The 111,359-nt window shown below is 67.5% G+C and carries 110 protein-coding genes (2 of these 110 cut by a window edge); 72 read left to right on the plus strand and 38 right to left on the minus strand.

The genetic code is table 11. The features are described 5' to 3' along the window. Positions 1-274 carry the end of a DegQ family serine endoprotease gene (locus G0Q01_RS16770; protein WP_108967717.1) on the plus strand. 1,130 nt of this gene lie to the left of the window's left edge, so the window shows 274 of its 1,404 coding nt (coding positions 1,131-1,404); its start codon lies beyond the left edge, outside the window; its stop codon occupies positions 272-274. Positions 275-376: 102 nt separating this feature from the next. On the opposite strand, the gene G0Q01_RS16775 is transcribed toward G0Q01_RS16770, so the two are convergent. Beyond that, positions 377-1,138, minus strand: a complete 762-nt coding sequence (locus G0Q01_RS16775) for an IclR family transcriptional regulator C-terminal domain-containing protein (protein ID WP_164195656.1) — start codon at positions 1,136-1,138, stop codon at positions 377-379. 119 nt (positions 1,139-1,257) lie between these two features. On the opposite strand from G0Q01_RS16775, the gene G0Q01_RS16780 reads away from it, so the two are divergent. The 4 genes from G0Q01_RS16780 to G0Q01_RS16795 all read left to right on the plus strand — a co-directional run bounded on the left by G0Q01_RS16780 (position 1,258) and on the right by G0Q01_RS16795 (position 4,622). After that, a complete protein-coding gene (locus G0Q01_RS16780) occupies positions 1,258-1,965 on the plus strand; it encodes a 3-oxoacid CoA-transferase subunit A (protein WP_164195653.1) in 708 nt (235 codons plus the stop codon). 8 nt (positions 1,966-1,973) lie between these two features. Beyond that, positions 1,974-2,657: a 3-oxoacid CoA-transferase subunit B gene (locus tag G0Q01_RS16785; protein WP_203595065.1), complete on the plus strand. Its 684-nt coding sequence runs from the start codon at positions 1,974-1,976 to the stop codon at positions 2,655-2,657. A 1-nt stretch (position 2,658) separates the two neighbouring features. Continuing rightward, complete coding sequence (gene pcaF, locus G0Q01_RS16790; protein WP_164213671.1) at positions 2,659-3,852, plus strand: 3-oxoadipyl-CoA thiolase; 1,194 nt, start codon at positions 2,659-2,661, stop codon at positions 3,850-3,852. Positions 3,853-4,052: 200 nt separating this feature from the next. Further along, the gene (locus tag G0Q01_RS16795; protein WP_164195647.1) at positions 4,053-4,622 is read left to right on the plus strand and encodes a hypothetical protein; all 570 of its coding nucleotides are present in this window, start codon (positions 4,053-4,055) and stop codon (positions 4,620-4,622) included. Positions 4,623-4,641: 19 nt separating this feature from the next. Here the strand turns inward: G0Q01_RS16795 and G0Q01_RS16800 are convergent, their stop codons facing one another. The 3 genes from G0Q01_RS16800 to G0Q01_RS16810 all read right to left on the minus strand — a co-directional run bounded on the left by G0Q01_RS16800 (position 4,642) and on the right by G0Q01_RS16810 (position 8,941). Further along, entirely contained in the window at positions 4,642-6,621 is a 1,980-nt protein-coding gene (locus G0Q01_RS16800) for a glycosyltransferase (protein WP_164213672.1), read from the minus strand. 1 nt (position 6,622) lies between these two features. Then, the gene (locus G0Q01_RS16805; RefSeq protein WP_164195643.1) at positions 6,623-7,792 is read right to left on the minus strand and encodes an HlyD family efflux transporter periplasmic adaptor subunit; all 1,170 of its coding nucleotides are present in this window, start codon (positions 7,790-7,792) and stop codon (positions 6,623-6,625) included. Positions 7,793-7,933: 141 nt separating this feature from the next. After that, positions 7,934-8,941 carry a glycosyl hydrolase family 8 gene (locus tag G0Q01_RS16810; protein ID WP_164195777.1) on the minus strand — a complete coding sequence of 336 codons (1,008 nt, stop codon included), beginning with the start codon at positions 8,939-8,941 and terminating at the stop codon, positions 7,934-7,936. A 384-nt stretch (positions 8,942-9,325) separates the two neighbouring features. Here G0Q01_RS16810 and G0Q01_RS16815 point away from each other — a divergent pair, with 384 nt between their 5' ends. From G0Q01_RS16815 to G0Q01_RS16880, 14 genes are all read left to right on the plus strand, one after another. Then, positions 9,326-10,924 (plus strand): ABC transporter substrate-binding protein, encoded by a 1,599-nt coding sequence (locus G0Q01_RS16815; protein ID WP_164195641.1) that lies wholly within the window; start codon positions 9,326-9,328, stop codon positions 10,922-10,924. A gap of 70 nt (positions 10,925-10,994) precedes the next feature. After that, a complete protein-coding gene (locus tag G0Q01_RS16820) occupies positions 10,995-11,948 on the plus strand; it encodes an ABC transporter permease (protein WP_164195638.1) in 954 nt (317 codons plus the stop codon). A 3-nt stretch (positions 11,949-11,951) separates the two neighbouring features. After that, positions 11,952-12,839 carry an ABC transporter permease gene (locus G0Q01_RS16825; RefSeq protein ID WP_164195636.1) on the plus strand — a complete coding sequence of 296 codons (888 nt, stop codon included), beginning with the start codon at positions 11,952-11,954 and terminating at the stop codon, positions 12,837-12,839. Next, the gene (locus G0Q01_RS16830; RefSeq protein WP_164195634.1) at positions 12,826-13,899 is read left to right on the plus strand and encodes an ABC transporter ATP-binding protein; all 1,074 of its coding nucleotides are present in this window, start codon (positions 12,826-12,828) and stop codon (positions 13,897-13,899) included. Before G0Q01_RS16825 ends, G0Q01_RS16830 begins: the two co-directional genes overlap by 14 nt. Before the next feature lie 94 nt (positions 13,900-13,993). Then, positions 13,994-14,971 carry an ABC transporter ATP-binding protein gene (locus G0Q01_RS16835; protein WP_164195632.1) on the plus strand — a complete coding sequence of 326 codons (978 nt, stop codon included), beginning with the start codon at positions 13,994-13,996 and terminating at the stop codon, positions 14,969-14,971. Positions 14,972-14,981: 10 nt separating this feature from the next. Beyond that, positions 14,982-16,166: an amidase gene (locus G0Q01_RS16840; protein WP_164195630.1), complete on the plus strand. Its 1,185-nt coding sequence runs from the start codon at positions 14,982-14,984 to the stop codon at positions 16,164-16,166. 11 nt (positions 16,167-16,177) lie between these two features. After that, positions 16,178-16,639: a RidA family protein gene (locus tag G0Q01_RS16845; RefSeq protein ID WP_164195627.1), complete on the plus strand. Its 462-nt coding sequence runs from the start codon at positions 16,178-16,180 to the stop codon at positions 16,637-16,639. After that, the gene (locus G0Q01_RS16850) at positions 16,632-17,288 is read left to right on the plus strand and encodes an aspartate/glutamate racemase family protein (protein ID WP_235940208.1); all 657 of its coding nucleotides are present in this window, start codon (positions 16,632-16,634) and stop codon (positions 17,286-17,288) included. The genes G0Q01_RS16845 and G0Q01_RS16850 overlap by 8 nt, the downstream gene beginning before the upstream one ends. A gap of 228 nt (positions 17,289-17,516) precedes the next feature. Beyond that, complete coding sequence (locus G0Q01_RS16855) at positions 17,517-19,127, plus strand: glucan biosynthesis protein (protein ID WP_370457251.1); 1,611 nt, start codon at positions 17,517-17,519, stop codon at positions 19,125-19,127. Beyond that, positions 19,124-19,306 (plus strand): hypothetical protein, encoded by a 183-nt coding sequence (locus G0Q01_RS16860; RefSeq protein ID WP_164195623.1) that lies wholly within the window; start codon positions 19,124-19,126, stop codon positions 19,304-19,306. Before G0Q01_RS16855 ends, G0Q01_RS16860 begins: the two co-directional genes overlap by 4 nt. A 10-nt stretch (positions 19,307-19,316) precedes the next feature. Further along, the gene (mdoH, locus tag G0Q01_RS16865; RefSeq protein ID WP_164195620.1) at positions 19,317-21,107 is read left to right on the plus strand and encodes a glucans biosynthesis glucosyltransferase MdoH; all 1,791 of its coding nucleotides are present in this window, start codon (positions 19,317-19,319) and stop codon (positions 21,105-21,107) included. Further along, on the plus strand, positions 21,094-22,326 hold the full coding sequence (locus tag G0Q01_RS16870) for an OpgC family protein (RefSeq protein WP_164195618.1): 1,233 nt from the start codon (positions 21,094-21,096) through the stop codon (positions 22,324-22,326). The genes mdoH and G0Q01_RS16870 overlap by 14 nt, the downstream gene beginning before the upstream one ends. Positions 22,327-22,520: 194 nt before the next feature. Next, positions 22,521-23,747: an efflux RND transporter periplasmic adaptor subunit gene (locus G0Q01_RS16875; protein WP_164195616.1), complete on the plus strand. Its 1,227-nt coding sequence runs from the start codon at positions 22,521-22,523 to the stop codon at positions 23,745-23,747. A gap of 4 nt (positions 23,748-23,751) precedes the next feature. Then, complete coding sequence (locus G0Q01_RS16880) at positions 23,752-26,865, plus strand: multidrug efflux RND transporter permease subunit (RefSeq protein WP_164195614.1); 3,114 nt, start codon at positions 23,752-23,754, stop codon at positions 26,863-26,865. A gap of 28 nt (positions 26,866-26,893) precedes the next feature. Here the strand turns inward: G0Q01_RS16880 and G0Q01_RS16885 are convergent, their stop codons facing one another. The 5 genes from G0Q01_RS16885 to G0Q01_RS16905 form a co-directional block, all read right to left on the minus strand. Continuing rightward, the gene (locus tag G0Q01_RS16885; protein ID WP_164195611.1) at positions 26,894-27,343 is read right to left on the minus strand and encodes a MarR family winged helix-turn-helix transcriptional regulator; all 450 of its coding nucleotides are present in this window, start codon (positions 27,341-27,343) and stop codon (positions 26,894-26,896) included. Between the two features lie 82 nt (positions 27,344-27,425). Then, entirely contained in the window at positions 27,426-28,127 is a 702-nt protein-coding gene (locus tag G0Q01_RS16890; RefSeq protein ID WP_164195608.1) for an ABC transporter ATP-binding protein, read from the minus strand. Then, entirely contained in the window at positions 28,120-28,890 is a 771-nt protein-coding gene (locus tag G0Q01_RS16895; RefSeq protein ID WP_108966294.1) for an ABC transporter ATP-binding protein, read from the minus strand. Before G0Q01_RS16895 ends, G0Q01_RS16890 begins: the two co-directional genes overlap by 8 nt. Beyond that, positions 28,887-30,746, minus strand: a complete 1,860-nt coding sequence (locus G0Q01_RS16900; protein WP_164213673.1) for an ABC transporter permease — start codon at positions 30,744-30,746, stop codon at positions 28,887-28,889. Before G0Q01_RS16900 ends, G0Q01_RS16895 begins: the two co-directional genes overlap by 4 nt. Positions 30,747-30,908: 162 nt before the next feature. Next, a complete protein-coding gene (locus G0Q01_RS16905; RefSeq protein ID WP_203595055.1) occupies positions 30,909-32,132 on the minus strand; it encodes an ABC transporter substrate-binding protein in 1,224 nt (407 codons plus the stop codon). 214 nt (positions 32,133-32,346) lie between these two features. Here G0Q01_RS16905 and fabD point away from each other — a divergent pair, with 214 nt between their 5' ends. After that, positions 32,347-33,282 carry an ACP S-malonyltransferase gene (gene fabD, locus G0Q01_RS16910; protein WP_164195603.1) on the plus strand — a complete coding sequence of 312 codons (936 nt, stop codon included), beginning with the start codon at positions 32,347-32,349 and terminating at the stop codon, positions 33,280-33,282. Positions 33,283-33,412: 130 nt separating this feature from the next. Here fabD and G0Q01_RS16915 read toward each other — a convergent pair whose 3' ends face one another. Both G0Q01_RS16915 and G0Q01_RS16920 read right to left on the minus strand, forming a co-directional pair. Next, positions 33,413-34,471 (minus strand): dipeptidase, encoded by a 1,059-nt coding sequence (locus tag G0Q01_RS16915; RefSeq protein ID WP_164195601.1) that lies wholly within the window; start codon positions 34,469-34,471, stop codon positions 33,413-33,415. 32 nt (positions 34,472-34,503) lie between these two features. Next, positions 34,504-35,895: a hypothetical protein gene (locus G0Q01_RS16920; RefSeq protein ID WP_164195599.1), complete on the minus strand. Its 1,392-nt coding sequence runs from the start codon at positions 35,893-35,895 to the stop codon at positions 34,504-34,506. 305 nt (positions 35,896-36,200) lie between these two features. Here G0Q01_RS16920 and phnC point away from each other — a divergent pair, with 305 nt between their 5' ends. The 5 genes from phnC (at position 36,201) to G0Q01_RS16945 (ending at position 40,880) form a co-directional block, all read left to right on the plus strand. Continuing rightward, entirely contained in the window at positions 36,201-37,019 is an 819-nt protein-coding gene (gene phnC / locus G0Q01_RS16925; protein ID WP_164195597.1) for a phosphonate ABC transporter ATP-binding protein, read from the plus strand. 50 nt (positions 37,020-37,069) lie between these two features. Continuing rightward, positions 37,070-37,969 (plus strand): phosphonate ABC transporter substrate-binding protein, encoded by a 900-nt coding sequence (gene phnD / locus G0Q01_RS16930; RefSeq protein WP_108966282.1) that lies wholly within the window; start codon positions 37,070-37,072, stop codon positions 37,967-37,969. Between the two features lie 99 nt (positions 37,970-38,068). After that, positions 38,069-38,935: a phosphonate ABC transporter, permease protein PhnE gene (gene phnE, locus G0Q01_RS16935; protein WP_164195595.1), complete on the plus strand. Its 867-nt coding sequence runs from the start codon at positions 38,069-38,071 to the stop codon at positions 38,933-38,935. Position 38,936: 1 nt separating this feature from the next. Continuing rightward, a complete protein-coding gene (gene phnE / locus G0Q01_RS16940; protein WP_164195592.1) occupies positions 38,937-40,247 on the plus strand; it encodes a phosphonate ABC transporter, permease protein PhnE in 1,311 nt (436 codons plus the stop codon). Further along, a complete protein-coding gene (locus G0Q01_RS16945; RefSeq protein WP_164195590.1) occupies positions 40,248-40,880 on the plus strand; it encodes a chloramphenicol acetyltransferase in 633 nt (210 codons plus the stop codon). It begins immediately after the preceding gene. Positions 40,881-40,928: 48 nt separating this feature from the next. Here the strand turns inward: G0Q01_RS16945 and G0Q01_RS16950 are convergent, their stop codons facing one another. From G0Q01_RS16950 to phnF, 4 genes are all read right to left on the minus strand, one after another. Further along, on the minus strand, positions 40,929-43,202 hold the full coding sequence (locus tag G0Q01_RS16950) for a methyl-accepting chemotaxis protein (protein ID WP_164213674.1): 2,274 nt from the start codon (positions 43,200-43,202) through the stop codon (positions 40,929-40,931). A gap of 120 nt (positions 43,203-43,322) precedes the next feature. Beyond that, entirely contained in the window at positions 43,323-44,288 is a 966-nt protein-coding gene (locus tag G0Q01_RS16955; protein WP_164195586.1) for a substrate-binding domain-containing protein, read from the minus strand. A 104-nt stretch (positions 44,289-44,392) separates the two neighbouring features. Then, on the minus strand, positions 44,393-45,574 hold the full coding sequence (locus G0Q01_RS16960) for an alpha-D-ribose 1-methylphosphonate 5-triphosphate diphosphatase (RefSeq protein WP_164195584.1): 1,182 nt from the start codon (positions 45,572-45,574) through the stop codon (positions 44,393-44,395). A gap of 76 nt (positions 45,575-45,650) precedes the next feature. Beyond that, on the minus strand, positions 45,651-46,379 hold the full coding sequence (phnF, locus tag G0Q01_RS16965; RefSeq protein WP_164195581.1) for a phosphonate metabolism transcriptional regulator PhnF: 729 nt from the start codon (positions 46,377-46,379) through the stop codon (positions 45,651-45,653). Between the two features lie 114 nt (positions 46,380-46,493). Here phnF and phnG point away from each other — a divergent pair, with 114 nt between their 5' ends. From phnG to phnN, 8 genes are all read left to right on the plus strand, one after another. Beyond that, the gene (phnG, locus tag G0Q01_RS16970) at positions 46,494-46,943 is read left to right on the plus strand and encodes a phosphonate C-P lyase system protein PhnG (RefSeq protein WP_108966269.1); all 450 of its coding nucleotides are present in this window, start codon (positions 46,494-46,496) and stop codon (positions 46,941-46,943) included. After that, positions 46,943-47,524 (plus strand): phosphonate C-P lyase system protein PhnH, encoded by a 582-nt coding sequence (gene phnH, locus G0Q01_RS16975; RefSeq protein WP_370457250.1) that lies wholly within the window; start codon positions 46,943-46,945, stop codon positions 47,522-47,524. Before phnG ends, phnH begins: the two co-directional genes overlap by 1 nt. Then, a complete protein-coding gene (locus G0Q01_RS16980; RefSeq protein WP_164195579.1) occupies positions 47,524-48,615 on the plus strand; it encodes a carbon-phosphorus lyase complex subunit PhnI in 1,092 nt (363 codons plus the stop codon). The genes phnH and G0Q01_RS16980 overlap by 1 nt, the downstream gene beginning before the upstream one ends. After that, positions 48,612-49,016 (plus strand): hypothetical protein, encoded by a 405-nt coding sequence (locus G0Q01_RS16985; RefSeq protein WP_108966265.1) that lies wholly within the window; start codon positions 48,612-48,614, stop codon positions 49,014-49,016. Before G0Q01_RS16980 ends, G0Q01_RS16985 begins: the two co-directional genes overlap by 4 nt. Next, positions 49,013-49,882 carry an alpha-D-ribose 1-methylphosphonate 5-phosphate C-P-lyase PhnJ gene (locus tag G0Q01_RS16990; protein ID WP_164195577.1) on the plus strand — a complete coding sequence of 290 codons (870 nt, stop codon included), beginning with the start codon at positions 49,013-49,015 and terminating at the stop codon, positions 49,880-49,882. Before G0Q01_RS16985 ends, G0Q01_RS16990 begins: the two co-directional genes overlap by 4 nt. Then, entirely contained in the window at positions 49,879-50,649 is a 771-nt protein-coding gene (phnK, locus tag G0Q01_RS16995; protein WP_164195575.1) for a phosphonate C-P lyase system protein PhnK, read from the plus strand. Before G0Q01_RS16990 ends, phnK begins: the two co-directional genes overlap by 4 nt. Positions 50,650-50,713: 64 nt before the next feature. Beyond that, positions 50,714-51,397: a phosphonate C-P lyase system protein PhnL gene (gene phnL, locus G0Q01_RS17000; RefSeq protein WP_164195573.1), complete on the plus strand. Its 684-nt coding sequence runs from the start codon at positions 50,714-50,716 to the stop codon at positions 51,395-51,397. Beyond that, on the plus strand, positions 51,394-51,948 hold the full coding sequence (phnN, locus tag G0Q01_RS17005; RefSeq protein WP_164195571.1) for a phosphonate metabolism protein/1,5-bisphosphokinase (PRPP-forming) PhnN: 555 nt from the start codon (positions 51,394-51,396) through the stop codon (positions 51,946-51,948). The genes phnL and phnN overlap by 4 nt, the downstream gene beginning before the upstream one ends. Here the strand turns inward: phnN and G0Q01_RS17010 are convergent. Beyond that, the gene (locus G0Q01_RS17010; RefSeq protein ID WP_164195568.1) at positions 51,930-52,613 is read right to left on the minus strand and encodes a DUF1045 domain-containing protein; all 684 of its coding nucleotides are present in this window, start codon (positions 52,611-52,613) and stop codon (positions 51,930-51,932) included. The genes phnN and G0Q01_RS17010 overlap by 19 nt on opposite strands. Before the next feature lie 72 nt (positions 52,614-52,685). On the opposite strand from G0Q01_RS17010, the gene G0Q01_RS17015 reads away from it, so the two are divergent. Beyond that, positions 52,686-53,831 (plus strand): alpha-D-ribose 1-methylphosphonate 5-triphosphate diphosphatase, encoded by a 1,146-nt coding sequence (locus G0Q01_RS17015; protein ID WP_164195566.1) that lies wholly within the window; start codon positions 52,686-52,688, stop codon positions 53,829-53,831. 193 nt (positions 53,832-54,024) lie between these two features. Here the strand turns inward: G0Q01_RS17015 and G0Q01_RS17020 are convergent, their stop codons facing one another. Both G0Q01_RS17020 and mazG read right to left on the minus strand, forming a co-directional pair. Further along, positions 54,025-55,026, minus strand: a complete 1,002-nt coding sequence (locus G0Q01_RS17020; protein ID WP_203595056.1) for a Fe(3+) ABC transporter substrate-binding protein — start codon at positions 55,024-55,026, stop codon at positions 54,025-54,027. A gap of 91 nt (positions 55,027-55,117) precedes the next feature. Next, positions 55,118-55,990, minus strand: coding sequence for a nucleoside triphosphate pyrophosphohydrolase (mazG, locus tag G0Q01_RS17025; protein WP_164195563.1), 873 nt, complete (start codon positions 55,988-55,990; stop codon positions 55,118-55,120). A gap of 63 nt (positions 55,991-56,053) precedes the next feature. Between mazG and G0Q01_RS17030 the strand changes: the two genes are divergently transcribed. From G0Q01_RS17030 to G0Q01_RS17045, 4 genes are all read left to right on the plus strand, one after another. Next, positions 56,054-57,214, plus strand: coding sequence for a M20 aminoacylase family protein (locus tag G0Q01_RS17030; RefSeq protein WP_164195561.1), 1,161 nt, complete (start codon positions 56,054-56,056; stop codon positions 57,212-57,214). Positions 57,215-57,292: 78 nt separating this feature from the next. Then, positions 57,293-58,459 carry a M20 aminoacylase family protein gene (locus tag G0Q01_RS17035; protein ID WP_164195559.1) on the plus strand — a complete coding sequence of 389 codons (1,167 nt, stop codon included), beginning with the start codon at positions 57,293-57,295 and terminating at the stop codon, positions 58,457-58,459. A gap of 4 nt (positions 58,460-58,463) precedes the next feature. Continuing rightward, entirely contained in the window at positions 58,464-59,423 is a 960-nt protein-coding gene (speB, locus tag G0Q01_RS17040; RefSeq protein WP_164195557.1) for an agmatinase, read from the plus strand. A 137-nt stretch (positions 59,424-59,560) separates the two neighbouring features. Further along, a complete protein-coding gene (locus G0Q01_RS17045) occupies positions 59,561-59,968 on the plus strand; it encodes a DUF1499 domain-containing protein (RefSeq protein ID WP_164195555.1) in 408 nt (135 codons plus the stop codon). Positions 59,969-60,017: 49 nt separating this feature from the next. Here the strand turns inward: G0Q01_RS17045 and G0Q01_RS17050 are convergent, their stop codons facing one another. Beyond that, positions 60,018-60,707: a glutathione S-transferase family protein gene (locus tag G0Q01_RS17050; RefSeq protein WP_203595057.1), complete on the minus strand. Its 690-nt coding sequence runs from the start codon at positions 60,705-60,707 to the stop codon at positions 60,018-60,020. A 167-nt stretch (positions 60,708-60,874) separates the two neighbouring features. Between G0Q01_RS17050 and prfA the strand changes: the two genes are divergently transcribed. The 6 genes from prfA to G0Q01_RS17080 all read left to right on the plus strand — a co-directional run bounded on the left by prfA (position 60,875) and on the right by G0Q01_RS17080 (position 67,910). Beyond that, the gene (gene prfA / locus G0Q01_RS17055) at positions 60,875-61,921 is read left to right on the plus strand and encodes a peptide chain release factor 1 (RefSeq protein WP_164195552.1); all 1,047 of its coding nucleotides are present in this window, start codon (positions 60,875-60,877) and stop codon (positions 61,919-61,921) included. Beyond that, positions 61,918-62,766, plus strand: coding sequence for a peptide chain release factor N(5)-glutamine methyltransferase (gene prmC, locus G0Q01_RS17060; RefSeq protein ID WP_164195550.1), 849 nt, complete (start codon positions 61,918-61,920; stop codon positions 62,764-62,766). The genes prfA and prmC overlap by 4 nt, the downstream gene beginning before the upstream one ends. 227 nt (positions 62,767-62,993) lie before the next feature. Then, positions 62,994-63,719, plus strand: coding sequence for a DUF4167 domain-containing protein (locus tag G0Q01_RS17065; protein WP_164195548.1), 726 nt, complete (start codon positions 62,994-62,996; stop codon positions 63,717-63,719). A gap of 303 nt (positions 63,720-64,022) precedes the next feature. Next, a complete protein-coding gene (gene cysS / locus G0Q01_RS17070) occupies positions 64,023-65,519 on the plus strand; it encodes a cysteine--tRNA ligase (RefSeq protein ID WP_164195546.1) in 1,497 nt (498 codons plus the stop codon). Further along, on the plus strand, positions 65,516-67,147 hold the full coding sequence (gene cimA, locus G0Q01_RS17075) for a citramalate synthase (RefSeq protein ID WP_164195544.1): 1,632 nt from the start codon (positions 65,516-65,518) through the stop codon (positions 67,145-67,147). Before cysS ends, cimA begins: the two co-directional genes overlap by 4 nt. Next, entirely contained in the window at positions 67,134-67,910 is a 777-nt protein-coding gene (locus tag G0Q01_RS17080) for a squalene/phytoene synthase family protein (protein ID WP_164195542.1), read from the plus strand. The genes cimA and G0Q01_RS17080 overlap by 14 nt, the downstream gene beginning before the upstream one ends. 48 nt (positions 67,911-67,958) lie before the next feature. On the opposite strand, the gene G0Q01_RS17085 is transcribed toward G0Q01_RS17080, so the two are convergent. Beyond that, a complete protein-coding gene (locus G0Q01_RS17085; RefSeq protein WP_164195540.1) occupies positions 67,959-69,173 on the minus strand; it encodes an MFS transporter in 1,215 nt (404 codons plus the stop codon). Positions 69,174-69,304: 131 nt separating this feature from the next. Between G0Q01_RS17085 and G0Q01_RS17090 the strand changes: the two genes are divergently transcribed. Together G0Q01_RS17090 and G0Q01_RS17095 are read left to right on the plus strand one after the other, a co-directional pair. Then, positions 69,305-69,955 carry a DNA-3-methyladenine glycosylase gene (locus tag G0Q01_RS17090; protein ID WP_203595058.1) on the plus strand — a complete coding sequence of 217 codons (651 nt, stop codon included), beginning with the start codon at positions 69,305-69,307 and terminating at the stop codon, positions 69,953-69,955. Beyond that, positions 69,952-70,617 (plus strand): alpha/beta hydrolase, encoded by a 666-nt coding sequence (locus tag G0Q01_RS17095; RefSeq protein WP_164195538.1) that lies wholly within the window; start codon positions 69,952-69,954, stop codon positions 70,615-70,617. Before G0Q01_RS17090 ends, G0Q01_RS17095 begins: the two co-directional genes overlap by 4 nt. Positions 70,618-70,729: 112 nt before the next feature. On the opposite strand, the gene G0Q01_RS17100 is transcribed toward G0Q01_RS17095, so the two are convergent. Further along, complete coding sequence (locus G0Q01_RS17100; protein ID WP_108966229.1) at positions 70,730-71,161, minus strand: VOC family protein; 432 nt, start codon at positions 71,159-71,161, stop codon at positions 70,730-70,732. Positions 71,162-71,351: 190 nt separating this feature from the next. Between G0Q01_RS17100 and G0Q01_RS17105 the strand changes: the two genes are divergently transcribed. After that, positions 71,352-71,936: an HNH endonuclease gene (locus G0Q01_RS17105; RefSeq protein WP_108966227.1), complete on the plus strand. Its 585-nt coding sequence runs from the start codon at positions 71,352-71,354 to the stop codon at positions 71,934-71,936. 98 nt (positions 71,937-72,034) lie between these two features. On the opposite strand, the gene G0Q01_RS17110 is transcribed toward G0Q01_RS17105, so the two are convergent. The 3 genes from G0Q01_RS17110 to G0Q01_RS17120 form a co-directional block, all read right to left on the minus strand. Continuing rightward, positions 72,035-72,526: a polymer-forming cytoskeletal protein gene (locus tag G0Q01_RS17110; protein ID WP_095882696.1), complete on the minus strand. Its 492-nt coding sequence runs from the start codon at positions 72,524-72,526 to the stop codon at positions 72,035-72,037. Continuing rightward, the gene (locus G0Q01_RS17115) at positions 72,516-73,829 is read right to left on the minus strand and encodes a M23 family metallopeptidase (RefSeq protein WP_108966221.1); all 1,314 of its coding nucleotides are present in this window, start codon (positions 73,827-73,829) and stop codon (positions 72,516-72,518) included. Before G0Q01_RS17115 ends, G0Q01_RS17110 begins: the two co-directional genes overlap by 11 nt. A 280-nt stretch (positions 73,830-74,109) precedes the next feature. After that, the gene (locus G0Q01_RS17120) at positions 74,110-74,562 is read right to left on the minus strand and encodes a peroxiredoxin (RefSeq protein ID WP_108966219.1); all 453 of its coding nucleotides are present in this window, start codon (positions 74,560-74,562) and stop codon (positions 74,110-74,112) included. A gap of 87 nt (positions 74,563-74,649) precedes the next feature. Between G0Q01_RS17120 and G0Q01_RS17125 the strand changes: the two genes are divergently transcribed. Both G0Q01_RS17125 and queA read left to right on the plus strand, forming a co-directional pair. Further along, complete coding sequence (locus G0Q01_RS17125) at positions 74,650-77,931, plus strand: DUF3971 domain-containing protein (protein WP_370457249.1); 3,282 nt, start codon at positions 74,650-74,652, stop codon at positions 77,929-77,931. 20 nt (positions 77,932-77,951) lie between these two features. Next, positions 77,952-79,001, plus strand: coding sequence for a tRNA preQ1(34) S-adenosylmethionine ribosyltransferase-isomerase QueA (gene queA / locus G0Q01_RS17130; RefSeq protein WP_164195536.1), 1,050 nt, complete (start codon positions 77,952-77,954; stop codon positions 78,999-79,001). Positions 79,002-79,010: 9 nt separating this feature from the next. Here the strand turns inward: queA and G0Q01_RS17135 are convergent, their stop codons facing one another. After that, positions 79,011-80,318 (minus strand): pilus assembly protein TadG-related protein, encoded by a 1,308-nt coding sequence (locus tag G0Q01_RS17135; protein WP_164213675.1) that lies wholly within the window; start codon positions 80,316-80,318, stop codon positions 79,011-79,013. Then, positions 80,318-80,632 carry a hypothetical protein gene (locus G0Q01_RS17140; protein WP_164213676.1) on the minus strand — a complete coding sequence of 105 codons (315 nt, stop codon included), beginning with the start codon at positions 80,630-80,632 and terminating at the stop codon, positions 80,318-80,320. The genes G0Q01_RS17135 and G0Q01_RS17140 overlap by 1 nt, the downstream gene beginning before the upstream one ends. 525 nt (positions 80,633-81,157) lie before the next feature. Between G0Q01_RS17140 and G0Q01_RS17145 the strand changes: the two genes are divergently transcribed. The 3 genes from G0Q01_RS17145 (at position 81,158) to lpdA (ending at position 84,803) form a co-directional block, all read left to right on the plus strand. Then, positions 81,158-82,459: an MFS transporter gene (locus G0Q01_RS17145; RefSeq protein WP_108966210.1), complete on the plus strand. Its 1,302-nt coding sequence runs from the start codon at positions 81,158-81,160 to the stop codon at positions 82,457-82,459. Between the two features lie 130 nt (positions 82,460-82,589). Continuing rightward, positions 82,590-83,174 carry a DUF924 family protein gene (locus G0Q01_RS17150; RefSeq protein ID WP_164195529.1) on the plus strand — a complete coding sequence of 195 codons (585 nt, stop codon included), beginning with the start codon at positions 82,590-82,592 and terminating at the stop codon, positions 83,172-83,174. A 234-nt stretch (positions 83,175-83,408) separates the two neighbouring features. Further along, positions 83,409-84,803 carry a dihydrolipoyl dehydrogenase gene (lpdA, locus tag G0Q01_RS17155; protein WP_108966206.1) on the plus strand — a complete coding sequence of 465 codons (1,395 nt, stop codon included), beginning with the start codon at positions 83,409-83,411 and terminating at the stop codon, positions 84,801-84,803. A 109-nt stretch (positions 84,804-84,912) separates the two neighbouring features. On the opposite strand, the gene G0Q01_RS17160 is transcribed toward lpdA, so the two are convergent. From G0Q01_RS17160 to G0Q01_RS17170, 3 genes are all read right to left on the minus strand, one after another. Continuing rightward, entirely contained in the window at positions 84,913-85,512 is a 600-nt protein-coding gene (locus G0Q01_RS17160) for an HD family hydrolase (RefSeq protein ID WP_164195525.1), read from the minus strand. Further along, on the minus strand, positions 85,509-85,760 hold the full coding sequence (locus G0Q01_RS17165; protein WP_108966202.1) for a hypothetical protein: 252 nt from the start codon (positions 85,758-85,760) through the stop codon (positions 85,509-85,511). The genes G0Q01_RS17160 and G0Q01_RS17165 overlap by 4 nt, the downstream gene beginning before the upstream one ends. 99 nt (positions 85,761-85,859) lie before the next feature. Then, the gene (locus G0Q01_RS17170; protein WP_108966200.1) at positions 85,860-86,513 is read right to left on the minus strand and encodes an alpha/beta hydrolase; all 654 of its coding nucleotides are present in this window, start codon (positions 86,511-86,513) and stop codon (positions 85,860-85,862) included. A 168-nt stretch (positions 86,514-86,681) separates the two neighbouring features. Between G0Q01_RS17170 and G0Q01_RS17175 the strand changes: the two genes are divergently transcribed. The 11 genes from G0Q01_RS17175 to G0Q01_RS17225 all read left to right on the plus strand — a co-directional run bounded on the left by G0Q01_RS17175 (position 86,682) and on the right by G0Q01_RS17225 (position 95,374). Beyond that, positions 86,682-87,194, plus strand: coding sequence for an Rrf2 family transcriptional regulator (locus G0Q01_RS17175; RefSeq protein ID WP_164195522.1), 513 nt, complete (start codon positions 86,682-86,684; stop codon positions 87,192-87,194). Between the two features lie 45 nt (positions 87,195-87,239). Then, on the plus strand, positions 87,240-88,283 hold the full coding sequence (locus G0Q01_RS17180; protein ID WP_164195520.1) for a cysteine desulfurase family protein: 1,044 nt from the start codon (positions 87,240-87,242) through the stop codon (positions 88,281-88,283). 70 nt (positions 88,284-88,353) lie between these two features. Further along, positions 88,354-89,874: a Fe-S cluster assembly protein SufB gene (gene sufB / locus G0Q01_RS17185; RefSeq protein WP_164195518.1), complete on the plus strand. Its 1,521-nt coding sequence runs from the start codon at positions 88,354-88,356 to the stop codon at positions 89,872-89,874. A gap of 24 nt (positions 89,875-89,898) precedes the next feature. After that, positions 89,899-90,093 (plus strand): hypothetical protein, encoded by a 195-nt coding sequence (locus tag G0Q01_RS17190; protein ID WP_164195516.1) that lies wholly within the window; start codon positions 89,899-89,901, stop codon positions 90,091-90,093. Positions 90,094-90,103: 10 nt separating this feature from the next. Next, positions 90,104-90,421 (plus strand): heavy metal-binding domain-containing protein, encoded by a 318-nt coding sequence (locus G0Q01_RS17195; protein WP_108966190.1) that lies wholly within the window; start codon positions 90,104-90,106, stop codon positions 90,419-90,421. After that, positions 90,418-91,014 (plus strand): hypothetical protein, encoded by a 597-nt coding sequence (locus G0Q01_RS17200; RefSeq protein ID WP_164195514.1) that lies wholly within the window; start codon positions 90,418-90,420, stop codon positions 91,012-91,014. Before G0Q01_RS17195 ends, G0Q01_RS17200 begins: the two co-directional genes overlap by 4 nt. A 24-nt stretch (positions 91,015-91,038) precedes the next feature. Beyond that, entirely contained in the window at positions 91,039-91,794 is a 756-nt protein-coding gene (gene sufC / locus G0Q01_RS17205; RefSeq protein ID WP_108966186.1) for a Fe-S cluster assembly ATPase SufC, read from the plus strand. Next, complete coding sequence (locus G0Q01_RS17210; RefSeq protein ID WP_164195512.1) at positions 91,794-93,074, plus strand: SufD family Fe-S cluster assembly protein; 1,281 nt, start codon at positions 91,794-91,796, stop codon at positions 93,072-93,074. Before sufC ends, G0Q01_RS17210 begins: the two co-directional genes overlap by 1 nt. Next, a complete protein-coding gene (locus tag G0Q01_RS17215) occupies positions 93,074-93,583 on the plus strand; it encodes a YIP1 family protein (RefSeq protein ID WP_164195510.1) in 510 nt (169 codons plus the stop codon). Before G0Q01_RS17210 ends, G0Q01_RS17215 begins: the two co-directional genes overlap by 1 nt. Beyond that, complete coding sequence (locus G0Q01_RS17220) at positions 93,544-94,161, plus strand: YIP1 family protein (protein ID WP_235940210.1); 618 nt, start codon at positions 93,544-93,546, stop codon at positions 94,159-94,161. The genes G0Q01_RS17215 and G0Q01_RS17220 overlap by 40 nt, the downstream gene beginning before the upstream one ends. Beyond that, on the plus strand, positions 94,154-95,374 hold the full coding sequence (locus G0Q01_RS17225) for a cysteine desulfurase (protein ID WP_164195507.1): 1,221 nt from the start codon (positions 94,154-94,156) through the stop codon (positions 95,372-95,374). Before G0Q01_RS17220 ends, G0Q01_RS17225 begins: the two co-directional genes overlap by 8 nt. A gap of 129 nt (positions 95,375-95,503) precedes the next feature. On the opposite strand, the gene glmS is transcribed toward G0Q01_RS17225, so the two are convergent. Both glmS and glmU read right to left on the minus strand, forming a co-directional pair. After that, the gene (glmS, locus tag G0Q01_RS17230) at positions 95,504-97,321 is read right to left on the minus strand and encodes a glutamine--fructose-6-phosphate transaminase (isomerizing) (protein ID WP_164195505.1); all 1,818 of its coding nucleotides are present in this window, start codon (positions 97,319-97,321) and stop codon (positions 95,504-95,506) included. Positions 97,322-97,325: 4 nt separating this feature from the next. Continuing rightward, entirely contained in the window at positions 97,326-98,684 is a 1,359-nt protein-coding gene (glmU, locus tag G0Q01_RS17235) for a bifunctional UDP-N-acetylglucosamine diphosphorylase/glucosamine-1-phosphate N-acetyltransferase GlmU (protein ID WP_164195503.1), read from the minus strand. A 120-nt stretch (positions 98,685-98,804) separates the two neighbouring features. Here glmU and G0Q01_RS17240 point away from each other — a divergent pair, with 120 nt between their 5' ends. The 4 genes from G0Q01_RS17240 (at position 98,805) to G0Q01_RS17255 (ending at position 102,811) form a co-directional block, all read left to right on the plus strand. Then, on the plus strand, positions 98,805-99,467 hold the full coding sequence (locus G0Q01_RS17240; protein ID WP_164195501.1) for an HAD-IA family hydrolase: 663 nt from the start codon (positions 98,805-98,807) through the stop codon (positions 99,465-99,467). 78 nt (positions 99,468-99,545) lie between these two features. Further along, a complete protein-coding gene (locus G0Q01_RS17245) occupies positions 99,546-100,772 on the plus strand; it encodes a DegT/DnrJ/EryC1/StrS aminotransferase family protein (protein WP_164195499.1) in 1,227 nt (408 codons plus the stop codon). Positions 100,773-100,817: 45 nt separating this feature from the next. Further along, positions 100,818-101,822 (plus strand): XdhC family protein, encoded by a 1,005-nt coding sequence (locus G0Q01_RS17250; protein ID WP_164195496.1) that lies wholly within the window; start codon positions 100,818-100,820, stop codon positions 101,820-101,822. Continuing rightward, complete coding sequence (locus tag G0Q01_RS17255; RefSeq protein WP_164195494.1) at positions 101,819-102,811, plus strand: molybdopterin-binding protein; 993 nt, start codon at positions 101,819-101,821, stop codon at positions 102,809-102,811. The genes G0Q01_RS17250 and G0Q01_RS17255 overlap by 4 nt, the downstream gene beginning before the upstream one ends. A gap of 139 nt (positions 102,812-102,950) precedes the next feature. On the opposite strand, the gene infC is transcribed toward G0Q01_RS17255, so the two are convergent. Further along, a complete protein-coding gene (gene infC, locus G0Q01_RS17260) occupies positions 102,951-103,496 on the minus strand; it encodes a translation initiation factor IF-3 (RefSeq protein WP_108967690.1) in 546 nt (181 codons plus the stop codon). Between the two features lie 220 nt (positions 103,497-103,716). Between infC and G0Q01_RS17265 the strand changes: the two genes are divergently transcribed. Together G0Q01_RS17265 and G0Q01_RS17270 are read left to right on the plus strand one after the other, a co-directional pair. Next, complete coding sequence (locus G0Q01_RS17265) at positions 103,717-104,352, plus strand: hypothetical protein (protein ID WP_164195492.1); 636 nt, start codon at positions 103,717-103,719, stop codon at positions 104,350-104,352. 132 nt (positions 104,353-104,484) lie between these two features. Further along, complete coding sequence (locus G0Q01_RS17270; RefSeq protein ID WP_164195490.1) at positions 104,485-105,126, plus strand: hypothetical protein; 642 nt, start codon at positions 104,485-104,487, stop codon at positions 105,124-105,126. Positions 105,127-105,209: 83 nt separating this feature from the next. Here the strand turns inward: G0Q01_RS17270 and G0Q01_RS17275 are convergent, their stop codons facing one another. The 5 genes from G0Q01_RS17275 to G0Q01_RS17295 all read right to left on the minus strand — a co-directional run bounded on the left by G0Q01_RS17275 (position 105,210) and on the right by G0Q01_RS17295 (position 109,335). Then, positions 105,210-106,073 (minus strand): ferredoxin--NADP reductase, encoded by an 864-nt coding sequence (locus tag G0Q01_RS17275; RefSeq protein WP_164195488.1) that lies wholly within the window; start codon positions 106,071-106,073, stop codon positions 105,210-105,212. A 69-nt stretch (positions 106,074-106,142) separates the two neighbouring features. Beyond that, a complete protein-coding gene (locus G0Q01_RS17280) occupies positions 106,143-106,520 on the minus strand; it encodes a DUF934 domain-containing protein (protein ID WP_164195486.1) in 378 nt (125 codons plus the stop codon). Further along, a complete protein-coding gene (locus G0Q01_RS17285) occupies positions 106,517-107,308 on the minus strand; it encodes a phosphoadenylyl-sulfate reductase (protein WP_164195484.1) in 792 nt (263 codons plus the stop codon). The genes G0Q01_RS17280 and G0Q01_RS17285 overlap by 4 nt, the downstream gene beginning before the upstream one ends. A 4-nt stretch (positions 107,309-107,312) precedes the next feature. Then, positions 107,313-108,980, minus strand: a complete 1,668-nt coding sequence (locus tag G0Q01_RS17290) for a nitrite/sulfite reductase (protein ID WP_164213677.1) — start codon at positions 108,978-108,980, stop codon at positions 107,313-107,315. Positions 108,981-109,029: 49 nt separating this feature from the next. Next, a complete protein-coding gene (locus tag G0Q01_RS17295) occupies positions 109,030-109,335 on the minus strand; it encodes a DUF2849 domain-containing protein (RefSeq protein WP_108966156.1) in 306 nt (101 codons plus the stop codon). A 152-nt stretch (positions 109,336-109,487) separates the two neighbouring features. Between G0Q01_RS17295 and G0Q01_RS17300 the strand changes: the two genes are divergently transcribed. The 3 genes from G0Q01_RS17300 to G0Q01_RS17310 all read left to right on the plus strand — a co-directional run bounded on the left by G0Q01_RS17300 (position 109,488) and on the right by G0Q01_RS17310 (position 110,772). Then, positions 109,488-109,943, plus strand: coding sequence for an Lrp/AsnC family transcriptional regulator (locus G0Q01_RS17300; RefSeq protein ID WP_108966154.1), 456 nt, complete (start codon positions 109,488-109,490; stop codon positions 109,941-109,943). A 12-nt stretch (positions 109,944-109,955) separates the two neighbouring features. Then, a complete protein-coding gene (locus G0Q01_RS17305) occupies positions 109,956-110,258 on the plus strand; it encodes a SelT/SelW/SelH family protein (protein WP_164195480.1) in 303 nt (100 codons plus the stop codon). 88 nt (positions 110,259-110,346) lie between these two features. After that, on the plus strand, positions 110,347-110,772 hold the full coding sequence (locus tag G0Q01_RS17310; protein ID WP_203595060.1) for an OsmC family protein: 426 nt from the start codon (positions 110,347-110,349) through the stop codon (positions 110,770-110,772). Between the two features lie 128 nt (positions 110,773-110,900). On the opposite strand, the gene G0Q01_RS17315 is transcribed toward G0Q01_RS17310, so the two are convergent. Continuing rightward, positions 110,901-111,359 carry the end of a DEAD/DEAH box helicase gene (locus G0Q01_RS17315; protein WP_164195478.1) on the minus strand. Its footprint extends 1,014 nt past the window's final position, so the window shows 459 of its 1,473 coding nt (coding positions 1,015-1,473); its start codon lies beyond the right edge, outside the window — the gene reads right to left on this strand; its stop codon occupies positions 110,901-110,903.

Below are 111,359 nucleotides of genomic sequence, written 5' to 3' on the forward strand. Positions count from 1 at the left end.
GCCGCTCACCAGCGAGCTGCGCGGCGAACTGGGCCTCGCGGACAGCGCCAAGGGTCTTGCGGTGACCGATGTCGATCCCGCGTCGAAAGCCTACGAGAAGGGCCTGCGGTCGGGCGACGTGATCACCGAGGCCGGTCAGGCCGAGGTGCTGAGCATCGAGGACCTCGAGACCAAGATCACCGAAGCCAAGGATGCCGGCCGCAAGTCGATCCTGCTGCTGGTGCGCCGTGGCGGCGACCCGCGCTTCGTGGCGCTGACCTTCGAGGACAACTGAACCTCGGTTCCACAGGACCACTCATGAAATGGGGGCAGGGGAAACCTTGCCCCTTTTTCGTGCGGGCAGGTCGCGTTGCCGGGGCGATGGCCCGGCGCTGGGTCAGTGCAGCACCCGCCGCAGCCCCGCCTGCACCTTCAGAAGCGCCGGAAGATAGTCGCGCGCCAGTTCCTCGGGTTCGGCCTGCGTGGCGGGCAGCCCGGTGTTCAGCGCCGCCACCACCTGCCCGTGAACGTTGTAGAGCGGCACGGCGATGGAGCGCAGCCCCATCTCGACCTCCTGGTCGATGATCGCGAAGCCCTGGTCCCGAACCTGCGCGATGCGCGCGGCGATCTCTGCCGGATCGGTCAGCGCGCCCGGCGTGCGGGGGGTGAGGTCCGAGCGTTCGAGCAGCGCCAGCATCTCGGCCTCGGGCAGGGCAGCGAGCAGCACCCGCCCCATCGACGTGCAATGGGCGGGCAGCCGCGAGCCGGGCATCAGCCCGATGCTCATCACCCGGCGCTGCGCGGCGCGGGCGAGGTAGACGATCTCGGTCTCGTCGAGGATCGACACGCTGCTCGACTGGCCGATCTGCTCCGACAGCTGGTCGAGCCAGGGCTGCACCAGTTGCGGCAGGGGCAGGGCGGCCAGCGCGCCCATGCCGAGCCGCAAGATGCGCGGCGTGAGCTGGAAGAACTTGCCGTCGTAATCGGCATAGCCCAGCCGGTGCAGGGTCAGCAGGCAGCGCCGCGCGGTGGCGCGATCGAGCCCGGTCTTCTCGGCCACCTGCGCGATCGACAGCCGCGGGGTTTCGGCGCGGAAGCTTTCGATCACCTGCAGCCCCTTTGCCAAAGAGGCGATGAAATCGGTCGGTTTGTTCAACATGCGCACGATTTCTCGCGGGATGTGAACAAATGTCAAGATGCGCACGAAATGCGTGGCTCCTGTGAGGCCCAAGTCATATTTCAGGCGTCGAGGGCGATCCGCGCCCACAGGAGGATTTCATGGACAAGACCATCGCCAGCGCCGCGGAGGCCGTCTCGGCCATTCCCGACGGCGCGACCGTGATGATCGGCGGCTTCGGCGGCTCCGGCGCGCCGATCGAGCTGATCCACGCACTGATCGACCACGGCGCCAAGGACCTGACCGTCGTCAACAACAACGCCGGCAACGGCCATGTCGGGCTTGCGGCGCTGATCGAACAGAAGCGGGTGAAGAAGTTGATCTGCTCCTTCCCGCGGTCTGCCGACCCGCGGGTCTTTACCGAGGCCTACCTTGCCGGGGAGATCGAGCTTGAGTTGGTGCCGCAGGGCACGCTCGCCGAACGCATCCGGGCGGGCGGCGCGGGCATCCCCGCCTTCTACACCGCGACGAGCTACGGCACCGAGCTGGCCGAGGGCAAACCCACCGAGGAGTTCGAGGGCAAGCACTATGTCCGCGAGCGCTGGCTCAAGGCCGATTACGCGCTGATCAAGGCCGAGCTGGCCGATCCGCACGGCAACCTGACCTACCGGATGGCGGCGCGCAACTTCAACCCGGTGATGGCCATGGCCGCGACGCACACCATCGTGCAGGCGAGCAAAGTGGTCGAGCTGGGCGGGATCGATCCCGAGCACGTCATCACCCCGGGCATCTTCGTCGGCTCGGTGGTCGAGGTGGCAAAGCCCGCACAGGAAGAAGAGCTGAACCGGGCGGAGGCCGTCTACCCATGAGCGAGACCATGACCGACATCGACAGCATCAAGCTCAGCAACGCCCAGATCGCCTGGCGCGCGGCGCAGGACATCGAGGATGGCGCCTACGTCAACCTCGGCATCGGCTTCCCGGAAATGGTCGCCAAGTTCCAGCCCGAGGGCAAGCAGGCGATCTTCCACACCGAGAACGGCGTGCTCGACTTCGGCGAGGCGCCGAAGCCGGGCGAGGAGGACTGGGACTGCATCAACGCCGGCAAGAAGGCGATCACCATCAAGCCCGGCACGGCCTTCTTCCACCATGCCGACAGCTTTGCCATGGTGCGCGGCGGCCACCTCGATGTGGCCATCCTCGGCGCCTACGAGATCGCGCAGACCGGCGATCTTGCCAACTGGTCCACGGGCCGGGGCGGCGTGCCGGCCGTCGGCGGCGCGATGGATCTGGTGCAGAGCGCCAAGCGCGTGGCGGTGCTGACCGACCACGTGACCAAGAAGGGCGCGCCGAAGCTGGTCGCCAGCTGCACCCTGCCGCTGACCGGCGTGGGCTGCGTCACCCGCATCTACACCTCGCTGGCCGTGGTCGACGTGGAGGGCGGCAAGTTCGTCCTGCGCGAGAAGATCCCCGCCATTTCCTTTGACGAGCTGCAGGCCCTCACCGGTGCCCCGCTGCATGTCGAGGGCGAGGTCGCCGACCTGATCTGCCCGGAGCTCTGAGATGACCGACGCCTATATCTGTTCCTACATCCGCACGCCCATCGGCCGCTTCGGCGGCGCGCTCTCGTCGGTGCGCGCCGACGATCTGGGGGCCATCCCGCTGAAGGCGCTGATGGCCAAGCACGACATCGACTGGTCGGCGGTGGACGAGGTCTACTTTGGCTGCGCCAACCAGGCGGGCGAAGACAACCGCAACGTCGCGCGCATGTCGGCGCTGCTGGCGGGTCTGCCGGTCTCCGTGCCGGGCACCACGCTCAACCGCCTGTGCGGCTCGGGCATGGACGCGATCATCGCGGCGGCGCGCGCCATCAAGGCGGGCGAGATCGAGCTGGCGATCGCGGGCGGTGTCGAGAGCATGAGCCGCGCGCCCTTCGTCATGCCGAAGGCCACTTCGGCCTTTTCGCGCAATGCCGAGATCTACGATACGACCATCGGCTGGCGCTTCGTCAACAAGGCGCTGAAGGCGCAATACGGCGTGGATAGCATGCCCGAGACCGGCGAGAACGTCGCCGAAGAGTTCGGCATCTCGCGCGAGGATCAGGACGCCTTCGCAATGCGCTCGCAGGAGAAGGCGGCTGCCGCGCAGGCCAATGGCCGTCTTGCGCAGGAGATCACCCCGGTGACCATCCCGCAGCGCAAGGGCGATCCGCTGGTCGTCGATACCGACGAGCACCCGCGCCAGACCTCGCTCGAGAAGCTGGCCAAGCTGCCGACGCCGTTCCGCGAGGGCGGGTCGGTGACTGCGGGCAACGCCTCGGGCGTGAACGACGGCGCCGCGGCGCTCATCGTCGCTTCAGAAGCGGCGGTGAAGGCGCACGGGCTGACACCGATCGCGCGCATCCTTGGCGGGGCCACGGCGGGTGTCGAGCCGCGCATCATGGGCTTCGGTCCTGCGCCGGCCTCGAAGAAGCTGATGGCGCGGCTTGGGCTGACGCAGGACGCCTTCGACGTGATCGAGCTGAACGAGGCCTTTGCCTCGCAGGGGCTCGCCACGCTGCGCGATCTGGGCATTGCCGATGACGACGCGCGGGTGAACCCCAACGGCGGCGCCATCGCGCTTGGCCATCCGCTCGGCATGTCGGGCGCGCGCATCACCGGCACTGCCGCGCTGGAGCTGAAGGCAGGCCAGAAGGCGCTTGCGACCATGTGCATCGGCGTCGGCCAGGGCATTGCGATCGCGCTCGAAGGCGCGTGAGCGGAGCGGCCCGGGTTTGAGAGAGATAGCGAGGGGCGGGGGATACCTCCGCCCCTCTGCAATGGTGCGGCGCCCCTCGCAGGTGCGTCACGCGCCGGGGCTGTCCGCCCCCGCCTCTTGCATCGCCGGGCTTGCCTTGCAAATCTCGCGTCAAGCCGGGCACAGATCCGGGGAGCAGTTTCAGGAAAACGGACCCAGCCATGAAGATCACCGCCTCCCTCGGCGCGGCAGCGCTTGCCCTCAGCCCGCTTGCCGCGCTTGCCGATGGCACCTTCGTGCAGATCGAACAGGCCAATACCACCGCCGGTGCGGTGCTGGCAGTGACCCGGGATCGGCTCAACTACGGCGGCATCGTGAGCCATTGGGACGGCGGCTATTCGGTGGTCGGCAGCGTGCTCTACGGCTTCGACACGCCCTTCGGCGCCAACTTCAAGGTCGGCCCGGCCCTGGGCGCTGTCTTCAAGGATGGCGAGGAAGACAGCTACGAGCTGGGGGTACGCGCCTCGCTCGATCGCTGGATGGCCACCGACTGGGGGTCGTTCTACTATCTCGCCGAGGTCAACAGCATCGACAACAGCTGGTTCCTGCTGGCCTCGAGCGGTTGGGGAGAAACGGGTTTTGGCACAGAACTTTCGACCGGCGGCAGCGACAGCTACAGCGACACGACTCTGGCGTTGACCAAGCATTATGACGGACCGGTGAGCTTCCGCGCCGGCTACCGCTTCGAGTCCGAGGAGTTCTTCATCGGCTTCTCGGTGAACACCTTCTGAGGTTCCCCGCCAGCCGTGCTCAGCCGGGCAGGCCGAAGCTGATGCGGCGTGCGATGTCGGAGAGCACCGCCGAGACGCGGGTGCTGACCACCCCCGGCGCGTCGCCCTCGGCGTAGAAGCGCACGAAGAGCGCCTCTCGCTGCTCCTCGGTCGGCACGAGTTGCAGCCGCGCGCCGTCGGTGGTGGGCGCAATCACATAGGCCTCGAGGTCGCCGACGTCGGGCAGGTGCAGCACGCCCCGCGTCTGAGGCGGGTAGGGCTTGCCGCGCAGCCGGGCGGTGTCGAGCGTCAGCGAGGACAGCCAGAACTCCTGCGTCTCGCCGCCTGCGCTGAAGGTGACCCGCTCGGGCTTGTCGGCCATATGGGTTTCCGAGCGCGGAAGCTCGACGCAGGTGAAGCAGGTGACCGCCAGAACGACCATGTTGTAGAGCGTCCAGAACAGGATGACCCATTTGCCGTCGCCGGCATCGTTCATCGCGAATCTGTCGCTGAAGATGCCGAGGCACAGCCCGACGATGCTGAGCCCCAGCGCGATCGCGAAGGGCATCATCAACCGCCACTGCACCACCACGCGCGAGCGGTCGCCGCCCTTGGCCGTCACCGAGAACTTGTGCCCCTTGGGGCGGAACAGCCCGGCGTAGGCGGCGCGGGTGATCGGGATTGCGCCGATGAGCTGGCTGACGTCGTGCATGATGGGGATCATCAGCCCGCGCGACAGCAGGTTCATCACCATGGTGACCCAGACGTAATAGGGGCCGAAGTAGACCAGCACGTCGGCGAGCCGCGCGTCCACGACGGTGATCCCGAAGAACCAGTAGAGCAGCGGGAAGACGACCGCGGCGATGCGGAACGGAAAGCTGGTGGCCCAGAAGAACACCGAGTCGATCACGCTCCAGCGGTCGCGCAGGCGCAGGTTGGCCTTGCTGAACGGGCCCACGGAGGAGCGGGCGATCTGCATCAGACCCAGGCACCAGCGGGCGCGTTGGGTGACGTACTCCTTGAGTCCTTCCGGCGCGAGCCCCTCGGTCAGCGGCTCGTTGAGATAAATCGAGCGCCAGCCTTCGTTCTGCAGCGCGATGGTGAGCATGAAGTCCTCGGTGATGCTCTCGGTCGGGAAGCCACCGATGCTGCGCACCGCCTCCCAGCGGCAGACCGACGAGGTGCCGCAGCAAATGGCGATGTCCCAGGCATCGCGCGAGGCCTGCATGTGGTCGAAGAAAAAGCGCTGCTCATCGGGATAGGAGGCGCTGAGCCCGAGGTTGTGCTGGATCGGATCCGCGTTGAAGAAATGCTGGGGGGTCTGCACCAGCCCCACGGTCGGATCGTGGAACAGCGCCAGGGAGCGCGACAGGAAGCCCCGGTGCGGCACGAAATCCGCGTCGAGCACGGCAATGAACTGCGGCGGCTCGGGATCCTCGGCGAGCCGATCAAGCGCGTGGTTGATGTTGCCGGCCTTCGAGCCCTTGTTGTCGGGCCGGCGCATGTAGCGCACCTTTTGCTCGATGCAGTAGTCGCGCAGCCAGTCCCGCCGGTTGTCATCGAGGATGATGACTTCCGTGTTGCTGTGTCGCAGCGACTTGGCGCCGATGATCGTGCGCTCGAGAATATCGCGATCCTCGTTGTAGGTGGCGATCATCACCGCCACCTTGGGCTCGGTCTCGCCCCACCAGCCGAGGTGCTCCGTCGCCTCGGCGCCGCGTTGCTTGACGCGGGCGAGGATGAGAAAGGCACTGAGGGAGCCGACGAGGGTGAGCATCTCGAGCGCGTAGAGCGCGTAGCTCATCACCGCGTCGATGGTCAGCCCCGGAGGCGCCAGCGTCTCGGTGCCGCGCCACCAGGCGTAGCGGATCGCGAAGATGCCGGCGACTCCGAAGAGCAGCGCGCGGTCGCGGGTCCGGTCCGGGTTGACGACGAAGGGCAGCACGAGCCCGACCCCCGCCACCAGCAGAAGGTAGGCACTGCTCGAGCCGAGCTCGCCAAGGTGCGGGAAGGGCGCCACGTCAGTTGAACCAGTGGCGGAAGAGGTCGAGCGGACGGCCGTCGAAGAAGGCGCGCCCGGTGCGTCCGATGGCGCAGCCGAGCTCAGGGTCGGCGTTCAGGTCGGGTGCCAGCAGGGTGACGTCGAAGCGCTCGAGGTGCTTCTCGCTCGGTGCGACGGCGAGATTGGCATAGATGCTGCGCGCGCCGCTTCCCGCGAGCCGCCCCACGGTGGCGGGATAGACGTGGGACTGGCCGGTGAAGCGGAAGCTGGCGTCCTGACCGACGCGCAGCGTGTTGAAGACGCGCTCGGTCACCGACAGGGTGATGATGCTCTGCCCGCAGTCCACGACGCGGATCAGCGGATCGCCGCGCTGCACGGTGACGGCATCGGCCTGGAGGGTCTCCCAATAGAGCATATCGGCGGCGGGCGCGCGCAGTTCGCTGCGCGACTCGAGGCCCTGCGTCTGGCGGGCGCGGGTGATGCGGCGTTCGAGCGCCGCCGTTTTTGCGCTCGCCTCGCTGCGGGCGAGCCCGAGCTCGGCGATTTGCGCGTCGAGCTGGATCCGGCGCTGTTCGGAGAAGGGGGCGTCGTTGTAGCCGTCGCCAAGGAAGACCCCCTGCTGCAGGGCGTCGCGCGCGATCTGCAGGGTCTCGACCCGCTCGCGGGCATGCGAGAGCGCAAGGGCTGAGGCGTGCGGCGTGCCGGCGCGACCGCTTTCATCGAAGGTTGCCTCGCCACCGGGGGCGGTGCTTGCGTAGGCGTCGCCGCGCTGCAGGAGGTCTCGCCGGATCCGCGCTTCGGCAAGCTCGGCCTCAAGCTCGGCGAGGCGCGCCTTTGTGAAAGTCTCGCTGCGCTGCAGCAGCGTGTCGCGCTCCCTGCTGAGCGCCGCGATCTGTGCCTGAATGCGGTTGATCCCGGCGTCCAGCGTTTCGAGCTCGAGTTGCAGGTCGGCGAGGCGCGTCGTGTCGGCGCGCGTGTCGGTCACCGTTGCGAGCAGCTCGTTTTGCGAAAGGCGCGCGCCAAGTGCATGGGCCTGCAGTTCGAGGGTTCCGGCGATCGGGCTGCGCAGTGTCGCGACCGGCGCGTTGACCACGGCGTTGGCGCTGGCAGCGGTCATCTGTTCACCGATGATGACCCAGAGCGTGACAAGAATGGCGGCGACGCCGATGATGAGGCGGGTGTACTTCATGTCCTGCTCGCGTTTTTTTGGTGCCTGCTTCAAGGGCATAACACCGCAGCCCGTTCCGAGGTGCAAGCAGTTGCACGGCTTATTGACCGTCGGCGCGCGCCGACGGTGTCCTAGCGTCAGATTGTGGCCCGAACAGGGCGGTCAGCAGTGACGCTGTTCCCTGTTGGCGAGGTGGGCAAGAAGCTGCAGGGTGGCAGGATAGTAGGATTGCGCCGTATCCTGGGTTGTGATCTCGGGCAGCGGACCGCAGCGGCCGAGGGCGAGGATCGCAAGGTAGCCCGCATGGTCGGAAAGGTCCCGGAGGCCTCCGGCGGCATCCACGCTCACCGCGAGCTTGCCCGGCGCGCCCGCGCTTTCCAGCCGGTCGAGCACATGGCTCACCGCCGGATTGCCATTGCGCCCGGACCAGCTGAGATAGAGTGGAATGCGCAGCGCGTCATAGCTTGAGCGCAGCTCGTGCTCCTGCGGGGCGTCGAAGCCGCCCGGCGTCACGTCGATCCAGTCGGGCATCACCGACTCGCGCGAGAGTTCGGCGAGCACCGTCTCGCCGTGATCGGCGGCGCGGATCAGCCGGTCGTCGTCGGCGGCGTAGCCCAGCTCGCGCAGGGCGCGGGACATGATGTAGGAAGGGTTGAAGAGCACCCTTTCGGGGGTGGCGCGGGATTCGGCGCCGGGCTTGAGCAGCAACTCCCCGGGTGCGCGCGGATCGGGCGCAAGGCAGAGTGCCGAGATGTCGCGGGCAATCGCGATGGCCTTGTCGCGGTATTCCCACCAACCGCTGTCCCGCGCGGCGCGCAGCAGCGCCCAGGCCCGGAACAGGTCGCCATCGGTGGCATTGTGCCAGTCGTCGATATTGTCGCGCCGGCGCGGAATCCACTGCCACGCCATGAGGTTGTCCTGGCGAATGGCCAAGTTGTGGTCGGTCCATTCCTCGATATTGCGGAAGGTGCGCTCGTCGCCATGGGCCTGTGCCAGCAGAAGCCCGTATCCCTGACCCTCGGAGTGGCTCGTGGCGTTCTGCAGATCATCCACCACGCGCCCGTCGGGCTGAACGAACCGCGCGCGCCAGAAGCGCCAGCATTGCCCCGGATCCAGGGGGGCGGCCTCGGCCGGGAGCCCGGTCGCAAGCAGGGCTGCGGCTCCGGACATCATTTGGCGTCTGTTGATCACTCGCTATCGTCTTTCGGCTTCCGGGAAGCATATGACTGATAATTAGCCGTCTTCTGCCCCATTCCCAAAGTTTACGCGAGCAGAACCTGTGACGTTCCACCATGGCGTGAGGCTAATCCGCAACGGGTTCCTTCGACCGGCAGAGGCGAGTTTATTCGTACAAATACGATTTCGCGCCGCCCTTTTCCTGAGCGCGCGGGGTTTGTTTGCATTTTTTGTGGGCGACTTTTGCAATTGTTGGCGGTCGCTTTGCCCTGAACCGCCACGGCCCCTGCAAAAAGCCCGGGTGGTCGCGTCAAATGATCCGGGGACCGGCAGCACAGAAAAGCCGGGCCGTGCAACAGGGAAATCTCGGAGGTTCCAATGCTTCGTCTGAAAGCAGGTATCGCGGCGCTCGCCGTCGCTGCCACCATGGCCGGTGCCGCACTGGCGCAGGGCACGCTGCGCGTCGGCATGACCGCGGCCGACATCCCCCTCACCACCGGTCAGACCGACCAGGGCGGCGAGGGCATGCGCTTCATGGGCTACACCGTCTATGACTCGCTGATCGAATGGGATCTCACCAGCGCCGACAAGCCGTCGGTGCTGATCCCTGGCCTCGCCACCGAGTGGTCGGTGGACGCCGAGGACAAGACCAAGTGGACCTTCAAGCTGCGCGAGGGGGTGACCTTCCACGACGGTGCGCCCTTCACCGCCGCCGACGTGGTGTGGAACCTCGACAAGATCCTCGACGAGAGCTCCGAGCAGTATGACCCGCGCCAGGCGGCACAGGGCAAGTCGCGCATCCCCGCCGTGGCCTCCTACGAAGCGGTGGACGACCAAACGCTGGTGATCACCACCAAGGAGCCCGACGCCACGCTGCCTTACCAGATGACCTGGATCCTGATGTCGTCCAAGGCCAACTGGGAAGCCATGGACAAGGACTGGGAGAAGGTTGCGGGCAGCCCCTCGGGCACCGGTCCCTGGAAGCTGGAAACCTTCGTCCCGCGCGAGCGCGCCGAGATGGTGCCCTTTGCCGATTACTGGGACGAGACTCGCATCCCCAAGCTCGACAAGATGGTGCTGATCCCGCTGCCCGAGCCCAACGCCCGCTCTGCCGCGCTGCTCTCGGGGCAGGTCGACTGGATCGAGGCCCCGGCGCCCGACACCATCCCGGCGATGGAAGGCAACGGTTTCGTCATTTCCTCGAACGCCTATCCGCACAACTGGACCTGGCACCTGTCGCGCCTCGAAGGCTCGCCCTGGAACGACATCCGTGTGCGCAAGGCCGCCAACCTCGCCATCGACCGCGAGGGCATGATGCCGCTGCTGGGTGGGCTCATGGTTCCGGCCAAGGGCTTCCTGCCGCCGAGTTCGCAGTGGTTCGGCAATCCGAGCTTCGAGGTGAAATATGACCTCGAGGCCGCCAAGGCGCTGATGGAAGAGGCGGGCTACGGTCCCGACAACCACCTGAAGGTCAAGGCGCTGATCTCGCCCTCGGGTTCGGGCCAGATGCTGCCGCTGCCGATGAACGAATATGTCCAGCAGAGCCTTGCCGAGATCTGGATCGACGTCGAGTTCATGGTCGTCGAGTGGAACCAGATGATCAACCTGTGGCGTGCCGGCGCGGCCGATCCTGCGGTGGACGGCGCCATGTCGATCAACTTCACCTACTTCATCCAGGACCCGTTCACCGGCCTGATCCGTCACCTCGACGAGAACCTGATCGCGCCCAACGGCACCAACTGGGGCCACTACAGCGACCCCGAGATGCAGGAGCTTTTCTCGCAGATCAAGACCACCTTCGACCCCGAAGCCCAGGACGAGGTGCTGCGCAAGACGCATGAGAAATACGTCGATGACGCGCTCTTCCTGATGGTCACCCATGACGTCGCCCCGCGCGCCATGGCGCCGAAGGTGAAGGGCTTCGTGCAGGCCCAGAACTGGTACCAGAACTTCTCGTCGATCACGATCGAAGAGTAAGGCCCCGCCAGGCCCATCCCCCGCCGCGCGCGTTGCGGCGGGGATCACTTCCAGCCAGGGACCACCACCCGTGCTCAGCTACTTTCTCCGCCGCCTCATCCTCGTGCTGCCCGTGGCCTTCGGGGTGTCGGTCATCTGTTTCCTTCTGGTGCAGATCGCCCCCGGCGATCCGCTCACAGCCATCATGCCCGTCGACGCCACCGCCGAGGAACAGGCCGCCATGCGCGCGGCCTATGGGCTCGATAAGCCGCTTCCCATCCAATACGCGATCTGGATCGGCAACCTCGTGCAGGGCGACATGGGCAAGTCCATCGCCACCGGTCGCCCGGTCGCGCAGGAGGTCTTCGGTGCGGTGCAGAACTCGCTGCTGCTGGCCGTCTCGGCCGCGGTCATCGCCTTCCCGATCGGCATTTTCCTCGGCTTTCTCGCGGGCTATTTCCGCGACACGCTGCTGGATCGCGCGGTCACCGCGCTGTCGATCACCGGCGTGTCGGTGCCGAACTACTGGCTCGGCATCGTGCTGGTCATCATCTTTTCCGTGAACCTCGGCTGGCTGCCCTCGATGGGCGCCGGGCCGGGCGGCTCGCAGAGCTGGGCTTGGGACTGGCTGCACATGCGCCACCTGATCCTGCCCGCCGTGACGCTGGCCGTGGTGCCCATCGGCATCGTCGCCCGCACCGTGCGCGCGCTCGCCGGAGACATCCTGACGCAGGACTTCGTGCAGGCGCTTTATGCCAAGGGCATGAGCCGCGGCGACGTGCTGCGCCACGTGGCGCGCAACGCCGCCGCCACGGCGCTGTCGGTCATGGGGCTGCAGCTGGGCTACCTGCTGGGCGGCTCGATCCTCATTGAGACGGTGTTCAACTGGCCGGGCTCGGGGTTCCTTCTGTCGAACGCCATCTTCCAGCGTGACCTGCCGCTGCTGCAGGGCACGATCCTCATCCTCGCCCTGTTCTTTGTGGCGATGAACCTCATCGTCGACGTGGCGCAGGCCGCGATCGATCCGCGCATCAAGAGGAGCTGACCCATGGCTCTTGCCGAAACCGACACCATGCAGGACGTCAGGGCCGAGAAACCGCAGGGCTACTGGGCCGGGGTGGGTGCACGCGTGGTGCGCGACCCGGTCTCGATGATCTGCCTCGCGGTGGTGCTGGCGCTGATCCTCTCGGCGATCTTCGCGCCCTGGCTTGGTCTTGCCGACCCCTACAAGGGCTCGATGATCGCCCGCCTGAAACCACTCGGCACCGAAGGGCACCTTCTGGGCACCGACGAACAGGGCCGCGACATGCTGGCGCGGCTGATCTACGGCGGGCGGCTGACGCTCTTCATCGGGCTGATGCCGGTGGTGCTGGCCTTCTTCATCGGCTCCGCGCTGGGGATCGTCGCGGGCTATGTCGGCGGCATGACCAACACCATCATCATGCGCATCGTGGACGTGTTCTTCGCCTTCCCCTCGGTGCTGTTGGCGATCGCCATCTCTGGGGCGCTGGGGGCGGGGATCGTCAACTCCCTCGTGTCGCTGACCATCGTCTTCATCCCGCCGATCACACGCGTCGCCGAGGCGGTGACCTCGGGGGTGCGCGCGCTCGACTACATCGACGCCGCGCGGGCCACCGGGGCGAACGCGCTGACGGTGATCCGCGTGCATGTGATCGGCAACGTGCTGTCGCCGATCTTCGTCTATGCCACCTCGCTGACGAGCGTGTGCATGATCCTTGCCGCGGGCCTGTCGTTCCTCGGCATCGGCGTGCGCCCGCCCGAGCCCGAATGGGGGCTGATGCTGAACACGCTGCGCTCGGCCATCTACATCAACCCGTGGCTCTCGGCGCTGCCGGGGGTGATGATTTTTGTCACATCGCTCTGTCTTAACCTGCTGAGCGACGGCCTGAGGAGTGCGATGAATGTCCGCGACTGACCTGTCTGCTATCAAACCCAGGACCGCTGCGCCCGCGAGCCGCGACAAGGGCGGGCCGGCGCAGCCTCTGGTCATCGTCAAGGGCCTGCAAAAGCACTTTCCCGTCCGAGGCGGCATCCTTGGCCGTACACAGGCCATGGTGCAGGCGGTGGACGGCGTGTCCTTCGAGGTGAAGAAGGGCGAGACGCTCGGCATCGTCGGCGAGTCCGGTTGCGGCAAGTCGACCACCGCGCGGCTGCTCATCGGCCTCATCGAGAAGGACAAGGGCGAGATCATCTTCGACGGGCAGGGGCTGGGCGAGCGGCTGTCGCTGAAGGACCTGCGCAAGGATGTGCAGATGGTTTTTCAGGACAGCTATGCCTCGCTCAACCCGCGGCTCACCATCGAGGACAGCGTGGCCTTCGGCGCCAAGGTGCAGGGGCTCGACGATCCCAACGGACGGGCGCGCAGCCTGATGGCACGCGTCGGGCTCGATCCCGACCGTTTCGCCCACCGCTACCCGCACGAGCTGTCGGGCGGCCAGCGCCAGCGGGTGAACATCGCCCGCGCGCTTGCCATGTCGCCGCGGCTGGTGGTGCTGGACGAGGCCGTGTCTGCGCTCGACAAGTCGGTCGAGGCGCAGGTGCTGAACCTGCTGTCGGACCTGCGCCGCGAGTTCGGCCTGACCTACATCTTCATCAGCCACGACCTGAACGTGGTGCGCTACATCTCTGACCGCATCCTCGTGATGTATCTCGGCGAGGTGGTCGAGGTCGCGCCGGTGGACAGCATCTGGGAGAGCCAGGCGCATCCCTACACCCGCTCGCTGTTCTCGGCGATGCCGTCGATGGATCCCGACAACCGCACGCAGGAGCCGCCGCTGGCCGGGGATCCGCCGAACCCGATCGACCCGCCCAAGGGCTGCCGTTTCCACACCCGCTGCCGGTTCGTCAGCGAGGTGTGCAAGAGCAAGGTGCCAAAGCTGATGGGGCTCGCGGGCAAGGCCGATCACCTGACGGCTTGCCATCTGCATGACGCCACCTCCGGCCACCCGAAAGCCGGGCAGGGGGTGCCGCAATGATCCTTTCAGGATGCCGCACGACGAAAGCGCGCGAGGTCTTCTGGACCGCGCCGCAACCCGCCTCCACCCCCCAGACCCAGTCGGAGGAGGGCAAATGACCAAGCTGCTCGACATCCAGAACCTCACGCTGCGCTTCAAGGGCAAGCGCACGGTGCATGCGCTCAACGACGTCTCGCTTGGCATGGAGCAGGGCGAGACGCTGGCGCTCTTGGGCGAGTCCGGCTCGGGCAAATCGGTGACGCTGAAGGCGCTTCTGGGGCTCCTGCCGCCGAAGCGCACCGAGATCGAAGGCAAGATCGAGGTCAACGGCACCGATGTGCTGAGCCTGTCCGGCAGGAAGCTGCAGAAATACCGGGGCGGCGAGGTCTCGATGGTGTTTCAGGAGCCGGCGCTGGCGCTCGATCCGGTCTATACCGTCGGCCACCAGATCGCCGAGTCCGTAATGCGCCACAAGGGGGTCAGCAAGGCCGACGCCATGTCGACCGCGCTCGACATGCTCGACCGGGTGCGCATTCCCTCGGCCAACCGGCGGCTGCACAACTATCCGCATGAGCTGTCGGGGGGGATGCGCCAGCGGGTGATGATCGCCCTCGCGCTGGCGTGCCGGCCGCGGCTGCTGCTGGCCGACGAGCCGACGACGGCGCTCGATGCCACGGTGCAGATCCAGATCCTGCTGCTGCTGCGCGAATTGCAGAAGGAGTTCGGCATGGGGGTGATCTTTGTCACCCATGACATCGGCGTGGCGGTGGAGATCTCCGAGCGCGTGGCCGTGATGTACGCCGGACAGATCGTCGAGGAGGGGACGACCTCCGAGATCATCAAGTCGGCGCAGCACCCCTACACGCAGGGGCTTCTGGCGGCGAACCTGCACGACGTCGCGCGCGGCGCGCGGCTCAACGCCATCCCCGGCGCGCCGCCGTCGCTCGAGACCAAGCCGGACAGCTGCTCCTTTGCGCCGCGCTGCGCCCATGCCACCGCCGAGTGCCGCGCCGCGCTGCCGCCGGTCTTCGCCCCCGCGCCGCGCCGACGCGTGGCCTGCGTGAAGGCCGCGCCCGCCGTGGCGGCCGAATGACGGGAAAGCCATGCTGATCGAGCACGACCCCTACCGCTGCTTCATGCCCTACGAGCCGGTTCAGGTGGAGAGCGCCGAGGACGGGCCGCTGGCGGACCTCACGCTCGCGGTGAAGGACATCTTCGACGTGGCGGGCTACCGCACCGGATCGGGCTGTCCGCTGCGGCTGGCGGAGAGCCCGGTGCGTGCCGCCACCGCGCCGGCGGCGCAGAGATTACTCGATGCGGGCGCGCGCTTCGTCGGCAAGACCCACACCGACGAGCTGGCCTGGTCGATGTACGGGATGAACATGCACTTCGGCACGCCGGTGAACCCCGCCGCGCCGGACCGCATCCCCGGCGGTTCGTCCTCGGGCTCGGCCGTCGCGGTGGCCGGGGGGCTCGCCGACATCGCCATCGGTTCGGACACCGGCGGCTCGGTCCGTGCGCCGGCCAGTTTCTGCGGCATCTGGGGGATCCGCCCGACCCATGGGCGCATCCCGCTCGATCTCGCGCAGCCGCTGGCCGCAAGCTACGACACCTGCGGGATTTTCGCGCGTGACGGAGAGACGCTGCTGCGGGCGATGTCTGTGCTGCTGGACGGCAGCTCCGCGCCGCTGCCCGAGGTGCCGGAGTTCCTGCGTCCGATCGACATGCTGGCGCAGCTCGGGCCAGAGGCGCTGGCCCTTTGGGAGGCGAGGTTCGGAGAGCTTCCGGCCCGCGAGGTTCGCGTTTATCCTGACGGGGTCGACGCCGCCTACACCGCTTTCCTGCGCACCCTCGGCGCCGATGCGCGCGACTGGGTGCTGCCATTCATCCGCCAGAGCGCCATGCCCCTGGCGCGCGGGATCGACCAGCGCGCCGACGCCGCCGAGGCGCTGACCGAGGCCGAGATCGCGGGCGGGCAGGCGGCGCGGCGCGCCTTCACTGTGCATGTCGAAGCGCTGCTGGGTCTGTCGGGCGTGATCCTCGCCCCGGCGGTGCATGACGCGCCGTTCCGGCTCGACCCGCCGCTGGAGCTGTTCGACGGCTTCCGGCACGACTGCGCGCGGCTGCTTTGCGTCGCGGGCCTGTCGGGTCTGCCGCAGGTGGTCTTCCCGGCGGGCAGGCTGGGCGGGGCACCCTACGGCCTGTCGCTCATCGGGCCGCGCGGCTCGGACCTGTCGCTGATCGCGCTGGCCTGCCGCATCGCCGCCGGTTTTGCGGTCCCGGCCTGACGGAGAGTTCCATGGCAGAAATCGAACGCAAACTGGCCGGGATGGGCCTGGCGCTGCCGCCCTCGGCTCCCTCGCGCGCGCTGTTCCTTCCCGGCAAGATCAGCGGCAACCTTCTGTTCCTTTCGGGGCAGATCTGCGAGTGGGAGGGTGTGCCGAAGTACTTCGGCCCGGTGCCACAAGGCTTCGACGTGAAATTGGGGCAGGCGGCGGCGCGGATGTGTGCGCTGAACCTGCTCTACTCGATCAAGGCGGTCGCGGGCTCGCTCGACCGGGTTCGGAGCGTGGTGCGGCTGGGTGGCTTTGTCGCCGCGCCGCCGGGCTATGGCGACGGTCCGTTGATCGTCAATGGCGCCTCGCAGCTCTTCATCGATCTCTGGGGCGAGGCAGGGCGACACGCCCGCACCGCCGTCAACGTCACGTCGTTGCCCGCGAACGCGCTGGTCGAGATCGAGGCGACGGTCGAGCTTGAGTGACACGGGCGTCCCTTCGATCCTGCTGATCAATCCCAACAGCAACGCCGACACCACCCGCGCCATGTGCGCCATCGCGGGGCGGGTGCTTCCGGGGGTGCGCGGCTGGACCGCGCCAGGGGGGCCGCCGCTGATCACCGATCCCGAGGCGCTGGCCGAGGCCGCCGCCTATGTCGCGGCGGCAGAGATTGCACCGGAGTGCGCCGGGGTCATCGTCTCGGCCTTTGGCGATCCGGGGCAGGCGGCGCTGGCCGCGAGGTTGCGGGTTCCCGTAATCGGCATTGGCGCCGCCGCGGCCCGTGCGGCGGCGAAAGGAGGCCGCGCTTTTGCCGTGGTCACCCATACGCCTGCACTGGAAACAAGCATTGATCGATTGATGAACAGTGCCGCTCCCGACGGGCGTTATCTTGGGACCTACCTTGCCGAGGGGGACCCGATCGCGCTGTCTGAAGATCCCAAAAAGCTAGACAATGCATTGCTTTATGCCGCGATACGCGCGCATGGCGACGGCGCCGAGGCGGTGATCATCGGAGGCGGACCGTTGGGCGAGGCGGCCGATCGACTCGCCGATCACGCACCCTGCATTCTTGTTTCGCCTATTTTACGCGCAGCAGTTGAATTGCGAGCGAGACTCCGCTTGCCAACCGCCTGAATCTGCGGCAATCCGCCAGTGGATTGCCTTCGAAAGCGCAGCATGAGCGGAGATTCGGCAGAGTCTTGCCGCCGCGCAGCAAAAGCCCGCTTTTGTAGGGAACCCCTTAGATTACGGGGTGTTGTCTTTCCCGTACTCGCTATCAGATTCCCGCCCAGTACCACCCCTTGGAGCAGACATTTGCGGAAGTATCCGATCTCTAGTCCTGTTGTGTCCGGACGCGCGTTCGTGGCGCGTCAAAACCGACGCCAGTTCCTGGCCCAGCTTGCCGGCTCCGCCGCCGTTCCCGCGCTTCTGAGCGCGACGTCCCTTGCCGCGCAGGAGACGACCGAAGAAGGCACCAACGCGGCCCCCGACGAGCAGACCCAGAGCGAGACAACCCCCTTTTCCTTCGACATCCTCTCGGCGCAGATGGCCGAGGCCGCGAAAGCGCCCCCGCTGGAACCCGAGCAAGTCGAGGGCTTTCTTGCCGAGCTCGACTACGACGGCTACCAGCGCATCCGGTTCGACCCCGACAAGGCCCGTTGGGCGGATCTGCCGGACGACACGTTCCGGCTGCATGCCTTCCACCTCGGCTGGCTGTTCAAGCAGCCCGTGCGCCTGCATGAGGTGGTCAACGGCGAGTCGCGGCTGATGCATTTCTCGACCGCGGATTTCGACTATTCCTCGGTCGAGACACCGATCCCCGAAAATGCCGAGATGCCGGGCGTCGCCGGCTTCCGGCTGCACAACCCGCTGAACCGCGCCGACACCTTCGACGAGCTGGTGGCCTTCCTTGGCGCGAGCTATTTCCGCGCCTTGGGGCGCGACAACACCTACGGGCTCAGCGCCCGCGGGCTGGCGGTGAACACCGGGCTTTCCGGGGCCGAAGAATTCCCGCGATTCAACGAGTTCTGGCTCGAACGGCCCGGCCCGGGCGCCGAGCACATGACGGTCTACGCGGCGCTTGGCAGTGCCTCGATCACCGGCGCCTACCGCTTCGTGATCCGCCCCGGCGAGGACACGCAGATCGACGTGACCGCGCGGCTCTTCCTGCGCAACGACATCCAGCAGCTCGGCATTGCGCCGCTCACCTCGATGTTCCTTTTCGGCGGGCCGGACATGGGTGACTTCGACGATTTCCGCCCCGCGGTGCACGACAGCGAAGCGCTGATGCTGACCACCCAGGGCGGCGAGACCTTCTTCCGCCCGCTCAACAACCCGCCGCGGCTGGCAAGTTCTTACTTCGGCGCGCTCAGCCCGGTGCGCTTCGGGCTGGTGCAGCGGACCCGCGCGTTCGAGCATTACCTCGACGCCCAGGCCCATTACGAGAAGCGTCCGACGCTGCTGGTGGAGCCGATTGGCGACTGGGGCGAGGGCTCGGTGCGGCTGGTTGAGATCCCTTCGGATTTGGAGGCTAACGACAATATCGTCGCTTTCTGGATCCCCAAGGCCGAGACCAAGGCCGGGGATGCGCTGGAATTTTCCTATCGCCTGCATTGGGGCATGACCCCGGTGGGCGACGGGGCCGTCGACCGGGCCCGCGTGGTGCGCACGCGGGTTGGCAGGGGCGGCATATCTGGGGTCGAGCAGGACACCGATCGGCGGAAATTCGTCATCGATTTCGAAGGCGGCACTTTGGGGGAACTTCCCGCTGGCGCCGAAGTTGAACCACAAGTAAGTGCCGCCAACGCTGAGATTGCCGAAGCGGTAGTGAGCCGAATCTCGGGGACCGAGACTTGGCGCCTTGTTCTGGAAGTCGACGCGCCGGACGGCGCGGTCGCCGAACTCAAGGCGGGGCTCAAAGGGTATGGTCGTATGCTTACCGAAACCTGGACTTATCAATGGGTGAAGGAATGAATGCTGAACCGATGAAGGAACTGCACGTCGCCGAGGCTCGCGCCATCGAAATGCCGCATTGGGCTCCGCCCGAGGCGCCGATGGACATGCCGCGGCAGGAAATCGAGGCAGCGCGCGCCGAGCGCGTGTCGCTGGGAGAGATGATTGCGCGCATATTGATGCCCGGCCAGAGAGCCTGAGGACCTGCGCATGCCGGTCTTGCCCTCGCCCAGCCGCATGACTGTGGCCACCCGTCTTTTCTCTGCGGCCTTCGCGCTCGTCGCGGCGGGGGTAGCGACAGGTCTATTGCTTGAGGTTGCCCTGCAGGACGGGGTCGAACCCTTCGACTTCGTGCGCGCCGGGCTGATCCTGGTCACCACCGCCTGGCTGGCTTGGGGGGCTGCGCTGGCGCTCACCGGGCTTGCGCCGCTGAGCCGGCGCGGGACGCGCGAGATGCAGATGCCGCAGCCGCGCACCGTGGTGCTCGTGCCGATCTGCAACGAGGACCCAGTGGCCACCTTCGCGCGCATCGCCGCAATGGACGCCTCGATCAACGCGGCAGGGGTGACGGCGGACGTTGCCATTCTGTCGGACACCCGCGACGACACCGCGGCTGAGGAAGAGCGCCGGACTTTCGTGCGTCTGCTTGAAGAGACCGGTGGGCATGGGCGCATCTTCTACCGCCGCCGCGAGGACAATCGCGGTCGCAAGGCGGGCAACATCGAGGATTTCTTCCGCCGCTCCGGCGGCGCCTACGAGCTGGCTGTGATCCTCGACGCGGACAGCCTGATGGAGGGTGCCGCCATCCGTCAGATGATCGCACGGATGCAGGCCGACACGCAGATCGGCCTGCTGCAGACCCTTCCGCGCATCGTTGGCGGGCGCAGCTTCTTCGGCCGCGCCATGCAGTTCGCCGCTGCTTTCCATGGCCCGGTCTTCACCCGCGGGCTGGCCCGCATGCAGGGGGCGACCGGCCCGTTCTGGGGTCACAACGCCATCGTGCGGGTGCAAGCTTTCGCCGAGAGCTGCGGTCTGCCAGAGTTGCAGGGCAAGCCGCCCTTCGGCGGGCATATCCTCAGCCATGACTACGTCGAGGCGGCGCTGCTCGCCCGCGCGGGCTGGAAGGTCGAGGTGGATGGCGGTATCGACGGCTCCTTCGAGGAAGGCCCCGAGAATCTGCTGTCCTTTGCCAAGCGCGACCGCCGTTGGTGTCAGGGCAACCTGCAGCACATCCGGCTGCTGACGGCGCCGGGCCTCGCGCCCTGGAGTCGCTTCGTCTTCGTGCTGGGCATCTTCTCGTATCTCGTGTCGCTGCTCTGGTTCGGCTTCCTCGTGGCCTCGGTGATCGCCGCGGTGACCGCGCCGCCGCCCGACTACTTCCCCGAGCCGCATCTGCTGTTTCCGGTCTTCCCGAGCGATCGGACCAAGGAGATGATCGCCCTGATGATCGGGATTTTCGGCCTGCTCATCATGCCCAAGTTCGCGATCCTCATCGAAAGCGTCCTGACCCGCCGGGTCGGCGGGTTCGGAGGCGGGATGCGGGCCTTCTGGTCGGTGATCACCGAGGTCGCGCTGACGTCGCTCATCGCGCCCTTGATGCTGATGTACCAGACCAAAGCCGTGCTGCAGGTGCTTTCCGGCCGTGACGGCGGCTGGCCCTCCAGCCAGCGCGGCGAGGGACAGTTGACCCTGGTGCAGGGCATCCGCGCGGGCCTTTGGATCACCGCGACCGGCGCCGTGGCTCTGGCGGTTACGGCCTGGCTGTCGCCCGATCTGGTGCCCTGGCTGCTGCCGGTCTGCCTGCCGATGCTCTTCGCACCGGTTCTGATCTCCTGGACGTCGCGCCCGTTGACGCACAGCCTTTTCATCACTCCCGATGAGCTGGCCCCCGCGCCGGTGGTGCGCAGCTTCCGCGAAATTCACGCCCGCTGGAGCGGGACGCCGCAGGCCCCCCTGCCGCAACCCGGACTCGGAAGGGGCGCACAGCATGCAGCAGCCTGAACACAAGCTCGTCTCCTTTCCTGGCACGAAGACACCGCCCGCGCGCCGTCCGCGCGATGCGCGCATCGACGCCTTCCGCGGGCTGGCGCTGATCATGATCTTCATCGATCATGTGCCGGGGAACCCTTACGAGTACCTGACGATCCGCAACTTCACCCATTCGGATGCCGCCGAGGCGTTCTTCATCATGTCCGGCCTTGCCGCGGCCCTGGCCTATTCCGGGCGGCTAACGCCCGAGGCGCGCGCCGAGCACGGGCTGATGAACGGCGTGCTGCCCGTCTGGAAGCGGAGTTGGACGCTCTATCTGGCCCATATCTTCATGACGATCTGGGCGATCGCCATCTTCTCGGCGGGGGCGGGGATCTACAACCTTCCCGAGCTGCTCGAGACGATCAACCTGCGGCAGGTGTTCTCCAACCCCGAGGAGTCGCTTTTCGGCATTGCCGCTCTGACCCACCAGCTTGGCTACGTGAACATCTTGCCGGCCTATTCAGTGCTGCTCTTCTTCGCGCCGGCGATGCTGCTGCTGGGGCTCTGGAAGCCCAAAGCGCTGCTCTGGACCGCGCTGGCGATCTGGATGGCCGCGGGTCTCTGGCGCCTTAACCTGCCCAACTTCCCCAACCCCGGCGGCTGGTTCTTCAACCCGATCAGCTGGGAGCTGCTCTTCGCCATCGGCATGCTGACTGGCCTTGCCATGCGCCGGGGCGAGCGCTTTGTGCCGGTTTCCCGTCCGCTCTTCTGGGCGAGCTTGGGTTTCTGCGGTCTGGTGGTGGCCTGGAAGTTCATCCCCGAGTTCGGCGCGGTGATCAATCATCAGATGGCGCGGCTCTACCAGGCGGGGATCCCGTTCCACCTGACCACCCACGACAAGACCTTCGTCGCCCTGCCGCGGCTTCTGAATATCCTGGCGCTGGCCTATGTGCTCTCGTGCCTGCCCGCCGTGACACGCTTCTGCGCGAGCAAGGCGGCTGCACCGCTGCGGCTGCTGGGCCAGCAGGGGCTGCTGGTCTTCTGCACCGGCACCATCGTCGCGTTGGCGTTTCAGGTGATCATGGCGGGCAACCCGCTGTCGGCCTGGATGGGCTGGGGTCTGCCGCCGCTGGGCGTCGTGATCATGCTTGTTATCGCCTGGATGGCCCAGTCGCGCAAACCGGTGCGGCGAGAGATACAGTCGCCGGGCGGGCTCGTCGCAAAGCCCGATCAACGCCGGGTGAGCTGAGAACCGGCACTCATGACCAGGAGAAGGGGCGGGCTGCGGCACGCCCCTTTTTCCTTGGATTGAGCCTTCCGGCTCGCGGTCACGAAAAGGTCAGACGATGTTCTCCGAACGTCGAGACGGAAAGTCACAGTTGCTGCGTATCAAGGGCTCGCGCGGGCGGCGATCGCCTGCGCGTCCGACCGAAGGAGAAGAAGATGGCGTCGAGCCGCACCCCCCGGACCATCCGCGTCCTTGTCGCAGCCTTTGCGCTGACCCTCCCACAGGCCGATCTGCTGCATGCCCAGGACGCCCCTCCGGCCGCGCGCGCGGCGCGCGAGGTCGGAGTGATCACGCTCGAGGCCAGCGACGTGCCCTATTCGGTGACCCTGCCGGGGCGCTCCACCGCCTTCGAGGAGGTGGCAATCCGGCCGCGCGTTTCGGGGGTGATTTCCGAAATTCTCTATGAGCCGGGCAGCGACGTGACCAAGGGCGAGGTGCTCTTCCGCATCGACGGCGACACCTACCAGGCCGACGTCGATGCCGCCGAAGCGGATGTGGCGGGCGCCGAGGCGGCGCTGCGCAGCGCGGGGACGACGCTGTCACGCTATCAGAAGCTGGTCGGCACCGGGGTGACCGCCGCCGACGTGGACGCCGCCGAGGTCGACGTGATGCAGGCCAAGGCGACGCTGAGCGCGGCGCAGGCAGCGCTGGAGCTCGCCAAGCTCGACCTCGAGCGCACCGAGATCACCAGCCCCATCGATGGCATTGCCGTGCTGCCCGAGGTCTCGGTTGGCGATCTGGTGACCGCCAACCAGGAGGGCGCGTTGACCACGGTCACGCGGATCGACCCGATTTATGTCGACGTGCAGGAATCCATCACCCGGGTGCAGCAGACCCGCGAGCGGCTGGCCCAGGGCTCGCTGAACCGCGGCGCGCGGATCGAGGCCGAACTGGAACTTGAGAATGGTTCGATGTTCGAGGGGCAGGGCACCTTCGTGTCGCCCCCGGTGAGTGTTTCGACCACGACCGGCACCTCGGTCATCCGGCTGCGCTTCGACAACCCGAGGCGCGGCATCCTTCCGGGGCAGTTCCTGCGGGTGAAGCTGACCTTCGGCACCACCCCTTCGATCCTCGTGCCGCAAGGCGCCACCTCGCGCGCCTCGGACGGCACGCTGACCGCCTTCGTCGCCGCCGATGGCAAGGCCGAGAAGCGGACCCTGGCGGCGCAGGGCAGCTACAACAACGCCTGGGTCGTCACCGAGGGCGTCGAGATCGGCGAGCAGCTCATCGTCGATGGGCTGCGCAACCTGCAGCGCGGCGCTGCGGTCAGCCCCATCGATGTGGTGATTTCCGAAACCGGCGTGGTCACCCGTGCCGACGGGGCGCCCGACAGCTTCGGTGCCGCGCCCGAGCCCGCTGCGGATACGCGGGCAAAGGGCTGACGGCATGGGAAATTTCTTTATTGCGCGCCCGGTCTTTGCCTGGGTGCTGGCGATCCTCACCATGCTGGCGGGGGCCTTGGCCGTGGTCACCCTGCCGGTCAGTCAGTATCCTGACATCGCCCCCACCACGGTGCGGGTCTCGGCCAGCTACAGCGGCGCCACCGCCGAGGCGGTGCAGAACTCGGTGACTCGCGAGATCGAGGACGCGATGACCGGCCTCGAAGGCATGCTCTACATGACCTCCAGCTCGTCCAAGGGCCGGGCCTCGATCGAGATCACCTTCGACGAGAGTGTCGATCCGGTGGACGCCCAGAACGAGGTGCAGTCCAAGATCAGCCAGGTCGAGGGCCGCCTGCCGAGCGCGGTGCAGAGCCAGGGGGTGAGCGTCTCGCGGTCCTCCTCGTCGATCCTCATGGTCGGCGCGCTGGTCGACACCACCGGCACCTACAGCACGGTCGAGCTGGGCGACATCATGTCCACCACGGTCGAAGGGCCGATCAAGCGCACCGAGGGCGTCGGCGGCGTGCAGAGCTTCGGCTCGGGCTATGCCATGCGCATCTGGCTCGATCCGCTGTCGCTGGCGCGCTACCAGCTCACCCCTTCGGACGTGATGAGCGCGGTCTCGGCGCAGAACTCCACCGTCTCGGTCGGCGCGCTCGGGGAGCAGCCCACCACCAAGGGCCAGCAGTTCACCGCGACCATCACCGCCCAGAGCCAGTTGACCACCGTGGACGAATTCGAGTCCATCCTGCTGCGCTCTTCGGAAGAGGGTGGGGTGGTGCGGCTCGGCGATGTCGCGCGGGTCGAGATCGGGCAGGAGAGCTACGGCGGGGACTCGCGCTTCAACGGGCTGAACGCCTCGGGCTTCGGGGTGAACCTTGAAACTGGCGCCAACGCCGTGGATACCGCCGCCGCCGTGCGCGCGCAGCTCGACAGGCTGAGCGCCGCGCTGCCCGAGGGGGTGGAGTTCCGCACCGCCTATGACACCTCGCCCTTCGTCGAGCTGTCCATCGAGCAGGTTTATCACACGCTCTTCGAGGCGATCGTGCTGGTGCTCGCGGTTCTGCTGATCTTCCTGCAGAGCTGGCGCGCCACGCTGGTGCCGCTCATCGCCGTGCCGGTGGTGCTGCTCGGGACTTTCGGGGTGCTGATGGTCGCGGGCTATTCGATCAACACGCTGACCATGTTCGCCATGGTGCTGGCCATCGGCCTGCTGGTCGATGACGCCATCGTGGTCGTCGAGAACGTCGAGCGCCTGATGGAGGAAGAGAAGCTCTCGGCCTTCGAGGCGACGAAACGCTCGATGAGCCAGATCACCTCGGCGCTCGTCGGGATCAACGTGGTGCTGGCGGCGGTCTTCCTGCCGATGGCCTTCTTCGGCGGATCCACCGGGGTTATCTACCGGCAGTTCTCGATCACCATGGTCGCGGCCATGGCGATCTCGCTGATCATGGCGATCATCCTTTCGCCGCCCATGTCGGCGCGGTTGCTGAAACCCGCGCACGGTCCGGCGAAATTCCCCCCGGCGCGCTGGTTCAACGCCGGGCTCGGCAAGGTCACCGAGGGCTACGGACGCGTCGTCGATTGGTCGCTGAAGATGCCCGCGCTGGTTCTGCTGGTGCTGGCGGCGGCGCTTGGCGGGGCGTGGGTGGTCAACGAGCGGCTGACCTCCTCCTTCATTCCTGCCGAGGACCAGGGCGTGTTGATGACGATCATCAACCTCACCGAAGGCGCGACGACGCAGCAGACGAAGGCCACGCTGGAGCAGGTCGAGGATTACCTGCTGAACCAAGAGGGCGAGGCGGTCGAAAGTACCTTTGCCTCGCTCGGTTTCGGCTTTGGCGGCTCGGGCCAGAACCGCGCCATGGTCTTCGTGAAACTGCGCGACTTCGCGCTGCGGCAGGACAAGCCCGAGCTCTCGGCCAACGCCGTGGCGGCGCGGGCCACCGCGGCCTTTGCTTCGAGCCGCGCCGGACAGATCATGGTGATGCAGCCGCCTGCAATCCGCGGCCTCGGCAACACCGGCGGCTTCTCGTTCTACCTCGTCGATCAGGCGGGCAACGGTGTCGAGGCGCTGCAGGATGCCGCCGACCGGCTCGAAGCGCTCGCCGCCGCGCGGCCCGAAATCGCCAACGTCCGGGTCTCGGGCACCGAGGACGAGAGCGCGCTGCGCATCTCCATCGACCGCGAGAAGGCCGAGAGCTTCGGGCTCACGCTGTCGGAGATCAATGCGATGCTCTCGGTGATCTTCTCGGGCAGCGAGGTGAACGACTTCGTCCTCGGCTCGGAGCTTCGCCCCGTCATCGTGCAGGCCGATGCCGAGCACCGCATGCAACCCGAGAACATCCTAGAGTGGTACGCCAGGAACGCGGAGGGCGAGATGGTGCCCTTCTCGGCCTTCATGAAAACCGAATGGGAGCCCGTCGCGCCGCGCCTTCAGCGCTACTCGGCGACGCAGGCGATCGAGGTCTCGGGCTCGCCGAGCGCCGATGTCAGCTCGGGCGTGGCGATGACCGTCATGCAGGAGCTGGTCAACGGCATGGACGGCGGCTACGGGCTGGCCTGGACGGGGCTGTCATACCAGGAGCAGCAGTCGGGCGCGCAGGCACCACTGCTCTACGCGATCTCGGGGCTCGTGGTGTTCCTTGCGCTGGCGGCGCTTTACGAAAGCTGGGCGATCCCCTTCTCGGTGATGCTGTCGGTGCCGGTCGGCCTGTTCGGGGCGCTGCTGGCGGCCTATTGGTTCGGCCAGTCGAACGACGTCTACTTCAAGGTCGGCATCCTGACGACGATCGGCCTTTCCGCGCGCAACGCGATCCTGATCGTCGAGTTCGCCGAGGACCTGAGGCGGCAGGGGCGGAGCATCGCGCAGGCCGCCAAGGAGGCGGCGCAGCTGCGCCTGCGGCCGATCCTCATGACCGCGCTGACCTTCATCCTCGGGGTGGTGCCGCTGGCCACGGCCAGCGGGGCGGGGGCGGGGGCGCAGAACGCCATCGGCATCGGGGTGATCGGCGGGATGATCGCCTCGACCGCCATCGGCATCTTCCTCGTTCCGGGCTTTTACGTGCTCGTCATGCGCCTGGTGCGCCGGGTGAAGAGCGGCAAGGCCACGGCCTGACGCTGCCGGGCGCGGCCGCACGTCCCTGTCACGTGGCGATCTTGCCAAGCAGGCGGATCAGGGTCTGGCGCTCGCGCTTGTTCAGCGGGTCGAGCACGTCGGCGCTGACCTCGATGGCGGCATCTGTCGCGCTGTCCACCAGCGCCACGCCCTCGGGGGTGAGCGAGACGAGATGCCGGCGCCGGTCCGTGGGGTCGCGCTCGGTGCGCAACAGGCCGCGCGCGCCAAGCCGGTCGACCACGCCTTTCGTCGTCGCCCCGTCCATGGCCACCGAGCGACCCAGCATGTTCTGCGACATTGGTCCGTCCTCGGCCAGCCGGTGCAGGATGGAGAACTGCATCGGTGTCAGGGCGCCGTCGATCTTGTCCGAGAAGATCGTGCAATTGCGCTGGTAGGCCTTGCGCAGCAGGAAGCCCACCTGCTCGTGCAGCTGGTAGCCATGCTCGTCGCTGGTGCGGGCTTTGGGCGTGTCGGCCATTGGTGCGCTCCTTCCTCCTTGAAAGAGGTAGGGCGCCCGGCGCCGCATCGCAACGCCGATGTGGCGCTACTTGGCGTCAATTCTAGACCGACAGGTAGGCGTCCCGGATTTCCGGCTGCTTTTCGAGCGTTCCGAAGCTGCCGTCGAACTTTTTCCGACCGCTCTCGAGGATGATCGCCCGGTCGGCGACGGCGCGGGCGAAATGCAGGTTCTGTTCCGAGATGAGCACCGTCAGCCCCTCGGCCTTGAGCCTGAGGATGCTGCGCGCCATCTGCTCGACGATCACCGGGGCGATGCCCTCGGAGGGCTCGTCGAGCAGCAGCAGCGCCGGGTTGCCCATCAGCGTGCGGGCGATGGTGAGCATCTGCTGTTCGCCGCCCGACATGTGTTTGCCGCGGTTGTGCCGCCGCTCCGCGAGGTTGGGAAAGAGCTCGAAGAGCTGCTCGACGGTCCAATGCGGCGCCCCATCGCGCTTGGGCTGGCGGCCGACCTCGAGGTTCTCGAGCACCGTGAGATCCGAAAACACCCGCCGGTCCTCGGGCACATAGCCGATCCCCGCCTTGGCGACGCGGTAGGCGGGCAGGCCGACCAGCTCGCGCCCTTCAAAAGTCACCGAGCCCGCGCGCGGCGGCAGCAGTTGCATCACCGATTTCATCGTTGTGGACTTGCCCGCGCCGTTGCGCCCGAGCAGCGCCACCACCTCGCCGCGCGCCACGGAAAAGCTCAGCCCGTCCAGGATATGCGCCTTGCCGTAGAAGCTGTGGATCTCGGAAACCTCAAGCATCGCCGGCCTCCTTGAAGAGCGTCCCGCCACCCAGGTAGACCTCCTGCACGCTTGGATCGCTGCGCACCTGCTCGGCGGTGCCATCGGCGATCAGCTTGCCCCGGTTCAGCACCATGATGTGATGCGCATGGGCAAAGACCACGTCCATGTCATGCTCGGTAAAGAGCACCGACAGCCCCTGTTCGCGCACGATGTCCGCCACCAGCTGCATGAGGTCGATCCGCGCCGAAGGGGCCATGCCCGCCGTCGGCTCGTCCATCAGCAAGAGACGTGGGCGGTGGCAGAGCGCGATGGCCAGCTCGAGCCGCTTGAGATCGCCATAGGCCAGCACCGAGCAGGGGCGGTCGGCCTGATCTGCCAGCGAGACGGTGCGCAGGACCTCCAGCGCGTCCTCGCGGTAGAGTTTCCACGCCCGTGGCCCGAAGGAGAAGAGCCGCCGGTGGTGACTGATCAGGGCCATCTGGACGTTCTCGACCACGCTCATCGAGCGATAGGTGCCGGTGATCTGGAAGGTGCGCCCGACGCCCATCCGCCAGATGTCCCGCGGCGGCTTGCCGGTGATCTTGGTGCCGCGCAGATAGACCTCGCCCGTCGTAGGTTTGAGCTGCCCGGTGAGCATGTTGAAGCAGGTGGACTTGCCGGCGCCGTTGGGGCCGATGAGGGCCTTCAGTTCGCCCTCGCGGACCGAGAAGCTGACCCCGTCCACGGCGAGGAAGCCGTCGTAGCTCTTGCGCAGGTTGTCGGCGCGCAGGATCTCGGTCATCGTGCCGCCTCCTCGTCCGAGGACCGGAAGCGCAGCGCCAGCCGCCGCAGGGTCCCGACGATGCCCTCGGGCATCAGGATGACCACGCCGATGATGACCAGCCCCAGCAGCAGACGCCAGTACTCCAGCCGGGTGAGCCAATGCTCGACCGAGGTCAGGAAGCTGGCCCCGACCACGCCGCCGGCCAAGGTCTTTACCCCGCCGAGGAAGACCACGATCAGCGCATCGAAGCTTTTGGCGATCTCCAGCTCGGTGGGAAAGACCGAGCCCTTGGAAAAGACGAAGAGCCCGCCCGCCAGCCCCGCCATCATCCCGGCCATCGCGAAGGCGACGAGCTGCACGCGCCGCACGTTGATGCCCATGGCCTCGGCCTGTCGCGGGCTGTCGCGCCCGGCACGCAGCGCATAGCCGAAGGGCGAATGGATGATGTGCCGCAGGGTGAGGATGCCGCCGACCCCGAACGCCAGCGTGAAGTAGTAATAGGGCAGCGGGCCGTTCAGCCAGTCTGCCGGCCAGATGTTGATCAGCCCGTCGTCGCCACGCGTCAGGCTGCGCCACTGGAAGGCCAGCGACCAGACGAGCTGCGAGAAGGCCAGCGTCAGCATGGCGAAATAGACCCCCGAGAGACGGATGCAGAACCACCCGATCCCCAGCGCCAGAAGACCGGCCGCGAGCGGCGCGAAGAGGAAAGCCAGCTCCATCGGCGTCTCGGTATGGAAGACCAGCAGCGCCGCCGCGTAGGCGCCGCCGCCGAAGAAGGCGGCGTGGCCGAAGCTCACCATGCCGCCGGTGCCGAGGATGAAATGCAACGAGGCGGCGAAAAGGGCGAAGACCGCGATGTCGATCACCAGGGTCAGCACGAATGGCTCGGCCACGCCGGGCAGGGCCGCGAGCAGGATCAAGAGCGCGGCGGTGAGCGCGATGCCGGCCGGGCCATAGGGGCGGATCGGGGTCTCGGGCGCGCCGACCTGCCCGTGCTCGCCCGCCACCTCCTCGCGGCCCAGAAGGCCGTAGGGCCGGACGATCAGAACGGCCGCCATGACCACGAACATCAGCACCAGCGTCGACTGCGGCAGGAAGGCCACGCCAAAGGCATTGAGCACCGAGATCAGCACCGACGCGATGAAGGCGCCGGGCAAGCTCCCCATGCCGCCGATCACGACCACCACGAAAACCGCGCCGATGATGTTGAAATCCATCAGCAAGTCTGCGCCGCCTTTCGGCAGCTGCAGAGCACCGCCCCATCCGGCCAGCGCGGAGCCAAGGGCAAAGACGCCGGTGAAGAGCCACGCCTGGTTGACCCCGAGCGCGCCGACCATCTCGCGGTCCTGCGTTGCCGCGCGCACGAGGATGCCGAGCCGTGTACGGGTGATCAGGTACCAAAGCGCCAGCAGGATGACCGGGGTGATCGCGATCAACACGATGTCATACTTGGGCACCGGTTCGCCGAAGAGGCGCCAGACGCCGCGCAGGCCGGGCGCGCGCGGGCCGAGCCGGTCCTCGGCCCCCCAGATCATCAGCGCCAAATCCTGGATGATCAGGATCACCCCGAAGGTGGCGACCAGCTGAAAGAGTTCGGGGGCGCGGTAGATGCGCCTCAGCACGACGATTTCGATCAGCGCACCGATGCCTCCTACGGCAAGCCCGGTCAGCAGGATCGCCCCCCAAAAGCCCACCGCACCGGGAAGCAGCTGCATCAGCGTGACCCCGATGAAGGCCCCCAGCATGTAGAAGGAGCCATGCGCGAAGTTGACGATGCGCGTGACGCCAAAGATCAGCGACAGCCCCGAGGCAACGAGAAAGAGCGCCGCGGCATTGGCAAGACCGGTCAGGAACAGGGCGAGGTAGAAGGCCATGGGGCGGAAGGCTCGGCTTTCGGAAGGTGGGATATGGGCGGCACAGTAACGCGGCCAAGGCAGAGCCGTCGCCGGCTGGCGGTGGCGCAAGATCGGTCCGCCGGAGGACGGCGGGAAGGCGGAGAGGCGCAAGGGCCTCTCCGCCCATGTTTCAGCCCGCGCTTACTCGGCGGGGCGCATGGCGCGGATCTCGTCGTCTGAGGGCATGTAAGGCGCTGGCTCCTTGTAAGACCAATCCACCATCACGCCTTCGCCCGCATCGTTGAGCGCCGTGGTGCCGACGAAGGCGCCCAGCGTCGACTGATTGTCGAGCGCGCGGTAGTGCAGGGGGCCGATGGGGGTATCGGGGATTTCCAGATCCTCGAAGGCGGCGCGGATTGCCTCGGTCTCGGTGCTGCCGGCGCGTTCGATGGCGGCGGCGACCGAGAGTGCGGTGAGATAGCCGACGTTGCTGCCGTTCTTCGGGGTCTCGCCGAACTTCTCCTCGTAGGCGGCGACGAAGGCACCGCCGGGGGTATCCTCGGCAAAGTCGTACCAGGGGTAGCCGGTGACGAACCAGCCCTCGGGCGCCTCGTCGCCGAGCGGCTCGAAATACTCCGGCTCGCCGGTCAGCAGGCCGTAGACGTCGCGCCCGTCAAAGAGCCCGCGGTCGGTGCCCTCGCGCACGAGCTTTGCAAGGTCGGTGCCGAAGGTAACGTTGTAGATCGCATCGGGCTTGGCGCGTTCCAGCGCCTGTGCCTCGGCGCCGGCGTCGATGTTGAAGAGCGGCGGCCATTGCTCGGCGACGAACTCCACGTCGGGCTTGAGCCGCTTGAGGTTGGCCTTGAAGGCCTCCACCGCCTCGGTGCCATAGGCGTAGTTCGGCGCGATGGTGGCATAGCGGATGGCGTCGGTGCTCGCCGCCTGCTCGGCCAGCATCGCCGCCTGCACCCAGGTCGAGGTGCGCAGGCGGAAGGTGTAGGGATTGCCCGACCCCCAGACCAGCGTGTCCGCCAGCGGTTCCGAGGCGAGGTAGACGTAATGCTTCTCGGCGGCGAAGGAGCTGATTGCCAGCCCGACGTTGCTGAGGATCGTGCCGGTGAGCATCACCGCGCCATCGCGGGTCATCAGTTCCTCGGCGATGCGCACCGCTTCGGCAGGATCGCCCTGGTCGTCGCGGAAGATGAACTTCAGCGGCCGGCCGAGCACACCGCCGCCCGCGTTGATCTCGGACACCGCCAGCTCGATACCCTTGCGGTAGGGCTCGGCAAAGGCCGCGAGGCGCTTGAAGTGGTTGATCTCGCCGATCTTGATCGGCGCCGTGTCCGCCGCTTGGGCAAGCAGGGTGGTCGGGGTCAGGGCAGTGGCTGCGGCAAGCGCCAGAACGGTGCGTCGAAGCAGGGTCATCTCGGTCGCGTCTCCTCGTTGGCGGGGTGTGGACCCCCCGCGGGCCCCTCATACGCGCGAATGCGGCGCCTGACAAAGGTGCTGTCACCTTGGCGGGCGCGCTATGGGTATTTGGGCCTGAAAGATCCGGCGGAAGCGCCGGGCGTTGCGCGAACCTGCGCTTGGGAGTAGGACTGCGCGCCAAAGCGCGGACAGAGCCTTAGGAGAGACGATCATGACGCGAGCTTTCATTTTCCCCGGTCAGGGGGCGCAGACCATCGGGATGGGCAAGGCGCTTGCCGAGACCTACCCGTCGGCAAAAGCCGTGTTCGACGAGGTGGATTCGGCACTGGGAGAGAACCTCTCGTCGCTGATCTGGGAGGGCGAGATCGAGACGCTCACCCTGACCGAGAACGCACAGCCGGCGCTGATGGCGACCTCGCTCGCCGCCATGCGGGCGCTCGAGGCCGAGGGCATCGAGATCGGCGCGGCGCGCTTCGTTGCCGGCCACTCGCTGGGGGAATACTCGGCGCTGACCGCCGCCGGCGCGCTGAGCGTCGGCGACGCGGCCAAGCTGCTGCGCACCCGGGGCAAGGCCATGCAGGCCGCCGTCCCGGTCGGCGAGGGCGCCATGGCGGCGCTGCTCGGCCTCGATCTGGCAACCGCCCGTGCTGTCGCGGAAGAAGCCGCGCAGGGCGAAGTTTGCGCCGCGGCCAATGACAACGATCCGTCGCAGGTGGTGATCTCGGGCAGCAAGGGCGCGGTCGAGCGTGCGCTCGATATCGCCAAGGCGAAAGGCGCCAAGCGCGCGCTGCTGCTGCCGGTGAGCGCCCCCTTCCACTGCGCCCTGATGGCCCCCGCCGCCGAAGTCATGGCCGAGGCGCTGGAGCAGGTCGAGATCACCGCGCCGAGCGTGCCGCTGGTCGCCAACGTGATCGCCGAGGCCGTCACCGACCCGGCCCGCATCCGCGCGCTGCTGGTCGAGCAGGTGACCGGCTCGGTGCGCTGGCGCGAGTCGGTGGAATACATGGTCGCACAGGGCGTGACCGAGTTTTGGGAGATCGGCGCGGGCAAGGCGCTGTCGGGCATGGTCAAGCGCATCGAGCGCAGCGCCGTCCTGCGCAACGTCGGCGCGCCGGACGATGTGACCGCGGCTCTCGAAGCCGTCTGACCGCCCGCACCACGGGTCCATGCTGAAAAAGGCAGGGGAGCACGCGCTTCCCTGCCTTTTTGCTAGCGGCCAATGTCCCGGAGGGCCGGGGGGCGGCTTGACGCGGAAGACGGGTGAGCCGCGCGGCGGCTCAGGCGCCCCAGGTCTTGCGCAGCACGCGCAGCCAGTTGCCGTGGCAGAGCTTCTCCATCAGCGCGGCGTCGACGCCATGCGCGGTGAGCGCGGCGCGCAGGTTCGGCAGGCCGGCGACATCGGCGATGCCCTCGGGCACGGTCGCGCCGTCGAAGTCCGAACCGAAGCCGACCCGGTCCTCGCCGAGCTTGCCGATCAGGTGGTCCAGATGGCGCAGCACCACGTCGAGGCCGCAGTCGCTTCCCATCCGCCCGTCCTCGCGCAGGAAGGCGGTGGCGAAGTTGATGCCGACCATACCGTCGCTCTCGGCGATCATCGCCAGTTGCCGGTCGGTGAGGTTGCGGGCGTGGGTGGTCACCGCGTGGGCGTTCGAATGGGTGGCGACCAGCGGCGCATCCGAAAGCGCGGCCACGTCGTCCATGCCCTTTTCGTTGAGGTGCGACAGGTCGATCATCACCTTGAGCGCGTTGCATTCCTTGACCAGCCGTTTGCCGGCCTCGGTGAGCCCGTCGCCGGTGTCGGGTGTGGAGGGGTAGCGGAAGGGCACGCCGTTGCCGAAGATCGTCGGGCGCGACCAGACCGGGCCCAGCGAGCGCAGTCCGCGGGCGTAAAGCGCGTGCAGCTCCTCGAGATCGGGGCCGATCGCCTCGGCGCCCTCGAGGTGCAGCACCCCCGCCATCTTCGGCCCGCCGAGCGCGGCCTCGATTTCGGCGACGGTGGTGCAGGGGGTGATGGCCCCGGCGGCGGCCAGTGCTTCAAAGGCCTCGACCCCGCGCCATGTGGTCTCGAGCGCCTCGGGCTGGGGGATCATCTCGGGCAACGGCAGATCATACTGCGGGCGGCTCATCGCGTCGAGGTCGTCGCCTGGCTTGGCCGGGCTCGGCACGAAGATCGCGAAAAAGCCGCCGCCGAAGCCGCCCTGCTGCGCCCGGGGCAGGTCGATGTGGCCACTGCCAAGGCCGTTGGCGACGCCGCTCGCGGTGACCGCGCCGCCCAGCAGGCGCAGCAGGAGATCGTTGTGGCCGTCGAAGATGGGCGGGGTGGTCGCATGCGTCATGAGAGGACTTTCAATGGTACAGTTGGCGAAGCTCAGTTGAGGAGGTAGCCGAGGACGAGAACCCAAGCCGAGAGCAGGACAAGCAGGCACAGCATGTAGCCGCCGTTCCAGCGCAGGCCGACGTGGCGGGCGCTGACGTTGCCGAAGCTGCCGATCAGCAGGGTGGTGGCGGTGAAGGGCGAGCTGATGCCGCCGAGCGCCCAGCCGGCGGTGATCGCGACGACGATGACCTCGGGCGACACCCCGAGCTGGTCCGCATGCGGCACCAGCGGTGCGATCAGGGTGACCGCGAGGATGGGGTTCATGCCAAGCTGACCGAGCAGCGGGATGATCCAGACGAAGCTGACCAGCACCAGCGCGGGGGGCAGGTCCTCGGGGTGGAAACCCGAGGCCTTGACCAGCGGGGCCAGAAGCGGTGCGCCGACGGTGCCGATGAAGCCGGCCATCATCAGCAGGGTGACCTCACCGCGGTAGGACGGCAGCTCGCGGAAGACGAACTCGGCGGCGCGGCTCTGCAGCGGGGCGCCGCCGCCGCGCTTCTGCAAAAGGACCCAGCAGGTGGCCATGGTCGGCACGACAAGCAGGACGATGGCGATGATCCGCAGGCCGGTGAGCGACTGCAGGACCAGCACCGAGACCCCCAACAGGCCGAGCAGCACCAGAAGCGGGCTCATCAGCGCCCAGCTGCCCTTGGGCGCGGCGCGCGGCGCGGCCGGTTGCGAGAGCTTTGGCTTGAAGATCGTGTCGAGTGCCCAGCCGGTCAGGGTGATCAGCGCAGAGGTGCCAAGCGCGGGCAGCACCACCGAGCCCCAGCTGGTGCCGGGGATCAGCGCGGTGGTGATGGCGACGGAAAAGGACATGGGCGACCAAGGCAGCGAGGCGACGAACCCGCGCTGGATCGCCAGCAGCATGCGGCGGGTGCGGTGGCTGCGGATCTCGGCGTCGGGCTCGTCCTGGGCGGCGGCGGTAGCGAGGCTGCCGAGCAGCGCGATGGCGCCGTAGTTCAGCAGCAACGCGAAGGCCTGTCCGCCGAGGGTCAGCGCGAGGTACCGCCGCCCGGGCGGCTGCAGCGCCAGGAAGTTGCCGGCGGCGCGGATCGAGGGGGCCTGCTGCGCGGCGCTGCGCAGCGTGGCGAGCGCGGCAAAGAAGGCCGCGATGAAGGCGGCCGAGTGAAAGGCCTTGAGCAGCACCGCCTGCCAGTCCGGCACCCGCCATATCAGCGCGAGGCCCAGCAGCACCGCCAGGGCGACGAAGAGCCGGCGCCCCGGCGCGACCTGCAGTGTCAGCAGCCCCACCAGCAGCGTCACCGCGGGCACGACCAGCAAATCGACCGGGCCGGTGAGATGCCATTCCTGAACGACGACGAGGCAGGTGATCAGCCCCAGCAGCAGTCCGGTCAGGCGGGCGAGGGGCGTGGGGGACACGGGCAGGCGCGTGGGCACGGTGCGGATTCCAGTCTCGTGCGGGCTTTTGTCCGGACATAGACCATCCTTGCCGGGAGAGGGCAATGCCCCCGGGTCGGCGCTCCGGCGCGAGACCGGCCCGGGGGTATCGCAGCCGTGGCCACCTGCGTGGTTTTCAGGCGCGGCAGCGGCGCGCGGTCATCGTTCCGGCCGTACTGCCGGCCTGTCACGAAAGCTTCATCCAAATGATACGCAATCGAATCCCCGCCGTCACAGCCTCGATACGGTTCGGGGCGAGACACCGTTCCGGACAGACAGGGGAAATCATGCTCACCGTCGAGAACCTGACGAAGCGCTTCGGCGCGAACACCGCCGTGGACAGGGCGAGCTTTACGGTCGACCGTCCGATGATGATCGGCATCATCGGACGCTCCGGCGCCGGCAAGTCGACTTTTTTGCGGATGATGAACCGCCTCACCGACGCCACCGAGGGCAAGCTGGTCTTCGAGGGCCGCGACGTGCTGCAGCTCAAGGGCAGCGAGAAGCGGCTCTGGCAGTCCGACTGCGCGATGATCTTCCAGCAGTTCAACCTCGTGCCGCGCATGGACGTGGTGTCGAACGTGCTGCACGGCACGCTCGCGCGCCGCAACACGCTGGCGACGATGTTCAACCTCTACCCGCGCGAGGACGTGCACCGCGCCATCGACATCCTCGAGCGGCTCGGCATCGCGGCCCATGCGGCCAAGCGCGCCGAGGCGCTCTCGGGCGGTCAGCAGCAGCGCGTCGCCATCGCCCGGGCGCTGATGCAGGATCCCAAGGTGGTGCTGGCCGACGAGCCCATCGCCTCGCTCGATCCGATGAACGCCCAGCTGGTGATGCAGGACCTGCGCCGCATCCACGACGAGGACGGGCGCATGGTCATCGCCAACCTGCACACGCTGGATACGGCGCGGCGCTACTGCGACCGGGTCATCGGCATGCGCGACGGGCGGATCGTCTTTGACGGCACCCCGGCGCAGCTGACCACCGGCGTGGCGCGCGACATCTACGGGGCGGGCGCCGATTTTTCGGAGAACGCCACCTCTACCGAGATCCGCGACCCCGTGGTCGCGGCGGAAATCCGGGCTGCGGAAGTCGCGGTCTGATCACCCGGGCCCATCGGGACGGGCCCAATACCTGACATGAGGGACAGAAGATGAAGAAACTGATCGCAGCGGCTCTGGCCAGCACCGTGCTCGTGGGCGCCGCCCAGGCACAGGAGATCACCGAATTCCGCCTCGGCATCCTCGGCGGCGAGAACGCCCAGGACCGCATGACCTCGAACCAGTGCTTCGCCGAAAAGATCGCCGAAGCGCTCGGCGTCGAGGTGAAGGTCTTCACCCCGGCCGACTACAATGGCGTGATGCAGGGCCTGCTCGGCGGCACCATCGACGCGGCCTGGATGGGCGCCTCCTCCTATGCCGGCACCTACATTGCCGACCCCGAGGCGGTCGAGCCGGTGCTGGTCAAACAGAACCTCGACGGCTCAATCGGCTACTATTCGATCGGCTTCGCCCGCGCCGACAGCGGTGTGACCTCGCTCGAGGACCTCAAGGGCAAGAAGTTCGGCTTCGGCGATCCGAACTCGACTTCGGGCTACCTGATCCCGTCGATCGAGATCGCCGCGGCCGGCTATGACATGACCCCGGGCACCTACTTCGGCGACGTCGTCTTCACCGGCGGCCACGAGCAGACCATCGTCGCGGTCAACAATGGCGACGTCGAGGCAGGCGTGACCTGGGCCGACGGCCAGGGCAACTGGGAAGACGGCTACAACTCGGGCGCGCTGCGCAAGGCCGTGGACGCCGGCCTCGTCGACATGAACGACCTGGTGCAGATCTGGCAGTCGAACATCATCCCCGAAGGCCCCTTCGTGATCCGCAAGGCGCTGCCGCAGGACGTGAAGGATACCGTCACCGAGCTGACCGCCAACCTCTGGGAAGAAGACCCCGACTGCGCCTACGGCGTTGCGGCGGGCGATGCCAAGGACTTCATCCCGGTGACCCACGCCGAATACGAGTCGATCGTCGCGGCACGCCGTTCGAAGATCAACTGATCACAAGAGCCGAGGGACCCCGCCGCCGTGCGGGGTCCTTTTCGTTTACCGGTCGCGCGGGCGGCATGCGCCGCCCGTTCGCCGCTGCAGGACCCGTTGATGACCCAGACCCCAGACGCCCCGCACGACACGCGCGGCCACTACATGGCCCTGATGGCGCAAAGGCGCCTTTATGGCGGGCTGACGCTCGCGCTCTTTGCCCTGCTCATGATCTCCGGCTTCATGCTGGCCGACGCGCGCAACGCGGGCGGGTTCTGGAGCGGCCTGCCGCAGATCTTCGACTTTCCCGCCGACGTGATCGCCGACACCCTGCCCAAGCTCGACCGGCTGCCCGGCCACCTCGTGCGCTACTTCCCGGCGCTGGTCGAGACGATCAACATCGCCGCGGTCTCGACGCTGCTGGGGACGGCCGGGGCCATCGTGCTGTCGCTGCTTTCGACCCGGGGGCTGGCGCGCTGGCCGCGTCTGATCCCTGTGTTTCGCCGGTTCATGGACATCCTGCGCGCCGTGCCCGAGATCGTCGTGGCGCTGGTGCTGATCTTCGTGCTGGGCGGCGGGCCGGTGCCCGCCATGCTCGCCATCGCGCTGCACACCGCCGGGGCGCTCGGCAAGCTCTTCTCCGAGGTCAATGAAAACGCCGATCTCAAGCCGGTCGAGGGCCTTTCCTCGGTCGGGGGCACCTGGCTTCAGCGCATGTGGCTGGGCGTGGTGCCGCAGGTCTCGCCCAACTACTTCAGCTACGCGCTGCTGCGCTTCGAGATCAACATCCGCGCTTCGGCCATCCTTGGCTTCGTCGGGGCGGGGGGCATCGGCTACGAGCTGCGCAACGCCATGGCCTGGGGCAAGGGCCGCTTCGACGAGGCGGCGGCGATCTTCCTGCTGCTCTTCCTGACCATCGTCGTCTTCGACCAGCTTTCGAGCCATGTGCGGGGTGCCATGATCTCGTCCAGCAAGGGAGGCCACTGAGATGGCTGACGCCGCGCTCTACGCTTCTGCCGACCGGCTCTTCCGCCGCAAGAGGCTCCTCGCCTTCGGCCTGCCCGCCGTGATCCTGGCCTATCTGGCCTATATCTTCTTCGCCTTCGACTTGCCCGGGCTGGCCGAGCGGGCGCGCTGGGACAATGCGCGCACGCTGCTCGCCGACACCTGGAGCTACAAAACCCATGTCACCCGCGACAACCGCAGCGGCGCCGTCGCCGTCGCCATCGAGGGCGAACGCAAGGGTGAATACCCCGAAGGCACGACGCCCGACTGGGTCATCCCGCAGGACGGAGGCGCCATCCGCGTTGCGCTGGAAGGCGGGCAGGAGGTGATCCTGCTGCCCGGCAACGGCTTCCGCTGGGACGTGCCGGGCTTTGGTCTGATCGAGGCGCGTCTCGAAGGCCGCAATATCGTCAGCAACCTGCCCGAAGACGGCCTGCCGGAGTGGATCTCGGCATCGACCTCGCGGCTGCAGGTCACCACCGACGGCGCGCGGGTCTCGCTGACCCGGTCCAAGACCGAGCTCTTCCGCTACTTCCCGGGCTGGGAGCTGTTCTTCTTCACCCTCGACAGCCCCTATCACGGGCATGGCCTGGGCGAGATCCTCTTCGGCACGCAGATCGACCCCGCGCGCGGCAACCTCGCCGGCGCCTGGCAGGACTTCTGGGGCAACGCCATGTGGCGCCACAGCGACGTCGCCTGGGCGCTTTTCGAGACGCTCCTCATGGCCTTCCTCGGCACCATGGGCGCGGCGCTGGTGGCCTTGCCGCTGGCCTTCCTGTCGGCGAAGAACTTCGCGCCGCTCATGGCGCTGCGCTTCGCCGCCCGCCGGGTCTTCGACTTCCTGCGCGGCGTGGACGGGCTGATCTGGACCATCGTGCTGAGCCGCGCCTTCGGGCCGGGGCCGATGACCGGGGCGCTGGCGATCCTGCTCACCGACACCGGCTCCTTCGGCAAGCTGTTTTCCGAGGCGCTCGAGAATGTCGACGGCAAGCAGATCGAGGGCGTCGCCTCGACCGGGGCCAAGCCGATCCAGCGCTACCGCTTCGGGGTGATCCCGCAGGTGGTGCCGGTGCTGGTCAGCCAGGTGCTCTACTTCCTGGAATCCAACACCCGCTCGGCGACCATCATCGGCGCGATCACCGGCGGCGGCATCGGTCTGCTGCTGACCCAGGCGATGATCACCCAGAAGGACTGGGAAGAGGTGACCTATTACATCATCCTGGTGATCCTCATGGTTATGGCGATGGACAGCGCCTCTGGCTGGCTGCGCCGCAAACTCATCAAGGGGCTTTGAATGCCGCGTCTTGGACCTGATCCCTTCATCCACCCCGACTGCGAGATCACCGGCTCGGAACTTGGCGCCTATGTCGAGATCGGTCGTGGCTCGCGGCTGAACCGGGTGGAGATGGGCGACTATTCCTACTGCGACCGCTACGCCGATCTGGCGAATGTCACGGTCGGCAAGTTCGCCAATATCGCCAGCTTCACCCGCATCGGGCCGACCGACCACCCGATGGGCAATGCCTCGTTGCACCATTTCCTCTATCGGTCCGAAGACTATTGGGACGACACCAGCCGAGACGAAGACTTCTTCGCCGCGCGTCACGCCCGCCGCGCCTGCATCGGCCATGACACCTGGATCGGGCATGGCGCCGTGGTGCGCCCGGAGGTGACCATCGGCCATGGCGCGGTGGTCGCTTCCTCGGCGGTGGTGACCCGGGACGTGGCGCCCTATACCATCGTCGCCGGGGTGCCCGCGCAGCCGCTGCGCCCACGGTTCGCGCCGGAGGTGGCAGAGCGCATGGTGGCGCTGGCCTGGTGGGACTGGCCGCACGGGGTTCTGCGCGCGCGCCTGGCGGATTTCCGGGCCTTGCCTGCAGAGGCATTTCTCGAGAAATACGAGACGGAACCGGTCGACCCCGCCTGATCCGGCCGGGGTCGACGACGCTTCACGCTCGCGCCGGGTTGCCAGGCCTCAGGCAGAGGCGGCGTGTCGGGTCCCGGCCGTTTCCGCGGACCAGTCTTCGGCGCGGCTGCCGAGTTTGAAGCGGCCGACGTTCTGCCGAAGCGCCTGCGCGGCCTCGCGCAGGTCCGAGCTGGCGGCGGAGGTCTGCTCGAACATCGCCGCGTTCTTCTGGGTTGTCATGTCGAGCTCGCTCACCGCGCTGTTGAGTTCCGACAGGCCGGTGGACTGCTCGCGCGCCGACTCGGCGATGGTGGTCACGCGGTCGGCGATGGTGCGGATCGAGTCGATGATTTCCTTCAAGGCGCCGCCGGTGCGTCCGACCAGCCGCACGCCGTTCTGCACGTGGTCGGACGAGGCGGTGATCTGCGTGTTGATCTCGCTGGCCGCCTCGGAGCAGCGCTGCGCGAGCAGCCGCACCTCGGAGGCGACGACCGCGAATCCCCGGCCCGCGTCTCCGGCCCGCGCCGCCTCGACCCCGGCATTGAGAGCCAGCAGGTTGGTTTGAAAGGCGATGTCGTCGATCACTCTGATATTGCCTGAGATTTGCTGGAACGCGGCTTCGATGACGCCGATCGCCTCAATGGTCTCGCGGACGACTTCGCCGCTGGCCTGCGCGTCCTCGCGCGCCTTTCCGACGAGGCCGTCCACCTCGGCGGCGTTCTTCGCCGACTCCGAGACCGAGGCAGTGAGCTGGTCGAGCGCGGCGGCGGTTTCTTCGACCGTGGCGGCCTGGCGTTCGGTGCGCTGGCCCAGCTCTTCGGATGCCTGGGTGATGTGATCGACGTCGTGGTTGATCGCCTCGGCGCTTTGCGACACATCGATCATCGCCTGCTGCAACCGGTCTGTCGCGCGGTTGAAATCGGTGCGCAGGCGCGCGTAGTCCTCGGGGAAATCCTGCCTGACGGTGCTGCCGAGATCGCCCTCGGCAAGTCGGGAAAGGGCTGTCTGCAGCGCCGCCACCACGGACGCCTGTGCGCTTTGCATCGCGGCGCGGGTGCTGGCGCCGGATTGCAGGTCATCCCGGCTCTGCCGTAGGTCGCGGCGCAGGGCGTCGAGGGCGCGGGCGATGCGGCCAATCTCGTCGCCGCGTTTGCGCGCCGGGATCTCGGTGTCGTACTGACCCGCCGCGACCTCGCCCACGGCGGCGGTGATCCGCCCCAGCGGGCGGGCGATGTTGCGCGCCGCGAGCACCGCAACCAGCAGGGCGACGATGAGCGCCGGCACCGCGGCACGCACCAGCTTGCCGAGCAGGGCACGCGGTCCTGCCGCGATCACCTCGGAAGGTTCCGCGGCGAGCAGCGCCCAGCTTGTGCCGCCGGTCGCCTCGGGCGGGCCGAGGCGGACCGGCTGGAAGGCCGCGAGAAAGCTCTCGCCACCCGGCAGCGCAAGCTCGGTGACGCCGCTCTCGCCGGAGAACGCGGCGCTGATCGCCGGATTGTCCGGCGCGGCGCTGCCGAGTGCGCCGGTCCCGCCGGAGAGGCTGCCGGTGCTGCGCCGGGTGTGATCCGGCCCGATCAGCGCGATACGCGTGGTGGCGGTGAGCGCCGAGGGCATGGCGAGGATCTTTCCGATCTCCGCCTCATCGAGTTCGAAGACCAGCGCCGCGACCAGATCCCCCCATTCATTGTCCAGCGGCAGCGCCACAAAGCCCGCCACCGCGCCGCCGAGCGCCGGCTCCGCGGTGAAATCGGCGAAGCCGAACGCCGCACCCTCGGCCAGCGCGGCGCGGACCGCAGTGCCGAGCGCGCCGCCGTCCTCGCCAAGACTCGTGGCGAAATTCCCCTGCTTGCGCACCGAGTAGATCACATCGCCCGCGGCCGAGACGATGAGCAGGTCGCGCAGGTCCAGGGTCTCGACATCGTTGCGGAAGGCAGCATGGAATTTCTTGTGGAAAAGCGAATAGGCGGTGGTGTCCGGCGCCTCTTCCAGGGCATCGCGGGCCTCGGGCGGGTTGGGGTTTTCATCGACGTAATTGCGCCGCAGGTGGTCGTTCGCCCCGGGACCAAGGCTGTTGTAGGTGCTGAGAAAGCTGCTCGCTGCCTCGATGGTGTGGGCTTGCGTCGCGATGTCGCCGAGCGCGCCGAGCTTGTCGTCGAACCAATCTTCGAGCAGCGCGGCGCGGGTGTCGCGGACGGCGGCGAGGCGGAAACTCACCTCCTGCATCAGCTGCGCGAGCGAGACCTTGTAGGCAATTGCCCCCGCGACGCCGAGGCAGCCGATCGCGATCGCGATCATCAGGAGGGGCAGTTTGAGAGCGACAGAGAGGCTGCGCAGGCGGGACATGGCGTGTTCCTGTTGCTGCTGGCGGGGTTCGGGCGGCGCGCCCGCCGGTGGGATCTTTCAACCATGAAAGGCTGAACAAGCGCCTAACCGGCGCGGCTCTGGCATTGTCACGCGGGACAGTCAGTCGCCCAGCACGAAAGCTGACGTCATGTTGCCGGCCGTGCCGGCGTCGATCAGCAGGCAGTCGAAAAACTGGACCTCGCGCTTTTCGCGGGGTTTGCCGGTGCGGATGTAGTGGTCCGCCTGGCGCACCGCCTCCTCGGCGAAGAGGGCGACGGGTTGCAGCACCGTGTAGACCAGCTCGCCCGCGGCCACCGCGGTCACCGCGTCGGGCGAGCCGTCGAAGCCGCCCACCGTGACCGAAGCGAGCCGCCCCGCCTCCTTCAGGGCGGCGACGGCACCAAGCGCCATTTCGTCATTGCCGGCGATCACCCCGGTGATCTGCGGATGGCTGGCCAGGAGTTTCCGGGTTTCCTCGTAGGCGCGCGTGCGGTTCCAATCGGCGGGTGTCGCAGCGACGCGGTGCAGCCCCTCCGCCGCGCCGAGGATATTGGCAAAGCCCTTGGACCGGATGGCGGCATTGGGATCGGCGGCGGCACCGAGCAGCTCCACGTAACTGCCTGTTTCGCCCATCGCCTGGAGCCAGCGGCGCGCGCCGAGTTCCGCCCCCTGCGCGTTGTTCGACAGGAGCTGCGCCACCGCGAGGCCTGGCATGGCCAGGCCCGCGTTGACGATGAAGACGGGAATGCCCGCCGACTTTGCCCGCCTGACTGTCTCGGCGGAGTCGGTGGCGTCGGCGGGGTCGAGGATGATCGCATCGACCCCGGCGGCGATGGCGGCGTCCACCCGGGCGCCCTCGATCAGCGGATTGCCCTCATGCGCGGTGACGACGGCCTTGTAGCCGAGTTCGGTCGCCGTGGCCTTCGCCACGTCCCCCTCTGCGGCCCAATAGGGGTTCTCGGGGTTGTTGACGATGATGCTGATCCGTCCCTCGGCCCGTGCCTGCGCCTGCGCCTGCGCCGTGGCGAGCAGCAGCGTCAGCAGCAGCAGATGGCGCAGCCTGCGAAGGAGAGCGGGGCGGGGCATGGCACGGACTCCTGTCTCCGGCGTGGTCGGGGGTGCCGGGGTCTTACGACAGGAGAGTTGAACAACCGCTTAAGGCGACGACGGCCTGAAGCCGCCGGCCGGCGTTACTCGGCGGCCATGCGCCGGCGCTGCATCGCCGAGACCAGCCGGGCGCCCGCCTCGCCGGCGAGATAGGTCAGCCGGCCGCCGCAGACCGTCGCCTCGATGGCACGGCTCTCTGCGTTCACCACCACGAAGTCGGCGCGCTTGCCGTGCTCGAGGCTGCCACGGTCGACCAGTCCCATGATCTCGGCCGGGGTGGTCGAGATCATCGCCCAGGCCTCGGGCAGCGTCTTCATCCCCTTGTCAACCAGCGTCCAGGCGGCCTCGGCCAGACAGGGGTAGTGGTAATCCGAGACCAGCGCGTCGCAGAGCCCGTCGGCGATCAGGTGCTGGGCCGAGACATTGCCTGCCTGGCTGCGGCCGCGCACCACGTTGGGCGCCCCCATCAGCACCGGATCGTTGAAGGCGCGGGCGAGCTTGGCAGCACTGACGGTGGTCGGGAACTCCGCGATGCGGGCGCCGATCAGACGGTAGTATTCGCGGGTGTCGCCGTCCGGATCGTCGTGGCTGCCGTAGCGGATGTCATGGGCGTCGAAGCTCTCGGCCAGCGCGCAGAGGTGCCGGGGCACATCGCGCGAGCGGGCGCGGGCCTCCCGCAGCCGGGCGACGAAGGTCTGGGGCGTCTCGCCGGCACGCTCGGCCCAGAGCGCGAGCCGGTGCGGATCGCGGTCGGCGACCTCGAGCGCCTCGGGCAGGTGATCGTTGAACACCACGTAATCGACCCCATGCGCGAGGATTGCGGCGAGCATGCGCGCGCGCGTGTCGGGCATATGGGTCTCGCAGCGGATCTGCAGGCGCAGGTCGGTGTGGGCCTGCGGGCGGTAGGCGGTGAGGGCGGCCATCACCTCTTCGGCGAACTCCGGGCCGCGCATGCCGCCCTCCCAACTCCAGCACTGCGCCAGCCAGGCGGTGGTGACGCCATGGGCGGCGGCCTCGCGATCGGTCCAGCGCAGGCCGGCGAGGATCGGGAAGAGGGCCGAGGGGCGCGGCGCGATATGGCGCTCGAAGGCGTCGCCGTGCAGGTCGATGATGCCCGGCAGAATGAGGTTCCCCGAAAGGTCCACCTCGGGGAGCGGTCCCTTGCTGATCACGCCGCCCTCGATCACCAGAGAGCGCTTCTGCATCTCGCCGTCGCGCAGGAGGGTTGCGCCGGTGAGACGCAGGGGAGGGAGTAGGGCCGTCATGTCTGTCACCCGCCATGGCTGCTCTGGGGTTTCAGGCGGTTCTACCCGGCGTCTGTGTCATGGGCGTGACGGCGGCTCACCTTGCGGCGCCTGTATCCTCATGGCTGATCGTGAGCGCCACGCGGTCGCCCGCGAACCAGGTGTGCCCTTGCTCCACCGGCGCGCCGTCGGGGCCGAGGTTGATCGAGGTCGAGCGGAGCAGCGGCTCGCCCTCGCGCAGGTTGAGGTGCAGCGCCTGCATGGCCGAGGCGGGTTCGGCGGTGAGCCGCGTCTGCGCGCGGGTGTAATCGGTGATGCCATGGCGGCGCAGCGCTTCGGTGACCGAGTTCACCTCGCGCAGGGTCTCGTCGAGGCCGGGCAGGCGGCCGATGGGGAAGAGCGAGACGAAATGTGCCATCGGGACGCCACCGGCCAGAGAGACGCCCTCGAGCACCAGAAGCGGCTCGCCGGGATCAAGCTGCAGCGCTTCGGCCTCGGTGCTGTCGGCGGGGCGGGTTTCCATCCGCAGCAGCCTGCGGTCGGGCAGCCGGCCCGAGGCGCGGACGTTCTGGCTGAAGCGCGTGCGCCCGCCAATCGGGTAGTCCATCGGCGCCATCCGCACGAAGACCCCGGCGCCGCGCCGGGAATGGGTGAGGCCGCGGTCGCCGAGGTCTTTCAGCGCATGACGCACCGTGTGCCGGTTCACCCCGAAGCGCGTGGCCAGCTCGGCCTCGGTCGGGAGCTTGTCGCCGGGGCGATAATGGCGGCGCGAGATCTCGCTTTCGAGGGTGGTGGCAATGGCGTGCCAGACGGGAGAGCGGGGCATGGTCGGACCTCTGTCACCGAAATTTCACGCGATGAGCCCTTGCCCGACTCGGGTCGAGCGGCGTATCACGTGTCTAGTTGTATAGTTATCTAGACAAATCGGCAAGGTGTCCAGATGGAAACTCCTGAACAGGAAATCGCCGCGCGGCAGGGCTGGATGGGCCTGCTGGCGCGTGCCCCGGCCGAGCGGCTTAACGCGCTGCTCGAGGGCGCGGAGCTGCCCGGCTTCGACTGGCTGCGGGTGCCCGAGACTGGCGGCGTCATGGTGCGCGGCCGCATGGGCGGCACCGGCGCGCCCTTCAACCTCGGCGAGATGACGGTGACCCGGTGCGCGCTGAGGCTGGAAAGCGGCGAGGTGGGCCATGCCCATGTGCAGGGGCGGGGCCGCAGCCATGCCGAGCGCGCGGCGCTGGTCGATGCGCTGATGCAGGGCCCGCGGGCCGAAGAAATGCAGGCCCGGGTGCTGGCGCCTCTGGCCGCCGAGGAAGCGGCGCGGCGCGCGGCGCGGGCGGCGAAGGCCGCGGCGACGAAGGTGGATTTCTTCACCATGGTGCGGGGGGAATGATGCAGTCCGACATTCTGACAGGCGATGTGCTCACGGGCGGTTTTGCCGACGCCCCCGTGCAGGCGGCGCGGGCCTTCCGCGCGGCGCTCGAGGCGATGGCACGGCCGGGCCGGATCGAGACGGTCGCGGGCGCCGAGGCGCCGGGGATCTCCACGGCGGCAGCGGTGCTCCTGCTGACCCTTTGCGACCGCGAGACGCCGATCCACCTCGCGCCCGGCTGCGACGGCGCCGCGCTGAAGCGCTGGATCGCCTTCCACATCGGCGCGCCGGTCGTGCCCGCCGAAGAGGCGATGTTCGCCCTCGGCAGCTGGGAGACGCTGAAGCCGCTGGACCGCTACCGCATCGGCACTGCCGAATACCCCGACCGCTCGGTGACGCTGATCGTCGAGGTGGACAGGCTGGAGAGCGCGGGCATGAAACTCACCGGCCCGGGCATCGAGACCGAGGCGGCGCTGACTCTTCCCGAGACCGGGGCCTTCAGGCGCAATGCGCTGCGCTTCCCGCTCGGCTGGGATTGCTACTTCACCGCGGACGACAAGCTGGCGGCGTTGCCGCGGACAACCAAAGTGGAGACGCTCTGATGTATGTGGCTGTGAAAGGCGGCGAGCGCGCGATCGACGCGGCGCATGACTGGCTGGCCGAGGAGCGGCGCGGCGATCCCGATGTGCCCGAGCTGACCGTGCCCCAGATCCGCGAACAGATGGCGCTGGCGGTGAACCGGGTGATGGCCGAGGGCTCGCTCTACGATCCCGACCTCGCGGCGCTGGCGATCAAGCAGGCGCGCGGCGATCTCATCGAAGCGATCTTCCTGATCCGCGCCTACCGCACGACCCTGCCGCGGCTCGGCCATTCCGCACCGGTGGACACCACCGCGATGCTCTGCGACCGCCGCATCAGCGCGACCTTCAAGGACGTGCCCGGCGGGCAGGTGCTGGGGCCGACCTTCGATTACACGCACCGACTGCTCGACTTCGCACTTGAAGCCGAGGGCGAGGCGCCACGCGCCCGCGCCGCCGAGCCGCGCCGCGAGCCGACGCCGCGGGTGACCGAGTTCCTGAACAAGGATGGGCTGATCCAGGACGAGCCGCGCAGCGACGCCCCGCCGCCCGACATGACGCGCGAGCCGATGGAATACCCGGCGAGCCGTCCGCTGCGGCTGCAGGCGCTGACCCGCGGCGACGAGGGCTTCGTGTTGGGCATGGCCTATTCCACCCAGCGTGGCTACGGCCGCAACCACCCCTTCGTCGGCGAGCTGCGCATCGGCGCGGTCGCGGTCGAGATGGAGGTGCCGGAGCTGGGCTTTCCGGTCTGCATCGGCGAGCTGACGCTCACCGAATGCGAGACCGTCAACCAGTTCGCCGGCTCCAAGACCGAACCGGCGCAGTTCACCCGCGGCTACGGGCTGGTCTTCGGCCAGACCGAGCGCAAGGCGATTTCCATGGCGCTCGTGGACCGGGCGCTGCGCTGGGAGGAGCTGGGCGAGGAGAACATCGGCGCCCCGGCGCAGGACGAGGAGTTCGTTCTGGCCCATTCCGACAATATTCAGGGGACAGGTTTCCTCGAACATATCAAACTGCCGCACTACGTCGATTTTCAGTCCGAGCTGGAACTGGTCCGCAAGATGCGGGCAGAGGCTCTGGGCACAGCAAAAATCAAGGAGGCTGCGGAATGAGCAAGGGTTATCACGGGGCGAAACTGCCCGAACTGCCGAAGGGTCAAGATTGGTACTGCGCCTTGGTCGAGGTGGTCCGCATGCCGGGCACGCCCTGTCCCTTTTTCGGAGATGACGAGGGAGAGGTGGACGAGGACGCGGCGCTGGCGGTGCTGTGGATTTGCCTTTCGGCCAATTCCCCGGCCGAGGTCGAGGTGCAGCTCTCCGAGCATGTCGCGGAATGCGGCGGCGTGGCGAGCAGCATCGAGGACGTGCGGCTGATTTCGGTCCCCTCGGACCTGCCGCTCGACGAGGACGGCGCAGTCGACGAGGGGCTTCTGGAAGCCTTCAGCGACCCCGAACTGGGCGACGAGATCGTCTGGGGTGAAATCTATCTCTTCGGCGAGGAGCCAGAGTCATGACCGATCAGGCCTACAACTTCGCCTATCTCGACGAGCAGACCAAGCGGATGATCCGCCGCGCGCTGCTCAAGGCGCTGGCGGTGCCGGGCTATCAGGTGCCCTTTGCCAGCCGCGAGATGCCGATGCCCTATGGTTGGGGAACGGGGGGCGTGCAGGTGACTGCCGCCTGCCTCACCCCCGAGGACCGGCTCAAGGTCATCGACCAGGGCGCCGACGACACCACCAACGCCGTCTCGATCCGCAAGTTCTTCGAGCGCACCGCCGAGGTGGAGACCACCGAGCACACCGCCGAGGCGACGGTGATCCAGACCCGCCACCGCATCCCCGAGCAGCCGCTCGGGGAAGGGCAGATCCTCGTCTATCAGGTGCCGATCCCCGAGCCGCTGCGCTTCCTCGAGCCGCGCGAGACCGAGACCCGCAAGATGCACGCGCTCGAGGAATACGGGCTGATGCACGTCAAGCTCTACGAGGACATCGCCCACAATGGCGCCATCTCGACGGCCTACGCCTACCCGGTGAAGGTCGAGGGCCGCTACGTCATGGACCCCTCGCCGATCCCCAAGTTCGACAACCCCAAGCTCGAAAGCGGGGCGATCCAGCTCTTCGGCGCGGGACGCGAGCAGCGCATCTACGCGCTGCCGCCACATACCAAGGTGGTCAGCCTCGATTTCGAGGACCATCCCTTCGAGCCCAGCAAGGCCGATCACGCCTGCGATCTTTGCGGCTGCGGCACCAGCTACCTCGACGAGGTGATCACCGATGATGCCGGCGGGCGGATGTTCGTCTGCTCCGACACCGATTTCTGCGCCTCGCGGCTGGCCCAAGGGCACCGTGGTGCGCTCTCCCCGCAGGAGGAACACGCATGACCCCGCTGCTTTCCGTTCAGGGCGTCACCAAGCACTACGGCGCGCGGCTCGGCTGCGGCGACGTGAGTTTCGATCTCTGGCCGGGCGAGGTCATGGGCATCGTCGGCGAGAGCGGCTCTGGCAAGTCGACACTGCTGTCGTGCCTCTCGGGCCAGCTCGCCCCGGATGCGGGCAAGGTGGTCTTCGACACCCGCGCGGGCGGCCCGCGCGACGTGCTCACCATGTCAGAGCCCGAGCGGCGGATGCTGGCGCGCACCGACTGGGCCTTCGTGCATCAGAACGCCCGCGACGGGCTGCGCATGGGCGTCTCGGCGGGCGGCAACGTCGGCGAGCGGCTGATGGCCGTGGGCGCGCGCAACTACGAAGGCATCCGCGAACAGGCCATCGACTGGCTGGGCCGGGTCGAGATCTCCGAGGACCGTGTCGACGACCGTCCGCGCGCCTTCTCGGGTGGCATGCAGCAGCGCCTGCAGATCGCCCGCAACCTCGTCACCGGCCCGCGGCTGGTGTTCATGGACGAGCCCACCGGGGGCCTCGACGTCTCGGTGCAGGCGCGGCTCTTGGACCTCTTGCGCGGTCTGGTGCGCGAGATGGGGCTCTCGGCGGTGATCGTCACGCACGACCTGGCGGTGGTGCGTCTGCTTGCAGACCGGCTGATGGTGATGAAGGGCGGGCGGGTGGTCGAGACCGGCCTCACCGATCAGGTGCTCGACGACCCGCAGCATGGCTACACCCAGCTGCTGGTGTCGAGCGTGCTGCAGGTATGATCCGGTCGGTGCCCGTGGTGCGGGCGGGGTCTGCGAATTTGGAAAGAGAAGAGGGACAGAAGCGATGATCCGGATCTCGGACGTGTCGAAGAGCTTCGTGCTGCACAACCAGGGCAGCGCGGTGATCCCGGTGATGGAGGGCGCGTCGCTCTCGGTGGCGCCCGGGGAATGCGTGGCGCTGGTGGGCAATTCCGGCGCGGGCAAGTCCACGCTGATGCGGATGATCTACGGCAATTACCTTGCCGGGGCCGGGAGCATCATGGTCGGCGATGTGGATGTGGCGAAAGCCGAACCGCGCGAGATCCTGACGCTGCGCCGCGAGGTGCTGGGCTACGTCAGCCAGTTCCTGCGCGTGGTGCCCCGGGTGCCGACGCTCGAGGTGGTGGCCGAACCGGTACTTGCCGCGGGCGGCAGCGCGGCGGCGGGCGAGGCGCGGGCGCGCGAGCTGCTGGCGCGGCTCAACATCCCCGAGCGGCTCTGGAGCCTCTCGCCCACCACATTTTCCGGCGGCGAGCAGCAGCGGGTCAACATCGCGCGCGGTTTCGCCCATGGCTTTCCGGCGCTGCTGCTCGACGAGCCGACGGCCTCGCTTGACGCCACCAACCGCGCCGTGGTGCTGGAGCTGATCACGGAGGCCAAGGCGCGCGGTGCGGCGATCATCGGCATCTTCCATGACGCCGAAGCGCGGAAGAAGGTCTGCGACCGGGAGATCGACGTCAGCGGATTTACCCCGGCGCGGGCGGCATGAGGGGGCGGGTCTTCGCCCTCGTCGGCCCGTCCGGTGTGGGCAAGGACAGCCTCCTCGCCGAGGCGGCGGCGCGGGTGCCGGGCCTGCACGTGGTTCAGCGCGTGGTGACCCGCGCGGCCGAAGCCGGGGGCGAGCCCTGCCTCGCGGTCTCGGAGGAGAGGTTCGAAGGGATGCTGAGAGAGGGCGACTTCGCCCTGCACTGGGGCGCGCACGGGCTGCGCTACGCCATCCGCTGGTCCGAACTGGCACTGCGCGCGGAGGGCCGCCCGGTGGTGTTCAACGGCTCGCGCGGCGCGCTCGAGCAGGCGGCGCAGGTGCTGCCCGAGCTCGAGGTGCTGCACGTGACCGCCCGCCCGGAGGTGCTGACAGAGCGGCTGGCGGCGCGGGGGCGCGAAAGCGCGGCGGAGATCGCGGCGCGGCTCTCTCGCGCGGCGCTGCCGCTGCCGCCGCAGATCAACCAGGGGCTCAAGGTGCACGAGATCGACAATTCCGGGCCGCTGGAGATCGCTGCGGCCCGGCTGGTCGCCCTGCTTCAGCCGGTGAGGGCGTAGCGGTGCAGCAGGTGGAAGCGCCCGTCCTCCGCCTCGCCGAAGAGGCACAGGTCGCGAATGTCGAACGGCTGCGGCAGCAGCGGGGCGAGCACCGGCTGCAGCGTCTCGGCCACCTGCTCGGCCTCGCCGAAGGCCAGCTTGCCAGTGAGCGTGAGGTGGAATTTGAACTCTTCCATCACATAAGGATAGCCCCAGCGCGCCAGGTTCGCTTCCTGCGCCGGGCTCAGGCGGCTGCGGCGGCGGCGCTCCAGCTCGGCGTCGGAAGGCGGCGCGCGGTGCGGGTCCAACGCCTCGACCACCTCGGCGGCGAGGCGCGCCAGCGGCATCGCATCGCCAAGGGGGGTCAGCGCGAGGAAACTGCCGATGCGCGTGAGCGCCAGCCCGGGCAGGGTGACCGGCGCCAGCCGGGCGGCCAGCGCGCCAAGGTCGGCGTGCAGCGCCTCGGCACTCCCGGTCAGCCGCATCGGCGGCTTCAGCGTGCCGTGGAAGCCGTATTTGCGCGGCGCCTCGGTGATCTCGGCGACGGGGCGCGGCAGCCCGGGCAGCGCCGGGTGCGGAACAAGGGCGCCGCGGGCGGGGTCCCAGCCCAGCCAGGCGGCGGCGAACTCTGCCAGCGGCCCCGGCTGCGGGGCGTAGTAGATGGCGTAACGGGAAAAATCATGCATGGCGCGCGTCATGACAGCGTCATGTCACAGTTGCATGACGGCGCAAAGAGCGCCGAGAGAAAGAGGTAGACCATGGCACGGACCATCCTGAGCAATGCGCGGATCGTGCTCGAAGACGAGGTGATCGCCGGCACGCTGGTGATGAACGAGGGACGGATCGAGGCGATCAATCCCGGAACGACCACCACGGCTGCGGAGGCCGAGGACTGCGACGGCGATCTGCTGATCCCCGGGCTGATCGAGCTGCACACCGACAACCTCGAGCGCCACATGCAGCCGCGCCCCAAGGTGACCTGGCCGCATATGGCGGCGATCCTCGCGCATGATGCCGAGCTTGCCGCCTGCGGCATCACCACGGTCTTCGACGCCATGCGCGTGGGCTCGGTGGTGACCGACCGAAAGTCGAAATACGGCAAATACGCGCGGGCTCTGGCGGGCGAGCTGCTCGCGGCGCGCGGCCGCGACATGCTCAAGATCAGCCACTTCCTGCACCTGAGGGCCGAGACCTGTTCGGAGACGCTGCTCGAGGAACTGGCCGAGTTCGGTGCCGAGGACCGGGTGGGCATCCTGTCGCTGATGGACCACACACCGGGCCAGCGCCAGTTCCGCGACATCGAGAAATACCGCGATTACATGTGCGGCAAGCACGGGCTGAGCGCCGATGACTTTGACGCCCATGTCGGCCACCTGACCCGGTTGCGCAGCGAACTCGGCGCGGCGCATGAGGCCGGGGCGGTGGCGGCGGCGCGGCGGCTCGGCGCGGTGCTGGCAAGCCACGACGACACGACCGCAGGGCATGTCGGGACCAGCCGTGACCATGGCGTGCGGCTGGCGGAATTCCCGACCACGGTCGAGGCGGCACGGGCCTGCAAGGCGGCGGGAATCGCGGTGATGATGGGCGCGCCGAACCTAATCCGCGGCGGCTCGCACTCGGGCAATGTCGCGGCAGAGGAACTGGCGCGGCTGGACCTGCTGGACATCGTCTCGTCGGATTACGTGCCGGCGGCGTTGATGGGGGCGGCCTTCCTGCTGGCGGACCTCTGGGACGACCTGCCGCGCGGCATTGCCACGGTGAGCGCGGCGCCCGCCGCCGCCGCGGGGCTGGACGACCGGGGGCGGCTTGCGCCGGGGCTTCTGGCCGATGTGGTGCGGCTGCGCCGGATCGAGGGGCAGCCCTGCCTGCGCGGCGTCTGGAGCCACGGGCGCCGGGTGGCCTGAGACGCCGGATATGCGGATTTGAAAAGAGAAGAAGGGCAGGCGCGCGTCCGGTCGTTCTTCTCTTGCAAAATACGTATGGGGTGAGCCGCACCGCGGCGAGGTGGCAGCGCCCCCTCGGCAACTGCATCCCCCGACCGCTGCAAGGAAAAAGGGCCCCGAGGGGGCCCTTTCGCGTCTTCGGCAGAGAATTGGCTCAGCCGTCGTAATCGACCTCTTCGACAAGCCGCAGCGCCGCGCCGCGCTGCTCGGCGAGGGTCATGAGGTTGGTGTCGTCGGCGGTGAAGCTGCCCCAGCCCTTGACCAGTTCGTCAGCCTCGGTACCGGGCGCGATCGGGTATTCGTAATTGGCGTGGGCATAGATTTCCTGCGCCTCGGGCGAGGTCAGGTATTCCATCATCTTCAGCGCGTTCTCGCGGTTCGGTGCCGATTTGGTCATCGCCACGCCGGAGATGTTCACATGGGTGCCGCCGTTCTCGAACTCGGGGAAGAGCACGTTGACCGAATTGGCCCATTCCACCTGCTCGGGATCGTTCAGCATCTGGCCCATGTAATAGGTGTTGCCGAGGCTGATGTCGCATTCCCCGGCCCAGATCGCCTTGACCTGCGCGCGGTCGTTGCCCTGCGGGCGGCGGGCAAGGTTGTCCTTCAGCCCCTGCAGCCACTCCTTGGCGTATTCTTCGCCGTGGTGGTGGATCATCGCCGCCACCAGCGCGACGTTGTAGTCATGGGTGCCCGAGCGGGTGCAGATGCGGCCCTTCCACTTCGGATCGGCGAGATCCTCGTAGGTGGTGACCTCGGACGGGTCCACGCGGTCCTTCGACGCGTAGACGATGCGGGCGCGCGTCGTCAGGCCGAACCACTGCCCGTCGGGGTCGCGGTATTGTGCCGGCACGTTTTCCTCGAGCACGGCGCTTTCGACCGGCTGGGTCACGCCCGCCTGCACGGCGGCGGCGAGACGCGAGATGTCGACGGTGAAGATCAGGTCGGCGGGCGAACGGTCGCCCTCGGCGACGAGGCGTTCCTCGAGGCCCTTGTCGATATAGGCCACGTTCACGTCGATGCCGGTGGCTTCGGTGAAGGCGTCGGTCAGCGGCTGGAGAAGCTCGGGCTGACGGTAGGAGTAGAGGTTGACCTCTTCGGCCAGCGCGGGGGCCGCGGTGGCAATCAGGGCGAGGGCGGTTCCGAGACGCAGCATCAAAGTCCTCCGGTCATGCTCGTGGTGTTGGTTCATCACTGTCAGCCACTTACCCGAGTGAAATTATCAGATCAATGCCCTATCGGAAAGATCAGGTATTTGTGTCGGCCTGCGGCCCGTCGGGGCGTGACGTGGCGCGAGCGGCTTTCTGCGCCTTTTCCGCCACCTTCGCCGCGTCCCAGAGCGCGTCCATCTCGGCCAGGTCGCTGTCCTCGGGGCGCTTGCCGCGGGCCTCGAGCGCGGCCTCGATGGAGTTGAAGCGGCGGGTGAACTTGGCATTGGCGCGGCGCAGCGCCTGCTCGGGGTCGATCTTCATGTGCCGGGCGAGGTTGGCCATGACGAAGAGCAGGTCGCCGAACTCCTCCTCTGCGTGGTCGGGATCGGTGGCCTCGCGCAGCTCCTGTGTCTCCTCGATCAGCTTGTCGATCACCTCGTCGGTCGAGGGCCAGTCGAAGCCGACACGGGCGGCGCGGTTCTGCAGTTTCACCGCGCGCAGCAGCGCCGGCAGCCCAAGCGCCACGCCATCCAGCACGCCCTTTTCCGCCTTGGCAGCGCGTTCGGCGGCCTTGATCTTCTCCCAGTCGGCCACCTGCTGGTCGGGGGACTTCTCGTTGCTCTCGTCACCGAAGACATGCGGGTGGCGGGCGACCATCTTGTCGGACATGGTGTCGGCCACCTCGTCGAAGCTGAACAGCCCGCGCTCCTCGGCCATCTGCGCGTGGAAGACCGACTGGAACAGCAGATCGCCAAGCTCGCCCTTCAGCTCGTCCCAGGCCTCGCGCTCGATGGCGTCGGCGACCTCGTAGGCTTCCTCGATCGTGTAGGGGGCGATGGTGGAGAAATCCTGCTCCAGATCCCAGGGACAGCCGGTCTCGGGGTGGCGCAGGCGGCGCATGATCTCGAGCAGACGGGGCATGCCGCCCTTGGGATCGTGGATCAGATCGTCACGCGGATCGAGGGTCATGGACATCTCCGGCAAATCGGTATTTGACCTTTTCCTGCTTCAAAGACCTTCAGGAGTCCACCCATGCCCATCGTGAACCGGATCGCGGATTACGCCGACGAGATGCGCACATGGCGCCGCCATCTGCACCAGAACCCCGAGCTGAGCCTCGACTGCCACGAGACGGCGGCCTTCGTCGTGGCGCGGCTGCGGGAGTTCGGGATCACCGAGATTCACGAGGGCATTGCCCAATCCGGCGTCGTTGCGATCATCGAGGGGCAGGGCGAGGGGCCGGTGACCGGCCTGCGCGCCGACATGGACGCGCTGCCGATGGACGAGGAAACCGGCGCCGAGCATGCCAGCCGTGTGCCCGGCAAGATGCACGCCTGCGGCCATGATGGGCATACCACCATGCTGCTCGGCGCGGCGAAGTACCTGTCGGAGACCCGCAACTTCGCGGGCAAGGTGGCGCTGATCTTCCAGCCCGCCGAGGAGACCATCGGTGGCGGGCGGATCATGGTCGAAGAGGGCATCATGGACCGCTTCGGGATCTCCGAGGTCTACGCCATCCACACCGACCCCTCGCTGCCTCTGGGCACCATGGCGACCACCCGCGGGCCGATCATGGCGGCGGTCGACGATTTCGAATTGGTGCTGACGGGCAAGGGCGGCCACGCGGCGCACCCCGACCTCTGCATCGACCCGGTGCCCTGCGCGCTGGCCATCGGGCAGGCGCTGCTGTCGGTGCCGTCGCGCAACGCCGACCCGCTGAAATCGCTGGTGGTCTCGCTGACCACGGTGCAGGGCGGCTCGGCCACCAACGTCATCCCCGAGACCATGCGTCTGGCCGGGACCATCCGCAGCTTCGATCCCGGCATCCGTGCCATGGCCGAACGCCGCCTGCGCGAGATCGTCGAGGGTCAGGCCATGGCCTATGGCGTCAGTGCCGACCTCGATTTCCAGCCGAACTACCCGCCGACCGTCAACCACGCCGCGCAGACTGACTTCGCGGTGGGGGTCGCCTCGGGCGTTGTGTCCGAGGTGCTGGACGAGATCGCGCCCTCGATGGGGGCCGAGGATTTCTCCTATATGCTCGAGGCGCGGCCGGGGTCCTTCCTCTACCTCGGTCAGGGCATCGGGCCGTCGGTGCACCATCCGAAGTTCGATTTCAACGACGAGGCCGCGCCGCTCGGCGCCTCCTATTTCGTGAAGCTGATCGAGACCCGGCAACCCTTGCGAACGTAAGGCTTTTCGGTCTTCATTGCGGGCAAGCAACGCCCCCGGCCGTCTGGGCGGGGGGCAAGACCCGAGGGAAGACCCCGAATGCCCGTTATCAATTCCATCGCCGCCGATGCCGAAACGCTGAAGGCGTGGCGCCGCCATCTGCACCAGCACCCCGAGTTGCAGTACGACTGTCACGAGACGGCGAAATTCGTCGTCGACAAGCTGCGGAGCTTTGGCATCACCGAGATTCACTCCGGCATTGCCCAATCCGGCGTCGTGGCGCTCATCGAGGGTCGCGGCGCGGGGCGCACCATTGCGCTGCGGGCCGACATGGACGCGCTGCCGATGGAGGATATGTCGGGCACCGAGCACGCCTCGAAGGTGCCGGGGGTTGCGCATACCTGCGGCCATGACGGTCACACGACCATGCTGCTCGCCGCCGCCAAGTACCTTGCCGAGACACGCAATTTCGCCGGCCGCGTCGCGCTCATCTTCCAGCCCGCCGAAGAAGGCGGGGCCGGGGCCAAGGCGATGATCGAGGCGGGCATCATGGACCGGTTCGACGTCTCCGAGGTCTATGGCATGCACAATGCGCCGGGCGACGCGCAGGGGCATTTCCTGACCACCGCCGGCCCTCTGCAGGCCTCGGCCGACGAGTTCCGCATCGACATCACCGGCAAGGGCGGTCACGGCGCCTCGCCGCAGGAGTGCATCGACCCGATCCCGGCGGGGGCGGCCATCGTGCAGGCCATGCAGACGATTGTCAGCCGCAACGTCAATGCGCTCGACCGCCTCGTGGTCTCGGTGACCGAGTTCCACGCCGGGACGACCTTCAACATCATCCCCGAGACCGCCTATCTGACCGGCACCGTGCGCTGCTTCTCGGCCGAGACCCGCGACCTCGCCGAGCGGCGGATCCGCGAGATCGTCGAGGCGCAGGCGCAGGTCTACGGCTGCACCGCCAAGCTGACCTATGACCGCGGCTACCCGGTGACAATCAACCACCCCGAGCAGGCGGCTTTTGCCGCGCAGGTGGCGCGCGAGGTGGTGGGCGAGGACAGGGTGACCGATGATTGCGACCCGATCATGCCTGCCGAGGATTTCTCCTACATGCTCGAGGCGCGCCCCGGCGCCTATCTCTTTCTCGGGCAAGGGGACACCTTCGGCTGCCACCATCCGAAATACGACTTCAACGACGAGATCGCGCCGATCGGCGCCAGCTTCTTCGCGCGTCTGATCGAGACCGCGCTGCCCCTGCAGGAGTGACTCCATGGCCCTTGAAGACGCGAAATCCCAGATCGACCACGCCTTCACCCGGCAGGAGCTGAAGGGTCCGAGTTTCGAAAACGTCTTCGGCGGCGCGGTCTCGTTCCTGCGCCGGCGCTACACCAAGGACCTGTCGGGCGCCGATATCGCGGTGACCGGCGTGCCCTTCGACCAGGCGGTGACCAACCGCACCGGCACGCGCTTCGGCCCGCGGGCTATCCGCGAGGCCTCGCTGCTGCAGCCCTGCGACGCGCCGTATGGCTGGGGCTACGATGTGCTGTCGGAATTCGCCATCGCCGACTATGGCGACCTGGCCTTCGACTACGCCAATGTACCTGCCTTCCCGGACACGCTCGAGGCGCATATCGCAGGTATCCTCGCCACCGAGACGGCGACGGTGACGCTGGGCGGCGACCATTCGATCACCCTGCCGATTCTCAAGGCCTATGCCGCCAAGTACGGGCCGATGTCGGTGATCCAGTTCGACGCCCATACCGACACCTGGGCCGATGATGATTTCAACCGGATCGACCACGGCACCTTCATGTACAAGGCGGTGAAGCTGGGGCTGGTGGATCCGGCGCGCTCGGTCCAGATCGGCATCCGGACCGACAATCCCGACACGCTCGGCTTCAACATCATCGACGCGCGCGAGCTGCACCGGATCGGCCCCGAGGCCGCGGCGGCCAAGGCGCGCGAGATCGTGCGCGGCCACCCGGTTTACCTGAGCTTCGACATCGACGCGCTCGATCCGGCCTTCGCGCCGGGGACGGGCACGCCGGTCTGGGGAGGGTTGTCGAGCCATCAGGCCGCGGTCTGCCTGCGCGAGCTGGCGGGCATCAATCTGGTAGGGGGCGATGTCGTCGAGGTCTCGCCGCCGTTCGACACCACCGGCGCGACCGCCATCGCGGGCGCGCATGTGGCAACGGAGCTGCTGTGCCTCTGGGGCTGGACCCGGCGCTGATCGCGGCGCCAGCACGAGCACGATCCCGCGAGCCAGGCGTGATGCGCTTTGAAAAGGCGCGGGAATCGTGAAATCAGGAGCCACCCGCCGCGCCGGGCGCCGCGGGTGGAGAGAGACGAAAGGATCGCGTGGTGCGGATGATATTCTGGGTTTTGCTTCTGCTGGTGGTCGCCGGGCTTGCCTGGATACGGCTGGCGCCTTCGGACCCCGCCGTCTGGAACGTCGACCCTCAGGTGAGCGCCGACCAGGATCTAGCCAGCGGCGTGCGCCGGCGCATCCCGGGCGGAGAGGAGACCTTTGAGGCGCTGCACCGGATCATCCTCGAGAGCCCGCGCACCGAGGTGCTGGCGGGCAGCCCCGGCGAGGGGCGGGTAACCTACATCTCGCGCTCGAAATGGATGGGCTTTCCCGATTACACCACCGTGCAGCAGGGCGAGGGGCAACTGGGGCTCTACGCCCGCCAACGGTTCGGCCAGTCGGACATGGGGGTGAACAAGGCCCGCGTCGACGCCTGGCTGTCGGAACTGGAGACGCGGCAGAACTGAAGGGTGCAAGGTCTTTTGTGGGCCTTGCACAACTCTTCCGAGGTTCGGATCACTCCGCCGCGTATCGCGGGGCGTTCTCCTCGAAGGCCCCCAGTTGTTCCGCCAGCGACTCGGCAAAGGCGGGGCGGGCGGTGCAGCGCGAGAGAAACTCGTCCAGTTTCGGGAATTGCGCGACGATCTGCGTATCCCGCAGCCCGCGCAGCACCGTCGCCATCACCAGGTCGGCCACGGTGAACTGGTCGCAGGCCAACCAGGGCCGCCCCTCCATCGTCGCCTGAAGCTGGCCCAGCCGACGCTCGATGGCCTTGCGGATCTCGCGCTCCATGGTGTCGGCGGCGGCCTTGTCCACCGCGAGCCGGGTCATCTGCTGGTACATGGTGATCGGCGGCTCGATCGTGTTCAGCGCTGCAAAGACCCAGCTCAGCGTGCGGTCGCGGCCGGGCGTGTCCGCGGGCAGCAGTGCGGTGCCGCCAGCCTCGGCGATACGCCAGAGGATGGCTCCGCTCTCGAACATGGGGGTCGTACCGGCGGTCAGCACCGGCACCTGGCCGAAGGGCTGGCGCGACAGATGCGCGGGCTCGCCCTGCGTGCCCATGGCGAGCAGCTCCACCTCGTAGGGCAGCGCGGCCTCCTTCAGCGCCCAGCGGACGCGCAGGTCGCGCACGAGCCCCTGGGCGAAAGGCGGAACCCAGTCGAAGGCGGTGACGGTGAGCGGGGTGTCTATCAATGTCTCGGTCATGGAAGCGGACCTTTCGGCGTGCCTGAGAGGCGAGGAAAAGGGTTGATATCAACTTTTACGTTGATATCAACATATGGCCCTCCCGTCAAACCGTCTCGCCGGAAGGGGCAGGCATCGGCGGCTGCCCGCTCTTGACCGCCGCGCGGCAATCGGGAAAGGAGGTCGGCATGATCCCCGCAGACCGCCTTCACCAGATCCGTGACCGTTTCGAATATGTCCAGGCCTGCATGGCCGAGGGCCGTGGCGACATCGCCGCGCTGGGACGGGAGTATTCAGAGCTCAAGCCGGTGGTCGACCAGATCGCCGAGTGGGAATCCCTGCAGGCGGACCTCGCCGAGGCCGAGGAGATGCTTGCCGATCCCGAGATGAAGGCGCTCGCCGAGGAAGAGTTGCCGCAGCTGCGCGCGCGGCTGCCCGAGGCAGAGCACGCCTTGCAGCTGGCACTGCTGCCGCGCGATGCCGCCGACGCCCGCCCGGCGATCCTCGAGATCCGCCCCGGCACCGGTGGCGACGAGGCGGCGCTTTTCGCCGGGGACCTTGCCCGCATGTACCAGCGCTACGTGGAAACCCGCGGCTGGCGCTGGGAGGTGATCGAGGAGCAGCTCTCCGAGCTTGGGGGCATCAAGGAGCTCGTGGTGCGCATCGAGGGCGAGAACGTCTTTGCCCGGCTGAAGTTCGAAAGCGGCGTGCACCGGGTGCAGCGCGTGCCCGAGACCGAGAGCGGCGGGCGCATCCACACCTCGGCGGCCACGGTGGCGGTGCTGCCCGAGGCCGAGGCCGTGGACATCGAGATCAACGCGAATGACATCCGCATCGACACGATGCGCAGCTCGGGCGCGGGTGGCCAGCACGTCAACACCACCGATTCCGCCGTGCGCATCACCCACATTCCGACCGGGCTGGTGGTGACCTCTTCGGAAAAGTCGCAGCACCGCAACCGCGAGATCGCGATGAACGTGCTGCGCGCCCGGCTCTACGACATGGAGCGGCAAAAGGCGGCCGACAGCCGCGCCTCGGACCGCAAGGCGCAGGTGGGCTCGGGCGACCGCTCGGAGCGCATCCGCACCTACAATTTCCCGCAGGGGCGGCTGACCGATCACCGCATCGGGCTGACACTCTACCGGCTCGACGCCATCCTCGGCGGCGATCTCGACGAGATCATCGACGCGCTGACCGCCGACGCGCAGGCGGCGCTTCTGGCGGAACTCGCATGACCACCGGCTCTGCACTGCTCGCCCGGGCCACGGCACGTCTCGTCGAGGCGGGCGTGGCCGATCCGGGCCGCGACGCGCGTCGCTTGATGGCGCATGTGCTGAAGGTGCCGCCGGGGCGGCTGACGCTCTTCCTGCCCGAGCCGATCTCGCCCGAGCATGCGGTGATCTTCGACGCGCTGATCGACCGCCGCGCGCAACGCGTGCCGGTCTCGCATCTCATCGGGCGGCGGCAGTTCTACGGCCGCGAGTTCCTTGTCACGCCAGAGGTGCTCGACCCGCGCCCCGAGACGGAAATCCTGATCGAGGCGGCGCTCTCGGACGCCTTCACCCGGGTGCTCGATCTGGGCACCGGGTCGGGCTGCATCCTGCTGACCCTGCTTGCCGAACGCGAGGGCGCCAATGGAATCGGCACCGATCTCAGCGAGAAGGCGCTCGAGGTGGCCTTCTGGAACCGCAACGCGCTGCAGCTCGAGCCGCGCGCGGCGCTGGCGCAGGGCGACTGGTGGGGGGCGCTGGGGCAGGCGCCCGAGCGCTTTGACCTGATCGTCTCGAACCCGCCCTATATCGCGCTGTCGGAGATGGCCGCTCTCTCTCCGGAGGTGCGCGAATACGAGCCGCGCCTGGCGCTGACCGACGAGGGCGACGGGCTTGCCGCCTATCGCGCCATCGCTGCCGGGGCAGCGCGGCACCTGCTTCCCGGCGGGCGGCTGCTGGTCGAGATCGGCCCGGCCCAAGGGGCGGATGTGGCGGCGCTCTTCTCCGCGGCGGGGCTGCGTGAGGTGGCGGTGATCGCCGATCTCGACGGCCGTGACAGGGTGGTGAGCGGACGTCTGGAAGCGCTTTGAGCCTAGGATTCGACCCGGTCTCGGGGAAATCGACAGATTTCGGACGATTTTTCTCTTGTCACGCGTGGCCACAAATGATTAGCAGGAGGGGTCGGAGCGGTGGATGCCTCACAGCGGTCCCGCTCGACGTTAACCCGACATTGGAGTGATCACGGTCAAGACCGCGCCCAAAAGGTGCAGCGCCGCGATCACAGGGACGGTCAGACACAAGGCTGATAGCAGACAAGATGCGATCCTCGAAATCCCGCTCGCGGTCGAAGAACAACCGCAACCGCAATACTCTTGGGAACGTCGTCAACCGCGTGTTCGACAGTTCGGGCCCGGAGGGCAAGGTGCGCGGTACGCCGCAGCAGATCATCGACAAGTATAACCAGCTTGCCCGCGATGCGGCGCTCAGCAATGACCGCGTCGCCACCGAAAACTTCCAGCAGCACGCCGAGCACTACATGCGCCTGCTCTCGGAGGCGCAGAAAGAGGCAGACCAGCGCCGCGAACAGCAGGAGCGTGAAAACCGCGAGCGCCAGGCGCAGCGCGACCGTGACCGCTCGGATCGCGACCAGACTCGCGGCGACACGCGCGGCGAGGGCGGGCATCAGGGCGGCAGCCACCAGCCTGACGTCGGCTTCGAGCAACAGCCGCAGCCCCGTCAGCCCGAGCCCGAAAAGGCCAGCGTGCCGGGCCTGGGTGATCAGCCCGACCTGATGGGCGCCGGCAGCGACGACGAGGAAGACAGCGGTCTGGTCGAGACGCCGGAAAGCCGCGCCGAGAGCAAGCCCAAGCCGCGCGCCCGCCGCAGCAAGAAAACCGAGGGCGGTGAGGCCCCGGCTGCCGCCGCCGCGGAGCCCGGCGCCGAGGCGCAGCCCGCCGAGAAGCCCAAGCGTCCGCGCAAGCCGCGCAAGAAACCCGAGCAACCCTCCAGCGATGGTGGCTCGGCGCCCGACGCGGCCGAATGACGCGGGGCAGATGACCTTGCTCAAAACTCGCAAAGGCCCCGCCGCGAGGACGGGGCCTTTTGCTTGCGCATGGCACCGGCAGGGCCTGCGGGGACATTTCTCCTCGGGCAGCAGCTCGCCGGGGGCAGGCTCGCCGCGCCGCTGGACGCACGCGAAGAGACGCGTTAGAAGCCTTGCATGACCCTGCGCATCACCACCCTGATTTGCTGCATTACCTGCTGATTTCTTCGGCGGGCCGGTCTTCTATTCCAATCGAGAGATGAAGTTGCTACTCCCGCCGCGACCGCCGCGAAGGAGCGCGCCATGACCATCTCGCTGACCAACACGAAGACTCGCCGCAAGGAGGTCTTCACGCCGATCGATCCTAGCAATGTCCGGATGTATGTCTGCGGGCCCACGGTCTACGACCGCGCGCACCTCGGCAACGCCCGCCCGGCCATCGTCTTCGACGTGCTGGCGCGGCTGCTGCGGCATGTCTACGGGCCCGATCACGTGACCTACGTGCGCAACTTCACCGACGTCGACGACAAGATCAACGCCACCGCGCAGGCGCGCAAGGCGGCGGGCGACCCGCGCAGCCTCGAGGAACTGATCGCCGAGCGCACCGAGGAAACCATCGGCTGGTACCTGCAGGACATGGGCGCGGTCGGGGTCGCCGAGCCCGACCACATGCCGCGCGCGACGCAGTTCATCCCCCAGATGATCGCGATGATCGAGGGGCTGATCCGGGACGGCCACGCCTACGAGGCCGAGGGCCACGTGCTCTTCGCGGTCGAGAGCTACAAGAATTACGGCGCGCTGTCGGGCCGTTCGGTCGATGACATGATCGCCGGGGCGCGGGTCGAGGTGGCCCCCTACAAGCGCAACCCGATGGATTTCGTGCTGTGGAAACCCTCGGCCGATGACCTGCCGGGCTGGGATTCGCCCTGGGGCCGGGGCCGTCCGGGCTGGCACATCGAGTGCTCAGCCATGGCCTATGATCTGCTGGGCGAGAGTTTCGACATCCATGGCGGCGGCAACGACCTGATGTTCCCGCACCACGAGAACGAGATCGCCCAGAGCTGCTGTGCGCATCCGCATGGCGACTTCGCCAAGGTCTGGCTGCACAACGAGATGCTGCAGGTCGAGGGCAAGAAGATGTCCAAGTCCTTGGGCAACTTCTTCACCGTGCGCGACCTGCTGGACGGGCATGATGGGCAGCCTGCGGTGCCGGGGGAGGTGATCCGCTTCGTCATGCTCTCGACCCATTACCGCAAGCCGATGGACTGGACCGCGAAGAAGCGCGAGGACGCAGAGAAGAACATCGCGGTATTGGCACAGGCGCTTCAGATCTCGCTAGATGTTAACGTCGCACCGACTGGGAAAATCGAAGATGTCCTCGAATGGGTGCGTACGTCGCTCGAAGATGACCTGAACACAAGTGGTGCACTTGCCGCACTGCAGAAGCAGGCCAAAACGTTAATTTCATTGGAGTCCGGAAAGATCGACGTGCATGGCGAGACCAAAGACGTCGGTGTGCGTGATATGGCAATATCCTACCTCACCGGACTTGAGCTTCTCGGTATGCTCGATCTCTTGGAGGCACGTCTGAGTTTGGCAGCTACTCCGGACCTTTCCGGCCTTGCCGATCACCTCGCCGGTGTCCGCGCCGCGGCCATGGAGACCAAGGATTTCTCGGAGGTCGACCGGCTCAAGACCGCGCTGATCGACGCGGGGGTCGAGGTGCGCATGTCGAAGGCAGGCGTCGAGCTTCTGCCGGGCGCGGGATTCGATGCCGCCAAGCTGGAGGGGCTGCTGTGAGCAAGGAGCGTCTTTACATCTACGACACCACGCTGCGCGACGGGCAGCAGACACAGGGCGTGCAATTTTCCACCGCCGAAAAGCACCGCATCGTCGCGGCGCTGGACGCGCTGGGGGTGGACTACATCGAGGGCGGCTGGCCGGGGGCCAACCCCACCGACAGCGCCTTTTTCGACGAGGTCGGCCAGACCCGCGCCACGGTGACCGCCTTTGGCATGACCAAGCGGGCCGGGCGCTCGGCGGCCAATGACGACGTGCTGGCAGCGGTGCTGAACGCCGGTACGCCCTCGGTCTGCCTCGTCGGCAAGACCCATGAGTTCCACGTCACCACCGCGCTCGGCATCACGCTGGAGGAGAACCTCGAGGCGATCTCGTCCTCGATCGCCCATTGCGTGTCGCAGCAGCGCGAGACGCTCTTCGACGCCGAGCACTTCTTCGATGGCTACAAGTCCAACCCCGGCTATGCGCTGGACTGCGTGAAGGCCGCGCTGGACAGCGGCGCGCGCTGGGTGGTGCTGTGCGACACCAACGGCGGCACGCTGCCCGAGGAGTTGGGCCGTATCGTGCGCGAGGTCATCGCGGCGGGCGTGCCCGGAGGCAAGCTCGGCATCCACACCCACAACGACACCGAGAACGCCGTGGCCTGCACGCTGGCGGCAATCGACGCGGGCGTGCGGCAGCTTCAAGGCACCTTGAACGGCCTCGGCGAGCGCTGCGGCAATGCCAACCTGACCACGCTCATTCCGACGCTGCTGCTGAAGGAGCCCTATGCGAGCGCCTACGAGACCGGGGTGAGCCTCGAGGCTGTCGAGGGCATCACCCAGGTGAGCCGCATGCTCGACGAGATCCTCAACCGCGTGCCGATGCGGCAGGCGGCCTATGTGGGCAGCTCGGCCTTTGCCCACAAGGCGGGGCTGCATGCGAGCGCGATCCTCAAGGACCCCAGCACCTATGAGCACATCGAGCCGGGCGTGGTGGGAAACCGCCGGGTCATCCCGATGTCGAACCAGGCCGGCCAGTCGAACCTGCGCCGCCGCCTCGCCGAGGCGGGGCTGGAGGTCGAGAAAGGCGATGCTGCGCTGGGGCGCATCCTCGAGCGGATCAAGGCCAAGGAGGCCGAGGGCTATACCTACGACACCGCGCAGGCGAGCTTCGAGCTTCTGGCGCGGGACGAGCTGGGGTGCCTGCCCGAGTTCTTCGAGGTCAAGCGCTACCGGGTGACCATCGAACGGCGCAAGAACAAGTATGACCAGATGGTCTCGCTCTCCGAGGCCGTGGTGGTGGTGAAAGTGGGCGGCGAGAAGAAGCTCTCCGTGTCGGACAGCCTCGACACCGACGGGCACGACCGCGGCCCGGTCAACGCGCTGTCGAAGGCGCTGGCCAAGGATCTCGGCCCTTACCAGTCGGTGATCGATGACATGCGGCTGGTGGACTTCAAGGTGCGCATCACGCAAGGCGGCACCGAGGCCGTGACCCGGGTGATCATCGACAGCGAAGACGGATCGGGCCGGCGCTGGCAGACCGTTGGCGTCAGCGCCAACATAGTGGATGCCTCCTTCGAGGCGCTTCTGGATGCCGTGCGCTGGAAGCTGATCCGCGACTGTGGGGTGGCGCGTGCAGCTCAGTGACGATCTGATCGCCTGTGCCGGGCTGATCGAACGCGGAGATCCCGACCGTTTTACCGCCGCCATGGCCGCGCCTCCCGAGGCGCGGCGCGTGCTCTTCCCGCTCTATGCCTTCAACCTCGAGGTCGCCCGCGCGCCCTGGGTGACGCAGGAGACGATGATCGCCGAGATGCGCCTTCAATGGTGGCGCGATGCCCTGGAAGAGATCGCGAAGGGCGGCGCGGTGCGGCGGCACGAGGTGGTGACGCCGCTGGCGCAGGTCCTTGACCGCGAGACGGCAGCCCGTCTCGATCCGCTGGTCGGCGCGCGGCGCTGGGACATTTACCGCGATCCCTTCGAGGACGAAGATCACCTGACGCGCTACCTCGAGGAGACCTCGGGGCTGCTGCTGCTCGCGGCAGGGCGGGCGCTTGGCGGTATTGATGAGCAGGTCGCGCTGGACGCGGGCTATGCCTTCGGCCTGGCCGCCTTCCTGCGCGCCGTGCCGGAGCTCGAAAGCAAGGGCCGGGTGCCGCTGCTCGATGGGCGACCCGAGGGCGTGGCGGCGCTGGCGCGCGGCGGGCTCGCGCGCCTGAAACGGGCGCGCAAGGGTTTTGCCGGGGTTCCGAAGGCATCGCGCCCGGCACTGCTTGCCGGATGGCAGGCGGGACCGCTGCTGGCGCTGGCGGCGAAAGAGCCGCAGCGGGTCGCCGAAGGGGCGCTCGAGCTGTCGGAGTTCTCGAGGCGCGCGCGACTGGTGAAGGCGGGCTTCACCGGGCGGGTCTAGGGCCGCGCGTTCCCGGCAGAGGGGGCACCTGCTTCGGTGGAACCTGCCTTACTCGGCGGGCTGTTCCACCGGCCGCAGCACCAGCCAGATCAGCGCGCCGCCCGCCAGCACGAGGAAGGGCGCCATTGCCATGACCACGGCGCTCCAGCCCTCCTGCGGCGTGCCACCCGAGCAGTTCATCAGCCCGCCCGAGGCGAGCGAGGCAAAGGTCACGCCGCCGAACACCAGCAGATCGTTCAGCCCTTGCATGCGGCCCCGTTCCTCGGCGGTATGCGCTCCGGCGAGCATCGTGGTCGCGCCGATGAAGCCGAAGTTCCAGCCGATGCCCAGCAGCACCAGAGCGAGGAAGAAATTCTCCAGCTCGACCCCGGCCATTGCCACCGCGCCAGCGCCGGCGAGGATAAACAGGCCAAGCCCCATCACCTTTTCCACGCCGAAACGGTTGATGATCTGTCCGGTGAAGAAGGACGGCGCGAACATCGCCAGCACGTGGGCGCTGACGACATTGGCGGCATCCGAGGTGTCATAGCCGCAGCCAACCACCGCCAGCGGGGTGGAGGTCATCACGAGGTTCATCAGCGCGTAGCTGACCATGCCGCAGATCACCGCCACCGCGATGCGCGGCGTTTTCAGGAGCTGCCAGCGGGTGCGGCCGTAAGGGCTGCCCTCGGCAGGGGCAGGGGGCCTCGGGATGTCGAGGAAGAGAAAGAGCAGCGCGCCCAGCAGGTTGATCGCGATCACCGTGGCATAGGTGCCGAAGAAGGGGATCACGTAGGCGTTCGCGGTCAGCTTCACCAGTTGCGGGCCGATGAGTGCCGAGAGCAGTCCTCCCGCCATCACGTAGGAGATCGCCTTGGCACGGAACTCGGGGCTGGCGGTGTCGGCGGCGGCAAAGCGGTAGAAGCCCTGCGCCGACATGTAGAGCCCGGTCAGCAGGCTGCCGAGGAGGAAGATCGGGAAGGATTGCAGGTAGAGCCCGGTCGCCCCGACGATGCCGCCCAGCGTGCCGCCCATGGTGCCGAGGAAGAACCCGGCGCGGCGACCGTAGCGCTGCATGAAGGCCGAGACCGGCGTCGCCGAGAGCATCGAGCCCAGCACGATCAGCGAGATCGGCAGGGTGGCGAAGCAGGGGTTCGGCGCCAGCGACTGCCCGGCGAGCCCGCCGATGGTGAAGATCATCGGCATCTGCGCACCCAGGAAGGCCTGTGCGAGAACCAGAACGGTGACGTTGCGCCGGGCGCGGGAAGCGGAAGATGCCTGCATAAGGTTATCGGTAGGGCGGGGCGCGGGCGAGCACAAGGGCCCGTAGACGCGGCTTGGCGTCGCTCCCCCGCCACGGTGGCCAGCGCGCCGCGTCTGCGCTAGGACAGGGGAACACGAAAGGCGAGGCGCAGATGGCAAAAGGTGAGACGGTGGCGGTCGGGCGGATCATTCATTCGGATGCCTGCGTGACCGAGGGCTGCGACTGGCTGGCGGCGGCCGAGCCGCGCTTTGCCCATGCGTTCGAGTTGACCGGCCCCTTGCCGCTGCGGCGGCGTGAGGACGGCTTTGGCCAGCTTCTGTCGGCCATCGTCAGCCAGCAGGTCAGCGTTGCCTCGGCGCGGGCGATCTGGGCGCGGCTCGAGGCCGCGGGGATGACCCGGCCCGAAGCGATCCTGAAGACCGATCTCGAGGGGCTGCGCGCGCTTGGCCTGTCGCGGCAGAAGGCGACCTACGCGCAGGCGCTGGCGGCCGAGGGCATCGACTTCGACGCGCTGCGCGAGGCGCCGACACCGGTGGTGGTCGAACGGCTGACGGCGGTGAAGGGGATCGGCGTCTGGACCGCCGAGATCTACGCCATGTTCTCGCTCGGCCATGCGGATGTCTTTGCGCCGGGCGATCTGGCGCTGCAGGAGGCGGCGCGGCTGCTCTTCGACCTCGACGAACGTCCCAAGGAAAAGGCGCTCAGGCAGATGGCCGAGGCCTGGTCGCCCTGGCGGGCGGTTGCGGCGCGCGCGCTCTGGGCCTACTACCATGTGCGCAAGCAAAGAGAAGGTATTGCATGACCCGCGTTCTCCAGGCCGGCCGCAAGGGCCCCGCATCGGGCGAGACCCATTCCTGCGTCGTCTTCCTGCATGGCTATGGTGCCAATGGCGCCGACCTGCTGGGCCTCGCTGACCCGCTGGCCGAGCACCTGCCCGACACGATGTTCGTGGCCCCCGACGCGCCCGAGGACTGCGCCGGCTCGCCCATGGGCTTCCAGTGGTTTCCGATCCCCTGGATCGACGGCTCCTCGGAAGAGGAATCCATGCAGGGCATGGCGCGGGCGGTCGACGATCTGAACGCCTTTCTCGATGCGCTGATGGTCGACGAGGACCTGCTGCCGGAGCAGGTCGCGCTTGTCGGCTTCTCGCAGGGTTCGATGATGTCGCTGCACGTGGCGCCGCGGCGCGAGGACGAGGTTGCGGGCGTGGTGGCCTTTTCGGGTCGGCTGATCTCGCCCGAGTCGTTGGCTGACGAGGTGGTGAGCCGCCCGCCGGTGCTGCTGCTGCATGGCGATCAGGACGAGGTGGTGCCGCCCGAGTCGCTGCCCGCCGCCGCCGAGGCGCTGCAGGGCGCAGGCTGGAAAGAGGTCTATGCCCACGTCATGAAGGGCACCGGCCACGGCATCGACCCCGAGGGTCTGGGCGTGGCGCTGGCCTTCCTGCGGGACAAATGCGGGTTCTAGGTCGCGCCTTGCGCGATCGGTGCGTGTAGCGGGCGCGCGCAGCGGACCTGCGGGCGCGCGAGCGATGGGAGGTCGGCGCGCGGCATGGCGCGCCGGCTTGCATCAGGCTCCGCTACGCCCAGAGCTTCGGCTCGGCCAGCTCCACCGAATTCCCCGCGGGATCGCGGACGTAGATCGAGCGCGCGCCGTTCGGCCAGATGAAATCGGCCTCGATCACCACCCCCGCCGCCTGCAGCCGCTTGCGCCAGCGCTCCATCGCCTCGCCCGGCATGGCAAGGCAGACGTGCCCCGGGCCGCGCGCGCCATGGCTGGGCACGGGCAGGGCGGGGTTGCGCGCCGGTTTCTCGGTCTCTTCGGGATTGAAGATCAGCAGCACACCGGTGCCGACCCGAAAGAACACGTGGCGGCTGTCGACACGGGAGATCTTCTCCAGGCCGATCACTCCTTGGTAAAAGGCCTCGGCGGCATCGAGATCGGGACAATAAAGCGCAGCTTCAAGCAGGAAGCCGGGCGCGGCGACGTCGGTCAGGGGGATATCACTCATCCGAGAACACTAGCCGATGGCGCGCCGTGGTGTCATGCTCATGTCATGAGCATGACCTATCCACAGGGGCATCAGGGCATATAGCGAGGCTTGCCAGAGCTTTTCCGCGATATATAGTAGTCTTGCAGCTGGGGCGGGTGGTCCCGCTCTGGTGCCCTAACGAGCAGACAGAGCGAGGGACGACTCACTCATGGACGGCGACTTCAGGACCCATTTCGTACGAGAGCCCTCGGCGCTCCGCCAACATCCGGCGCTGGTGCTGAACGCGGACTATCGCCCGCTCTCTTACTACCCGTTGTCGCTCTGGCCTTGGCAGGAAGCGGTGAAGGCGGCCTTCCTCGACAGGGTGGACATCATCGCCGAATACGACGAAGTGGTCCGAAGCCCCTCGATGGTGCTGAAGATACCCAGCGTCGTGGTCCTCAAAGATTACGTAAAACCGAGAAAGCGCGTGGCCTTCACGCGCTTTAATCTTTTTCTGAGGGACGAGTTCCGCTGCCAGTACTGCGGCAGCAAGGGCGACCTGACCTTCGACCACGTGGTGCCGCGCGCCTCGGGGGGGATCACCAGCTGGGAGAACGTGGTGGCAGCCTGCTCGCCGTGCAACCTGCGCAAGGGCTCGAAGAGCCTGCGCCGCGCCGGCATGTCGCTCTACCGCGCGCCGCGTCAGCCCACGGCAGGGGAGCTGCTCAACGTCGGCCGCAAGTTCCCGCCCAACCACCTGCACGACAGCTGGCTGGACTTCCTTTACTGGGACGCCGAGCTGGACGCCTGAGGCTGGGACCGCGGAAGGGGGCTGCGGAAGAAGACTGTGGAAAACGAAAACGCCGGGCGTGCGCCCGGCGTTCGCTGTTCTGAGATCAGCCGAAAGGCTCAGCCGGCGGTTGGTTCTGCCGCGGGGGGCGCTGCAACCTTGCCCTTGCCGGTCGAGAGCGGATCGTCGGCGCGCTGCACCGAGCCCTCGAAATGGGCGCCGGACTCGATGGCGATGGTCTTGTGGATGATGTCGCCCTCGACGCGGGCGGTGGCGGTCAGGCGCACCTTGAGGCCGCGCACGCGGCCGACGATGCGGCCGTTGATCACCACGTCATCGGCGACGATCTCGCCCTTGATCGTGGCGCTCTCGCCGACGGTCAGCAGGTGAGCGCGGATGTCGCCCTCGATGGTGCCTTCGACCTGGATGTCGCCGGTGGTCTTGATGTTGCCCGTGATGTGCAGATCGCTCGACAGGACCGAGGCCGGCGGCTTGGCTTTCGGTGCGGTCGGTTTGAACTCGGTCGACCGGGGCGCATCGGAAACAGCGGGTTTCGCCGCGGTATCCTCGGCCTTGGGCCCGGGTTCATTGATCTTGCTCTTAGAAAACATCGTTAGCAGCCTTGATGTAGATCATGGGATTGACGGGCTCCCCACCAACGCGGACCTCGTAGTGCAGGTGCGTGCCGGTCGACCGTCCTGTATTTCCCATAGCACCAACCTGCTGTCCGCGCGAGACCCTTTGGCCGACCTTCACGTTGATTTTGGACATGTGGGCATAGCGCGTCTCGATGCCGAATTCGTGCTGTACCTTCACCAGACGGCCGTAGCCCGACATCCAGCCCGCGTGGGTGACCACGCCGTCGGCGGTGGCGTAGATCGGTGTACCGTGCGGCGCGGCGAAATCGGTGCCCGCGTGCAGCCGGCCCCACCGGCGGCCAAAGCCCGAGGTGAAGCGGAACGGGTCTTTCAGAGGCACCGAAAAGGGCGCCTTCTCGGCGGCGATGCGGTAGAGGTTCAGCTTGTCCATCTCGCCGAGGATGCGGTTGGCGCGTTCGGCGTCGAGCGAGGGCGCCTGGCCGCGGGTGCTGAAGGTCAGCGGTGTGAGCGGGCCGCCGCGGCCGGAATAGCCCTTGCGGACCTGCTTGATCAGGCTGTCGGGGTTCATCCCGGCGGCCTTGAACATCTTGTCCAGCGGCTCGACCGAAATGGTCATCGCGTCCTCGAGCTGGCGGAAGATGATGTCGTTCTGCTCTTCGCGCAGGCGCAGCTCCGTGGCGATCTCGTCGGCGCGAACCAGCGCGTCCTGCGCGTCGGAGACCACCTGGTCGCGCTCCGCGGCGGTGCGGGCGAGCATGTCGGTCAGCAGGTCGAGCGTGCCGTCGCCTTCGCTGCTGGCGGCAGCCAGCGCAGTGCCGCCGTTGCTGAGCTGCTCTTCGAGCGCGGCAAGGCGGGCGCTGGCCTCTTCGCGCTGCTTCATCGTGGTGCCGAGGGTGGACTGGATGACGTCGATGCCGGTCTCGAGCTCGCGGCGGCGGGTCTCGCTGTCGAGAAGCTGGGACTGCATTTCGGAGACCTGTGCGAGGGCGGTGTTGAACCGGTCCTGGGCGGCCTTGGCCTCGGCGGCGCGGATGTCGCGCTCGCGGGAAAGTTCGTTGAGACGCTGCTGATAGGTCGTCTGGTCGCGGCGGGATTGCTCGCGGAAGTTGCCGGCGCTGATGCTGTCCATCAGCAGGATCGAGGTGGCGACGATCGTCCAGCCCACGGTGACGGCGATGCCGAGCGTCGCGATGGCCTGTGTGCCTGATCGGAGGCGGATGAACCGCGTGTCGGTGTCCGATCTGAGAAAGAGCCGACGTTCCGGAAAATAGCGCTCAAGAAGCGCGTGCCATTTTATCGCGAGCCGCGTGCGCACGTGTCTGTCCCTCGTTCCGTCCCAATTCGGGCCCGGGTCCCCTAATCCCCAAACCTGCAAAGGGACTAACAGACGCCCCCGAAATCGCAACAATTTTGGGCTTGCGATTCGTCGTGGAAGGCGGATGGGCGCGCACGCGGCGAAAACTCGCCGATCTCAGGTACTTCTTTAGGATAGGTTTTGCCCGGATTTGTGCCGATTTTTTGTGCACGGGATGACCTTGCGGCAAGAGGGCCACCGCAAGGCAGCCCCTCTGCGCGGGAGCGGGCGACCGCGCCCTTCAGAGCTCCTTGGCGGCGTCCAGGACCTCGTCGGCGTGACCAGGCACCTTCACCTTGCGCCATTCGCGCGCGATGCGGCCCTCGCCGTCGATCAGGAAGGTGCTGCGCTCGATCCCCATGAAGGTCTTGCCGTACATCTTCTTTTCCTTCCACACGCCGAAGGCGGCGCAGGTCTGCGCCGTCTCGTCGGACAGCAGCGGCACGGTCAGGGCCTTCTTGCGCATGAACTTCTCATGGCTTTCCAGCGAGTCTGCGGAGATACCGAAGACCTTCACGCCAAGCGCCTCGAAGTCGGGCAGCAGGCGGGTGAAGTCCTGGTTTTCGACGGTGCAGCCCGAGGTGTCGTCGCGCGGGTAGAAAAAGAGCACCACCTTCGCGGGGCGCAGCGCGGACAGGGTGATCTCTCCGCCGCCGCTCACGGGGAGGGTGAAATCAGGGGCCAAGTCGGTCATCGTGCATCTCCTTTGGGCGGTTCGCTTTGCCGGGTTCTTGGGCTAGAACCCGGAATAGGACAATAGCCAGATGAGAGCGCGCTGCCAGTGACAGACGGCCCCCACCGCAAGAAACCACGCTCGAGACGCCGCCGCGTCGTGCTCTGGGGGTGCGGCTGCGGACTGGGGGCGGCGGTTCTCGTGGTGCTGCTTCTGGGTGGCGGGCTTTGGTACGCGATGGGTCGCTCGGTCTCGGCGCCGGAGTGGCTGCGCGGGGCGATCGAGACGCGTCTGGCCGAGGCGCTGCCCGGCACCGAGGTGGATTTCGGTGACCTGCGCATGCGCCTGCAGCCCGACTGGCTGGCCCGCATCGCGCTCACCGATGTCGAGCTGCGGGGCACCGACGGCACGAGTCTGGCGACCTTCGGACTGATCGAGGCGGGGCTGGCGCCGACCAAGCTGCTGCGCGGCGAGTACGAGCTGCGGGTGGCGCGGGTGTCGGGTGTGCAGCTGACCGCGCGCCGCGACGCCGAGGGACGGCTGACCATGGGCTTCGACGAGCTGTTCGGCGCAGGGGCAGCCGCGCCGGACCTGCCGACGATCATGGCGCAGATCGACAGGCTGGCCGACGACCCTCGGCTCTCTGGCCTGCGGTCGGTCGAAGCGGATGCGATCACGCTGCGCTACGAAGATGCCCGCGCGGACCGCGCCTGGACCGCCGACGGCGGACGGATCGGGGTGCGCCGCGACGGCGCGGCGCTGGTGCTGTCGGGCGATGTGGCGCTGCTCGGGCGCGGGGACGTGCCGGCGACGCTGGCCTTCAACGCCGAAAGCCCCATCGGCAGCGGCAGCGCCAGCTTCGGCGTGACGCTGAACAGCCTCGATGCGCAGGACATCGCCGCCCAGGCACCGGCGCTCGCCTGGCTCAACGGGTTGCGCGCGCCGATCTCGGGTTCGCTGCGCGGCTCGCTGACCGAGGCGAGCGACCTTGGCGATATGTCCGCCACGCTGCAGATCGGCGCCGGCGTGCTGCAGCCGCGGGCGGACACGCAGCCGATCCCCTTCGAGGAGGCACGCACCTACTTCTCCTTCGACCCTGCGACGGCGACGCTGGCCTTTGACGAGATCTCGGTGAAGAGCGCGATCGGCACCATGGTCTCGGACGGGCGGGCGGTGCTCGAGGGGCTCTCGCAGGGGATGCCCGATGCGATGGTCGGGCAGTTCCGTTTCACCCGGCTCGAGGCCGATCCCGAGGGGTTCTTCGAGGATAAGCTGGAGCTCGCGGGGGCCGAGACCGACTGGCGGCTCAGCTTCAATCCCTTCCGTTTCGAGCTCGGTCGGCTGCGGGTCACCGACCCGGCGCTGCCGCTGCGGGCCAGCGGCACGCTGTCGGCGGAAGAGGGCGGCTGGCGCATGGCACTCGACGCGGAACTCGACAGCCTGACCCCCGAGACGCTGTTGGCCTACTGGCCACCTTCCGCCGGGGAAAAGGCGCGCGACTGGGTCGAAAAGAACATCTACGCGGGCAGCTTCCACGATGTGACCGCGGCGCTGCGTCTTGCGCCGGGCGGTCGGCTCGTTCCGTACCTGCAGAGCGATTTCACCGGCGTCGAGCTGACCTATTCGCGCACCCTGCCGCGGCTCTACGAGGGGGTGGGGCAGCTCACTTTCCTGCGAGACCGGCTGACGGTGGCCCTGGACAGCGGTGAGGTGCGTCCGCGACAGGGCGGGGTGCTGGAGGGCAGGGGATCGAGTTTCGTGATCCCCGACCTGACCGAACGGCCGATGATGGGCGAGGTTAACGTGCATGCCACCGGAGGCCTTGAGGCCGCGCTTTCCTATCTTGATGAGAAACCGCTCGAGGTGATGACCAAGGCCAAGAAACCCGTGGCGCTCGGCACCGGCGAAGTCGCGGCGAACGTGCGCATCGTCACCCCGCTCAAGCGCGGCGTGAAGCGCGAGGAGATGACGGTGATCGCCGACGGCACCGTCACCGGGGTGCAAAGCGCCGAGCTGGTGCCCGGCAAGGTGCTGAGCGCCGACGAGCTCTATGTTGCCGTGGATGACACCGGGGTGAGTGTCAGCGGCAAGGGGGATCTGTCCGGCGCGCCCTTCGACGGCAGCTGGACACAGTCCTTCACCCCGGGCACGCCGGGCAAGGTCGAAGGAGAGGTGGTGCTCTCCGAGGCGGTCTCGCAGGCGCTGGGGCTCGGCTTGCCCAAGGGCACCTTCTCGGGCCAGGGGCGCGGGAAGATCGACATCACCCTTGCGCATGGCCAGCCGCCGCGGCTGGTGCTGACCTCGGACATGGCGGGGCTTGGCGTGTCAGTGCCGCAACTTGGCTGGCGGCTGTCGCAGGCGGGCACGGGATCGCTCGAGCTCGAGGCGACGTTGGGCACGCCCGTCTCGGTCGACAAGCTGGCCCTCAAGGCCCCGGGTCTGACGGCGCAGGGGACAGTGGCAATCAACGCGGATGGCACGCTGCGGCGCCTGTCGTTGCCGGTGCTGCGCGCGGGCGGCTGGCTCGACGGGGCTGCGGTGCTCACCGGGCGCGGGCGCAACGCCGCTCCGGCGATGCGGATCACCGGCACTGCGCTCGACATGCGCGGCGCGCCGCTTGGCGGGGCCGGGGGCAGTGGCCGCGGCGGCGGCCCGGTCGAGGTCGCGGTGAACCGTCTCCAGGTCACCGACAAGATCGCCATCGACAATTTCCAGGGCAAGTTCAGCACGGCGCGCGGCATCAACGGCAGCTTCACCGGCGCGGTCGGCGGCCGCGCCCCGATCCAGGGCGACGTGGTGCCGCAGAACGGCGGCACGGCGATCCGCATCCGCGCGCGAGACGCCGGCGACGTGCTGAAGGGCGCGGGCGTCATGCAGAACATCGAGGACGGCACTTTCGATCTGACCCTCGTGCCGGTGCAGGGCCGCAGCGGCGAATACGATGGCGCGCTGAAGATCGAGGGCACCCGGATGCAGAAGAACCCCGCCGTGGTGCAGCTGCTCGACGGGATCAGCGTGGTCGGCATCATTGACCAGCTCAACGGGCCGGGCATCTTCTTTTCCGAGGTCGAGGCCCGGTTCCGCATGACGCCGCAGCAGATCACCCTGACCCGTTCCAGCGCCACGGGCCCCTCGATGGGCATCTCGATGGACGGATATGCGAACCTCGCCACCGGGATGATGGACATGCAGGGGGTGCTCTCGCCGATCTACGTGATCAACGGCATCGGTCAGCTCTTCTCGCGCAAGGGGGAGGGATTGATCGGGTTCAACTTCAACCTGCGCGGGCCGGTGGCCGATCCGGCGGTCAGCGTGAACCCGCTTTCGGTCTTCACTCCCGGCATGTTCCGTGACATTTTCCGGCGCCCGCCCCCGCAGGTGAGTCAATAGCGCCAGAGACCCCGAGACCCATGCAGCTTTCCGATTTCGACTTCCCTCTGCCCGAGGACCTCATCGCCACGCGCCCGGCGCATCCGCGCTCCTCGGCGCGGCTGCTGGTGGCCGAGGGCGAGAGCATCACCGACGCCATCGTGCGCGACCTCACCGACTGGTTGCGCCCTGGCGACCGGCTGGTTCTGAACGACACCAAGGTGATCCCGGCGCGGCTCTCGGGGCTGCGGCACCGCTCGGGCGCGCAGGGCGAGACCGAGGCCCGGATCGAGATCACCCTGCTCGAGCCGCGGGCGGACGGGCTCTGGGCGGCGCTGGTCAAGCCGCTGAAGAAGCTGCGCGAGGGCGAGACGGTGGTGCTGTCAGAGCGACTTTCGGCGACGCTCGAGGCGCGCGAGGAAGGGCAGGGGCTGTTCCGCTTCAACCTGAGCGGCGAGGATTTCGACGCCGCGCTCGCCGAGGCCGGGGCAATGCCGTTGCCGCCCTATATCGCCGCCAAGCGCGCCGCGGACGAGCAGGACAAGGAAGACTACCAGACCGTCTGGGCGCGCGCCTCGGGCGCGGTCGCCGCCCCGACGGCATCGCTGCACTTCGACGTGCCGCTGCTGGCGGCGCTGAAGGAGAGGGGTGTGGAGTTCACCCATGTGACGCTGCACGTGGGCGCGGGCACCTTCCTGCCGGTGAAGGTCGATGACGTGACCACCCACAAGATGCACGGCGAATGGGGCGAGGTTACCAACGTCGCCGCCGCCGAGATCGCCGCGACCAAGGCGGCGGGCGGGCGCGTCATTCCCGTCGGCACCACGGCGCTGCGGCTGATCGAGACCGCGGCGCGCGCCACGGGGGCGATCGCACCCTGGCGCGGCGTGACGGATATCTTCATCTACCCCGGCTTTGACTTCCACGTCGCCGACGCGCTGATGACCAACTTCCATCTGCCGAAGTCGACGCTGATGATGCTGGTCGCCGCCTTCATGGGCAAGGCGCGGATGGACCGGGTCTATGCCCACGCGCTGGCCGAGCGGTACCGGTTTTTCTCCTACGGCGACGCCTCGCTGCTGATCCCCTGAGGTCCGGCCTCAGCGCAGGGTGACCGTATCGCCGTTCAGCAGGGTCGTGGCGTTGAGGCAGATGGGCAGCAGCTGCAGATCCGTGGTGATTTCGGAAATGTCGCGCACCAGCGGGTTCACCACGCCGCCGAGGAAGCCGAGCGTGTCGCGCAGCACCCCGCCGGTCTCCTCCACCGTCTGGTCGAGATACTGGCCCAGCGGCGAGTCCGTCGAGACCAATGCGGGAATGCCCGCCACCGCATCGAGATCGGCAAAGAGCAGCACCTTCACCCCGTCGCCGGGTGCGCAGGCTGGCGAGCCGGTGAGGACCCTATCGGGCTGCAGCCGAAGTTCGTCGAGATCGCGCACCAGCGACAGCAGGTTCGTGACCACAAGGCTGGCGCGCAGCGAGACCTCGCCCTCGAAACGGATCGGGCATTCGGAGAAGATCGCCGCGTTCTCCACCACGAAGCCATCCCCCAGCCGCAGCACTTCGCCGGCCTCGCAGTCGATGTAGACGCTGCCGTCGCTGATCACCTCGACGTTATCGAGATCTCGGATGTTGATGTTCTGCGTCGCGGTGCGCGCAACCTCCTCGAGGTCGTGCCGGCTGAGCGTCTCGAGGCCGAAGAGATCGAGACCGAAGAGATCGAGACCGGGCAATTCGATCCCCCCGGAAATCAGCTTGCCGATCAGCCTGTCGGTTTCCTCGGTGCGCCAGAGCGGTGCTTCGCCGTAACCCACTCCCGCATTGGCCATGAGGCAGATGCCGATATAAACATCGAGTGCCGAGATATCGGCCCGCGCCTGCAGCGAGAGCAATGGGTCCGGGCAATCAAGCGCCCCCCGGGTGCGGAACTGCGCGACGGCCTGTCCCCGGATATTCCAGGGGTCATAGCCGAAAAGGCCGACGAAATGCAGGGGCTCGGGATTGCCGTGGACCCGATCGCGGTTGAGCGTGACGCGCACCGCGTCGGTCGGTGTCTGGTTGGCAATGAAAACGCCGCTCTCGGGATCGCGCCGGCCAATCTCGAAGCTGCCGTCATGCCAGGCGTCCCCGAGCTTGGCCGTGCGCAACCCGTCGTCGGCGATCCGTTCGGCAACCCCGCGCGGCGTTTCGAGCGCGATCGGCTCCGAGGCGCGGATGGCGGCGCTCAGCGCCGCGGCCTCCGCGGTCGACTGCAGGATCTCGCGCACCCGCCAGGCATTTGCGGAATCCACCGCCGCGCCGCCTGCGAGCACGCCGACAACCACCAGGAACAGCGCGTAGACGGTGCCCGCGCCATCCTCTTCTCTCCAGAGCCCGGCGGCGCGCGCCTTCGCGAGGCGGCCGGGCATCAGTTCGGCTCCCGCAGCATGGAAACCGAAGCGTTGAGGTCCCCGACGAGGTAGCGTCCCATGACAGGGGTCAGCGAGGCCTCGGGGCCGGCAAGGGCAACCCGCGCGTCGACCTCGTCGGGGCCGGTCTTGACCGAGATCCGATAGGGCGCATTGCGAAACAGCAGCCGGTCCCTGAGGTAATCGTCGGCGCGATCGGGCAGCACCCGGTGCAGGGATACGGCGCGTGCGGTTTCGCGTGCGGCGTTCCACATGCTCGCGTTCAGGACCATCATGAAGGCAAAGTCCAAAACAAGCGCGAGCATGAAAATCATCGCGGGCGCCTAGATTGCGACCTCGACCGTGAGCGACCCCTCGTCGTCGCGGACGAACTTCCTTGCGCCAATGTGTTTCCAGGGAAATCGAAAAATCATACCGGTTCTGGCAATACCCGTCGTGCGCGTCGTCATGGCGAGCGCCCCCTTTTACTGGTTCCTCCTCGGGCGGGGAAACTCGACCCGCCACACGTCTATTTTCGACGGAATCTTGCCGATATTGCGGCAACTCTTGCGGGCTGAGTCATCCAATGCGTATTTGAAGTGCGTTTTGGGAATGGCGTTGCGTTAAATTGTTGCAAAACAAATAGTTTATTTTCGCTCTGGGAATTGAAACAGTCCGTTTCCGTTCGCCTTTCAGGGCACGTTCCGCTCAGGTCGCCACCTCGCCACCGGATGCTACATGCCCAAAATACGGGCAATTCGCGAAGCCTCTTGCGCATGGGCCGCGTGACAGGCAGGGCAGGGAGAAAGGCAGAATCGGCGCCAGGGCGTGGCGCTAGATTGGGACAAAGGGTCTGACCGATGACTGAGGTTCTGAAACACTCCTGGGCGCTGCTGCTCGGGGTCATGCTGCTGATGGTGGGCAACGGCCTGCAGGGCTCGCTGCTTGGCGTGCGCGGCGGTGGCGCCGGCTTCTCGGCCTTTGCCATGTCCGTGGTCATGGCGGGGTACTTCGCCGGCTTCCTGCTGGCGTCGCGGGTCACCCCGGGGATGATCCGCCGGGTCGGCCACGTGCGGGTCTTCGCCGCGCTTGGCTCGTTCATCTCGGCGGTCCTGATCCTTTACCCGGCCTTCCCGCATCCCATCGTCTGGACCATCGAGCGCATGATCATCGGCTTTTGCTACTGCGGCGTCTACGTGACCGCCGAGAGCTGGCTCAACAACGCCTCGTCGAACGAGAACCGCGGCCAGGCGCTGTCGGCCTACATGATCGTGCAGATGGTCGGCATCATCGCCGCGCAGATGCTTCTGCTGGTGCCCGACCCCTCGGGCTTCCTGCTCTTCGTGATCCCTTCGGTGCTGGTCTCCATCGCCTTCGCCCCGATCCTGCTGTCGATCTCGCCGACTCCGGCCTTCGACACCACCCGCCCGATGAGCCTGCGCGAGCTCTACACCGTCTCGCCGCTCGGCATGGTCGGCATGTTCCTGCTTGGCGGGGTCTTCGCCTCGCAGTTCGGCATGGCGGCGGTCTACGGCTCCGAGGCGGGTCTGACGCTGGCGCAGATCTCGACCTTCGTCGCCGCCTTCTACGTGGGTGCGCTGGTCACCCAGTATCCGCTTGGCTGGCTGTCGGACCGGATGGACCGACGCGTCCTTGTGGTGATCGTGGCGCTGGTCGGGGGGCTCGCCGCGGCGGCGGCGGTTTCGCTGTCGGGTCACTTCACCGTGCTGCTCGGCGCGGCCTTCCTGATCGGCGGCGCGTCCAACCCACTTTATTCGATCCTCATCGCCCACACCAACGACTACCTCGGCACCGACCGCATGGCGGCGGGCTCGGCGGGGCTGCTGTTCATCAACGGACTCGGCGCCATCGCCGGCCCGCTGATCTCGGGCTACGCGATGGAGACCATGGGGCCGGGCGGCTTCTTCGTGCTGATCGCGGCGCTGATGCTGGGGCTCACCGCCTATGCCGGCTGGCGCATGACCCGGCGCCCGGCGCCGGAGTCGGATGACGCCGCAAGCGTTACAGCCGTGGGCCCGGTGTCCTCGCCCGTCGCGGTCGAACTGGCGCAGGAAGTGGCCATCGAGGCGCAGGAGGCAGCCGAGGCGGAAGCCGAGGAGGCCGCGCGTCTCGAGGCCAGCGGCGCGCCGACCTCCCGCTGAGTGCCCATTTTCTGAGCGTTGCATCAAGGAACCAGCGAATGTCGCAATTGACAGAATTTGTGACTTCGCCTTGCGGCAAGGGCGCGTGTAACCTTTTAGTGACAGCGGAGCGGCACGTAAGGATGGAACCATGAAAGCCCCCGAAGACATTCTGGCATTCTGGCTCGACGAAACAGAGCCAGAGCAATGGTACAAGGCGGACGAGGCGCTGGACGCCGAGATCCGCTCCCGGTTCGAGGAGACCTGGAACGGCGCGATGGAGGGACGGTTCGGCCTCTGGCTCACCTATCCCGGCGGCGCGCTGGCCTATATCCTCCTGCTGGACCAGTTCTCCCGCAACATGTTCCGCGGCAGCGCCAAGGCCTTTTCCGCGGATGCAATCGCACTGGCGGCGGCGAAGCAGGCAATCTGGCGCGGCTGGGACATGAAGATTGACGAGCCCGCCCGGCAGTTCTTCTACCTGCCGCTGATGCACTCCGAGAATCTTTGCGATCAGGAGCGCTGCATTCGCTTGATGAAGGAGCGCCTGCCCGAAACCGGCGCCTCCAACTTGCTGCACGCCCGTGCCCACCGCGAGGTGATCCGCGAGTACGGGCGCTTCCCGACCCGCAACGAGGCGCTCTCGCGCGCCACGACCACGCCGGAAAGCGGCTACCTGCAGGGTGGCGGCTACGGCGAGGTGCTGCGCAAGCTGCAGACGGTCGAGGCTGCCTGAGCGCCCCGCAACGAGAATCGGCAGGGCCCGCGCGATCTGATCGCGCGGGCCCTTCGCATGCCTGCTGGCGGGGTGTCGACGGCGGGTTGCGCTTTTGCTTCCGGCTCGCCACCTTGCTCTCGACCCGGCCGAGCCCTAGCTGACCGGGCGGAAGGCGTTCTCTTGCGGGGTGGCGTTGAAGCTCCGCGGGGGATGGTTTAATATCAAACTAATTTGACTCGGCGGGAGAGAGCCATGGCTTCGCAAAGCTTCGACATGATCGTCATCGGTGCCGGACCCGGGGGCTACGTCGCCGCCATCCGCGGCGCGCAGCTCGGCCTGAAGGTGGCCGTGGTGGAGCGCGAGCACATGGGCGGCATCTGCCTCAACTGGGGCTGCATTCCGACCAAGGCGCTGCTGCGCAGCTCGGAGATCTACCATTTCATGCAGCGCGCCAAGGAGTACGGCCTGACCGCCGAAAAGATCGGTTACGATCTCGACGCGGTGGTCAAGCGCTCGCGCGGCGTGGCGAAGCAACTCAACTCGGGCGTCACCCACCTGCTGAAGAAGAACAAGGTCACTGCCTTCATGGGCGAGGCGACCATCCCCGCAAAGGGCAAGGTCACCGTCAAGACCGACAAGGGCACCGAGGAGCTGACGGCGAAGAACATCGTGATTGCCACGGGCGCCCGTGCCCGCGAGCTGCCCGGCCTCGAGGCCGACGGCGAGAGCGTCTGGACCTACAAGCACGCGCTGGTGCCGAGCCGCATGCCCAAGAAGCTGCTGGTCATCGGCTCGGGTGCCATCGGCATCGAGTTCGCCAGCTTCTACAACACGCTCGGCGCCGACACGACAGTGGTCGAGGTGATGGACCGTATCCTGCCGGTGGAGGACGAGGAGATCTCGAAATTCGCCAAGAAGCAGTTCGAGAAGCAGGGCATGACCATCCGCGAGAAGACCATGGTCAAGCAGCTCGACCGCGCCAAGGGCAAGGTCACCGCGCATATCGAGCAGAACGGCAAGGTGACCAAGGAAGAATTCGACACGGTGATCTCGGCGGTCGGCATCGTCGGCAACACCGAGGGGCTGGGTCTCGAGGCGCTTGGCGTGAAGGTCGAGCGCACCCATGTGGTGGTCGACAAGCATTGCCGCACCGGCATCGAGGGCGTCTACGCCATCGGCGACATCGCCGGCGCGCCTTGGCTGGCGCATAAGGCCAGCCACGAGGGCGTGATGGTGGCCGAGCTCATCGCCGGTGGCCATCCGCACGCGGTCGAGCCCTCGTCCATCGCCGGTTGCACCTACTGCCACCCGCAGGTCGCCTCGGTGGGCCTGACGGAAGCCAAGGCCAAGGAAGCCGGCTACAAGATCAAGGTCGGTCGCTTCCCCTTCATCGGCAATGGCAAGGCGATCGCGCTCGGCGAGCCCGAGGGCCTGGTCAAGACGATCTTCGACGAAAAGACCGGCGAGCTTCTGGGCGCGCATATGGTCGGCGCGGAAGTGACCGAGCTGATCCAGGGCTACGTCGTGGGCCGCCAGCTCGAGACCACCGAAGAGGATCTGATGAACACGGTCTTCCCGCACCCGACGCTGTCGGAAATGATGCACGAGAGCGTGCTCGACGCCTACGGCCGCGTGATCCATTACTGAGGGCGTGGCTGGGTCAAAAACACAAAAGGGCGCCCTTGCGGCGCCCTTTTTCATGGCGAGTCGACACTTGTGGCCGGTGAGGGGGCTCAGCCCCCGGCCGCACAGGGTGTCAGTGCGAGAGCCGCGCGAGGAAAGCCTCGACCTTCGGCGCCAGCCAGGCCCAGAGCTTCGGGGCGCCGCTTTGGATCTTCGGCGCCATCTTCTTCTCGAAGACCGGCCAGGTGACCTTGTAATCCACCCAGGAACCGCCCTCCGTGACGAGGTTCATGTTGGGCGGCTGGAAGCGGTCCACCGACTTGGCGAAGCGCGCGTCGGGCGTCTCGTTGGCCTCGAATTCGTCCCAGAGCGCGCGCAGCGCGGCGCCCTGGTCGGCGGGCAGCAGGCCGAAGAGCCGGTCGGCGGCGGCGGCTTCCTCGGCCTCCTTGGCGGCCTCGTCGACCTCGCCGAAGAACGGGTTGTCTCCGGCGTCGATCTCCACCAGATCATGCAGCAGCAGCATCTTGATGACGCGCTCGATGGTGACGCCCTCGGGAGCATGCTCTCCCAGCACCAGCGCGAAGAGCGCCAGGTGCCAGCTGTGCTCGGCAGAGTTCTCGAAGCGGGCGCCGTCCGATGTCTTGGTGGCGCGGGTGACCGCCGAAAGCCGGCCCGCCTCGATGAGGAAGGCCATCTGCGCATCGAGGCGGTTGGTCTGGCCGTCGGGGGTCATTCCTGCGGCTCCTCGGGAATGTTGGTGCCGCCGGCCTTGGCGGCATTCAGCCGCTCGACGAGGAAGGCGCGCGCCCGGCGCTCGGCGAGGCGGACGCGGATCGAGGTGAGATAGGCTTCCTCGAGCGTGGTGGAGGAAGCACCGATGACTTTGGCCACCTCCATGAAGAAGCGTTCGTCGCCGGTGAGCTTCATCACCTTGAACGTGTCCTCGGCCAGCTTGTCGGCCAGCTCCTGGGTGAGGTTCATGGGCACTCCTCCCGGTCGTGCGGTCTAGGGTTTTCGGAGGTCAGCCAGGGCGGGCGACGGACATGCAAAGGCCGGCGCGGGGCCGGCCTTTGGGCTGTTTCAGCGGCTGGTCTCGGTCAGTCGGCGCTTCACGTAACCGGTGACGCTGTCGATCATCGTCTCCATGTGCGGCTCTTCGAAGAAGTGCCCGGCGCCCTCGACCTGATCGTGGGTGATCGTGATGCCCTTCTGCTCCTTGAGCTTGTTCACCAGCGTCGTCGTGTCCGCGGGCGGGGCCACGCGGTCATTGGTGCCATTGATGATCAGCCCAGAGGAGGGGCAGGGCGCGAGGAACGAGAAGTCGTACATGTTGGCCGGCGGCGAGACCGACACGAAGCCGGTGATCTCGGGGCGGCGCATCAGCAGCTGCATGCCGATCCAGGCGCCAAAGGAGAACCCGGCGACCCAGCAGTGCTTGGAGTTGTTGTTCATCGACTGCAGGTAGTCGAGCGCCGAGGCTGCATCCGAAAGCTCGCCGATGCCCTGGTCGTATTCGCCCTGGCTGCGCCCCACGCCACGGAAGTTGAACCGCAGCACGGTGAATCCCATGTTGTAGAACGCGTAGTGAAGGTTATAGACGACCTTGTTGTTCATCGTCCCGCCGAACTGCGGATGCGGGTGCAGGACGATGGCAATGGGGGCGTCGTTGTCTTTCTGCGGATGATAGCGGCCTTCGAGGCGGCCTTCGGGTCCGGGAAATATGACCTCGGGCATCGGGCGGAAGTGCTCCTGATCGGTGTGCGCGAAATTGTTGACGAAATTTCTGCGGCACTTTAGAACGTTTCTAAATCCCGTGCTGGCACGGGAGAGGGCTTGATTGCAGATATGCAATTGCCCGGTCAAGGTCAATCGGTTGGGCGCGAAGGTGCCCGGGAGGCAAGCGTGAAGCTGAGCACCAAGGGGCGTTACGCGATGGTCGCGCTGGTCGACATCGCCCTCCAGCCGGAGGGAGAGCTGGTGACGCTGGGAGACATCTCGCGGCGCCAGGACATTTCCCTTCCCTACCTAGAGCAACTCTTCGTCAAGCTGCGACGCGCGGGGCTGGTGGCCTCGGTGCGCGGACCCGGCGGCGGCTATCGCTTGGCGCGCACGACCGACGAGATCCGCGTGGTCGACGTGCTGGCGGCGGTCGACGAGACCGTTGACGCGATGCACAAGGGTGCGGGCGCGTCGGGTGGGGCCTCGGGCAGCCGGGCGCAGTCTCTGTCGAACCGGCTCTGGCAGTCGCTTTCGGCGCATGTCTATGTGTACCTGCATCAGGCGCGGCTCTCGGATGTGGTCGGCAATGCGCTGGCACCCTGTCCGGCGGTGCCGTCGCTCTTTGCCATCGTCGACGAGCCGGTCTCTGACGAGGAGCGGGAAGAGGTCGAGGACATTCTCTCGGACGAGATATGATCCCGAGGCGGCGTGAAATCTGGACAAGATGAAAGAGGGGGCGGCGTGACGCGGGCCTATCTCGACTGGAATGCCACGGCGCCGCTGCGCTCCGAGGCGAAAGACGCGATGATCGCGGCGATGGATCTCGTGGGGAACCCCTCGTCGGTCCACGCCGAGGGGCGCGGGGCCAAGGGGCTGATGGAAAAGGCGCGGGCGCAGGTCGCCTCGGCGCTTGGCGCCGACGGCGCCGACGTGATCTTCGTCTCGGGCGCCACCGAGGCCGCGGCCCTGGCCTGCGCCGGGCGCGGGCTGCAGGGCGCAGACATAGAGCATGATGCGATGGCCGCCTGGCTGACCTGCGATCTGCCGGTGGACGGGCAGGGGCGGGTGACCGTGCGCGACCCCGCGAGCACCGCGCTGCAGGCGGCGAACTCCGAAACCGGTGTGGTACAGGATCTGCCGCAGGGGCTCGCGGTGATTGATGCGACGCAGGTCTTCGGCAAGTTGCCCTTCGCCTTTAACTGGACCGGCGCGCAGATGGTCATCGTTTCGGCGCACAAGCTCGGCGGGCCCAAGGGAATCGGCGCGCTGGTGATGAAGCGTGGCACAGAGCTGCCTCCGCAGATGAAGGGCGGCGGGCAGGAGATGGGTCGCCGCGCCGGGACCGAGAACCTGATCGGCATAGCGGGATTTGGCGCAGCCGCAGAGGCAGCCACGCGCGATCTGGCCGATGACGTATGGACAGGAATCGAAAAACTTAGAACTATTCTAGAGAACGCTATTGCGGCTGCCGCGCCAGAGACTATTTTTGTCGGGAATGGTGCGCCGCGCCTGCCGAACACCTCCTGCTTCGCCCTGCCGGGCTGGAAGGGTGAGACGCAGGTGATGCAGATGGACCTTGCCGGTTTCGCGATTTCGGCGGGGTCGGCCTGTTCCAGCGGCAAGGTCCGCGCCTCCCGCGTGCTGCGGGCAATGGGTTTTAACGACGACGTGGCCGGCTGCGCGATCCGCGTGAGCCTGGGCCCGACGACACGGGAAGAAGACGTGCTGCGCTTCGCTGAAGCCTGGGCACGTCAGTATCGGAAGAAATACGCGCCCGTGCTCTGAGCCGCGCGCGTCACCGGAAACGCAGGGCGGCGCGCGGCGCTTGCCCCGGGACGACAGGAGATAAAGGCTGATGGCAGCTTTTGACAATATCACCGTGAAGGAAGGTGTCGAGCAGGAGACCGTGGACGCGGTCGAGGCTGTCTCGACCTACAAGTACGGCTGGGACACCGACATCGAGATGGAATACGCGCCGATGGGCCTCAACGAGGACATCGTGCGTCTGATCTCGGAAAAGAACGAAGAGCCCGAGTGGATGACCGAGTGGCGCCTCGAGGCCTACCGCCGGTGGCTGAGCAAGGAAGAGCCCACCTGGGCGATGGTCGACTACCCCAAGATCGACTTCCAGAAGCAGTACTACTATGCCCGCCCCAAGAGCTTTGAGACCAAGCCGCAGTCTCTGGACGAGGTCGATCCCAAGCTGCTGGCGACCTACGAGAAGCTCGGCATCCCGCTCAAGGAGCAGATGATCCTCGCCGGTGTCGAGGGCGCCGAGGACGCGCTCGCCGAGGGCCGCAAGGTCGCCGTGGACGCGGTCTTTGACTCGGTTTCCGTGGGCACCACCTTCCAGAAGGAACTCGAGAAGGCAGGCGTGATCTTCTGCTCCATCTCCGAGGCCATCAAGAAGCACCCGGAACTGGTCAAGAAGTACCTCGGCTCGGTCGTGCCGGTGTCGGACAACTTCTACGCCACGCTGAACTCGGCGGTCTTCTCGGATGGCTCCTTCGTCTACGTGCCGCCGGGCGTGCGCTGCCCGATGGAGCTGTCGACCTACTTCCGCATCAACGCCGAGAACACCGGCCAGTTCGAGCGGACGCTTATCATCGCCGACAAGGGCTCTTACGTGTCCTACCTCGAGGGCTGCACCGCGCCGAAGCGCGATACCGCGCAGCTGCACGCGGCCGTGGTCGAGATCATCGTCGAAGAGGACGCCGAGGTGAAATACTCGACCGTCCAGAACTGGTTCCCCGGCGATGAGAACGGCAAGGGCGGCATCTACAACTTCGTCACCAAGCGGGCCGACTGCCGTGGCGATCGGGCCAAGGTGATGTGGACGCAGGTCGAGACCGGCTCGGCCGTGACCTGGAAGTACCCGTCCTGCATCCTGCGCGGCAACGAGAGCCAGGGCGAGTTCTACTCGATCGCCATCGCCAACAACCACCAGCAGGCCGACACCGGCACCAAGATGATCCACCTTGGCAAGAACACCAAGAGCCGGATCGTTTCGAAGGGCATCTCGGCGGGCGTGGCGCAGAACACCTATCGCGGTCTGGTGTCGATGCACCCGAAGGCGAAGAACTCGCGCAACTACACCCAATGCGACAGTCTGCTGATCGGCGACAAGTGCGGGGCCCACACGGTTCCCTACATCGAGGTGAAGAACAACTCCTCGCGCGTCGAGCACGAGGCGACCACCTCGAAGGTGGACGACGACCAGCTCTTCTACTGCCGCCAGCGCGGCATGGACGAGGAAGAGGCGGTGGCCCTGGTGGTCAACGGCTTCTGCAAGGAAGTGCTGCAGGCGCTGCCCATGGAGTTCGCCATGGAAGCCCAGCAGCTCGTCGCCATCTCGCTCGAAGGCTCGGTGGGCTAAGGCCCGCCGCAGGGGAGACGCCGGATGCTGCAACAGCTGGTACTCGACTCCGCCGGGGCGGCGATCGGCGTCTTTGTGGGCGTGCTGATCGGCCTTGGCGTGCGCAAGCGGAAGGGCAATACCGAGGGGCTTCTTGGCGGCTCGGTGCTGCTCACCGCGAGCGCGGCCGCCGGGGTCGCACTGCTCGTGATGATGGCCTACCGCTATTTCCTGGGTTGAGGACCGCGCGATGATCGTCACCACAACAAACACCATCGAGGGCCACCGCATCACCGCCTACAAGGGCATCGTGGTGGGCGAGGCCATCATGGGCGCCAATGTGATGCGCGATCTCTTCGCGCGGGTGACCGATATCATCGGCGGGCGCTCGGGCGCCTATGAGGCCAAGCTGCAGGATGCCCGCGACGTGGCCATGCGCGAGCTCGAAGCGCGTGCAAAGGTGCTGGGGGCGAATGCCGTGGTCGGCGTCGATCTCGACTACGAGGTGGTGGGCGACTCGATGCTCATGGTCTCGGTGTCGGGCACGGCGGTGGTGATCACGCCATGACCGAAGCGCTGGTTCGGCCCGAGCTGACCCTGCCCGAGGCGGAGGCAGCACTGCTGCGCGACGAGTACGCACGGGCAGAGGTGATCCTCGAATACGGCTCGGGCGGCTCGACCGTGCTGGCCGCAGAGATGCCCGGCAAGACCGTCTTCACGGTGGAGTCGGACAAGGATTGGGCGCAGGGGATGCGCCGCTGGTTCGCCGAGACCCCGCCCGCCGCGGGGACCGAGGTGGATGTGATCTGGTCCGACATCGGGCCGACCAAGGAATGGGGCCACCCGGTCGACGAGATCGAGTGGCGCAGCTTCCCAGAGTACCCGCTGAAGGTCTGGGGGCTGCCCGAGTTCCGCCAGCCGGACGTGGTGCTGGTGGATGGCCGCTTTCGCGAGGGCTGCGCGCTTGCCGCCGCTTTCCTGACCGAGAAACCGCTGGTGCTGCTCTTCGACGACTACGCACCGCGGGCGCACTATCACAAGGTCGAGCACTGGCTCGGCCGACCGCAAATGACCGGCCGCATGGCCCGGTTCGAGATCGTCCCTCAGGCCTTCCCGGTGAAGGATCTGCTGCGGATCATGAAACTGACCGTGCGGCCCTGACCGCACCCCCAAGGAGGGAAACCTATGCTGGAAATCAAGAACCTTCAGGTGAAGCTGGAAGAAGAGGACAAGCAGATCCTCAAGGGTGTGGACCTGACCGTCGAAGCGGGCAAGGTGCATGCGATCATGGGCCCGAACGGCTCGGGCAAGTCGACCCTGTCCTACGTCTTGTCGGGCAAGGACGGCTACGAGGTCACCGGCGGCGAGGCGCTGCTGGAAGGCGAGGACATCCTTGAGATGGAGCCCGAAGAGCGCGCCGCGGCGGGCCTCTTCCTGGCGTTCCAGTACCCGGTGGAAATCCCCGGCGTCGGCAACATGACCTTCCTGCGCACCGCGGTGAATTCGCAGCGCAAGGCCCGCGGCGAGGAAGAGATGTCCTCGACCGAGTTCCTCAAGGTCATCCGCGAGAAGGCCAAGTCGCTGAAGATCGATGCCGAGATGCTCAAGCGCCCGGTCAACGTCGGCTTCTCGGGCGGTGAGAAGAAGCGCAACGAGATCCTGCAGATGGCGATGCTCGAGCCGAAGATGTGCATCCTCGACGAGACCGACTCCGGCCTCGACGTCGACGCCATGAAGCTGGTCGCCGATGGCGTCAACGCGCTGCGCGACGAAGGCCGCGCCTTCCTCGTGATCACCCACTACCAGCGCCTGCTCGACCACATCAAACCGGATGTCGTGCACATCATGTCGAACGGCCGCATCATCAAGACCGGCGGCCCCGAGCTGGCGCTCGAGGTCGAGCAGAACGGCTATGCGGACATCATCGAGGAGGAGGCGTAATGGCACTTCCCCAAGTCAAGCAGACCGCGACCGACGCGCGTCTGGCCGCGCTCAGCCTGCCCGAAGGCGGCTGGTCGCGTCCGGCCCGCGAGGCGGCGCTGGCCCGCGTGCAGGCCATGGGCCTGCCCGGCGGCCGTGACGAGTACTGGAAATTCACCCGCCCCGACACGCTGACCGCAGTCGAGGCGCCCGCCGCCGCCGTGATGGCCGCGGACGACGAGGCGCCGGTCTTCAGCGAACGCGACCGGCTCAAGGTGGTCTTCGTCGACGGCGTGTTCAGCGCCGAGGACTCCGATGATCTGGCGCTCGAAGGGCTGAGCATCGAGCGTCTCGCCGAGGCTTCGGATATCCACTGGGCCAAGGATCTCTATGGCACGCTGGAACTGAGCGGCCAGACCCCCGTCGAGCGCCCGCTTGCCGCGCTCAACACCGCGTTTGCCACCGATGGCCTGCTGATCCGCGTGACCGGCAAGGTCGCAAAGCCCGTGCACCTGCTTTATCGCCACGAGAGCGACAGCTCCGATGCGATCCTGCATCACGTGGTGAAGGTCGAAGAGGGCGGCGACGTGACGGTGCTGGAATCCGGCCCCGCCGCCGCGCGCTTCAACGCGGTGATGGAAGTTGACGTCGCCGATGGCGCTGGCTTCCACCACATCCGGGTCCAAGGCCGCGACCACGAGCGCCGCGCCGCGACGCATATCTTCGGCCGGCTCGGCACCGAGAGCACCTTCAAGACCTTCACCCTCACGGTGAACGGCGTGCTGACCCGCAACGAGGCGGTGATCGAGTTGACCGGTGACGACGCGGCGGTGCATGTCGCGGGCGCCTGCATGGGGGATGGCGATTTCCACCATGACGACACCGTGTTCATCACCCACGACGCGGTGAACTGCGAAAGCCGCCAGATCTTCAAGAAGGTGCTGCGCAACGGCGCGACCGGCGTCTTCCAGGGCAAGATCCTGGTCAAGCCCGGCGCACAGAAGACCGACGGCTATCAGATCAGCCAGTCGCTGCTTCTGGACGAGGACAGCCAGTTCCTCGCCAAGCCGGAGCTCGAGATCTACGCCGACGACGTGGCCTGTTCGCACGGCTCGACCTCGGGCGCAATCGACGAGGACGGTCTGTTCTACCTGCGCGCCCGTGGCGTGCCGCGCGGCATCGCCGAGGACCTGCTGACCATCGCCTTCATCGCCGAAGCGGTGCAGGAGGTCGAGGACGAGGACATCCAGACCGAGATCAATGAGTTGGTCGCGGCCTGGCTGGGCCGTCGCCGCGACTGATGTCGCTCTCGCGCGAGATCGTCGCCACCTATCGGGGGCCGGGCGCGGTGATGCGCCGCCTGCTGTCGCAGGGCCCCCGAGAGGACCGGGCGCTGATGCTCGTCATGGCCGCCTGCGCGATGTTCTTCGTCGCCCGGATGCCCGCGCTCGCGCGGCAGGCGCATCTTGAAAGTACCGAGCTCAACCCGCTCATGGGGGCGTCGCTGCTGGCCTGCATGGTGATCCTGCCGCTTGCGCTCTATGTGCTGGCGGCGCTGAGCCATCTTGTTGCCAAGCTCTTCCGCGGCCGGGGAACCGGCTACGGTGCGCGGCTGGCACTGTTCTGGGCGCTGCTGGCGGCGAGCCCGCTGGCGCTGCTCAACGGGCTGGTGGCGGGGTTCGTCGGCGAGGGTCTGCAGCTCTCGCTGGTGGGGCTGCTGTGGTGCGCGGTCTTCCTCTGGTTCTGGATCGGCGGCCTCAGGGCCGCGGTATGGCCCGGGGACCGGATGGCCGAACGGCCCGCCGCATGACCGTGGCGGGTCTTCTTTCGCTGGCCTGGCAGACCGTCACCGCCCCGCGCGAGGTGGCGCGGATGCTGCTGGGCCTGCATCTGTCGCGCGAGGCGCTGCTGACCGGCTTCGGCCTGGTGGTGGCGCTGAATGCGCTGCTGGTCGGGCTGATGCAGCTCGGCGGCGAGCTGGGCCCGGTGGGCGGGCTGATGCCGGTGCCGATGGGGCTCTTGCTGGCCGTGATGCTGGCGGGCTCGATCGTCACGCTGACATGGGCCGGGCGCAGCTTCGGCGGCACTGCGCGGCTCGAGGACGTGGCCGTGCTGCTGATCTGGCTGCAGGGGCTGCGGGCGCTGGCGCAGCTCGGGGTGGCGCTGATCGGCGCGGTCTCGGGCGGGCTGGCGGTGCTGCTGGTGCTTGTGGCGCTCTGTGTGGGGCTCTGGATCCTGGTCGCCTTCCTCGACGAGGCGCATGGTTTCGGCAGCCCTTTAAAGGCGCTGCTGGTGCTGATACTCGCGACCTTGGCGCTGCTCGCGGCGCTGATGATGATCGCCTCCCTGATGGGGGGAATGCCGAACGGGATGGCAAGCTATGTATGACGTGCAACAAATCCGCGAGGATTTTCCGATCCTCTCCCGCGATGTGAACGGCAAGCCGCTGGTCTATCTCGACAATGGTGCCTCGGCGCAGAAGCCGCAGGTGGTGATCGACGCGGTGACCCGTGGCTATGCCGAGGAATATTCCAACGTCCACCGCGGGCTTCACTACCTGTCGAACCTCGCCACCGAGAAATACGAGGGCGTGCGCGGCACCATCGCGCGCTTCCTCGGCGCGCGGGACGAGGAAGAGGTGGTCTTCACCAACGGCTCGACCATGGGCATCAACCTCGTCGCCTACGGCTGGGCCATGCCCCGCATGGAGGCCGGGGACGAGATCATCCTGTCGGTCATGGAGCATCACGCCAATATCGTGCCCTGGCACTTCCTGCGCGAGCGGCAGGGCGTGGTGATCAAATGGGTCGACGTCGACGCCACCGGCGCGCTCGATCCGCAGGCGGTGCTGGACGCGATCACGCCGAAGACCAAGCTGATCGCGGTGACGCAGGTGTCGAACGTGCTGGGCACGGTGGTCGATATCAAGGCGATCTCGGCAGGTGCGCGCGAGAAGGGTGTGCCGGTGCTGGTCGACGGCTCGCAGGGGGCGGTGCACATGCCCGTCAACGTCGAGGAGCTCGGCTGCGATTTCTACGCCATCACCGGCCACAAGCTCTATGGCCCCTCGGGCTCCGGCGCGATCTGGATCCGCCGCGAGCGCCAGGCCGAGATGCGCCCCTTCATGGGCGGCGGCGACATGATCCGCGAGGTCCACAAGGACAGCATCACCTATGCCGAGCCGCCGATGAAGTTCGAGGCGGGCACGCCCGGCATCGTGCCGCAGATCGGCCTTGGCGCGGCGCTCGAGTACATGATGGGCCTCGGCATGGGAAACATCGCCGCCCACGAGGCGAAGCTCGCCAATTACGCCGCATCGAAGCTGCAGGGGCTGAACTGGCTCAACCTGCAGGGCACCACGCCCGGCAAGGCGGCGATCTTCTCCTTTACGCTCGATGGCGCGGCGCATGCGCATGACATCTCGACGATCCTCGACAAGAAGGGCGTCGCGGTGCGCGCCGGGCACCATTGCGCCGGCCCGCTGATGGATCACCTCGGCGTCACCGCGACCTGCCGCGCCTCCTTCGGCCTCTACAACACCGAGGCAGAGGTCGACACGCTGGTCGAGGCCTTGGAACTGGCCCACGAGCTCTTCGCCTGAGCCGCACCCGGCTCCGCCGCCGGATTTGCGAATTCGAAAAGAGAGAAAGCCCCGGACGTCGCGCAGACGTCCGGGGCTTTCTTTTTGGTCTGAATGTCCCGTGGCGATCCGCGCAGCGGGCGGGGCGGGTTATTCCACCGTCACGGATTTCGCGAGGTTGCGCGGCTGGTCCACATCGGTGCCCTTGGCAATGGCGGCGTGGTAGGCCAGCAGCTGCGCGGGCAGGGCATAGAGGAGCGGCGCGAGGCGCTCGTCCACCTCGGGCAGGGTGATGCTCTGCCAGATGCCGTCCCCGGCCTCCTCGATGCCGCGCGCGTCCGAGATCAGGCAGACCTTGCCGCCGCGGGCCATGACCTCCTGCATGTTCGAGACGGTTTTGTCGAAGAGCCCGTCGCGCGGCGCCATGACGATCACTGGCACCGACTTGTCGATCAGCGCGATCGGCCCGTGCTTCAGCTCTCCGCTCGCATAGGCCTCGGCGTGGATATAGCTGATTTCCTTCAGCTTCAGCGCGCCTTCGAGCGCCAGCGGATACATCATGCCGCGGCCGAGGAAGAGCACGTCGCGGGCCTCGGAGATCTTCCGCGCGGCGTCCGCGATGGCGCCGTCGCGGTCGAGCGCCGCGTTGAAGAGGCCCGGCAGCGCGCGGAGCTGCGCCAGCAGCTCGGACTTCTCGGCAGCTTCCATGTGCCCGCGCGCCTCGGCCGCCTTGATGGCGAGCAGCAGGAGCACGTTGAGCTGGCAGGTGAAGGCCTTGGTCGAGGCGACACCGACCTCGACCCCGGCGTGGATCGGCAGCGCCAGATCGCTTTCACGGGCGATGGTCGAGGTCTCGACGTTGACCACCGAGACGATCCGGTCTGCCCGTCCGGCGCAGTAGCGCAGCGCGGCCAGCGTGTCGGCGGTCTCGCCCGACTGGCTGGCGAAGAGCGCGACGGTGCCCTTGGTGACGGGGGGCTCGCGGTAGCGGAACTCCGAGGCGATATCGACCTCCACCGGAATGCGGGCGAGCTTCTCGAACCAGTATTTGGCAGTGAGGCAAGCGTAATAGGCCGTGCCGCAGGCGACCAGGACGAGCCGGTCGACCTCGGCGAAATCGAGGCCCGGGGAGGGCAGGACGATCTCGTCGCCGTTCAGGTAGGCCCCCAGCGCCTCGGCCAGCACGGTCGGCTGCTGGGCGATCTCCTTGGCCATGAAGTGCTTGTAGCCGGCCTTGTCGACCTGCGTCTGGTCGAGCCGTACGCGTTTTTCCTCGCGCTGCACCGGCGCGCCGGACTCGTCGAAGATCTTCGCCCCGGCGCGGGTGACCACGGCCCAGTCACCCTCTTCGAGGTAGGTGATGCGATCGGTCATCGGGGCGAGCGCGATGGCGTCGCTGCCCACGAACATCTCGCCGTCACCGTGGCCGATGGCCAGCGGCGAGCCCTTGCGGGCGGCGACGATGAGGTCTTCCTCGCCGTCGAAGAGGAAGGCCAGGGCAAAGGCCCCCTCCAGCCGTCCGAGCGCCTTGGACGCCGCCTCGACCGGGCCGAGGCCGCTGGCGAGGTAGTGCGAGACCAGCATGGCGACGGTCTCGGTGTCGGTCTCGGTCTCGGGGGCGAGGCCCTGATCGGCCAACTCGGCGCGCAGTTCGCGGAAGTTCTCGATGATGCCGTTGTGCACGACCGAGACCTTGCCCGCGCGGTGCGGGTGCGCGTTGCGCTCGGTCGGGGCGCCATGGGTGGCCCACCGGGTGTGGCCGATGCCCGCCTTGCCCGCGAGCGGGTCGTGCACCAGCAGGTCCTGCAGGTTCACCAGCTTGCCGACGGCGCGGCGGCGGTCGAGCAGGCCGCCGTTCACCGTGGCGATACCCGCGCTGTCATAACCGCGGTACTCGAGGCGTTTCAGCGCCTCGACCAGCATGGGGGCAACCTCGTGCTTGCCCAGGACGCCGACGATTCCGCACATGGTCTTAGTCTCCTTTGGCGGTCTGTTGCGCCGCCTTCTTGGCCTTCAGCATGTCGCGCAGCCTGGTGGCAAACCCCGGCTTGGTCACCTGTTTCGTCCGACCGAGCGCAAGTGCGCCGGCGGGGACGTCCTCGGTCACCACCGACCCCGAGCCGGTCATCGCGCCGTCGCCGACGGTCACCGGCGCGACCAGCATGGTGTCCGAGCCGATGAAGGCATTCTTGCCAATGGTGGTGCGGTGCTTGAAGAAACCGTCGTAGTTGCAGGTGATCGTGCCCGCACCGATGTTGGTGCGCTCGCCGATGTCGGCGTCGCCGATATAGGTGAGGTGGTTGGCCTTCACGCCTTCCGCCAGATAGGCGTTCTTCACCTCGACGAAGTTGCCCACGTGCACCTCTTCGGCCAGCTCGGCGCCGGGGCGCAGGCGGGCATAGGGGCCGACGATGGCGCCGCGGCTGACGTGGCACCCCTCGAGATGGCTGAAGGCACGAATACGCGCGCCGGTCTCGACCGTCACGCTGGGGCCGAAGACCACGTTGGGCTCGATCTCTGCGTCGCGGCCGACGTAGGTGTCCCAGGCAAAGAACACCGTCTCGGGAGCGCTCATCAGCACGCCCTCGTCCAGCAGCTCTGCGCGCTTGCGGGCCTGGAAGGCGGCCTCGGCGGCGCGCAGCTCGGCGCGGGAATTGATGCCCAGAGTCTCGGCTTCGTCGCAGCGCACGACCCCAGCCGAAAGGCCGCGCGACCGCGCGATCTCGACGATGTCGGTGAGGTAATATTCCCCCGACGCATTGTCGTTGCCCACGGCGTCGATCAGGTCGAAGAGGGTCTTGCTGTCCGCGCAGACCACGCCCGAGTTGCACAGGGTGATGGCGCGCTCGGTTTCGGAGGCGTCCTTGAACTCGACGATGCGCTGCAGCGCGTCGCCCTCGGTCACCAGCCGCCCGTAGCGGCCCGGATCCGCGGCCTCGAAGCCCAACACCACGACGTCATGCTTGGCGCGGGCCTCGCGCATCGCCTCCAGCGTCGCCTCGGTGATAAAGGGCGTATCGCCGTAGAGCACCAGCGCGTCGCCCTCGAACCCCTCGAGCGCGGGGCGGGCCTGGGCCACGGCATGGGCGGTGCCGAGCTGCTCTTGCTGGATCACCACCTGCGCCTCGGGGGCGAAATCGGCGGTCGAGGCCTCGACCGCCTCGGCGCCGTGCCCGGCCACCACCACCGACCGCGCGGGCTCGAGCGCCTGACCGGCGCGCAGCGCGTGCCACAGCAGCGGGGCCTGGGCGAGGCGGTGGAGGACCTTGGGGAGATCGGACTCCATGCGGGTGCCCTTGCCTGCGGCAAGGAGGATCAGGGCGAGGCTCATGCGGTTTCCTGTTTGTCTTCTGCCTGCGCCCGTTTTATCCGCTTGGGGCAGGGGGGCAAGGTGCCCCGGGTCACGTTGGATTTCAGCCTGTGACAGGGCGCGGCGAAAGGGACAAGCGGAATGCGTACGGTGGTCTTCGATCTCGATGGCACGCTTGCCGACACCAGCGGCGACCTGATCGCCGCCGCCAATGCCTGCTTCGAGGGCATGGGGCTCGAGGTGCGGCTTGACCCGGCGCTCGACGCGGGCATCGCGGTGAAGGGCGGGCGGGCCATGCTCACCGCCGGGCTCGACCGCGCCGGGACCTTCTCCGAAGAGCTTATCGCCCGCTGGTATCCCGAGCTGCTGACGGTCTACGGCGAGGCCATCGACCGCTACACCCGCTTCTACCCCGGCGCGCTGGACGCTGTGCAGGGGCTGCGCGAGGCGGGTTACAAGGTCAGCATCTGCACCAACAAGCCCGAAGGGCTGGCCGAGACGCTGATGCAGCGCATGGGCGCCCGCGGGCATTTCGATGCGCTGATCGGGGCCGACACGTTGCCGGTGCGCAAGCCCGACCCCGCGCCCTATGTCGCGGCGGTGGAACGTGCGGGCGGGCAGGTGGCGCAGAGCCTGCTGGTCGGCGACACGGCAACCGACCGCAACACGGCAAGGGCGGCGGGCGTGCCCTGCATCCTTGTCGGCTTCGGCCCCGACGGCGATGCCGTCTCGGCGCTGGACCCCGAGGCGATGATCGGCCATTTCGACGAGCTCGCCGGGGCGGTGGCGCGGCTCATCGGCTGAGGCGCACGGCAGGCGCGCGCAGATCGGTGTGTGCCCTTGCGCATTGACCGCGCGGCAGCGCGGGCGCATCAATGCCCCATGACCGAGCACCCGAAGACCGAGACCCTCACTGCCGAACGTTTCACCGGCAGCTTCACCCAGCAGGAGCCCATCCCCGAAGCCGGGATCGAGGCCGCGCTGGCGGTGATGCGCCATGGCCGGCTGCACCGTTACAACACCGCCGCCGGAGAGACCTCCGACGTCGCGCTGCTCGAACAGGAATTCGCCGCTTTCACCGGCGCGCGCTACTGCGTGGCGGTGGCCTCGGGCGGCTACGCGCTCGGCTGCGCCCTGCGCGCGCTCGGGGTTCAGCCCGGCGACAAGGTTCTGACCAATGCCTTTACCCTGGCGCCGGTGCCGGGGGCGATTGCCGCGCTCGGAGCGGTGCCGGTCTTCGTCGGGGTGACCGAGGGGCTGGTGATCGATCTCCACGATCTCGCCGCCAAGCTGCCGCAGGCGCGGGTGCTGATGCTCAGCCACATGCGCGGGCACATCTGCGACATGGACCGGCTGATGACGCTCTGCGACGCTGCGGGCGTGCAGGTCGTCGAGGATTGCGCCCACACCATGGGGGCCTCCTGGAACGGAACGCCCTCGGGGCGGCACGGCGCCATTGGCTGCTACTCGACACAGACCTACAAGCACATGAACTCGGGCGAGGGCGGCTTCCTGGTCACCGACGATGAGGACCTGGCCGCCCGTGCGGTGATGCTGTCGGGCAGCTACATGCTCTACGAGCGGCATCTTGCGGCACCGGGGCCAGAGGCCTTCGAACGTGTGAAATACCTCACCCCCAACGTCTCGGGCCGGATGGACAACCTGCGCGCCGCGCTGCTGCGGCCGCAACTTGCCGACCTCTCGGCGCAGATCGAGCGCTGGAACGACCGCTACCGCGTGCTTGAGGCGGGCCTGCGGGGCACGCCGGGCCTTACGCTGATCGAGCGGCCCGAGCCCGAGCGCTTCGTCGGCTCCTCGATCCAGGCGCTGCTGCTCGACTGGGCACCCGAGGCGATCCAAGAGGTGCTCTCCCGCTGCGCCGCGCGCGGGGTCGAGTTGAAGTGGTTCGGCGGCGCCGAACCGGTGGCCTTCACCTCGCGCTACGACAGCTGGCGTTATGCGCCTTCGGAACCGATGCCCGCCACCGATCGTATTCTCACGGGGATCCTCGACATGCGCCTGCCGCTGACCTTCAGCCTCGAGGATTGCGCGCTCATCGCCCGCATCATCCGCGCCGAGGTCTCGGCGGTCTACCAGCAGGCCGGCTGAGCGGCGCGGATCAAGACCCAGACCGGACGCGAAGGAGCGTTTGTGATGACCAAGCACACGACAGACCCGAAGGCGACGTCCATCCAGGACTTCGACGCCATCCCCGAAACCGCCCTCGCCTGGCACCGCGAGGGCCGCAAGGCCGCGCTCGCCACGGTGATCCAGACCTGGGGTTCGGCGCCGCGCCGCACCGGCGCGCAGCTCGCCATCTCCGGCAGCGGAGAGATCGAGGGGTCGGTCTCCGGTGGCTGCGTCGAGGGGGCGGTGATCGTCGAGGCGCTTGAGGCGCTCGACGAGGGCAAGTCCCGCGAGCTGGAATTCGGCGTCTCGGACGATGATGCCTTCGCCGTCGGCCTCGCCTGCGGCGGCACCATCCGCGTGCTGGTCGAGCCGGTCGGCGCGGCGCTGCCCGAGGCGCTGCTCGCCGAGCTTTGCGAGGCCCGCGCCGCCCGCACCCCCGTGGCCTATGTGGTCGACCTCGACAGCCAGCAGCGCACGCTCGCCTACGCCGGGCACGAGACGGCCTTTCGCATGGACCGTTCGGGGTTCGTCGAAGAGAGCCGCACCTTCGTCGCCATCCACAATCCGCCGCTGCGGCTGCTGGTCGTCGGCGCGGTGCATATCGCGCAGGCGCTGCTGCCCATGGCGCGCATCGCCGGCTACGACCCGGTGCTGATCGACCCGCGCGGCGCCTTCGGCTCAGAGGCGCGCTTTCCCGGCGAGACGATCCTCGACGACTGGCCCGACGAGGCGGTGACGAAGCTGGGCCTCGATACCCGCACCGCTCTGGTGCTGCTGACCCACGACCCAAAGCTCGACGATCCCGCCATCGAGGCGGCGCTGCGCTCGAAGGTCTTCTATATCGGCGCGCTCGGCTCCACCCGCACCCATGCAAAGCGCGTGACGCGGCTTTCCGAGGCGGGGTTCACCGAGGCAGAGATCGCGCTCATCCACGGGCCCATCGGGCTTGATATCGGTGCCTCGGGCCCTGCCGAGATCGCCGTGTCGATCCTTGCCGAGATGACCCGCGTGCTGAGGAAGGGCGCATGAAATTCGGCCCCGTGGCGCTGGCCGAGGCCGAGGGCGCGATACTGGCGCATTCCGTCGCGCTGACTGGCGGGAAGCTGAAGAAGGGCCACATGCTGACAGCGGCGGACCTCGGCAGGATGCGCGAGGCGGGGCTTTCCGAGGTGATCGTCGCGCGGCTCGAGCCCGGGGACGTGGCCGAGGACAGGGCGGCGCGGCGGCTCGCCGAGGCGCTGCTGCCCGATCCAGAAGCCGCTCAGCTGCGCATCGGTGCGGCAACAACGGGGCGGGTCAACCTGCACGCGCTCGGTCCCGGCGTGCTCGAGGTTGATGCCGCGCGGATCGATGCGGTCAACGCGGTGCACCCGATGATCACGGTCGCGACCCTGCGCCCGTGGCAGCGCTGCGCGCCGCGGGCGATGGTGGCGACGGTGAAGATCATCTCCTACGCCGTGCCCGAGGCCGCGCTCGCGGCCGCCTGCGCCGCCGCCCGGGGCGGGGCGCTGCGCCTACACGGGCCGGTGGCCAAGTCCGCCACGCTGATCGAGACCGAGGTGGGCGGCGATCCCGGCGACAAGGGCCGCCGCGCCACCCGCGCGCGGCTCGAGCGCTTCGGCACCGCGCTCGGCCCGCGGGTTCTTGTGCCGCACCGGACCGATCCTCTGGCACAGGCGCTTCGCGAAGCGCCGGGTGACATCCTTCTGATCCTGACCGGCTCGGCGACCTCCGACCTGCACGACGTCGCGCCCGAGGCGCTGCGCGCGGCGGGGGGGGAGGTCAGCCATTTCGGCATGCCGGTCGATCCCGGCAACCTGCTCTTCTTCGGCCGCCTCGGCGCGCGCCCGGTGGTGGGCCTGCCCGGCTGCGCCCGCTCGCCAGCGATCAACGGAGCGGATTGGGTGCTCGAGCGGCTGATCTGCGGTCAGACCGTGACCCCCGGGGACATCGCCGCCATGGGCGTCGGAGGCCTGCTGAAAGAACCGCCCTCCCGTCCGCGCCCGCGCGAGGCCTGAGGGCACCGCACCCGCGGGGTCATCCAAAAGAGAGCGTCCCGGCACAGCGCGACCGAAACCCCAAGACAAAGCAAAACCCGCCGGCGGCAGCGCGGCGGGTTTCCCTCGTCGGACCCGTTTCCGGATCACGGATCGGTCGTTACTTGGCAGCCGGACCGATCATCATGACCATCTGGCGGCCTTCCATCTTGGGCATGTTCTCGACCTTGCCCACTTCCTTGACGTCTTCCGCCACGCGCTCGAGCAGTTCACGGCCAAGGTTCTGGTGCGCCATCTCGCGGCCGCGGAAGCGCAGGGTGATCTTCACCTTGTCACCGCCTTCGAGGAACTTCAGCACGTTGCGCATCTTGACGTCATAGTCGTGCGTGTCGGTGCCGGGGCGGAATTTCACTTCCTTGACCTCGATGGTCTTCTGCTTCTTGCGCGCATCGCTCTCACGCTTCTGCTGTTCGTACTTGAACTTGCCGAAGTCCATGATCTTGCAGACGGGCGGCTTGGCGTTGGGCGAGATCTCGACCAGGTCGAGACCGGCTTCCTCGGCCATCTCCAGCGCGCGCGCAGGGGTCTGCACGCCCAGGTTTTCACCCTCGGCGCCGATCAGGCGGATTTCGGGAGCCCGGATGCGGTCGTTTACGCGGGGGCCGGTGTCGCGCGTCGGGGGCGCGTTGTGAGGTCTGCGAGCTATGGTTTTCGTCCTTTGTTGCCGTGTCTCGTAGGCGCGCAAAATAGTGCTGCGGGACGGGTGTTTCAAGCGGCAATTGGCCGAAACAGAGGGGAAGTCGGGCCTCAACCCGCTCATCGGGTGCGCGATGCGCTGCCGATGCCCCGACCAGCGGGTGATCATGGCAATGTGAATGCCTATCTCACACCGACGCGACACTCATGCGAGACTGGAGATATCTGAGATGAGACAAGCGATTCTGATCGTCGGGGCCATTGTGCTGATCGGCATCCTGGTTTTCGGCATGCGCAGCGGCGACGATGGCATTCCCGTCGAGAGCGACCAGGCGGTGACCGGCGCCGTAGATGACCCCATGGACAACGCGGGCACCGAGGCGGAGGCCGCGGCCGAAAGAGCCGACGAGACGCTCGAGCAGGCGGCCGACGATGCGGCGGCTGCGGGGCGCGAGGCCATGGACAAGGCGGGCGAGGCCGCCGATGACGCGATGGCGGCGATTTCCGATGCGGCGGGCAAGGCTGCGGACACCGTGCAGGGCGCGGCGGATGCGGTGACAGATACCACCAGGGACGCCATGGCCTCGGCCGAGAGCACGATGGACACGGCCGGCACCGCGGCGGGGGATGCGATGAACAGCGCCTCCGACACCGGGGCCGAGGTGGCCCGGATGACCGACGCACAGCTGCGCGAGCTCTTCACCGTCGAGGGCTTCGATTACGACAAGGCCGTCGCTTACATTGAGCAATCCGACCTCGGCTTTGCTGCCAAGGAGGCGACCAAATCCGCGCTGGCTACGGTGAAGGACGCGCCGGAGCAGCTTGCGGCGGTGCTTGAAGAGGCGCGCGAGCGGCTCGGTCTCTGACCGCCGGGACCCGTCGCCCGGCTGACACGAAATATCTAGTCCGTGCCGGATTTCCTTCTGGCGCGGCGTGATCCACGCGATTTATTATGCCGTAACCCTCCGAATACCGCTTCCGCTCCGAGACAGACCAGTATGGCTTTCCAGAGAACCGAGCTGCCGCACCGCGGCGTTCCTATGCTCCTTTCGATCATCGCGTTGTGCGTGGTGGGGACTGTTCTGGCGGGCTGGCAGTTCGGGGTCGAGGTGCTGGTGCGCGGTGCGCCGTACCGCGCGGCCATGGTGCCGAGCACGGCGATCAGCTTTGCTCTCCTGTTCTCGGGGATCCTCATCCACCTGCAGCGATCGGCGCCCCGCGGCGCGGTGCTGGCCTGCGCGGGCATCGCGGCGGCTGTGGCGCTGACAAATTCCATCGTCATCCCGCTCGGGAATGGCGGCTTCGACGTGTTGGCCGAAAGCCGCGCGTTTACGGACCGCATGTCGCCGGGCACGATTGCCGGCATCCTTGTCGCGGCGCTCGGGCTTGCCGGGCTGTGCAGCCCGCGGCTGAACCGGGCCGAGGTTCCGATGCTCTCGGGCACGGCGGGGCTATCGGGCATCGTGGCAGTGCTCTTCGTGCATGATTTCCACCGCGGCTCGCCGTGGGCCTTGCCCGTCGTCGAGGCGATGTCGATCTACACGGCGGCGTGCCTGCTGGCACTCTCCGCCGCGCTGCTGCTGATCGCGCTCGACCCTTCGGCTGAGCGGCAGAGCTTCAAGGAAACGGGCCGCGGCTGACCGCCACGCGCGTCTTACGCGGCGCGCGCAACGCAAAAAGCCCCGGTTGTGCCGGGGCTTTCCTTGTTGCCGGGTGGGGCGCCTCAGTCGAGGAAAGCCTTCTCCACCACGTAATGCTTGGGGTCCGAGTTGGCGCCCTCTTCGAGGCCATAGTCCTCGAACATCTGCTTCAGCTCGAGGTTGAAGGCGAGGTTGCCGCAGATCATCGCACGGTCGGTCTCGGGGTTCAGCGGCGCCACGCCAAGATCGGCAAAGGCCTCGCCCGAGCGCATCAGGTCGGTGATGCGGCCCATCTTCGGGCTCTCTTCGCGGGTGGTCGTCGGATAGTACTTGATCTTCTTCCAGAAGCCTTCGCCGATCAGCTCGTTCAGCAACTCGTCGGTCTTCAGGCTCTCGATCAGCGCGGCCCCGTATTCCAGCTCGCCCGCCTCGCGGCAGGTGTGGGTGATGATGACCTCGTCGTAATCCTCGTAGGTCTGCGGCTCGCGCAGCAGCGAGGCGAAGGGCGCAAAGCCGGTGCCGGTGGCAAAGAACCAGATGCGCTTGCCGGGCAGCAGCGCGTCATGCACCAGCGTGCCGACGGGCTTGGGGCGCAGGATGACTTCGTCGCCCACTTGGATATGCTGCAGTTTTGAGGTGAGCGGGCCGTCCTGCACCTTGATCGAGTAGAATTCCAGCTCCTCGTCCCAGGAAGGCGAGGCGATGGAATAGGCGCGCAGCAGCGGCTTCTGCTTGCCGGTCTTCGGATCGGGATCGCCCATCAGGCCGATCATCACGAATTCGCCCGAACGGAAGCGCAGGCTAGCAGGGCGGGTGACGCGGAAAGAGAAAAGCCGGTCGGTCCAGTGCTTCACGAAGGTGACACTCTGGGCGTCGGGAAGCACCATCTTCTTCGGCGCGTCGGCTTTCGCTGCGGTGGCTTCGTTCACGGGTTTCAACTCTGTCATTGTATCTCTTGCCGGCCGATCAGCCGGTCCCTTGGCTATATCTGTGATGCAGGTCAGGGGAAAGGCGTCTTAGCCGCGCACCCGCGACTGGTAGTCGTGCTTTTGCCAGTCCGCGCGGAATTTCCACTCGTCCTCTGGCTGGCGGGCGGCCAGCTCGTCCGAGATCTCGACCTCGTCGAAGCCCGAACGGCGGGCCATGGCGTATTGGTCCGAGATCACGTGACCGGCGGCGCGCAGCGTGCCGGTGAAGCCGCGCAGGCGCAGCAGGCGTGCCAGCGTGAAGCCGCGCCCATCGGCGAAGCTCGGGAAGGCAATGCGGACATGCGTGGTGTTGTGCGGAACTTCCAGCGCCGCGGGGTCGGTGTCGGAGGGCAGGTCCAGCACGGGGGCGTCCTGAGCTTCCCAGGTGTCGGGGCCGAAGCCCTCGTCGGTCACGATGACGGTCATTGGCTCTGTCCTTCTCTCACGGCCTGGCCATTGATGAAATGGATGCCGCATTCAACCTTGTCTTCGCCGCGCCAGCGTCCGGCGCGGGGGTCCTCTCCGGGCGCGACCTTGCTGGTGCAGGGCGCGCAGCCGATCGAGGGGTAGCCCTGCGCCACCAGCGGGTGCCGGGGCAGGCGGTTCTCGTCCATGTAGGCGCCGATGTCCTCGGGCGCCCAATGCGCCATAGGGTTCACCTTGATGCGCCCGGTTTCCTCTTCGAGCTCGAAGAACTCGAGCCCTGCGCGGGTCTTCGACTGGTAGCGCTTGCGCCCGGTGATCCAGCCGTCGAACCCGCCGAGCGCCTGCTCGAGCGGGAAGGTCTTGCGCAGGGCGCAGCAGGCGTCCTTGTCCGAAAAGCGCAGCGCGCCGTAGGGGTCGCGGGACTGCAGCAGCGCCTCGTCTGTGCGGATCACCCGCACGTCCGACAGCCGCAGCCGTTCGGAGATCTCGAGCTGGTACTCCAGCGTCTCGGCAAAGAGCAGCCGCGTGTCGATGAACAGCACCGGAGTGGTGCGATCCACCACCGCCACGAGGTGCAGCAGCGCCACCGATTCCGCCCCGAAGGACGAGACCATGGCGATGCGCCCTGCCTCGGGATCGCGCAGGGCCCCCTCCAGAACCGCGGTCGCGCCGTGGTGCCGGTAGCGCGCATTGAGCGCGTCGACCCGGGCGCGCAGCTCTGCCAGCTCATCGGGCAGCAGAGCCTTCGCGCCTGTTTCGGGCGTGTTGGGAGGCAGTTGGAGGGTCATCGCCTCAGGCTGCCTCGGCGTTCTTCTCGGTCTCGTAGAGCGCTTCCTTGAAGGGCGCCATGCCGAGCCGGCGATAGGCCTGCAGGAAGGTCTCCTCGGGGCTCTCGCGCTGCTCGAGATAGGCGTCCACCAGCCGCTCGATGGCGGGCACGATCTCTTCGTAGGAGAAACCCGGACCGGTGCGCTCGCCGAGCGCGGCGGTCTCGGTGGCATCGCCGCCGAGAGTGATCTGATAGGTCTCGACGCCGCCGCGATCCAGCCCGAGGATGCCGATATGGCCCACGTGGTGGTGGCCGCAGGCGTTGATGCAGCCCGAGATCTTGATCTTCAGGTCGCCGATCTCGTGCTCGGTCTTGAGCTCGTCGAACCGGGTGGCGATCTGCGTGGCGATCGGGATCGAGCGGGCCGTGGCCAGCGCGCAGTAATCCATGCCGGGGCAGGCGATGATATCGCTGATCTTGCCGATGTTGGCAGTCGCGAGCCCATGCGCCTTGAGGATCTGGTGCAGCTGCGGCAGGTCCGACTTATGCACATGCGGCAGGATCACGTTCTGCTCGTGGCTGATGCGCAGCTCGTCGTGGCCGAAGCGCTCGGCCAGATCCGCCAGCACGCGCATCTGCTCGGCCGAGGCATCGCCCGGCGTCTGGCCATGCGCCTTGAGCGAGACCTGCACGATGGCATAGCCGGGCGCCTTGTGCTCGGCGAGGTTGGTGTCGGCCCAGGAGCGGAACACCGGGTCGGCGTCATAGGCCGCGGCGAAGTCGTCCTCGGGGGCATCGCGGAACGCGGGCGCGCCGAAGCTTTCCTTGATCTCTTCGAAGAGATCAAGGTCGGCACCGTTGAAGGCCGCCTTGGTCTCGGCAAAGCGCTCGGCGACGAGGCGCTGGATTTCCTCGATCCCGTGCTCGTGCACGGTGATCTTGATGCGCGCCTTGTACTTGTTGTCGCGGCGGCCGAGCAGGTTCCAGACGGAGACGGTGGCCTCGACGAAGGGCAGCAGGTCATCCTGCGCCACGAAATCCGAAAGCACCTTGCCGATCATAGGGGTGCGGCCGAGGCCGCCGCCGACGAGCACGCGGTAGCCGACCTGACCGTCCTTCGTGACGATCTCGATGCCGATGTCATGCGCCTTGATCACCGCGCGGTCGTTCGGCGCGCCGGTGACGGCGATCTTGAACTTGCGCGGCAGGAACTGGAATTCGGGGTGATCGGTCGACCATTGCCGCAGCAGCTCGGCCACCGGGCGCGGGTCGGCGATCTCGTCGGCGGCGGCGCCAGCGAAATGGTCCGCGGTCACATTGCGGATGGTGTTGCCCGAGGTCTGGATGGCGTGCAGGTTCACCTCGGCCAGCGCGTCGAGCATGTCCGGCACGTCCGAGAGCTTCGGCCAGTTGTACTGGATGTTCTGGCGCGTGGTGAAATGGCCGTAGCCCTTGTCCCACTTCTCGGCCAGCAGCGCGAGCTGGCGCATCTGCGCGCTCGACAGGGTGCCATAGGGGATCGCCACGCGCAGCATGTAGGCATGCAGTTGCAGGTAGAGACCGTTCATCAGGCGCAGCGGCTTGAACTCGTCCTCGGTGAGGTTGCCGGCGATGCGGCGCTCGACTTGGGAACGGAACTGGCGGTTGCGTTCCTGGATGAAGGCGGTGTCGAACTCTGTGTAGCGGTACATCTGGGTCTCCTGCGTCTGGCCTGGTCGCTGCGTGGGGGAAGGCGCCGGGTCAGGCGTCGGCTTCGGCCTGCTTGCCGTGGAAATAGTTCGAGGGGCCGGTGCGGCGGAAATCCTCGCGGAAGTGCGTCGGCTCGGCGCCGTTGGCCCCCAGCTTGACGTCGGCGAGGTAGACGCCCACCGTCTCGGCGGCGCGCGCCTGCGCGTCCAGAAGGCGCATCTGCGCAATGGCCTCGTCGGTGATCACCTCGGCCTTGGCAAGATCGCGCACCCAGCTGTCATCGGCTGCGAGGTAGATCACGTCGCCTTCGATCAGCGCGTTGGCGGTGACGACCTTGGGCGTGAAGGGCTTCGGCATCGGGATACACTCCGGGAGGGGGTTCGTTGCCATTCAATATAGAATTTTGTCCCCCCTTGCGGCCAGAGGGGCGGAAATATAAGGACATACGTCCCGTCCTGTGGTTAAGGATGGTGCAGACGTTCCAACGCAGGCGAAAGGGCGGAACAGCCATGTCCATCGACGAGACCGACCGGAAAATCCTTCTGGAACTGCAGGAGGACGCGGGGCGCTCGCTGGACGAGATCGCCCGTGCCGTGGGGTCATCAAAGACCCCGGTTTGGAATCGCATCCGCAAGATGCGCGAGGCCGGGATCATCGGCCCGCAGGTGGTGATCCCCGACCCCGAGAAGCTGGGCTTCGAGGCCTGTTTCTTCGTGCTGATCCGCACCTCCGAGCACGAGGCCGACTGGCAGCGCAAGTTCCTCAAGGCACTGCGCGAGCGGCCCGAGGTGATGGAGGCGCATCGCCTCGCCGGCGAGATCGACTATATCCTCAAGGTGCGGGTTAAAAATGCCCGCGCCTACGATGTCTTCTATCAGGCGCTGATTTCCGAGGTGAAGGTCTACAACGTGACCGCGCTGCTCTCGATGGAAGAGATCAAGAACACCAACGCGCTGCCGCTCTGAGGAGGCCGCACCATGACCAATGCGCCGAAACCGCAGGTTTCCATCACCTATTGCACCGGCTGCAATTGGCTCCTGCGCGCCGGTTGGATGGCGCAGGAGGTGTTGCAGACCTTCGGGCAGGACCTTGGCGGCGTGACCTTGGTCCCCGGTTACGGCGGGGTCTACGAGATCTCTGTAGACGGCGTGCTGCTCTGGGAGCGCAAGCGCGACGGCGGCTTCCCCGAGCCCAAGGTGATCAAGCAGCGCCTGCGCGATGTTATCGACCCCACGCGCGACCTCGGCCATTCCGACCGGCCGACCGGCGCCGGAACATGAAGTTTTTCCGACAGGCGTGACCTCGCGCCCTGCTGCGCTAGGTTGGCGACCAGAGCCCCATGCGGGCAGAAAGAGGGAGACCCAAAAGATGATCAACAAGAGCGGATCCGCGAACTGGCAGGGCGGGCTCAAGGATGGGACGGGCACCGTCTCGACCGAGTCCGGCGTGCTGAACAAGCAGAACTACGGGTTCAACAAGCGCTTCGGCGACGAGGCGGGCACCAACCCCGAGGAGTTGATCGCCGCGGCCCACGCCAGCTGCTTCTCGATGGCGCTGAGCAACATCCTCGGCGACTACGACCTCAAGGCCGACGACATCTCCACCGTCGCCACGGTCACGCTGGAACAGGACGATGGCGGCTTCTCGGTGACCAAGAGCCACCTGAAGCTGACCGCTTCGATCCCCGGCGCCAGCGAGGAGACCTTCATGGAGGCGGCGAACAAGGCCAAGGCCGGCTGCCCGATCTCCAAGCTGCTCAACGCCGAGATCACCATGGATGCGACGCTGGCCTGACCTGGCGCAGGACGCGAGAGGCGGGGCCCCTCGCGCTTGCCTCCGGAATAAGCCCCGGCGCTGAACAATATCCCAGACGCAAAGAGCCGCCCCGAGGGGCGGCTCTTTCGTATCGGGATGAGACCGCTTCAGCTTGCGCGACGCTGCTCGAAGCTGAGCGCGATGAACTCGGGCATGTGATCGCCCATGCCCACGACAGTGCCTTCGCGCTCGCCCTTGCGGCCACGGCCGCGGGGCTTGTCGCTGTTGCGCGGAGCACGTTCCTGCCGCTCGGCCACCTCCGGTGCGGGCGCGGGTGCCGGTGTGGGGGCCTCGGCGACGGCCTCGGCCTTCGGAGCCGCATCGACCTTGGGCGCGGCATCGCTGCGCTCCGAGCGGCGCGAGCGAGACCGGCTGCGCCTGGCGGGCTTTTCCTCGTCCTGCGTGACCGGTGCGTCCGAGACAGGGGTGCCGCGGACCGGCGAATCGACGCGGGGGATTTCTTTCTGGAGCAGCTTCTCGACTTCCTCGAAGTTCTTTTCGTCCTTCGGCACGACGATGGTGAAGGCCTTGCCCTTGCGCCCGGCACGGCCGGTGCGGCCAATGCG

This window comes from Salipiger sp. PrR007 (assembly GCF_010499845.1).
Lineage (GTDB): Bacteria > Pseudomonadota > Alphaproteobacteria > Rhodobacterales > Rhodobacteraceae > Salipiger > Salipiger pacificus_A.

Coding starts and splice junctions, on each gene's coding strand:
- G0Q01_RS17030 (WP_164195561.1), top strand. CDS start 56,054: ATGCCCATCGTGAACCGGATCGCGGATTACGCCGACGAGATGCGCACA.
- mdoH (WP_164195620.1), top strand. CDS start 19,317: ATGCCGGTCTTGCCCTCGCCCAGCCGCATGACTGTGGCCACCCGTCTT.
- G0Q01_RS16845 (WP_164195627.1), top strand. CDS start 16,178: ATGGCAGAAATCGAACGCAAACTGGCCGGGATGGGCCTGGCGCTGCCG.
- G0Q01_RS17015 (WP_164195566.1), top strand. CDS start 52,686: ATGGCACGGACCATCCTGAGCAATGCGCGGATCGTGCTCGAAGACGAG.
- G0Q01_RS16835 (WP_164195632.1), top strand. CDS start 13,994: ATGACCAAGCTGCTCGACATCCAGAACCTCACGCTGCGCTTCAAGGGC.
- phnD (WP_108966282.1), top strand. CDS start 37,070: ATGAAGAAACTGATCGCAGCGGCTCTGGCCAGCACCGTGCTCGTGGGC.
- G0Q01_RS16825 (WP_164195636.1), top strand. CDS start 11,952: ATGGCTCTTGCCGAAACCGACACCATGCAGGACGTCAGGGCCGAGAAA.
- G0Q01_RS16950 (WP_164213674.1), bottom strand. CDS start 43,202: ATGTCCCGCCTGCGCAGCCTCTCTGTCGCTCTCAAACTGCCCCTCCTG.
- G0Q01_RS17310 (WP_203595060.1), top strand. CDS start 110,347: ATGATCAACAAGAGCGGATCCGCGAACTGGCAGGGCGGGCTCAAGGAT.
- G0Q01_RS17105 (WP_108966227.1), top strand. CDS start 71,352: ATGGACGGCGACTTCAGGACCCATTTCGTACGAGAGCCCTCGGCGCTC.
- G0Q01_RS17190 (WP_164195516.1), top strand. CDS start 89,899: ATGCTGCAACAGCTGGTACTCGACTCCGCCGGGGCGGCGATCGGCGTC.
- G0Q01_RS17245 (WP_164195499.1), top strand. CDS start 99,546: ATGACCGAGCACCCGAAGACCGAGACCCTCACTGCCGAACGTTTCACC.
- phnF (WP_164195581.1), bottom strand. CDS start 46,379: ATGCCCCGCTCTCCCGTCTGGCACGCCATTGCCACCACCCTCGAAAGC.
- G0Q01_RS16905 (WP_203595055.1), bottom strand. CDS start 32,132: ATGACCCTGCTTCGACGCACCGTTCTGGCGCTTGCCGCAGCCACTGCC.
- G0Q01_RS16870 (WP_164195618.1), top strand. CDS start 21,094: ATGCAGCAGCCTGAACACAAGCTCGTCTCCTTTCCTGGCACGAAGACA.
- G0Q01_RS17010 (WP_164195568.1), bottom strand. CDS start 52,613: ATGCATGATTTTTCCCGTTACGCCATCTACTACGCCCCGCAGCCGGGG.
- G0Q01_RS17170 (WP_108966200.1), bottom strand. CDS start 86,513: ATGCCCGAGGTCATATTTCCCGGACCCGAAGGCCGCCTCGAAGGCCGC.
- G0Q01_RS17220 (WP_235940210.1), top strand. CDS start 93,544: ATGGCCCGGGGACCGGATGGCCGAACGGCCCGCCGCATGACCGTGGCG.
- glmU (WP_164195503.1), bottom strand. CDS start 98,684: ATGAGCCTCGCCCTGATCCTCCTTGCCGCAGGCAAGGGCACCCGCATG.
- G0Q01_RS17305 (WP_164195480.1), top strand. CDS start 109,956: ATGACCAATGCGCCGAAACCGCAGGTTTCCATCACCTATTGCACCGGC.
- G0Q01_RS17240 (WP_164195501.1), top strand. CDS start 98,805: ATGCGTACGGTGGTCTTCGATCTCGATGGCACGCTTGCCGACACCAGC.
- G0Q01_RS17270 (WP_164195490.1), top strand. CDS start 104,485: ATGGCTTTCCAGAGAACCGAGCTGCCGCACCGCGGCGTTCCTATGCTC.
- G0Q01_RS17145 (WP_108966210.1), top strand. CDS start 81,158: ATGACTGAGGTTCTGAAACACTCCTGGGCGCTGCTGCTCGGGGTCATG.
- G0Q01_RS17295 (WP_108966156.1), bottom strand. CDS start 109,335: ATGCCGAAGCCCTTCACGCCCAAGGTCGTCACCGCCAACGCGCTGATC.
- G0Q01_RS16885 (WP_164195611.1), bottom strand. CDS start 27,343: ATGGCCGACACGCCCAAAGCCCGCACCAGCGACGAGCATGGCTACCAG.
- G0Q01_RS17090 (WP_203595058.1), top strand. CDS start 69,305: ATGGCAAAAGGTGAGACGGTGGCGGTCGGGCGGATCATTCATTCGGAT.
- G0Q01_RS16775 (WP_164195656.1), bottom strand. CDS start 1,138: ATGTTGAACAAACCGACCGATTTCATCGCCTCTTTGGCAAAGGGGCTG.
- G0Q01_RS16895 (WP_108966294.1), bottom strand. CDS start 28,890: ATGACCGAGATCCTGCGCGCCGACAACCTGCGCAAGAGCTACGACGGC.
- queA (WP_164195536.1), top strand. CDS start 77,952: ATGCAGCTTTCCGATTTCGACTTCCCTCTGCCCGAGGACCTCATCGCC.
- G0Q01_RS17120 (WP_108966219.1), bottom strand. CDS start 74,562: ATGACCGACTTGGCCCCTGATTTCACCCTCCCCGTGAGCGGCGGCGGA.
- prfA (WP_164195552.1), top strand. CDS start 60,875: ATGATCCCCGCAGACCGCCTTCACCAGATCCGTGACCGTTTCGAATAT.
- G0Q01_RS17160 (WP_164195525.1), bottom strand. CDS start 85,512: ATGACCCCCGACGGCCAGACCAACCGCCTCGATGCGCAGATGGCCTTC.
- G0Q01_RS17045 (WP_164195555.1), top strand. CDS start 59,561: ATGATATTCTGGGTTTTGCTTCTGCTGGTGGTCGCCGGGCTTGCCTGG.
- G0Q01_RS16980 (WP_164195579.1), top strand. CDS start 47,524: ATGTATGTGGCTGTGAAAGGCGGCGAGCGCGCGATCGACGCGGCGCAT.
- G0Q01_RS16960 (WP_164195584.1), bottom strand. CDS start 45,574: ATGACGGCCCTACTCCCTCCCCTGCGTCTCACCGGCGCAACCCTCCTG.
- speB (WP_164195557.1), top strand. CDS start 58,464: ATGGCCCTTGAAGACGCGAAATCCCAGATCGACCACGCCTTCACCCGG.
- phnE (WP_164195592.1), top strand. CDS start 38,937: ATGGCTGACGCCGCGCTCTACGCTTCTGCCGACCGGCTCTTCCGCCGC.
- glmS (WP_164195505.1), bottom strand. CDS start 97,321: ATGTGCGGAATCGTCGGCGTCCTGGGCAAGCACGAGGTTGCCCCCATG.
- G0Q01_RS17095 (WP_164195538.1), top strand. CDS start 69,952: ATGACCCGCGTTCTCCAGGCCGGCCGCAAGGGCCCCGCATCGGGCGAG.
- G0Q01_RS17255 (WP_164195494.1), top strand. CDS start 101,819: ATGAAATTCGGCCCCGTGGCGCTGGCCGAGGCCGAGGGCGCGATACTG.
- G0Q01_RS16890 (WP_164195608.1), bottom strand. CDS start 28,127: ATGCTTGAGGTTTCCGAGATCCACAGCTTCTACGGCAAGGCGCATATC.
- lpdA (WP_108966206.1), top strand. CDS start 83,409: ATGGCTTCGCAAAGCTTCGACATGATCGTCATCGGTGCCGGACCCGGG.
- G0Q01_RS16840 (WP_164195630.1), top strand. CDS start 14,982: ATGCTGATCGAGCACGACCCCTACCGCTGCTTCATGCCCTACGAGCCG.
- G0Q01_RS17225 (WP_164195507.1), top strand. CDS start 94,154: ATGTATGACGTGCAACAAATCCGCGAGGATTTTCCGATCCTCTCCCGC.
- G0Q01_RS16860 (WP_164195623.1), top strand. CDS start 19,124: ATGAATGCTGAACCGATGAAGGAACTGCACGTCGCCGAGGCTCGCGCC.
- mazG (WP_164195563.1), bottom strand. CDS start 55,990: ATGACCCTCGATCCGCGTGACGATCTGATCCACGATCCCAAGGGCGGC.
- G0Q01_RS16880 (WP_164195614.1), top strand. CDS start 23,752: ATGGGAAATTTCTTTATTGCGCGCCCGGTCTTTGCCTGGGTGCTGGCG.
- G0Q01_RS17020 (WP_203595056.1), bottom strand. CDS start 55,026: ATGCTGCGTCTCGGAACCGCCCTCGCCCTGATTGCCACCGCGGCCCCC.
- phnN (WP_164195571.1), top strand. CDS start 51,394: ATGAGGGGGCGGGTCTTCGCCCTCGTCGGCCCGTCCGGTGTGGGCAAG.
- phnE (WP_164195595.1), top strand. CDS start 38,069: ATGACCCAGACCCCAGACGCCCCGCACGACACGCGCGGCCACTACATG.
- cysS (WP_164195546.1), top strand. CDS start 64,023: ATGACCATCTCGCTGACCAACACGAAGACTCGCCGCAAGGAGGTCTTC.
- G0Q01_RS17200 (WP_164195514.1), top strand. CDS start 90,418: ATGACCGAAGCGCTGGTTCGGCCCGAGCTGACCCTGCCCGAGGCGGAG.
- G0Q01_RS17100 (WP_108966229.1), bottom strand. CDS start 71,161: ATGAGTGATATCCCCCTGACCGACGTCGCCGCGCCCGGCTTCCTGCTT.
- G0Q01_RS16830 (WP_164195634.1), top strand. CDS start 12,826: ATGTCCGCGACTGACCTGTCTGCTATCAAACCCAGGACCGCTGCGCCC.
- G0Q01_RS17140 (WP_164213676.1), bottom strand. CDS start 80,632: ATGATTTTCATGCTCGCGCTTGTTTTGGACTTTGCCTTCATGATGGTC.
- G0Q01_RS17065 (WP_164195548.1), top strand. CDS start 62,994: ATGCGATCCTCGAAATCCCGCTCGCGGTCGAAGAACAACCGCAACCGC.
- G0Q01_RS17210 (WP_164195512.1), top strand. CDS start 91,794: ATGGCACTTCCCCAAGTCAAGCAGACCGCGACCGACGCGCGTCTGGCC.
- G0Q01_RS17110 (WP_095882696.1), bottom strand. CDS start 72,526: ATGTTTTCTAAGAGCAAGATCAATGAACCCGGGCCCAAGGCCGAGGAT.
- G0Q01_RS16780 (WP_164195653.1), top strand. CDS start 1,258: ATGGACAAGACCATCGCCAGCGCCGCGGAGGCCGTCTCGGCCATTCCC.
- G0Q01_RS16805 (WP_164195643.1), bottom strand. CDS start 7,792: ATGAAGTACACCCGCCTCATCATCGGCGTCGCCGCCATTCTTGTCACG.
- G0Q01_RS17135 (WP_164213675.1), bottom strand. CDS start 80,318: ATGCCCGGCCGCCTCGCGAAGGCGCGCGCCGCCGGGCTCTGGAGAGAA.
- pcaF (WP_164213671.1), top strand. CDS start 2,659: ATGACCGACGCCTATATCTGTTCCTACATCCGCACGCCCATCGGCCGC.
- G0Q01_RS17150 (WP_164195529.1), top strand. CDS start 82,590: ATGAAAGCCCCCGAAGACATTCTGGCATTCTGGCTCGACGAAACAGAG.
- G0Q01_RS16915 (WP_164195601.1), bottom strand. CDS start 34,471: ATGACGCATGCGACCACCCCGCCCATCTTCGACGGCCACAACGATCTC.
- G0Q01_RS16810 (WP_164195777.1), bottom strand. CDS start 8,941: ATGTCCGGAGCCGCAGCCCTGCTTGCGACCGGGCTCCCGGCCGAGGCC.
- G0Q01_RS17215 (WP_164195510.1), top strand. CDS start 93,074: ATGTCGCTCTCGCGCGAGATCGTCGCCACCTATCGGGGGCCGGGCGCG.
- G0Q01_RS17085 (WP_164195540.1), bottom strand. CDS start 69,173: ATGCAGGCATCTTCCGCTTCCCGCGCCCGGCGCAACGTCACCGTTCTG.
- G0Q01_RS17300 (WP_108966154.1), top strand. CDS start 109,488: ATGTCCATCGACGAGACCGACCGGAAAATCCTTCTGGAACTGCAGGAG.
- G0Q01_RS16785 (WP_203595065.1), top strand. CDS start 1,974: ATGACCGACATCGACAGCATCAAGCTCAGCAACGCCCAGATCGCCTGG.
- fabD (WP_164195603.1), top strand. CDS start 32,347: ATGACGCGAGCTTTCATTTTCCCCGGTCAGGGGGCGCAGACCATCGGG.
- G0Q01_RS16955 (WP_164195586.1), bottom strand. CDS start 44,288: ATGCCCCGCCCCGCTCTCCTTCGCAGGCTGCGCCATCTGCTGCTGCTG.
- G0Q01_RS16875 (WP_164195616.1), top strand. CDS start 22,521: ATGGCGTCGAGCCGCACCCCCCGGACCATCCGCGTCCTTGTCGCAGCC.
- G0Q01_RS16985 (WP_108966265.1), top strand. CDS start 48,612: ATGAGCAAGGGTTATCACGGGGCGAAACTGCCCGAACTGCCGAAGGGT.
- G0Q01_RS16990 (WP_164195577.1), top strand. CDS start 49,013: ATGACCGATCAGGCCTACAACTTCGCCTATCTCGACGAGCAGACCAAG.
- G0Q01_RS17050 (WP_203595057.1), bottom strand. CDS start 60,707: ATGACCGAGACATTGATAGACACCCCGCTCACCGTCACCGCCTTCGAC.
- G0Q01_RS16945 (WP_164195590.1), top strand. CDS start 40,248: ATGCCGCGTCTTGGACCTGATCCCTTCATCCACCCCGACTGCGAGATC.
- G0Q01_RS17265 (WP_164195492.1), top strand. CDS start 103,717: ATGAGACAAGCGATTCTGATCGTCGGGGCCATTGTGCTGATCGGCATC.
- G0Q01_RS17195 (WP_108966190.1), top strand. CDS start 90,104: ATGATCGTCACCACAACAAACACCATCGAGGGCCACCGCATCACCGCC.
- phnK (WP_164195575.1), top strand. CDS start 49,879: ATGACCCCGCTGCTTTCCGTTCAGGGCGTCACCAAGCACTACGGCGCG.
- prmC (WP_164195550.1), top strand. CDS start 61,918: ATGACCACCGGCTCTGCACTGCTCGCCCGGGCCACGGCACGTCTCGTC.
- G0Q01_RS17280 (WP_164195486.1), bottom strand. CDS start 106,520: ATGACCGTCATCGTGACCGACGAGGGCTTCGGCCCCGACACCTGGGAA.
- phnC (WP_164195597.1), top strand. CDS start 36,201: ATGCTCACCGTCGAGAACCTGACGAAGCGCTTCGGCGCGAACACCGCC.
- G0Q01_RS17285 (WP_164195484.1), bottom strand. CDS start 107,308: ATGACCCTCCAACTGCCTCCCAACACGCCCGAAACAGGCGCGAAGGCT.
- G0Q01_RS17250 (WP_164195496.1), top strand. CDS start 100,818: ATGACCAAGCACACGACAGACCCGAAGGCGACGTCCATCCAGGACTTC.
- G0Q01_RS17275 (WP_164195488.1), bottom strand. CDS start 106,073: ATGACAGAGTTGAAACCCGTGAACGAAGCCACCGCAGCGAAAGCCGAC.
- G0Q01_RS17035 (WP_164195559.1), top strand. CDS start 57,293: ATGCCCGTTATCAATTCCATCGCCGCCGATGCCGAAACGCTGAAGGCG.
- sufC (WP_108966186.1), top strand. CDS start 91,039: ATGCTGGAAATCAAGAACCTTCAGGTGAAGCTGGAAGAAGAGGACAAG.
- phnL (WP_164195573.1), top strand. CDS start 50,714: ATGATCCGGATCTCGGACGTGTCGAAGAGCTTCGTGCTGCACAACCAG.
- G0Q01_RS16795 (WP_164195647.1), top strand. CDS start 4,053: ATGAAGATCACCGCCTCCCTCGGCGCGGCAGCGCTTGCCCTCAGCCCG.
- G0Q01_RS16815 (WP_164195641.1), top strand. CDS start 9,326: ATGCTTCGTCTGAAAGCAGGTATCGCGGCGCTCGCCGTCGCTGCCACC.
- sufB (WP_164195518.1), top strand. CDS start 88,354: ATGGCAGCTTTTGACAATATCACCGTGAAGGAAGGTGTCGAGCAGGAG.
- G0Q01_RS16900 (WP_164213673.1), bottom strand. CDS start 30,746: ATGGCCTTCTACCTCGCCCTGTTCCTGACCGGTCTTGCCAATGCCGCG.
- phnG (WP_108966269.1), top strand. CDS start 46,494: ATGGAAACTCCTGAACAGGAAATCGCCGCGCGGCAGGGCTGGATGGGC.
- G0Q01_RS17290 (WP_164213677.1), bottom strand. CDS start 108,980: ATGTACCGCTACACAGAGTTCGACACCGCCTTCATCCAGGAACGCAAC.
- phnH (WP_370457250.1), top strand. CDS start 46,943: ATGCAGTCCGACATTCTGACAGGCGATGTGCTCACGGGCGGTTTTGCC.
- G0Q01_RS17165 (WP_108966202.1), bottom strand. CDS start 85,760: ATGAACCTCACCCAGGAGCTGGCCGACAAGCTGGCCGAGGACACGTTC.